This window comes from Curtobacterium phoenicis, assembly GCF_047238015.1.
GTDB lineage: Bacteria > Actinomycetota > Actinomycetes > Actinomycetales > Microbacteriaceae > Curtobacterium.
In genome coordinates this window covers 2,281,137-2,396,479 of record NZ_JBDFLZ010000002.1, presented here as the reverse complement: position 1 = coordinate 2,396,479, position 115,343 = coordinate 2,281,137, and the positions used below count along the sequence as shown (strand labels likewise).

Sequence of the window (115,343 nt, the reverse complement as noted above, 5' to 3'; positions counted from 1 at the left end):
CGGACCCGGCAGCGTCGCACCCACCGCGTAGAGTGGCCAGCGTGCCAGCAGTGAACCTCGGTCTGCCGAAAGTCCCGGAAACGCTCTCCCCGCGTCGCAAGTCGCGGCAGATCCGGGTCGGCAAGGTCCTCGTGGGCGGTGACGCGCCGGTCTCCGTGCAGTCGATGACCACGACGCCCACCACGAACATCAACGCGACCCTGCAGCAGATCGCGGAGCTCACCGCCTCGGGCTGCGACATCGTCCGCGTCGCCGTCCCGAGCCAGGACGACGCCGATGCGCTGCCGATCATCGCGAAGAAGTCGCAGATCCCGGTCATCGCCGACATCCACTTCCAGCCGAAGTACGTGTTCCAGGCCATCGACGCCGGGTGCGCCGCCGTCCGCGTCAACCCGGGCAACATCCGGAAGTTCGACGACCAGGTCGGCGCGATCGCACGGGCCGCGAAGGACGCCGGGGTGTCGCTGCGCATCGGGGTGAACGCCGGGTCGCTCGAGCCGAGCCTTCTGCAGAAGTACGGCAAGGCCACGCCCGAGGCACTCGTCGAGTCGGCCGTGTGGGAGGCGTCGCTCTTCGAGGAGCACGACTTCCACGACTTCAAGATCTCGGTCAAGCACAACGATCCGATCGTCATGGTCAAGGCCTACCGGCAGCTCGCCGCGGCGGGTGACTGGCCGCTGCACCTCGGCGTGACCGAGGCCGGCCCGGAGTTCCAGGGCACGATCAAGAGCGCCACGGCGTTCGGCATCCTCCTCGCGGAGGGCATCGGCGACACCATCCGCGTCTCGCTGTCCGCACCGCCCGTGCAGGAGGTCAAGGTCGGCCTGCAGATCCTGCAGTCGCTCAACCTCCGCGAGCGCAAGCTCGAGATCGTCTCGTGCCCGAGCTGCGGCCGCGCACAGGTCGACGTCTACCAGCTGGCGAACGACGTCACGAAGGGGCTCGAGGGGATGACCGTCCCCCTGCGCGTCGCCGTCATGGGCTGCGTCGTGAACGGCCCCGGTGAAGCCCGTGAGGCCGACCTCGGCGTCGCGTCGGGCAACGGCAAGGGGCAGATCTTCGTCAAGGGCGAGGTCATCAAGACCGTGCCGGAGCGCGAGATCGTCCAGACCCTCATCGAGGAGGCGAACCGCATCGCCGACGAGATGGGTCCGGCCGCCGCGACCGGCACCGTCCAGGTGATCACCGCACCGTAGCGCACACCGCGTGACGGACGGGAGGCACGGTGCCAGCTGGCACCGTGCCTCCCGTCCGTCACGCGGTGCGCGCGCATGGGGTGCGCGCACCTCGCACCGTGCGAGCCGGACGCGAGGTGCGAGGTTCCACACACGGTGGGACCGGGTGAGCCCCGCACGACGCGGGGAACCTCGCACGATGCCGTGAGGCGTCCGCGCCCTCGCACCGTGCGAGCATGCGCCGCCGCCGCCGCCGCCGCCGCTGCCGCCGTCGCCGCCGCCACTCCGCTCCCGCCCGCACGCTCCGCCGACCGCTCCGCACCGTTCGAGGCCGCCGCTAGGCTTGCCCCGTGGTCACACGGCTCTCCCATCTCTTCCTCCGCACGCTCCGCGACGACCCCTCCGACGCCGAGGTGACGAGCGCGAAGCTGCTCGTCCGCGCCGGGTACATCCGTCGCCAGGCCCCGGGCATCTTCGCCTGGCTGCCGCTCGGTCTGCGGGTGCGCGCCCGCATCGAGGGCATCATCCGCGACGAGATGGTCGCGGCCGGCGCGCAGGAGGTCCTGCTCCCGGCACTCGCACCGCGTGAGCCGTACGAGGCGACGAACCGCTGGACCGAGTACGGCGACGGCATCTTCCGGCTCAAGGACCGCAAGGACGCCGACTACCTCCTCGCGCCGACGCACGAGGAGCTCTTCGCCCTGCTCGTGAAGGACCTGTACTCGTCGTACAAGGACCTCCCCGTCACGCTCTTCCAGATCCAGGACAAGTACCGTGACGAAGCCCGTCCCCGTGCGGGACTCCTGCGCGGCCGCGAGTTCACGATGAAGGACGCGTACTCGTTCGACATCGACGACGCCGGACTCGACCGCAGCTACCAGACGATGCGCGACGCCTACGAGCGGATCTTCGCGCGGCTCGGCCTCGAGTACGCGATCGTCAAGGCGGACGCCGGCGCCATGGGCGGCTCGAAGTCCGAGGAGTTCCTCCACCCGATCGCGGTCGGCGAGGACACCTTCGTGCGCAGTGCCGGCGGCTACGCGGCGAACGTCGAGGCCTACGTCACCCCGGTACCCGAGTCGCTGCCGATCGAGGGACAGCCGCAGCCCGTGCTGCTGCCCGCGGCCGACACGCCCACGATCGACACGCTCGTGGCGCACGCGAACGAGGTCGCCCCGCGCGAGGGCGCTCCCTGGACCGCGGCCGACACGCTCAAGAACGTCGTGCTCGCGCTCACGCACCTCGACGGCTCCCGCGAGGTCGTCGTCGTCGGACTGCCCGGCGACCGCGAGGTCGACCTGAAGCGCGCCGAGGTGGCCTTCGCGCCCGCCGAGGTCGAGGCCGCGGGCGACGACGACTTCCGCAAGCACCCGGGCGTCTTCGTCAAGGGGTACATCGGCCCGCAGGTGCTCGGTGCCGACAGCCCGTCCGGGATCCGTTACTTCGTCGACCCCCGCGTCGTCGACGGCACCGCCTGGATCACGGGCGCGAACGAGCGCGGCGTGCACGTCTCCGGTCTCGTCATGGGCCGCGACTTCACCGCCGACGGCGTCGCCGAGGTCTCCGACGTCCGCGCCGGTGACCCCGCACCCGACGGCTCCGGCCCGCTCGAGACCGCTCGTGGCATGGAGATCGGCCACGTCTTCCAGCTCGGCCGCAAGTACGCCGAGGCGCTCGGCCTCAAGGTGCAGGACGAGAACGGCAAGCTCGCGACGGTCACCATGGGGTCGTACGGCATCGGCGTGACCCGCATCCTGGCGATCCTCGCCGAGGCGCACAACGACGAGAAGGGCCTGGTCTGGCCGAAGAACGTCGCGCCGTTCGACGTGCACGTCGTCGCGACGGGCAAGGACGCGGTCGCGTACGACCTCGCGACCTCGATCGTCGACACCCTCGAGGGCGAGCGCTTCGAGGTCGTCTACGACGACCGTCCGAAGGTGTCGCCCGGCGTGAAGCTGCGCGACGCCGAGCTCCTCGGCATGCCCATCGTCGTCGTGGCCGGACGCAACGCCGCCGACGGCGTCGTCGAGCTCTGGGACCGGCGCTCGGGTGAGCGCAGCGACGTCCCGGTGGCCGACCTGCTGGACGCGGTCCGCGCGATCTAGCGGGTCGTGCCCGGAACCGGGCACGCGACGGACTGGAGGCGCGGTGCCAGCTGGCACCGCGCCTCCAGGCCGTTCTGGGGTACGCTGGTCGCCGACTTCCGCGACGTTCCACTGCGGAGGCGACTCAGCTGAATACGGAGGCACCTCGGTGAAGATCGATCTCGCAGTCCTGCGACTCATGGAGCGCGAGCGGGAGATCCCGTTCGAAGAACTCGTCCAGATCATCGAGCAGGCGATCCTGACGGCCTACCACAAGCACACCGCCGAGAACGGTGAGCCGGCCGACCCGCAGTCCCGCGTCGAGCTCGACCGCAAGAGCGGCGAGGTCTCCGTCTACGTGCCCGAGCGCGACGAGGAGGGCACCGTCGTCGGTGAGGCCGTCGACCAGCCCAGCGACTTCGGACGCATCGCGGCGTTCGCGGCGAAGCAGGTCATCAACCAGCGTCTCCGTGACATCGGCGACGACAAGATCCTCGGCCAGTTCCGCGGCAAGGAAGGCGACATCGTCGCCGGCGTCATCCAGCAGGGACCGAACCCGCGGATGGTGCACGTCGACCTCGGCACCGTCGAGGCGATCCTCCCGCCCGAGGAGCAGGTGCCCGGCGAAGAGTACAAGCACGGCAGCCGCATCCGCGTGTACGTGACGAGCGTCGGACGCGGTCCGAAGGGCCCGCAGATCACCGTCTCGCGCACGCACCCGGGCCTGGTCCGGAAGCTGTTCGCGCTCGAGGTCCCCGAGATCGCGTCGGGCGTGGTGGAGATCACCTCGCTCGCACGTGAGGCCGGACACCGGACCAAGCTCGCGGTCAAGGCGAACGAGCCCGGCGTCAACGCGAAGGGCGCCTGCATCGGCGAACTCGGCGCGCGCGTCCGGGCCGTGACGACCGAGCTCGGTGCCGAGAAGATCGACATCGTCGACTGGTCGCCGGACCTCGCGACGTTCGTGGCGAGCGCGCTGTCGCCGGCGAAGGTGACGAGCGCGTTCGTGCTCGACGCGTCGACGAAGGCCGTCCGTGCGCTCGTGCCGGACTACCAGCTCTCGCTCGCCATCGGGAAAGAGGGGCAGAACGCCCGTCTCGCCGCGAAGCTCACCGGCGCGCGGATCGACATCCAGCCGGATTCGATCCTCGACGGCGACGAGTAGCGACGGCGGCGGCGGCGGGTGCACGGCAACGCCGGGGACCCGCCGCAGGGCGCCCGTTTCGCTGCCGGCGTGGGCCGATCGGGCGTGCCGGATCGCGTCCGTCCGAGGCAAGGAGTAAGGTGGAACCCGTCAGAACGTGCATCGGCAGTCGCCGTCGCGCCCCCCGATCCTCCCTCCTCCGTGTCGTCGCCCTCGGCGACGGGCGAGTCGTGGCGGATCCGAAGGCAGTCATGCCGGGCAGGGGAGCGTGGCTCACCCCGACCGTCGACGCCTACGAGCTGGCCGTCAAGCGCCGGGCATTCCGCCGGGCACTTCGGCTGGATCGCGAACCCGACACGTCCTCGGTCCTCGAGTACCTGCAAGGCCTCACGGCCGCGCCGGCATCCGAGCGCCCGGACACGACAGAACAGGCTGAACGGCTTATGGACAACTGATGAGCGGCTCGAAATGAGACCCGTCATCCAGTGAGTCCTGCCCCTTCACGGGGCAGGACCCGTGAAGGAGAACAGTGGCAAAACCACGCGTACACGAGATCGCATCCGAACTCGGTGTCGACAGCAAGACCGCAATGGAGAAGCTCAAGGAGCTCGGCGAGTTCGTCAAGGGCCCGAGCTCCAGTGTGGAACCCCCCGTCGCGCGCAAGCTCCGTGCTGCGCTGCAGGCGGCCGGCGCCTCGGCGTCGAACACCGCCGCGCCCGCGGCCGGAGCAGCTGCGCCGAAGCCCGGTGCAGCCACCCCGAAGCCGGGGACGGTATCCCGCTTGGCCGCGCCGAAGCCCGGTGCGAAGCCGGGTCCGGCGACGCCGACCCCTGCCCCGCAGGCGCGCGCTGCTGAGCAGCCCGTCTCCGACGCGCCGACGCCGGCCGCGCCGAAGTCGGTCGCGCAGCGTCAGGCCGAGGCCGAGGCCGCGCAGAAGGCCGCCGCGGCAGAGAAGGCCTCCGGCACAGCGAACAAGGGTGGCGAGGCCACCGGTTCCGCTTCGCCGAAGCCGAACACGGCCGCCGGCCCGAAGCCGGGTGGCCCGAAGCCGGGCGCACGCCCGGGCAACAACCCCTACGCGTCGAGCCAGGGCATGGGCTCGCGCCCGCCGCGTCCGGGCAACAACCCGTACTCGCAGAACCAGGGCATGGGCCAGCGCCCCGCCGCTGGGCAGGGTGGCGGCAACGGCATCCCGCGTCCGGCGCCGCCGCGCCCGGGTGTCCCGCGTCCCGGAGCTCCCCGTCCGGGTGGCCCCGGCCAGCAGGGTCGTCCGAACGGCTTCGGGCAGCGCCCGGGCCAGGGTGGCCGCGGCGGCCAGGGTGGCGGCTTCAACCGTCCCGGTGGTGCTGGTGGCGGCGCCGGTGGTGGCTTCAGCCGCCCGGCGTTCAGCGGCCCGCGTCCCGCCGGTGGCGGCGGTCGTGGCCGTGGTCCCGGTGGTGGGACCGCTGGTGCGTTCGGTCGCGGTGGCGGCAAGAGCCGTGCCCGCAAGTCGAAGCGGACGAAGCGCGCCGAGTACGAGATGCGGCAGGCGCCGTCGCTCGGCGGCGTGCAGGTCCCGCGCGGCGACGGCAGCACGGTCATCCGTCTGCGTCGCGGTGCGAGCATCTCGGACTTCGCGGACAAGATCGACGCGAGCCCCGGCAACCTCGTGACGGTGCTGTTCCACCTCGGTGAGATGGCGACCGCCACGGAGTCCCTGGACGAAGCGACGTTCGAGGTCCTCGGCGAGGAGCTGGGCTACAAGATCCAGATCGTCTCGCCGGAGGACGAGGACAAGGAGCTCCTCGAGGGCTTCGACATCGACCTCGAGGGCGAACTCGAGGACGAGGACGACTCGGTGCTGCAGCAGCGGCCCCCGGTGGTCACCGTCATGGGTCACGTCGACCACGGCAAGACCCGCCTCCTCGACGCGATCCGCAACTCGAAGGTCGTCGAGGGCGAGGCCGGTGGCATCACCCAGCACATCGGTGCGTACCAGATCGTCACCGAGCACGAGGGCGTCGAGCGTCCGATCACCTTCATCGACACCCCGGGTCACGAGGCGTTCACCGCCATGCGTGCCCGTGGTGCGCAGGTGACCGACATCGCGATCCTGGTGGTCGCGGCGGACGACGGCATCATGCCCCAGACGATCGAGGCGCTGAACCACGCCCAGTCGGCCGGTGTGCCGATCGTGGTCGCGGTGAACAAGATCGACAAGGAAGGCGCGAACCCGGCCAAGGTCCGCCAGCAGCTCACCGAGTACAACCTGGTGGCCGAGGAGTACGGCGGCGACGTCATGTTCGTCGACGTGTCGGCACGCCAGAACATCGGCATCCAGGAGCTTCTGGACGCGGTGCTGCTGACGGCGGACGCCGGTCTCGACCTGCGTGCGAACCCTGACAAGGACGCCCGCGGTGTGGCGATCGAAGCCCGACTCGACAAGGGTCGCGGTTCGGTGGCGACCGTGCTCATCCAGTCCGGCACGCTCCACGTCGGTGACGCCATCGTCGCGGGCACGGCCTACGGTCGCGTCCGTGCGATGACGGACGAGAACGGTGTCGCCGTCCAGGCAGCGACCCCGTCGCGTCCGGTCCAGGTGCAGGGTCTGTCGTCGGTGCCGCGCGCCGGTGACACGTTCCTCGTCACCGAAGAGGACCGCACGGCTCGTCAGATCGCCGAGAAGCGTGAGGCCGCCGAGCGCAACGCCCAGCTGGCCAAGGCCCGCAAGCGCATCTCGCTCGAGGACTTCACCCGTGCGCTCGAAGAGGGCAAGGTCGACTCGCTCAACCTCATCATCAAGGGTGACGTCTCCGGTGCCGTCGAGGCACTCGAGCAGTCGCTCCTCGACATCGAGGTGGACGACAGCGTCCAGCTGCGGATCCTGCACCGCGGTGTGGGTGCGATCACGGAGTCGGACATCGACCTCGCCACGATCGACAACGCGATCGTCGTCGGCTTCAACGTCCGTCCGGACGTCAAGGCCCGCGAGCGTGCGGCCCGCGAGGGCATCGACGTGCGCTTCTACTCGGTCATCTACAACGCACTCGAGGACATCGAGCAGTCCCTCAAGGGCATGCTCAAGCCCGAGTACGAAGAGGTCCAGTCGGGCGTCGCGGAGATCCGCGAGGTGTTCCGTTCCTCCAAGTTCGGCAACATCGCCGGTGTCATCGTCCGCTCCGGCACGATCACCCGCAACGCCAAGGCGCGCGTCATCCGCGAGGGTGTCGTCATCGCCGACGGTCTGGCGATCGAGTCCCTGCGTCGTTTCAAGGACGACGTCACCGAGGTCCGCACGGACTTCGAGGCCGGTATCGGTCTGGGCAAGTACAACGACATCCAGATCGGTGACGAGATCGAGACGACCGAGCTCGTCGAGAAGCCGCGCGACTAGTCGCCTGGCTATCCTGGACCCCGCCGTTCCCCCAGGGAGCGGCGGGGTCCACCCGTTCCACCAGAAGAATCCCTGCCCCAGGAGGCACCCATGGCTGACCCGCAGCGCGCCCGCAAGATGGCGGACCGCATCAAGGAGGTCGTCGCACGCCGGCTCGACAAGGGCCTCCGCGACCCGCGACTCGGTTTCGTGACGATCACGGACGTCCGTGTCACGGGGGACCTGCAGCACGCGTCCGTGTTCTACACGGTCTACGGCACGGACGAGGAGCGCGCCGACTCCGCAGCGGCGCTCAAGGCGGCGACCGGAATGCTCCGCAGCGAGGTCGGCAAGAACATCACGGCGCGACTCACCCCGTCGCTCGAGTTCATCGCGGACGCACTCCCGGAGACCTCGGCGCACATGGAGGACCTCCTGGCGCAGGCGCAGGTGCGGGACGCGCAGGTCCGTGCCGCTTCGGCGGGCGCGCAGTACGCCGGCGACGCCGACCCGTACAAGCACGACGACGAGGACGACGACGCTCGGGCGTAGTCCTCAGCCGACCGGGAGCGTGTACCCGCCCGCATCGTCGCCGACGGCCAACCCGTCGCGGAGGAGCGAGGCGAGTGCACGCTCCCGCTGTCCAGCGTCCGGCCAGACGAGGTCGATCTCCGACCGGAGCACCGGGACGTCGCTCGCGCGGAGCTCCGCCATGATGAGGCCCCGCACCTGCCGGTCGCTCCCGGCGAACCGCGCCTGCTTCGGCGCGCGCGGCCCGTCGTGGTCCGGGTACCCGGCTGCACGCCAGGCGCAGCGGTCCGCGATCGGGCACGCGTCGCACGCGGGGGAGCGGGCGACGCAGACGAGGGCACCGAGCTCCATCACCGCGGCGTTCGTGGTCGCAGCGTCGTCGCGGTCCGAGGGTAGGACGGACTCCATGAGCGGCAGGTCCTGCTTCGCCTTCGCGGGGCCGGGCTGCCCCTGACCGAGCAGCGCCCGCGCGAGCACCCGCCGGACGTTGACGTCGACGACGGGGTGCCGGTCGCCGTACGCGAAGACCGCGACGGCCCGGGCCGTGTAGTCGCCGATGCCGGGGAGCGCGAGGAGTGCGTCGACGTCACGCGGCACGACGTTGTCGTGCTGCTCGGCGATCGCCGTGGCGGCGGCGTGCAACGCGAGCGCCCGCCTCGGGTAGCCGAGCCGGTCCCAGGCGCGCACCGCGTCGGACGGGGGCGACTGCGCGAGGTCGCGAGGGGTCGGCCACCGGGTGAGCCAGGCCTCCAGTCGGGGGACCACGCGCGCGACCTGCGTCTGCTGCAGCATGATCTCGCTCACGAGCGTGCCCCAGGCGGGGAAGCCGGGACGGCGCCACGGGAGGTCGCGTGCCTCGGCGCGGAACCACGCGATGAGCGGGGTGGCGATGTCGGGCGCGTCCGCCCCGGCGGTGCCGTCCACGGGTGGCGTGTTCTCCACATCCGGCCTGGAGGCTCCGCTCGCGTTCACCAGGACAGCCTAGGGTGGGGTGCATGGCACGCTGGGCACCACAGGAGACCGACACCATGGCCGCGATCGCTGCCGAGGCGAGCGCGCAGGTCGGCACGAACCGGACCGTCATCGGGATCGACGGGCAGCCGGGTACCGACCTCGAGCACGTCGCCGCGGCGCTCGTCGCCGGTTTCGAGCAGCACGGGGTGCAGGCGATGGCCGCCGCGGCTCCCTCGGCGTCGGCCGACGAGTTGCGGTCGGACATCGTCGCGCCGTTCCGTTCGACCGGCGAGGGACCCGGCGTCCTGGTCGTGCACGGCCACGGCGTCCTCGACCCGGGCGTGCGCGGGCTGTGGCGGTGGTCGCTGTGGGTCGAACAGGAAGAAGGGCGGCTCGAGCGCCGTGCGGACGTGAAGATCGCGGCGTCCGCCGTGCTCGACGTCACCGACCCCGAGCACCCCCGTCGCGAATGGAACGACGCCTGCTGACCGGACCCCGGGCGTGACGGGCGCTGGTAACCTCTCCGGGTGCTCGAATCGCCGCCGGACGGGATCCTCCTCGTCGACAAGCCGCAGGGGATCTCCAGTCACCGGGTCGTGTCGATCGCTCGACGTCGGCTCGGTCTGAAGAAGATCGGCCACGCCGGCACCCTCGACCCGATGGCGACCGGGCTGCTGCTCCTCGGCGCCGGACCCTCCACCAGGCTGCTGACGCACCTCGTCGGCCTCGGCAAGACGTACACCGCGACCATCCGTCTGGGTGTCTCGACCGACTCCGACGACGCGGACGGGGACCCGATCGCCGCGGCGGGCGTCCCCGGTGCGGACGTGTCCGAGGACGCGGTCGAGCGGGCGGTCGCAGCACAGCGCGGCACGATCGACCAGGTGCCCTCGACCGTGAGCGCCATCAAGGTCGACGGCCGGCGCGCCTACGACCTCGCTCGGAAGGGCGAGGAGGTCGTGCTGCGGTCCCGCACGGTCACCGTCTCCCGCTTCGACGTCACCGGCCGGCAGGAGCACACGGTCTCCGTGGACGGTGTCGATGTGCAGGTGGTGGACCTCGACGTCGTGGTCGCCTGCTCCTCGGGGACATACGTCCGTGCACTCGCCCGTGACGTCGGCGCCGCGCTCGGTACCGGAGCGCACCTCACCGCCCTCCGACGCGTCGACGTCGGGCCGTTCCACGTCGACGACGCGATCGACATCGAGGACGATGCGGTCGACGTGCGTGCAGCGCTCCTGCGTCCCGTCGACGTGGCCCGGACCCTGTTCACGACCGTCGCGCTCGACGCTGCTGCCGCGAAGGACCTCTCGGACGGCAAGCGGGTCCGCGCCGAGCACCCGGACCACGAGGGACCGGTCGCTGCGATCGACACGGGCTCGGACCGCCTGGTCGGACTCGTCTCCGTGCGACGCGGCCAGCTCCGGGTGATCACGAACTTCCCGACCGCCCTCTCCAGCACGACGGGAGCCTGACGCGTGATCGAGTGGTTCATGTGGCTGCAGCTCGTCGTGGCGGTCGTCGCCGGGCTGTTCGCGGTCGTCGTGGGGTTCATCGGCTGGAAGCCGAACGACTACACCGTCGGCTCCCTGGTCCTCGTCGAGCTGCTGCTCCTCGCGCAGGGCGTCATCTCGCTCGTGCTGCCCGCGGTCGGCAGTCCTCCGCAGGGCAACGCGCTCGAGTTCGGTGTGTACGCGGTGTCGGTGCTCCTCGTGCCGCCGGCGGCGATCGTGTGGGCGCTCATCGACCGGACGCGCTGGAGCACGGTGGTCCTCGGCGCCGGAGCGTTCACCGTCGCGGTGATGGTGTACCGGATGTACCAGATCTGGTTCGCGCTGACCTGACCCGGTGGTCCGGGTCCGCCTGACCCGGTGGTCCGGGCTGACGCGGGCCGGTCGTCTGCGACGTGCCGGGTCATCGGTGGCGGTGGTCGTCGGTAGAATCGGTGCAATGGCGACCAGATCCTCACTCGCGACCGGCGTCGGCCGTGTCCTCATCGCCGTCTACGGCATCCTCGCCCTCGCCGCGACGGGTCGCAGTGTCGTGCAGATCATCGAGAAGTTCTCCTTCGCGCCGTTCGCCTACACGCTGAGCGCGGTCGCCGCGGTCGTGTACATCGTCGCGATGATCGCCCTGATCGCCCCCGGTCGCGTCTGGTACCGCGTCGCGTGCGTCACGATCGGGTTCGAGATGGCCGGAGTCCTCGTCGTCGGGACCCTCTCGCTGCTCGACCGCCAGCTCTTCCCGGACGACACCGTCTGGTCCTACTACGGCCTCGGGTACCTCTTCGCGCCGCTCGTGCTGCCGATCGCGGGGCTGTGGTGGCTCCGCAAGCACCACCGCACGGCAACGTCGCCGACCGCGCCGACCGCCGACCGGACCGACACGTCCACGACCGCCCCCGTGGGCGAGTAGGGACCCCCGTGCAGTACTACGACGACCTCGCCGACGTGGCCGACGGCTTCGGGCCGAGCGCCGTGACCATCGGCAAGTTCGACGGCGTGCACGTCGGGCACCGTGCCGTCATCGCGCACCTCGAACGCGCGGCGGAGCAGCAGGAACTCGTGTCGACCGTGGTCACGTTCGACCGTCACCCGCTCAGCGTCATCGACCCCGTGAAGACGCCGCCGGCGCTGACGAGCACGGCGCAGCGCCGAGAACTGCTCGACCAGGTCGGTGTCGACGCCACGGTGCTCCTGCACTTCGACCAGGACCTCCAGTCGAAGGAGCCCGAGGACTTCGTCTCCGAGATCCTCGTCGGCACCCTGCACGCGAAGCTCGTGTTCGTCGGGAGCGACTTCCGGTTCGGTCGGCGCGGCGCCGGTGACGTCGGGCTGCTCCGGCGGCTGGGGGAGCGGTACGGCTTCATGGTCGAACTCATCGACGACGTCGACCTCGTCGACGACGTGCGACCGGCCGGTGAGCGGCGGGTGTCGTCGACGTGGATCCGCGAACTTCTCGGGGTCGGGCGCGTCGCGGAGGCCGCACGGCTCCTCGGTCGCGAGCACGCGGTCCGCAGTGTCGTCGTGCACGGCAACCAGCGAGGCCGCGCGATGGGGTACCCGACCGCGAACCTCGACCCGCACTGCGAGGGCTTCGTCCCCGCCGACGGCGTCTACGCGGCTCGTGTCCTGCACGAGGGCACGGTGTACCCGGCGGCCGTGTCGGTCGGCAACAACCCGACGTTCGACGGCGTGCCGGAGAAGCAGATCGAGGCACACCTGCTCGACGTCGACATCGACCTGTACGGCGACACCATCGCGGTCCTGTTCGTGTCGTACGTGCGGGGCATGGTCAAGTTCTCGTCGATGGACGAGCTCGCGGAGCAGATGCGACAGGACGACCGCGACATCCGTCTGCTGCTCGGGCTGCCCGCTCCCGTCTGACGCCTCACACGCCGCGGGTCTCGCGCCGCGCTGCCCCGAGTCTCGCCCACGCGGACGCTTCTCGTGCTCCGGACCGCGACAGATGTCCGCCAGCACGAGACTCGGATCGCAGCCGCAGCCACCCCCGCACACGCAGGACGCCCCGCGACCGATCGGTCGCGGGGCGTCCTGCGTGCGGTGTGGCGATCAGCCGCCGAGCGCGTCGAGCCAGATCTTCCTGGCGTCGAGGGCTTCCTGCGCTTCCTTGATCTTGCGGGCGTCCCCGGACTCCTTCGCCGCCGCGAGTTCGGCCTCGAGCTTGCCGATCGCGTCCTCGAGCTGGCTCGCGAGACCGGTCTGCCGGGCCTTGCGCTCCGGGTCGGATGCCTTCCAGTGCTGGTCCTCGAGGCTCCGCACGTGGTCCTCGATCTGACGGAGGCGGTCCTCGATGCGACGGACGTCCCCGCGGGGCACCTTGCCGATCTCGTCCCAGCGGCGCTGGATGCCCGTGAGTGTCCGGCGCGCGGCCACGCGGTCGGTCTCCTGCAGGAGGGGCTCGGCCTCGGTCAGGAGCGCCTGCTTGGCCTCGAGGTTGGCGGAGAACTCCTCGTTCTCGATGGCCGCCTCGGCGTGGCGCTGTTCGAAGAGGACGTCGCCCGCCGCCTTGAACCGTGCCCAGAGCGCGTCGTCGTGCCGCTTGCCCGCTCGACCAGCACGCTTCCAGTCGTCGAGCAGCTGCCGGTACGTGGGGATCGCGTCGGAGCCACGGGGCGCGAGTGCCTCGGCCTGCGCGACGAGGTCCTGCTTGCGGCTCCGCGCGTCACGGTGCTGGGCGTCGAGCTCGGAGTAGAACGCGCGACGGTGCTGGTCGACGGTGGAGCGGGCGGCCCGGAACCGCTTCCAGAGCTCGTTGGCCTCGTTCTTGGGGATGCGGGGACCGTCGTGCTGGTGCTGCTGCCAGCGGGCGAACACGTCGTCGAGCTGCGCGGTGATCTGCTTCCACTGCGCACGGGCAGGATCGACGGCAGCGAGGCCCTCGGCCTCCTCCACCAGGGCGGCGCGGTAGGCCAGCGCCTCCGTCAGTGCCTGCTGCGCCTGCTCGGCCTGCTCCTTCGTGAGCGATCCGACCTGGTCGGTGAGCGCCTGCACGCGGTCCTCGAGCGCCTTGATGTCACCCACGACGCGGGCGTCGGCGAGCTGCTCACGGAGGTGCGCGACGGTCCGGGAGACGTCGTTCGCGCTGGCGCCACGCTGGACGCGCTGCTCGGCGATCTTCACCTGGCCCTCGAGGTCGGCGTACTTCCGCGCGAAGTAGGCGAGGGCCTCGTCCGCGGTGGCGTCCGGGTACTCACCGACGGCTCGCTCGCCGTCTTCGTACCGGACGTACACCGTCCCGTTCTCGTCGACCCGCCCCCAGGTCGTTGCTTCGTCAGATCCCACAGGTCTCGCCTCGATCGTGGTCGTGCATCGCCGACGTCCCCGTCGGCACGGTCAGGTCGTCAGCCTATTGCACGGAACGGCCCCGGGGACGGCCGGGGTCGACGGGTTGTGGACTACTGCTCCCGCTCGATGGTCGCGCCGGTGATCGTGGTCTTCACCTTCGGCTCGCCGGTGCCGTCGCTGCCGGGGTCCGAGATGCCCTTCGACGTGATCTTCGACACGAGGTCGGAGAGGCCGCTCGTGACCTTGCCGACGACGGTGTACCCGCCGGTCGAGCCGTCGAGCGTGGTGTCGCCCGTGACGATGAAGAACTGCGTCGACTGCGAGTACGGTGACGAGCTCCTGGCGATCGCGATGGTGCCCTTCGCGTACTGCCCGTCGCTCGGCACGTTCTCGAGCGGGCCGTACTGGAAGCCGGCGTCACCGGTCCCGTCGCCGTTCGCCGAGCCGCACTGCAGGAACTGCAGCCCCGTGCTGTCGGCGAGCCGGTGACAGGTGGTCCCGTTGTAGAACTGCTGCCGGATGAGCTCGATCTCGACGCTCGTCGCCTGCGGGGCCTTCTCCCCGTCGAGCTCGATGCCGAGCCGCACGTCCTTGTTGAGGGTGAGCGTGCCGGTCCAGGTGCTGTCCTTCGCGATGGACTTGCTCGGCACCTTCCCGGTGTTCCCCGCCGTCGCGCTCGGCGTCGGCGTCGCGGTGGCCGAGGCGCTCGCGTCCGCCTTCCCGGAGCCCTGCGCGCCGGCGAAGGCGAGCTGGGACCCCGTCGCGAGGGCGGCCACGACGACGAGCACGATCCCGCCGACGACGTTGTCCCGCACCCGACGCCGCCGTTGCCGTTCGTGCAGCCCCTGACGGGCCTGGTAGAGACGGAGGCGCTCGCGCGCCTCGCGGTTGTCACGCGCCTGGTTCTTCGGTGCCACGGTGCTGGTACGGCCTCTCGTCTCGAGTGTGCGACGAGCGTAGCGGAACGGTGTCCGCACCGGCCGGGAGGCGCGGGACGGGCCCGCACCGCGCCTCCCGGCCGGTGGGCGCTCCTGTCGGTGGCGACGCCTAGGCTTGGACCCATGGCGACGGACCGCTCGGGCATGCACGCGCCCACCACGGGTGGGCGAGCAGGGCTCGCCCAGGGGTCCGTGCCGCTCGCGGTGCGCATGCGGCCCACCTCCCTCGACGAGGTCGCCGGCCAGCAGCACCTCCTCGGCCGCGGGTCACCCCTCGTGCAGCTCGCCACCGGCACGCGTGAGAACCCCGGTGGCGTGTCCGTCATCCTCTGGGGACCTCCTGGTACCGGCAAGACGACCCTCGCGCAGGCGATCGCCCGGCAGTCCGGGCGTGAGTTCGTCGAGCTCTCCGCGGTCACCGCCGGCGTGAAGGACGTGCGCGAGGTCATGGAGAAGGCGCTCGCGCACCGGGACCTCTACGGGTCGACGACCGTCCTCTTCCTCGACGAGATCCACCGCTTCAGCAAGGCGCAGCAGGACGCGCTGCTGCCGGGTGTCGAGAACGGGTGGGTCATCCTGATCGCCGCGACGACCGAGAACCCGTCGTTCTCGGTGATCTCGCCGCTGCTGTCCCGCTCCCTCCTGCTCACGCTGAAACCACTCACCGACGCCGACCTCGGGATGCTCGTCGACCGTGCGGTCGAGGATCCCCGCGGCCTCGGCGGCGGGGTCGTCCTCGGTGACGAGGCCCGAGCGGCCATCGTCCGGCTGGCCTCCGGGGACGCGCGCCGGGCGCTGACCGCGCTCGAGGCGGCCGCGGGGTCCGCCGCCGCCGCGCAGGACGATGACGACGACACGGTCCCGGTGGTCGACGCCGACACCGTCGCCGCCGCCGTGGACCGGGCCCTGCTGCGGTACGACCGGCAGGGCGACGAGCACTACGACGTCATCAGCGCGTTCATCAAGTCGGTGCGGGGGAGCGACGTCGACGCGGCCCTGCACTACCTGGCCCGGATGATCGAGGCCGGTGAGGACCCGCGGTTCATCGCCCGGCGGATCATCATCTCGGCGTCCGAGGACATCGGCATGGCGGATCCGCAGGCGCTGCCCATCGCCGTCGCCGCCGCGCAGGCCGTGCAGCTGATCGGCATGCCGGAGGGACGCATCCCGCTGGCCGAGGCCGTCGTCTACCTCGCCACGGCGCCGAAGTCGAACGCGTCCTACAACGGTGTCAACCAGGCCGTCGCGGACGTCAAGGCCGGTCGCATGGGCGTCGTGCCGACACACCTGCGCGACGCCCACTACCCCGGGGCGAAGCGGCTCGGACACGGCAAGGGCTACGTGTACTCGCACGACGCCGAGCACGGGGTCGCCCGGCAGCAGTACCTGCCCGACGCGCTCGAGGGCACCGAGTACTACACGCCCACGACGAACGGCTACGAGCGCGAGGTCGGCCCGCGACTCGAACGACTCCGCAAGATCACGCGCGGCGAGTAGGCGCGGCGGTCGTCACCGCGCCGTGTTGCTGCTATCGTTGACGCGCCTACGTCCTGGTCCTCGCGTGCGGCTGCGTCGAGGACAGAGTGTCACAGCTGTGGCACGGGGGCAGAGGTTCGGACTGTAGCCGTCCGATCCCACAGGCTCATCCCTCTGGATCCCATCGCGGGGTTCGTCGGTGCGTGCGCGTGCCGAGACCCGCGATCCGTTCAGTTCAGACAGAGAAAAGGACCCTGTGTCTACCAAGTCACGCACCCGTAGCAAGACCCGCCTCTCCCGCGCGCTCGGCATCCCGCTGACGCCGAAGGCGGCCCGGTACCTCGAGAAGCGCCCCTACGGCCCCGGTGAGCACGGCCGCACCCGCCGTCGCGCGGACAGCGACTACGCCGTCCGTCTCCGTGAGAAGCAGCGTCTGCGCGCCCAGTACGGCATCCGCGAGAAGCAGCTCCGCATCGTCTTCGAAGAGGCCCGCAAGACGAAGGGCCTGACCGGTGAGAACCTGGTCGAGCTCCTCGAGCAGCGCCTCGACGCCCTCGTGCTCCGTGCCGGCTTCGCCCGCACCACCGCGCAGGCTCGTCAGCTGATCGTGCACCGCCACATCCTCGTCGACGGCAAGCTCGTCGACCGTCCGTCCTTCCGCGTGAAGGAGGGGCAGCTCATCCACGTGAAGCAGCGCTCCGAGTCCCTCGAGCCGTTCCAGGTCGCCGCCGCCGGTGGGCACCAGGAAGTCCTGCCGAAGGTCCCGGGCTACCTCGAGGTCGAGATCGACAAGCTCCAGGCCCGCCTCGTGCGTCGCCCGAAGCGCGCCGAGGTCCCCGTGACCTGTGAAGTGCAGCTCGTCGTCGAGTACTACGCAGCGCGCTGATCGCCTGATCACCCACGAACGGCGGGTCGTCCTCTCAGAGGGCGGCCCGCCGTTCCGTGTTCCCGCCCAGCACCGCCACTAAGCTTGTCGGGCGTGCACACCACGCACGCGAGAGGGAGAGGCACCGTGAAGCAGCTGTTCTTCGTCGCCGTCGGCGTCGTCATCGGGTTCGTCGTCGCGCACCAGGTCGCGAACACGCCCGCCGGTGCGCGCTTCTTCGCCGACGTGAACGCGCGGACGAAGGCCTTCGCGGACGCCGTCGCCGACGGGTACAAGTCCCGCGACGCGGAACTCCGCACCGACGTCTGAGCGCGGCTTCCGACCGACGCACGTCCTCCTCCCACGCACTCGACCTGAAACCAGGAAGCACCATGCAGACCGCAGAGATCCGCCGCCGTTGGCTCCAGTTCTTCGGCGACCGCGGGCACACCGTCGTCCCGTCCGCGTCGCTCGTCTCGGACGACCCGTCGCTCCTGTTCACGGTGGCCGGCATGGTCCCGTTCATCCCGTACCTCACCGGGCTCGTCCCGGCGCCGTACCCCCGTGCGACGAGCGTCCAGAAGTGCATCCGCACGAACGACATCGAAGAGGTCGGCAAGACCCCGCGGCACGGCACGTTCTTCCAGATGAACGGGAACTTCTCGTTCGGCGACTACTTCAAGGAGCAGGCGATCCAGTACGCCTGGGAGCTCCTCACCACGCCGGAGTCCGACGGCGGCCTCGGCTTCTCGCCGGACGACCTCTGGGTCACGGTGTACGAGGACGACGACGAGGCGATCGCGTTCTGGAAGCAGCACTCGTCGCTGCCCGACGAGCGGATCCAGCGGCTCGGCAAGGACACCAACTACTGGTCGACCGGACAGCCCGGCCCGGCGGGGCCCTGCTCGGAGATCTTCTTCGACCGCGGTCCGGCCTACGGTGTCGACGGCGGCCCGGCGACGGACGACGACCGCTACGTCGAGATCTGGAACCTCGTGTTCATGCAGTACCAGATCGCCGACGTGCGGTCGAAGTACGACTTCGAGATCACCGGCGAGCTGCCGAACAAGAACATCGACACCGGCATGGGCCTGGAGCGCGTCGCGTTCATCAAGCAGGGCGTCGACAACATGTACGAGATCGACCAGGTGCGCCCGGTCCTCGACAAGGCGGCCGAGGTGTCCGGCCGGCGTTACGGTGCCGTGCACGAGGACGACGTCCGGATGCGCGTCATCGCCGACCACGTGCGCTCCGCCCTCATGCTCATCGCCGACGGTGTCTCGCCCTCGAACGAGGGGCGCGGCTACATCCTCCGCCGTCTGCTCCGCCGCACCGTGCGCGCGATGCGTCTGCTCGGTGTCGAGGGTGCGACGTTCCCCGAACTGTTCCCGGCCTCCCGCGACGCCATGAAGGACGCCTACCCGGAGGTCGCCGACGGCTACGACCGCATCGCCCGGATCGCCTACGCGGAGGAGGAGACCTTCCTCCGGACGCTCGCGCAGGGCACGACGATCCTCGACGTCGCGGTCGAGCGCGCGAAGGCGGACGGCAAGCCCGCGATCGGCGGTGACACCGCGTTCCTGCTCCACGACACGTTCGGCTTCCCCATCGACCTCACGCTCGAGATGGCCGAGGAAGCGGGGGTCCAGGTCGACCGCGGTGCGTTCGACACCCTGATGTCGGAGCAGCGCGCCCGTGCGAAGGCGGACGCGAAGAGCAAGAAGACCGCGCTCGCGGACCTCAGCGTCTACAGCGCGTTCCGCGCCAAGGGCGAGACGACCTTCCTCGGCTACGACGCGCTCGAGGCGGAGACCACCGTCCTCGGCATCATCGTCGACGGCGTGAGCGTCGACCGTGCGGTCGCGGGCGACATCGCCGAGGTCATCCTCGGCGAGACCTCGCTCTACGCGGAGTCCGGCGGTCAGGACGCCGACCAGGGCTCGATCATCGGCAACGGCTTCGACCTCGAGGTCCTCGACGTGCAGCGTCCGGTCACGGGCCTGTGGAGCCACACCGTGCAGGTCCGCTCGGGCGAGGTCGGTGTCGGCGACGCCGCCACGACCGTCGTCGACGCGGAGTACCGCCGAGGCGCGACGCAGGCCCACTCGGCGACGCACCTCGTGAACGCGGCGCTGCGGGACATCCTCGGCCCGGAGGCCCTGCAGGCCGGTTCGTACAACAAGTCGGGCTACATGCGGCTCGACTTCTCGTGGTCGCAACCGGTGTCGCTCGAGACGCGCTCAGAGATCGAGGACGTCGTCAACACCGCGATCCGCTCGGACCTCGAGGTCTCGACACGGGTGCTCCCGCTGGCCGAGGCGAAGGAGCTCGGTGCGCAGGCGCTGTTCGGCGAGAAGTACGGCGCCGAGGTCCGCATGGTCGACATCGGCGGGCCGTGGTCGCGCGAACTCTGCGGCGGCACCCACGTCGCCTCGAGCGCGCAGGTCGGTCTCGTCAACCTCGTGGGGGAGTCGAGCGTCGGTTCGACGAACCGTCGCGTCGAGGCCCTCGTCGGCATCGAGGGCTTCCGCGACCTCGCCGTCGAACGGACCATCGTGTCCCAGCTCTCGAGCGCGCTCAAGGCGCCCCGTGAGGACCTCCCGACGCGCATCCAGTCACTCATGGACGACCTGAAGACCGCGCAGAAGCGGATCGCCGAGTTCGAGTCGGCGAACCTGCAGCAGCGCGTGCCGGCCATCGCGCGGACGGCATCGACCGTCGGTGCCACGACCGTCGTCGCGGAGACCGTCGACGGCCTCCAGTCCGGCGACGACCTCCGCTCGCTCGCCACGGGGGTCCGTGCGCAGCTCGGCGACGGCGCGGCGGTGGTCGTGCTCGGAGCCGTGGTGAACGAGAAGCCGGTGGTCATCGTCGCCACGAACGACGCGGCGCGCGCTGCCGGCGTGCAGGCCGGTCCGCTCGCCAAGGAGGCGGCCGGGGTCCTCGGCGGCGGCGGCGGCGGCAAGCCGGACCTCGCCCAGGGCGGCGGCACCGACGCGGCGGCGCTGCCCGCGGCGCTCCGGGCCGTGACCGCTCGCCTGGCGGGCTGAGCGTGGCGATCCGGTCCGGGCGGCGGCTCGGCATCGACGTCGGCCGTGCCCGGATCGGGGTCGCCGTGTGCGACCGTGACGGACTGCTCGCGACGCCGGTGGAGACCGTCCGCCGTGACGACGACACCGACCTCGCTCGGATCCTCGCGATCGCCGACGACTACGACGTGCTCGAGGTGGTCGTCGGGCTCCCGCTGTCGATGTCCGGCGGGGACACCCCCTCGACCGAGGACGCGCGGGCGTTCGCCGGCCGGATCGCCGAGCACCGTCCGGTCCGGCTCGTGGACGAACGGTTGTCGACGGTCACGGCGCAGCGCGGGCTGCACCAGGCCGGCCGGAACACGAAGAAGTCCCGCGCCGTGATCGACCAAGCGGCCGCTGTTATCATTCTGCAACACGCGCTCGACCACGAGCGTGCGTCCGGTGCCCCACCAGGGGCCGAGCTCCCCTGACGGACGAGCCCAGCGAACTGCGGGCTCCGACGGACCGCTGCCGATTGCGGTGTCCCAGGTGGAGTCCCCGAACGAGAGACCAGAGGATCCGTTGGCAGACGACCTGGACTGGAACGCGATCATCTCGCCCGCCGGTGACGCCGGACGGCGACGAGCCGGCGACGACGCCGACCCGGACACCGATCGCCCGCTGTCGCGACGCGAGGCTCGTGCGCGCGAAGAGGCGGCCCGCGACGCAGCCGCACGTGACGAGGCTGCGCGTGATGCTGCAGCTCGCGACGCTGATCAGGGGGCGGCGGCCCGTGGAGACGTCGGATCGGGGACGGCCGCAACGACACCGGACCGGACGGCAGAGCCGATGCGCACGTCGGGGCCGGCTCCGCGTCGAGACCGCGCGCGCCCGGTGTCGCCGGCGGACGCGCCCGTCGCGACCAGCGCCGACGAGCTGCACCCCGAGGTGACCGCCCTGCTCACCGGCGAGCACGTGGTGCCGCAGGACGAGGTGGCGCGAGCCGCGGCAGCAGGAGCAGGCGAGGGTCGTGGCGGTGGCGGCCGTGCCTCCCGGCCGGGTCGCGGACCGCGACCGCCGCGGCGACGCGGGCCGCTCATCGCGGGACTCGTCATCGTGGCGATCGTCCTCGCCGGCGGGGTCGCCGGCTACCAGTTCATCGCACCGAAGGTGCAACAGGTCATCGCCGCCGTCACCGGCGCGCAGGAGTCGGACGACTACAGCGGCGACGGGACCGGCAAGGTCACCATCACGATCCGCCAGGGCGACATCGGCGAGGACGTCGCGAAGACCCTCCAGCGCAGCGACGTCGTGAAGAGCTCGAAGGTCTTCTACAAGCTCCTGCTGCAGTCGCCCGAGGTGCAGTTCCAGCCGGGCTCGTACACCCTGAAGAAGGAGATGAGCTCGAAGGCGGCCCTCGCGGCGCTGCAGGATCCGTCGAACGCCGTGAAGGCGTCGATCGTCATCCCGGAGGGCACCGCCCTGAAGGACATCGAGGCCGGCATGGTCTCGAAGGCGGGTCTCACCGAGGCCGAGGTGTCCGCCGCCGCGGAGGACGTGTCCTCGTACGGGTTGCCGGCGAACGCCACGACGCTCGAGGGCTGGCTCTTCCCGGCGACGTACCCGATCAACCCGGGGTGGACCGCGAAGCAGTACTTCCAGTCGATGGTCGACACGATGAAGGAGCACCTGGCATCCGCCGGTGTGGCGGAGAAGGACCAGGAGCGCGTCATCATCTTCGCGTCCCTCGTGCAGAAGGAGGCCGGCCTCGCCGCCGACTACCCGAAGGTCGCGCGGGTGTTCCAGAACCGGCTCGACGTCGACATGCCGCTCCAGTCCGACGCCACCGTCGCCTACGGGACGGGGAACACCCACCGGGTGACCACCACCGACGCCGAGCGGAACGACGCGTCCAACAAGTACAACACCTACGTGCACAAGGGGCTCCCGCCGGCGCCGATCTCCAACCCGGGTGACATCGCCATCAAGGCAGTCACGAACATGGCGCAGGGCAAGTGGCTGTACTTCGTGACCGTGAACCTCGAGACCGGCGAGACCGTGTTCTCCGACACCTACGCCGAGCACCAGGTCGCCGTCGCGCGGTTCCAGGCGTGGCTGCGGGCGCACCCCGACTACCAGTAGGCCCGGCGTCGCACACGACCTCGCTGTGGGAGGATTGACACCATGCTTCGTTGGTTGACTGCTGGTGAGTCCCACGGACCCGAACTGATCGCGATGCTCGAGGGCCTGCCCGCGGGTGTCCCGGTGTCGTTCGAGTCCATCCGTACCGACCTCGCGCGCCGCAAGCTCGGGTACGGACGGGGCTCCCGCATGAAGTTCGAGCAGGACGAGCTGCACGTCTCCGGCGGTGTCCGGCACGGCTACTCGCTCGGCAGCCCGATCGCGATCCGCATCGGCAACACCGAATGGCCCAAGTGGGTCGAGGTCATGAGCCCCGAGCCGGTCGAGCAGACCGAGATGTCGCGCGGGCGTTCGGCGCCGCTGACCCGTCCGCGACCCGGTCACGCCGACCTCGTCGGCATGCAGAAGTACGGCTTCGACGAGGCCCGCCCGATCCTCGAGCGCGCGTCAGCCCGTGAGACCGCTGCCCGGGTGGCACTCGGCGCCGTCGCGAAGTCCTTCCTCGCCGAGCTCGGGATGCGCTCGGTCGCGCACACGCTGCAGGTCGGCACGGTCCGGGTCCCGGACGGCACCGCGCTCCCGCTGCCCGAGGACGTCGACCGCCTCGACGATGACCAACTGCGCTGCTTCGACGCCGAGACGTCGGCCCGCATGGTCACCGAGGTCGAGGCGGCGAAGAAGGACGGCGACACCCTCGGCGGCGTCGTCGAGGTCCTGTTCTACGGTGTGCCGCCGGGGCTCGGGTCGCACGTGCAGTGGGACCGACGACTCGACGCGCGCCTCGCCGCAGCGATCATGGGCATCCAGGCGATCAAGGGAGTCGAGGTCGGTGACGGGTTCGCGACCGCCGGACGCCGCGGCTCCGAAGCGCACGACGAGCTCTACCGTGAGGACGGCGAGATCGTCCGGACGACGGATCGTGCGGGCGGGACCGAGGGCGGCATGTCCACCGGCACCGTGCTGCGTGTCCGGGCCGGGATGAAGCCGATCGCGACCGTGCCGCACGCCCTCCACACGATCGACGTCACGACGGGTGAGGACGCGTCCGCGCACCACCAGCGTTCCGACGTCTGTGCGGTCCCCGCATCGGGCGTCGTGGCGGAGGCGATGGTCGCGCTCGTCCTCGCCGACGCGGTCCTCGAGAAGTTCGGTGGTGACAGCGTGGCGGAGACGAAGCGGAACCTCGACGCGTACCTCGCGTCGATCCCCGAGACGCTCCGCTCGCGTCGCACCGAGTCGGCGGAAACCACGCCCGTCCCGTGAGCGGCGGACCGCGGGCTGGCGCACCACGCGCGGGTCGGCTCTCGGCGCCCGTGGTCGTCATCGGCCCGATGGGCGCGGGGAAGTCGACCGTCGGCAAGCGTGTCGCGAAGGCCCTCGACGTGCCATTCACGGACACGGACCACGTGATCGTCCGCGACCACGGGCCCATCCCCGCGATCTTCGAGACGCGGGGCGAGCCGGTGTTCCGCGAGCTCGAAGCCGCTGCGGTGCGCGACGCCGTGACCACGGGTGGCGTGGTCGCCGTCGGGGGCGGTGCGGTGACGCACGCCGCCACCCGCGAGGCACTCGCCGGGGCACGGATCGTGCTCCTCACGGTGTCGCCCGAGGCGGTGGCCGAGCGGATCGCCGGGAGCGACCGTCCGTTGCTCGCGCACGGCGGCATCGATGCGTGGCAGACCATCATGGACGAACGCGCGGCGACGTACGCCGAACTCGCCCACGTCGTCCTCGACACCTCGCGTCGGCCGATGTCCCACGTCGTGGCCGACGTCGTGGCATGGGTCCGCGATCTCGAACAGCACGCAGGCGCACCCGCTGCAGGCGCACCGGGTGCGACCACCGGAGGCGTTCCGGGTGCGACCGCACCGGGTGCGGGCGGACCGCACACGACCGAACCAGGAGTGACACCGTGACCGAAGCCGTCCTGCCCGAGGGCACCACCGAGATCCGCGTCGGCGGGGACGACGGCTACGTCGTCGCCGTCGGCAACGGGCTGCTCGGCTCCGTGCCCGCGCTGCTCGGGCCCCGTGTCGCGAAGGTCCTCATCGTGCACGCGCCGACCCTCGGCGCGCGGGCGAACGACCTCCGCTCGCTGCTCGTGGATGCCGGGCTCGAGGCCCTCATCGCCGAGGTGCCGGACGCCGAGGGGGCGAAGCGCGTCGAGGTGGCGGCGTTCTGCTGGCAGATCATGGGGCAGTCGGACTTCACCCGGACGGACGCGGTGATCGGGCTCGGCGGGGGAGCCGTCACCGACCTCGCCGGCTTCGTCGCCGCGACCTGGCTCCGCGGTGTGCCGTACGTGGCCATCCCCACGAGCGTGCTCGGCATGGTCGACGCGAGCGTCGGGGGCAAGACGGGGATCAACACGAACGAGGGCAAGAACCTCGTCGGTGCGTTCTTCGCTCCGCGCGCGGTCGTCGCGGACCTCGACCTCGTGCGGTCCCTCCCGCGCAACGAGATCCTCACCGGGTTCGCGGAGATCGTGAAGGCCGGGTTCATCGCCGTCCCGGAGATCCTCGACGTGATCGAGGCCGACGTCGCGCGCGTGACAGACCCGACCACGCCCGAGTTCCGCCGGGTGGTCGAGCTGGCGATCGCGCTCAAGGCGCAGGTCGTGTCGGACGACTTCACCGAGCAGGGCCGACGGGAGATCCTCAACTACGGTCACACCCTCGGCCACGCGATCGAGCACGCCGAGCGGTACCAGTGGCGGCACGGAGCGGCCGTCGCGGTCGGCATGGTCTTCGCCGCGGAGCTCGCGCGCCTCACTGGGCACCTCGACGACGCCACCGTCGACCGACACCGCTCGATCCTCGAGTCGCTCGAGCTGCCGACCTCCTACGGGATCGGACGCTGGGAAGGTCTGCTCGCGACGATGCGACGCGACAAGAAGGCGCGTGCCGGGATGCTGCGGTTCATCATCCTCGACGGTGTCGGCAAGCCGACGACGCTCGAGGGGCCGGAGGATCACCTGCTGTTCACTGCGTACCAGGAGGTCGGCGTCTAGCCGGACGTCGAGTGCGCGGGCGGGCTCAGCGCAACACGCGCCGGGTGCGCCGCCACCACCACTTCACCCGCATCGACACGGTGAGGACGTTGGTGCGACGCCACTCCAGGTACTCCGGAACCGTGGCGCCGTTCGTGTACGCCCAGTACTCGTCATCGTCGCGATCCGGGTCCATGGCGTCGGGCAGGGGCGTCAGGATGGGCATCTCGGCCACCCTACGGGACCCTCGGCCCGACGCGAGCCGGCCTGTGGAACGCGCGCCGTGCCTCCCGACTGTGCAGGACCCGTCCGCACACCTGGCGGCACCCCGTACAGGGACCGTCCGCGTACCCGGCGCGTACCCGCCGGACCCAGCCCACGGGAGCACACTGGTCCGGTGCCCACCCCGCCCCGCCTGAGCGACCTCGGCCAACAGGACGCGGACGTCGGCAGCCTGCGCACCCGCGGCCGCCGCTTCGCCGAACTCCTCCGCATCGCCCGACGTCACCACCTCCTCCCGTTCCGCCGCCTCGACTTCTCCCGGGACCCGGAGACGAGCGAGCTGCGACGTGACCAGGCCGAGCACCTCCGCCGCGCCCTCGAGGAGGCGGGCGGCGGGTTCGTCAAGATGGGGCAGCTGCTCTCCACCCGGGACGACCTGCTCCCGGACGAGTGGACGGAGGGGCTCGCGCACCTGCAGCGGAACGTGGCGCCCGCGCCGGCGGACCAGGTCGCCGAGCTCCTCGCGACCGAGCTGCACGCCCCGGTCGACGAGGTCTTCGCGGCGTTCGACCCCGAGCCCGTCGCTGCCGCATCGATCGCGCAGGTGCACCGCGCGCGGCTGCACGACGGCACCGAGGTCGCCGTCAAGGTGCAGCGGCCCGGCATCGACACAGCCGTCCGCCGTGACGTCGACATCGCGTTGCGGGTCGTGCGGTTCCTGGCGCGGACGAGCACCGAGGCGCGGCAGGTCGGTGTCGTCGACGTGGCGGCACAGTACGCAGCCGACCTGGTCCGGCAGGTGGACTTCTCGTCGGAGGCCCGGAACCTCGCTGCGTTGCGCGCCGCGCAGGCCCGGAGCGCACGCCCGGACGAGGTCTACCTGCCCGTGCCGTACCCCGAGCTGTCCGGCCGCCGGGTGCTCGTGATGGAGTTCCTCGAGGGCGACACGCTCAGCGCGCTGCGCGCGCAGCGCTCGGACCGTGACCTCGACGCGCCGATGCGCGCGATCCTCCGCGCGTTCCTCCGGCAGGTCGTCTTCGACGGGCTCTACCACGCGGACCTCCACCCGGGGAACGTCGTGCTCCTGCCCGACGGTCGGCCCGCGTTGATCGACTTCGGGTCGGTCGGGAGGCTCGACCCCGGTCTCCGGGACACGGTCCAGGAGCTGCTGGCCGGCTACCTCCAGGACGACACGGCCCGGATCGCCGACAACGTCCTGCGGATGGCGCCGGTGCGCGACCCGCGGGACGAGGCCGACTTCCGTCGGGACATCGCGCGCTTCGTCGCGGACGAGCTCGGCCCCGGCGCGCGCATCGGTGTGCAGACCGTGGACGACGCCGTCGAGGTGTTCGGGCGCTACCGCTTGAAGCCGCCGCCCGACTTCGTGGCGGCGGCACGGGCACTCGCGATCTTCGAGGGCACGCTCCGGACGCTGGCACCCTCGTTCGACCTGCTCGAGGAGTCGCGGGACCTCGCGAAGCAGCAGATCCGCGACCAGCTGCGGCCGTCGGCGCTGCGGGACGTCGCGGTCCGCGAGCTGTTCGGGGTGGTGTCCGCGGCACGGAAGCTCCCGCGGCGGGTCGACCGGATCACGGAGGCGCTCGAGACCGGTCGGCTGTCGGTGAACATCCGGCTCTTCGGGGACCGGCAGGACCGCCGACTGGTGACGGGGCTCATCCGGCGCATCCTGCTCGTGCTGCTGGGGTCGGGTGCCGGGATCCTGTCGATCGTGTACCTGACGCTGCCGACCCGTCCGACGGCGGTGCTGTCGACCGGGGTGGCGGGCGGTCTGCTGGGCGGAGCGACGGTCGTGCTCCTCGGCTGGGCGGCGATCGACGCGTGGCGGGCGCGGCGGCGGGACTGAGCCGGGCGTCCGCGCCCCACGCCCTGCCGGAGCGGTGCCGAGCCGTGCGACGCGGACCCGTCCGCTACACTCGTCGGGGCGTCGCGCCGATCCGGCCAGCGACCGCCGCGCCGGACCCCGCGTCCGCGAGACCTTCACAACACCATCGAACGGAAGACCCATGGCGAGCACCACTGACATCAAGAACGGCGCCGTTCTCATCATCGACGGCCAGCTCTGGTCGGTCGTCGAGTTCCAGCACGTCAAGCCGGGCAAGGGCGGTGCGTTCGTCCGCACGAAGCTCAAGAACGTCGTGTCCGGCAAGGTCGTCGACCGCACGTTCAACGCCGGCGCCAAGATCGACACCGCGACCGTCGACCGCCGCGACTACCAGTACCTCTACCAGGACGGCGAGTCGTACGTGTTCATGGACACCGACACGTACGACCAGATCCCCGTCTCGGAGACCGTCGTGGGCGACGCGAAGAACTACCTCCTCGAGTCCGCCATGGTCACCATCGCGATGAACGAGGGCAACCCGCTCTACATCGAGCTCCCGACGTCGATCGTCACCGAGGTCGAGACCGAGCCGGGCCTCCAGGGCGACCGCTCGTCCGGTGGCACGAAGGACGCGACGATCATCGCGACCGGTCACCGCATCCAGGTCCCGCTGTACCTGGAGAACGGCACCACCGTGAAGATCGACACGCGCGACGGCAGCTTCCTCGGCCGCGTCAACAACTAGGCGACGCCGTATGAGTGCTCGTTCGAAGGCCCGCAAGCGCGCCCTCGACATGCTGTACGTGGCGGAGGTCCGTGAACTCCCGATCACCGACGTCCTCGCGACGGAGACCGTCCGACACCTCGACCAGCCCGAGCGTGCGTCGAGCTGGGACTACGCCCGGCAGATCGTCACGGGTGTCGACGAGGCGCGGCACGAGATCGACTCCGTGATCGTCGACCACGCCCAGGGGTGGTCCATCGCCCGGATGCCGGTGCTCGACCGCTGCATCCTCCGCATGGGTGTGTGGGAGCTCCGCTTCAACAGCGAGGTGCCCGACGCCGTCGCGATCGCCGAGGCCGTCGAGCTCGCGCAGTCCCTGTCGACGGAGGAGTCCGCGGGCTTCGTCAACGGCGTGCTCGGAGCCGTCGCGGGTGGTCGGGCTCCCGGCTCGAAGGAGCAGGCTGCACCGTCCGGCCGGACGGTCGCAGGGGGCCAGGAGTCCCGGTAGGGTTGACCACGTCAGCATCCTTTAAGTCCGTCCGGTGAGGCGGGGAAGGAGGTCGGCGTGGGTACCCGAACGGTCCTGCAGCACACCGACATCACGCGTGCCCTGACACGCATCGCGCACGAGATCCTCGAGGCCAACCACGGCGCCTCGGACCTCGTGCTGCTGGGCATCCCGACACGGGGTGCCGTCCTGGCGGAGCGCCTCGCCGCGGTCCTGTCCGACATCGAGCCCGAGTGGGCCGCCGACCGCGACCAGCGGCTCGGCACCCTCGACGTGACGATGCACCGCGACGACCTGGGCCACGGCATCGGCCGGGCGCCGCACCGCACCACGATCCCGACGAGCGGCATCGACGGCAAGGTCGTCGTGTTGGTCGACGACGTGCTCTACTCGGGTCGCACCGTGCGTGCCGCGCTCGACGCCCTCCAGGGGATCGGCCGGCCGCGGGCGGTCCGGCTCGCGGTGCTCGTCGACCGCGGGCACCGCGAGCTCCCGATCCGCGCGGACCACGTCGGCAAGAACCTCCCGACGGCGTCCGACGAGCGGGTCACGCTCCGGCTGACCGAGACGGACGGCACCGACGAGGTCGTCATCGAGCAGCCCGGGGCCGAGCAGCCCGGGGCGCAGCGTTCGGGGATGACGTCGTGAAGCACCTGTTGTCCACCGCCGACCTCTCCCGTGCCGAGGCCGTCCACATCCTCGACGTCGCGGAGGAGATGGCCGACGTCAACGACCGCGAGGTCCGGAAGCTCCCGGCCCTCCGCGGCAAGACGGTGGTGAACCTCTTCTTCGAGGACTCCACCCGCACCCGCATCTCGTTCGAGGCGGCCGCCAAGCGGCTCTCCGCCGACGTCATCAACTTCGCGGCGAAGGGATCGAGCGTCTCGAAGGGCGAGTCGCTGAAGGACACCGTCCAGACCCTCGGCGCGATGGGCATCGACGGCATCGTCATGCGGCACGGCGCGTCCGGCGCCCCACGGGTGCTCGCGGACGCCGACTGGATCGACGTCCCGGTCGTCAACGCCGGCGACGGCACGCACGAGCACCCGACGCAGGCCCTGCTCGACGCGTTCACGATGCGTCGCCGCCTGCACGGTGCCGCCAGTCGGGGGAAGGGCCTGGACGGTGTCCGCGTCGCGATCGTCGGCGACGTCCTGCACAGCCGGGTCGCGCGGAGCAACGCGTGGCTCCTCCGCACGCTCGGCGCCGAGGTCACGTTCGTCGCCCCGCCCACGCTGCTGCCGGCCGTCGAGCGCCCGTTCGGCGCGGCGGTGCACCACGACCTCGACGTCGCCCTCGCGGAGGACCCCGACGTGGTCATGCTGCTGCGCATCCAGCAGGAGCGCATGCACGACGCGTTCTTCCCGAACGAGCGCGAGTACACGCGGCACTTCGGACTCACCGCGGCACGTGCAGCCGGCCTGTCCGATCGGACGCTGATCATGCATCCCGGCCCCATGAACCGGGGCCTGGAGATCGCCGGCGTCGCCGCCGACGACCCGCGTTCGACGGTCGTCGAGCAGGTCGCCAACGGCGTGAGCGTCCGCATGGCGGTCCTCTACCTCGCCCTCACCGGCTCGGAGGCCACCACCGCGGCCGCGCAGCCGACCGCAGCACCCACGAAGGAGACCGTCGCATGACCGCCCACCTCATCCGCGGCGCGCAACTGGTCGACGGCACGCGTGCCGACATCCGCCTGGAGGGACGGCGCATCACCGCGGTCGGGTCCGGTCTCGACACGGCCGGCGCCACGGTCGTCGATGCGGACGGCCTGATCGCCCTGCCCGGTCTCGTGGACCTGCACACGCACCTCCGTGAACCCGGTGGTGAGGAGTCCGAGACGGTCCGGACCGGTTCCCGCGCGGCGGCCGCCGGCGGCTTCACCGCCGTGAACGCGATGGCGAACTCGAACCCGGTGGCGGACACCGCCGGTGTGGTCGAGCAGGTCCAGGCGCTCGGCGACGACGCGGGCTACGTCACGGTCCGCCCGATCGGGGCCGTGTCGCAGGGCCTGCAGGGCACGCACCTGTCGGAGATCGGGGCGATGGCGACGAGCCGCGCGCGGGTCCGGGTGTTCTCGGACGACGGCTCGTGCGTCGCGGACCCGCTGCTCATGCGTCGGGCGCTCGAGTACGTGAAGGGCTTCGGTGGCGTCATCGCGCAGCACGCCCAGGAGCCGCGGCTCACGACCGGCGCCCAGATGAACGAGGGCCGGCTGTCGTCGGAGCTCGGGCTCGCGGGGTGGCCGGCCGTCGCGGAAGAGGCCATCATCGCGCGCGACGTGCTGCTCGCCGACCACGTCGGAGCCCGCCTGCACGTGTGCCACGTCTCGACCGCCGGCAGCGTCGAGGTCATCCGCTGGGCGAAGTCCCGCGGGATCGACGTCACGGCCGAGGTCACGCCGCACCACCTGGTGCTCACCGAGGACCGCATCGCCGGCATCGACGGCGCCCCCGGGTACGACGCCCGCTACAAGGTGAACCCGCCGCTTCGCGCCCGTGAGGACGTCGAGGCACTCCGGGCCGCCCTCGCCGACGGCACGATCGACATCGTCGCCACCGACCACGCGCCGCACACCGCCGAGGCGAAGTGCTGCGAGTGGCCGGCCGCCGCGAACGGGATGGTCGGTCTCGAGTCGGCGCTGAGCGTCGTGCAGTCCGCGGTGGTGGACTCCGGGCAACTCGCCTGGTCGGACGTCGCCCGCGTGCTCTCCGAAGCACCGGCGCGCATCGGGAAGGTCGAGGGCCACGGGCAGCGGATCGCCGAGGGGGCTCCGGCCGAGGTGACCCTGTACGACCCGAGCGCGTCACGCGAGTTCGCCGTGACCGACCTCGCCGGCCAGTCGCAGAACTCGCCGTACCTCGGCATGCGGCTGCCGGGTCGGGTCGTCGCCACGTTCCACCACGGCTACCCGACCGTGCTCGACGGCGCGGTCGTCGACGACGAGACGGTCGCGGCACGGGCATCCGAGACGGCCGCGGCGCACGCATCCGCGGCTCGGGAGTCCGCACGGTGAGCGGCGACGCCGCCCGGTGGCTCACCGGGGGAGTCATCCTCCTCCTGGTGGCCCTGCTGTTCCTCGCGATGGCGCGCACCTGGCGGACCCGCACCCGAGCGCAGGCCGCAGCCGTGCCTCCCGTCCCGGTCCCGGCAGACCCGGGTCCGCAGGTCGGATCGTGGGACGGCTTCACGGTCGCGACGACCCGAGCGGACCAGCCGCTGGAGCGCATCACCGCCGGGGGCCTCGGGTTCCGCAGCCGTGGCGGCGTGACCGTCCACGAGCACGGCGTGGTGCTGCACCACGCCGGGGCACCCGACCGCTGGGTCGCTGCCGACGCCGTCCGCGGCGCCGACCGCGCCACGTGGGCCATCGACCGCGTGGTCGAGCCCGGGGGACTGGTCCGTCTGCGATGGACGGCGACCGGCGCCGCAGGTGCGACGGACCTCGACACCTACTTCCGGTTCCCGGAGGGCGACGCGGCAGCAGCACTCGCCGCCCTGCAGGGACCGACGACGAAGCACGAGCACCCGCACACCGCGGGCGAAGGGACGAACTGATGACACGCGAACGGGCCGTACTGGTCCTCGAGGACGGCACCCGCTACGAGGGTCGGGCGTACGGCGCCCGAGGCCGATCCCTGGGTGAGGTGGTCTTCGCGACCGGCATGACCGGCTACCAGGAGACGCTGACCGACCCGTCCTACGCCGGGCAGATCGTGGTGCAGACCGCGCCGCACATCGGCAACACGGGTGTGAACGACGAGGACCCCGAGTCCCGCCGCATCTGGGTGGCCGGGTACGTCGTGCGCGACCCCAGCCGCATCGTGTCGAACCACCGCGCGAACGCGACGCTCGACGACCACCTCGTCCGTGACGGCATCGTGGGCATCTCCGGGGTCGACACCCGGGCGCTCACCCGGCGGATCCGCGACGCGGGCGCGATGAAGGGCGGCGTGTTCAGCGGTCCCGAGGCGGACCGGTCGCCCGACGAGCAGCTCGCGGCCGTCCGCGAGCAGGCCGGGATGGCCGGCGCGAGCTTCTCCTCGGTCGTGTCCACCCCCGAGACCTACGTGGTCCCCGCGGTCGGCGAGCAGATCGGCAGGCTGGCCGTGCTCGACCTCGGGGTCAAGGCCTCGACCACCCGGTACCTCGCCGAGCGCGGGTTCGAGGTGCACGTCGTGCCGCAGGACATCACCGCCGAGGCCCTCGAGGCGCTCGCTCCGGACGCCCTCTTCTACTCGAACGGCCCCGGCGACCCCGCAGCCTCCGACGCCCAGGTGTCGCTGCTGCAGGAGTCGCTGAAGACCGGTCGCCCGTTCTTCGGCATCTGCTTCGGCAACCAGCTCCTCGGCCGTGCGCTCGGCTTCGGCACGTACAAGCTGCCGTTCGGCCACCGCGGCATCAACCAGCCCGTGCTCGACACCACCACGGGCAAGGTCGAGATCACGAGCCAGAACCACGGCTTCGCGGTCGACGCGCCACTCGGCGAGGTCGTCGAGTCGCCGGCCGGGTTCGGCCGCGTCGAGGTCTCCCACTACTCCCTGAACGACAACGTGGTCGAGGGCCTCCGCGCGCTCGACGTCCCCGCGTTCAGCGTGCAGTACCACCCCGAGGCGGCGGCGGGTCCGCACGACTCGATGTACCTGTTCGACCGGTTCGCGGACCTCGTCCGTGCCCGACGCGACGGTCGACCGCTCGACGCGGCCACCGCCGACGCCACGACCCCCGCAGCCGACGTCACCAAGGAAGCCAACTGATGCCGAAGCGCGCAGACATCAACTCCGTCCTCGTCATCGGCTCCGGCCCGATCGTCATCGGGCAGGCCGCCGAGTTCGACTACTCGGGCACCCAGGCGTGCCGCGTCCTCCGTGCCGAGGGCGTCCGCGTCATCCTCGTCAACCCGAACCCGGCGACGATCATGACCGACCCCGACTTCGCCGACGCGACCTACATCGAGCCGATCACGAGCGCCTTGCTCGAGGAGATCATCAAGATCGAGCAGCCCGACGCGGTCCTGCCGACCCTCGGCGGCCAGACCGCGCTGAACGCCGCGATCAAGCTCGACGCCGAGGGCATCCTCGAGAAGTACGGCGTCGAGCTCATCGGCGCGAAGGTCGACGCGATCCAGCGCGGCGAGGACCGCCAGCTCTTCAAGGAGCTCGTGCTCGAGTCCGGCGCCGACGTCGCCCGCAGCCACATCGCACACACCCTCGAAGAAGCCAAGGAGTACGCGGCGGACCTCGGCTACCCGCTCGTCGTCCGTCCGTCCTTCACGATGGGCGGCCTCGGCTCGGGCTTCGCCTACAACGAGGAGGAGCTCGTCCGGTTCGTGGGCGACGGCCTCCAGTCGAGCCCGACCACCGAGGTGCTCCTCGAGGAGTCGATCCTCGGCTGGAAGGAGTACGAGCTCGAGCTCATGCGCGACAACTTCGACAACACCGTCGTCATCTGCTCGATCGAGAACGTCGACCCGGTGGGCGTCCACACGGGTGACTCGATCACCGTCGCTCCGGCACTGACGCTGACCGACCGCGAGTACCAGAACATGCGGAACATCGGCATCGACATCATCCGCCGGGTGGGCGTCGACACCGGTGGCTGCAACATCCAGTTCGCGGTCGACCCGTCGAACGGCCGGATCATCGTCATCGAGATGAACCCTCGCGTGTCGCGCTCGTCGGCGCTGGCCTCGAAGGCGACGGGCTTCCCGATCGCGAAGATCGCCGCGAAGCTCGCCATCGGGTACCGCCTCGACGAGATCCAGAACGACATCACGCAGGTGACGCCGGCGAGCTTCGAGCCCACGCTCGACTACGTCGTCGTGAAGACCCCGCGGTTCGCGTTCGAGAAGTTCCCGGCAGCCGACGCCACGCTCACCACGACGATGAAGAGCGTCGGCGAGGCCATGGCGATCGGGCGCAACTACGCGACCGCGCTGCAGAAGTCGCTCCGGTCGCTCGAGAAGCGCGGGTCGTCGTTCCACTGGGACACGCCGGCCGCCGAGCTCGACAAGGACGCGCTGCTCGAGAAGTCGAAGACCCCGACCGACGGCCGGATCGTCACGGTGCAGCAGGCGCTCGTGGCCGGTGCCACCGCGGAAGAGGTCTTCGAGGCCACCGGGATCGACCCGTGGTTCATCGACCAGATCGTCCTCATCAACGAGGTCGCCGACGAGGTGGCGGCCGCCGAGACCCTCGACGCCGACACCCTCCGGTGGGCGAAGGAGCACGGCTTCTCGGACGCGCAGATCGCGTCGCTCCGGGGCACCACCGAGCAGGAGGCCCGCGATTCCCGGCACGCGCTGGGCATCCGCCCGGTCTTCAAGACGGTCGACACCTGCGCCGGCGAGTTCCCCGCCCTCACGCCCTACCACTACTCGTCGTACGACACCGAGACCGAGGTCGCCGCGAGCGACCGCAAGAAGGTCGTCATCCTCGGCTCCGGCCCGAACCGCATCGGCCAGGGCGTCGAGTTCGACTACTCCTGCGTGCACGCGTCCTTCGCGCTGAGCGACGCCGGGTTCGAGACGATCATGATCAACTGCAACCCGGAGACCGTCTCCACCGACTACGACACGTCGGACCGCCTGTACTTCGAGCCGCTGACGACCGAGGACGTCCTCGAGGTCATCGAGGCCGAGCGGGCGTCCGGTGAGCTCGTCGGCGTGGTCGTGCAGCTCGGCGGCCAGACGGCCCTCGGGCTCGCGAAGCCGCTCGAGGCCGCGGGCATCCCGATCCTCGGCACCTCGCCCGCCGCCATCGACTCGGCCGAGGAACGCGGGCAGTTCGCCGCGATCCTCGACGAAGCCGGGCTCCTCGCGCCGCGCAACGGCACAGCCCACGACCTCGCGAGCGCGACCGCGGTGGCGGAGGAGATCGGGTACCCGGTCCTGGTCCGTCCGTCGTTCGTGCTCGGCGGTCGCGGCATGGAGATCGTCTACGACCCGACCGCCCTCGCCGACTACTTCGACCGGATGGCCGACCAGGCGATCATCGGCCCGGAGCTGCCGCTCCTGGTCGACCGGTTCCTCGACGACGCGGTGGAGATCGACGTCGACGCCCTCTTCGACGGGGAGCGCCTGTACATCGGCGGCATCATGGAGCACATCGAGGAGGCCGGCATCCACTCCGGCGACTCGGCCTGCACCCTGCCCCCGGTCGGGCTCGGCAAGGCGGAGATCCGCGGCGTGGTCGAGGCCACCGAGCGGATCGCGCGCGGCATCGGGGTCCAGGGCCTGCTCAACGTCCAGTTCGCGATCGGTGCCGGCGTGCTCTACGTCCTCGAGGCGAACCCCCGGGCCAGCCGCACGGTGCCGTTCGTCTCGAAGGCGCTCGGGATCCCGCTCGCCAAGGCCGCGAGCCGCATCATGACGGGCGCGTCCATCGACCAGCTCGTCACCGAGGGGCTCCTGCCCGAGCGCGACGGGTCGTCGGTGCCCGCGCAGGCGCCGGTCGCCGTCAAGGAGGCCGTGCTGCCCTTCCGCCGCTTCCGCACGCACGACGGCCAGGTCGTCGACTCGGTGCTCAGCCCCGAGATGCGCTCCACGGGCGAGGTCATGGGCATCGACCGCGACTTCCCGCGGGCGTTCCTCAAGTCGCAGGACGCCGCGTACGGCGGCCTGCCGACGAGCGGCACGGTGTTCGTGAGCGTCGCCGACACCGACAAGCGCCAGGTCGTCCTGCCGATCCACCGCCTCCAGCAGCTCGGCTTCACGATCACCGCGACCGAGGGCACCGCCGAGGTGCTCCGCCGCAACGGCATCGAGGTGACGCTGGTCGGCAAGTACAGCGAGGGCGGCGAGAGCGTCGTCGACCTGCTCGCCCGCGGCGAGGTCGACGTCGTCATCAACACGCCCTCCGGTGCGGCGGGTCGCGCGGACGGCTACGAGATCCGTGCGGCGACCGTCGCGGCCGACAAGCCGCTGTTCACGACGATCGCCCAGCTCGGCGCGGCGGTCGCCGCGATCGAGACGATCGGCACCGAGCACACGGTCCGCAGCCTGCAGGACTACGCGCTCGAGCGCGCCACCTGGTGACGGTCGGTCCGGTGACTGCTGACACCCGGCCGGGAGGCCCGACCTCCTTCGGCGTCCGGCTCGCGGCCGCCACGGCGTCGCGTTCCGCGCTCTGCGTCGGCATCGACCCCCACGCCGCCACCCTGGCGGCGTGGGGGCTCGGTCGCGACGAGCAGGGCCTGACCGCGTTCGGCGCGACCCTGGTCGACGCGGCCGCAGGCCGTGCCGCGATCGTGAAGCCGCAGATCGCGTTCTTCGAGGCGGCGGGGATCGCGGGGTACCGTGCGCTCGACGCGACGCTCCGTCGGGCACGCGATGCGGGCCTCCTGGTCGTCGCCGACGTGAAGCGCGGCGACATCGGCAGCACCGGTGACGACTACGCGGAGGCATGGGTCGACCGTGACGGGCCGTTCCGGGCCGACGCGATGACCGTGTCGCCGTACCTGGGGTACGGGTCGCTCCGCGGCACGATCGACACCGCGCGGGCGAACGGCGCCGGGGTCTTCGTGCTCGCGGCGACGAGCAACCCCGAGGCGCGCGTGCTGCAGACCGCGGTGCTCGCGGAGGGGCCGCGTGCCGGCCGGACCGTGGCGGCCGGTATCGTCTTGGACGTGGCAGACGACAACCAGAGCGCGGGAGAGCAGCCCCTCGGGGACGTCGGGCTCGTGCTCGGCGCGACCCTCGACCTCGACGACTTCGGGATCTCCGGCGACGACATCGGGACCGCGCCGGTGCTCGCACCGGGCTTCGGGACCCAGGGCGCCCGCATCGAGGACCTCCGCGCGCTCTACGGCTCCCGCGCCGGTCAGGTGCTCGTGAACGAGTCGCGCGGCCTGCTCACGGACGGCCCCGACGGCGTCGCCACGCTCGTCGCCGACCGCGCCGACCGGATCGCCGCAGCCCTCGGGGCCGCCGCGTGACGGAGGGGACCGACCGCGCGGCGCTCCCGGCACACCGGAACCCGCCCGAGGTCGACCGCGTCGCCGCCGCGCAGGCAGCGGTGGCGGCGCGACGCGCCCGGGCCGCGGTCAAGGCCGCGATCGTCGCGGGCGAGCGGACGCCGCTCGAGGTCGCCCGGGCCGCGTGGTCCGACGACGAGGCCCCGGCGGAGAAGTCGCTCCGCGTCCGCGACCTCCTGACGTCGCTGCCCGGCATCGGTCCGGCGCGCGCGGACTCGGTCATGCAGACGCTGCGGATCGCTTCGTCGAAGCGGCTCGGTGGTCTGGGTGTCCGGCAGCGTTCGGCGCTGGCGGACTGGCTCGCCGCGCGCGGGCAGAAGCGCACGGCGTCGAAGCTCGTCGTGCTCGCCGGTCCGACGGCCGTCGGCAAGGGCACCGTGAGCGCGTACATCCGCGAGCACTTCCCGGACGTCAACCTCAGCGTCTCCGCGACGACCCGGAAGCCCCGGCCCGGGGAGGTCGACGGCGTGCACTACTACTTCGTCGACGACGCCGAGTTCGACCGGATGATCCGCGACCGCGAGCTCCTCGAGTGGGCGACCGTGCACAACTCCTACCGGTACGGCACGCCCCGCCCGCCGATCGACCGCGCGCTCGACGCCGGTGACCGCGTGATGCTCGAGATCGACCTGCAGGGTGCTCGCCAGGTGAAGGACGCCATGCCCGAGGCGGTCCTCGTGTTCCTGCTGCCGCCCACGTGGGAGGAACTGGTCCGGCGGCTCATCGGTCGCGGCACCGAGACCGCCGAGGAACAGGCCCGCCGCCTCGAGACCGCGAAGGTCGAACTCGCGGCGCAGGACGAGTTCGACGTGAAGATCGTGAACTCGGATGTCAGCACCGCGGCACACGAAGTCGTAGACTTGTTCACTGCGCCCTGACGGGCGAGAAGTATTCTTCCCTCGACAGGAGACACCATGGCCAACCCCCAGGGCATCATCGACCCGCCCATCGACGACCTGCTCGCCAAGGTCGAGTCGAAGTACGCGCTCGTGATCTTCGCGTCGAAGCGCGCCCGCCAGATCAACGACTACTACGCCGACCTGCACGAGGGCTCGCTCTTCGACAACGTCGGCCCGCTCGTCGACTCGACGATCGACGACAAGCCGCTGTCCGTCGCGCTCCACGAGATCAACGAGGACAAGCTGACCGTCACCAAGCAGCAGCAGCCCACCGACTGATCCCGGTGACGACGAGCAACCTGCGCCTCTTCACGTCCGAGTCGGTGACCGAGGGGCACCCCGACAAGATCTGCGACCAGATCTCGGACACCATCCTCGACGCCCTGCTCGAGGTCGACCCGCACGCGCGCGTGGCCGTGGAGACCATGGTGACCACCGGTCTCGTGCACGTCGCCGGCGAGGTCACGACCTCCGGCTACGTCGAGATCCCGAAGCTGGTGCGTGACGTCATCACGGGCATCGGGTACGACTCCTCCGAGGTCTCCTTCGACGGCCGCACCTGCGGTGTCGAGGTGTCGATCGGTGCGCAGTCGCCGGACATCGCGCAGGGCGTCGACGAGTCGCTCGACAGCCGCTCCGGTGCCGGTGTCGACCCGCTCGACCGCCAGGGCGCCGGCGACCAGGGCATCATGTTCGGCTTCGCGACGAACGAGACGCCCGAGTACATGCCCGTCGCCATCTGGCTCGCGCACCGGCTGGCCGAGCGCCTCGCCGCGGTCCGGAAGTCGGGCGAACTGTCGTACCTCCGCCCGGACGGCAAGACGCAGGTCACGGTCGGCTACGACGGCGTGGTGCCGAAGACCGTCGAGACCGTCGTGCTCTCGACGCAGCACGCTCCGAGCGTCACGCTCGAGCAGCTCACCGCCGACGTCACCGAGCACGTCATCCGTCCGGTCCTCGCGCAGGTCGACCTCGACGCGTCGCACGTCGACGTGATCGTGAACCCGACCGGCCGCTTCGAGATCGGCGGCCCCCAGGGCGACGCCGGCCTCACCGGGCGCAAGGTCATCGTCGACACGTACGGCGGAGCCTCCCGCCACGGTGGTGGCGCGTTCTCCGGCAAGGACCCGTCGAAGGTCGACCGGTCGGCCGCGTACGCGCTGCGTTGGGTGGCGAAGAACGCCGTGGCCGCCGGGCTCGCCGACCGCCTCGAGGTCCAGGTCGCCTACGCGATCGGCCGTGCCAAGCCCGTCGGGCTGTACGTCGAGTCCTTCGGGACGGGCCACGTCGACGACGCCACGATCGAGGCGGCGATCCTGCAGGTCTTCGACCTCCGGCCCGCCGCGATCATCCGTGACCTCGACCTCCTCAAGCCGCGCTACGCCACCACGGCGACGTACGGGCACTTCGGTCGTGACCTCCCCGGCTTCACCTGGGAGCAGCTCGACCGCGTCGAGGAGCTGCGCGCCGCGGCAGGACTCGTCCCCGCCACCGTCTAGCGGTACCGCGTGACCACCGTCGCGCGCGTCGTCCTCGACTCGCCGCTCCCGCAGTTGGACCGTCTGTTCGACTACCGGGTGCCGAGCGAGCTCGAGGACGACTGCGTGCCGGGGGTCCGCGTGAAGGTGCCGCTCCGAACGGGCGCGAGGATGTCCGACGCCTACGTCGTCGAGGTCGTCTCCGAGGGGGACTGGCCGGGAGAGCTCAGCCAGGTCGAGGAGGTGCTCTCGCCCGTGCCCGTGCTGGCGCCGGAGATCTGGACCCTGGCGCGTGCGGTGGCGGACCGGGCCGCCGGCGTCGCGTCCGACGTGCTCCGGCTCGCCGTCCCGACCCGGCAGGTCCGCGCCGAGAAGGCCTGGCTGGCACGCGACCGTTCGTGGTCGCCACCCACGGTCACGCCCACGCCCGTCACCGGCTACGCCGACGGCGCCCTGGAGGCCCTGCTCGCGGACCACGGTCGGGCTGCGGTCGACGCCGTTCCCCACCCCGTCGACCTCGGCTCCGCCGACGAGCCCGTCTGGGTTCCCGGCTGGGCCGCGACCCTCGCCCAGGCCGCGTCGCACGTCGTCGCCCGGGAGCAGTCGGCCGTGCTCGCCGTGCCGGACTTCCGCGACGTCGCCGACCTCGAACGCGCCCTGCTGGCCGTGCTCCCGCCGGAACGGGTCGTCCGCTTCGACGCCAAGCAGACGAACGGGCAGCGCGCGAAGGCCCTGCTCCAGGCGCGGACGCACGCGGTCGTCGCGATCGGCAACCGCACGGCGGTGTTCGCGCCCGCGACCGAGCTCGGGCTCATCGCGATGTGGGACGACGGGGACGCCTCGTTCATCGAGCCCCGGGCGCCCTACGTGCACACGCGGGACGTCGCCCTCGTGCGCACCGCGCAGTCCGGCGCCGCGCTGCTGTTCCTCGCGCACGCCCGCTCGACCGACGTGCAACGGCTCGTCGAACTGCACTGGCTGCAGGAGGTCGCACCGTACCGGGTGCCGACACCGAAGGTCATCCCGACGGCGCAGCAGGCGAACGCCGAGGGCTTCGCCGCGCAGGCCCGCATCCCGAGCACGGCGTGGCGAGCCGCCCGCGAGGCCAGTCAGCACGGCCCCGTGCTCGTCCAGGTCGCGAACCCGGGCTTCGGCACCGGACTCGTCTGCGCCGACTGCGGCGAGCGTGCGCACTGCCGGGTCTGTGGCGGGCCGCTCGGCAGCCCGCACCGGAACGCGACGCCGCAGTGCCGGTTCTGCGGCGCCCTGGCGGTCGGGTTCCGGTGTCCGACGTGCGGCGGCGGCAGGCTCAAGCCGGTCGGGCAGGGGGCGCAGCGCACCGCCGACGAGCTCGGTCGCGCGTTCCCCGGCACGAGGATCGTGGTCGCGGACGGGTCCCGGCCGCTCGACGAGGTGCCGGCACGTCCGGCGGTGGTCGTCGCCACCCGTGGCGCGGAGCCGAGCGTGCCCGGCGGGTACGCCTGCGTGCTGCTCCTCGACGGTGAGCGGTTGCTCGCGCGGGAGGGGCTCCGGGTGCAGGAGGACGTCCTGCGGTACTGGACCAACGCCGCCGCGAAGGGAGCGCCCGGCTCCGAGGTGTACCTCGTCGGCATCGGTGGGCGGCTCGCGACGGCGATGGCGACGTGGCGCCTCGACGGTCCGGCGCACGACGAGCTGGCCGATCGCCGGGAGCTGCACTTCCCGCCCGCGGTCCGGGTCGCGACGCTCACCGGGACGGACGAGGCCGTGACGGCCGCGGTCGAAGCCCTGGGCGACGCGACGGCCGGCCCGGTCCTGGGCCCCGTGCCCGTCGAGGGCGACCCCGTGCCGGGGACGGTCCGGGCGATCGTGCGGTTCCCGTACGCCCACGGGGCCGAGGTCGCGGCGACGCTCAAGGCCGAGGTGATCCGACGCTCGTCGACCAGGCGGGTGCTCCCGGGCGGCAACCGTCGTCGCGCGGCGCCGACCCTGCGCGTGCGGCTCGACGACGCCGAGCCCTTCACCGAGGTCTGACCCGGGCGGCCTCGGTTCCGCGGCATCGTTGCGCGTGCATCGTGCGACACCACACCACGTGATCGACGCGTGCTTCGTCGGATGATGCGCCTGCATCGGATGCGCGTGCATCGTGCGACACCACACCACGTGATCGACGCGTGCCGCGTCGGATGATGCGCGTGCATCGGATGCGCGTGCATCGTGCCGCGCGGGACCGAGGTGACCCGGTCGGCCACCGCGACGTGCGGCCCCCGTTCCGTGACCGACCGCCGGACGCGCGCGACGTGGCGGGGGCCGAGCCGTGCCTCCCGGCCGGATCCGGACGGGACGGGCGCCCCGCGCCGCGCACCCTGCGGGAGTCGACGTGTGGGAGGCTGGACGACGGTGGCCACGAACCACCGCCGAACACATCACACGCACGACGAAGTGACGAGGTGACGCCGATGCGGGCGCTCTACAAGCCGGACGCGGGTCCGGGGCTGATCATGACCGACCGGCCGGTGCCGGAACCGACGGAGGACGAGGTCCTCATCCGGGTCCTCCGCACCGGGATCTGCGGGACGGACCTGCACATCCAGCGCTGGGACGACTGGGCGGCCTCGGCGGTGACCGCGCCGCTCGTGCCCGGGCACGAGTTCTTCGGCGAGGTCGTCGAGGTCGGCGCCGCCGTGCGGGACGTCGCCGTCGGGGACCTCGTCTCCGGCGAGGGCCACATCGTCTGCGGCACCTGCCGGAACTGCCGAGCCGGCCGCCGACAGATGTGCATCCGGACGAAGGGCCTCGGGGTGCAGCGCGACGGCGCCTTCGCGGAGTACCTCACGCTGCCGGGCACCAACGTGTGGGTGCACCACGGCCCGGTCGAGCCCGAGGTCGGCGCCCTGTTCGACCCGCTCGGCAACGCGGTGCACACGGCGCTCGCGTTCCCGCTCGTCGGCGAGGACGTCGTGGTCGCCGGGTGCGGTCCGATCGGACTCATGGCGATCGCGGTCGCGCGGCACGCGGGCGCACGGTTCGTCGTCGGCACCGACGTCAGCCCGAACCGGCTGCGGATGGCGGAGCGGATGGGTGCCGACCTCGGCGTGGACGTCCGCGACGACGGAGCCGCGAGGGGTGGTGTCGCCGCGATCCGTGCAGCGCAGGAGCGGCTCGGCATGCGCGAGGGCTTCGACGTCGGCTTCGAGATGTCCGGGGCGCCGACCGCACTCCCCGCGCTCGTCGAGAACATGAACCACGGGGGGCGGATCGCGATGCTCGGGCTGCCGAGCGGACCGATCGCGGTGGACTGGGGCACGGTCGTCACGCACATGCTCACCGTGAAGGGCATCTACGGCCGCGAGATGTTCGAGACGTGGCAGGCCATGAGCTCGATGCTGCAGACGAGTGCGGCACTGCGGGACCGCATCGGCTCGATCGTGTCCGCGCGCTACCCGGCGCGCGACTGGGAGGCAGCGTTCGCCGCGGCGGCGAGCGCGGACGGCGGCAAGGTCGTCATCGACTGGACGGAGATCTGATGTACGGCGCGATCAAGGACCACCTCGCGGCTGAGCTCGCGGGCATCGAGGACGCGGGGCTGACGAAGCGGGAGCGCGGCATCACCGGTCCGCAGCGGGCAGCGATCGAGGCGGACGGCGCCGACCTGCTGAACTTCTGCGCGAACAACTACCTCGGGCTGGCGGACTCGACCGACCTCGTCGACGCCGCCAAGGACGCGCTCGACCGGTGGGGGTACGGGATGGCGAGCGTGCGGTTCATCTGCGGCACGCAGGACCTGCACCTCGACCTCGAGCGCCGGGTGGCGGGCTTCCTCGGCACCGAAGCCGCGATCCTGTACTCGTCGTGCTTCGACGCGAACGGCGGCTTGTTCGAGGTGCTCCTCGGCCCCGAGGACGCGATCATCTCCGACGAGCTCAACCACGCGTCGATCATCGACGGCATCCGGCTGTGCAAGGCGCAGCGGTTCCGGTACCGGAACCGGGACACGGCCGACCTGGAGGCGCAGCTCGCCGCCGCCTCGTCGGCTCGCTTCCGTGCGGTGGTCACCGACGGCGTCTTCTCGATGGACGGATCGATCGCGCCGCTCGCCGAGATCTGCGACCTCGCCGAGCGGTACGACGCGCTCGTCATCGTGGACGACTCGCACGCGGTCGGGTTCGTCGGTGCGCACGGCCGGGGCACCCCGGAGCTCTGCGGTGTCGCCGACCGGGTCGACGTGTACACCGGCACGTTCGGCAAGGCGCTCGGCGGGGCGTCCGGCGGGTACGTGGCGTCCCGGCGGGAGATCGTCGACCTGCTGCGGCAGCGCTCACGACCGTACCTGTTCTCGAACTCCCTCGCGCCGGTGATCGCCGCGGGGACGGTGGCGGCGCTGGACCTCGTCGAACGCTCGGACGACGCCCGGGCACGGCTCGCCGCGAACGCCAGGACGTTCCGGTCGCTCATGGCCGACGCCGGGTTCGAGCTGCTGCCCGGGGAGCACCCGATCGTCCCCGTGATGTTCCACGACGCGGCTCGGACCGCGCGGATCGCGGACGAGATGCAGTCGCGGGGTGTGTACGTGACGGCGTTCAGCTACCCCGTGGTGCCGAAGGGGAGGGCGCGGATCCGGGTGCAGCTGTCGGCGGCGCACACCGAGGAGCAGGTCCGGCGGTGCGTGGACGCGTTCGTGGCGGCGCGGGAGGTCGTCGGGACGGACTGACGCGTGCCGGTGTCGGACGACGACGGCCCCGGGAGCGGTGCGCTCCCGGGGCCGTCCCGTGCACGGTGCGGATCGATCAGGCACCGACCGGCCGACGGCGTCCGCGCGGGAAGACGATCCCGAGCGCGACCATCCCGACGGCGAGGACGAGGTGCAGCCAGTTGTCCGCCCAGTTCAACGGCACGAAGTTCGCACCGGACATCGTGCCGGCGGTGAACAGCCCGTAGACCCACAGGACGAAGTAGACGACCCCGCCGATGACGAGGTACATCCGGGAGCCGGTCGGGTAGCGCGCCGCGAGCAGCCCCACGACGCCGAACAGCAGGTGCACGATGTTGTGCAGCACGGACACCTGGAAGATGCCGAGCAGCATCGCCATCGAGCCGTGTCCGGCCCCGGCGAGGTCGCCCGTCGTGAGGCCGGGGACGAACCCGGCGATCCCGACGAGCAGGAACACGATGCCGACGACGAGCGCGATCTTCTGGATGCTCGAGCCGGCGTAGCGGTCGGTGGACGTGGTGACGTCGGACATGGTGCCTCCCTGGTGCGGCGTGTGACGTGCAGCCGACCGTACGCACCGGGTGGACACCTCGTTCCACGTCCGCGCAGCCGGGACACGTCGACGTGCGAGACTCGTGCCGTGACGACGGGGGACGACGACCGACCGCTCGCGGCCTGGCGGTACCAGGGGCGACTGCGGACGTACCAGCAGGACGTGCTCGACCGAGTACCCGTCGCGCCCGGCGACCCCGTCCACGTCGTCGTGCCGCCGGGCGCCGGCAAGACGCTGCTCGGGCTGCTCCTCGCCGGCCGGCACGGTGCCCGCGCACTCGCACTGGCACCGACGGCCACCATCCGGTCCCAGTGGGCCCGGTCGGCCGCGTCGCTCGACGGGGCCGCGACCGTCTCGGAGGACCCGGAGGCCCCGGGCGACCTCACGGTGCTGACCTACCAGATGCTGTCGGTGCTCGAGACGGGGAACCCGCTGACCGGGCTCGCGGGAGCGGACTGGGAGCGTGAGCTCGTCGCGGGCGGACGGGACGAGGAGGGCGCGGCGGCGTGGCTCGTCGACCTCGAGCGGTCCAACCCGACGGCGTACCGGAAGGGGATCGCCCGCCGATCCCGGGGGATCCGCCGCCGTCTCGCCCGCGAGGACCCCGCGCTCCTCGAGTCGGCGCTCCACCCCAACGCCCGCGCCCTCGTGGACCGGCTCGTCGCGCACGGCGTGGAGACGATCGTCCTGGACGAGTGCCACCACCTGCTCGACCACTGGGCGCTCGTGGTCGCGTACCTCGCAGCCCGCATCCGGGGGGCCGGGCGCGAGCCGGTGCTCATCGGGCTGACCGCGACCCTGCCCTCGACCGACGATCGCGATGCGCACGACAACTACACGGCACTGCTCGGCGAGGTCGACCACGAGGTACCGACCCCGGCCGTCGTGAAGGAGGGCAACCTCGCGCCGTACCGTGACCACGTCTGGTTCGTCGAGCCGACCGCGGACGAGGTGACCTTCCTCCGGGGGCACGAGGAGCGCCTGGCCGAGCTGGTCGCCAGCGTGTTCGACGACCCGGACGGTGTCGACTGGCTCGTCGCGACGCTCCAACCGCCCGCCGCACCCGCCGGGACCACCGGCCGGGACGACCCGGAGACGCGGCTCGCCCACGCGTTCGACACCGACTTCGCGGTGGCCGAGTCCGCCGCCCGCATGCTCGCGGAGGTCCGCCCCGACCACCCCGTGCTCGACCTGCTGCACCGCGGTGCCCGGACCGCGCCCGACGCCGAGCAGCGACTGCGGCTCCTCGCCCGCTACGCCCTCGACCGGCTCCTGCCCGACCCCGCCCGCGCCGAGCAGTGGTCGCGCATCAAGCGCTCGATCGTCGACTTCGGGTTCACCCTGAACGACCGGGGCGTGCGGCGCGGTCGGGACCCGATCGACACCGTGCTCGCGTCGTCGGCGGGGAAGGACGCGGCCGTCGGTGAGATCCTCCGCGTCGAGGCACGCCAGGACTCGGCGGAACACCTCCGGGCGGTCGTCGTCACCGACCACGCGACGCACGGCAACACGCGGGGGAGCGGCGGACGCGGTGCCGGCGCACTCCGGACGTTCGCGACCGTGGCCGCGGACCCGACGCTCGCCGATCTGCGCCCGGTGCTCGTCACGGCACAGCACCTCCGGATCGCCGAGCGCGACGCGGACGTGCTCCTCCCGGCACTCCGCCACCGTCTCGGGGACGACCTGACGACCACGGTCGTCGAGGACGCACCGCACGTGCTCGCCGTCGACACCGCCGGCTCGGGGTCGGCCGCCGTGCTGTCCGCCGTGTCGGAGCTCCTCACCGACGCCACCACGCGGCTGGTGGTCGGCACGCGCGGTCTGCTGGGCGAGGGATGGGACTGCCCGGCCGCGAACACGCTCATCGACCTCACCGCCGTGGCGACCTCGGCCGCGACCCAGCAGCTGCGCGGCCGGACGCTCCGCCTCGACCCCGGGTGGCCGCGGAAGGTCGCGCACAACTGGACCGTGACGGCCGTCGTCCCGCCCGACGTGCCGCTCCTCGCCGCGCCCGACGTCGGTCGGATGCACCGCAAGCACGAGCAGATCTGGGGACTGCTCCGCGCGGACGACGCCCAGGTCGTCCGCGGCACGGGGACGGCGCTGACGGATGCGCAGGCCCTGCAGCTGGCCGGGATCGTCGTGAAGGACCGCCGCCAGAGCGTCTCCGGTCTGTCCGCCGACGTCGCCGCAGCCCTGCCGAGTCGCGAGGACACCTACGCCGCCTGGCGCATCGGCGAGCCCTACGCCGATCGCGAGGGCTCCGCAGCCGTGGTCGACGAGCCGCACCCCGCGCCGTTCACGACCGGCCCCACCGCCGCCTTCGTGATGACGGGCGTCCTCGCGCTCCTGCTCGTCGTGGTCGGGCAGGGACTCCGCGGCCTCGTCGAAGCGTGGCGCTCCGGAGCCGTGGCCGGGGTCGTCGGGACGGTCCTGCTCGTCGTCGCCGCGGTGGTCCTGGCCTGGCCGGTCGCCCGGGGGCTCGGCGCCGCCCTCCGTCAGCGTTTCGACTCCGTCGGCGGGTACCGCCGAGCCGTGCGGGTGGTGCTCGACGGTCTCCACCGCGCCGGACGGATCCCCGCGTACGGCGAGGGGAACGTCCGCGTCACGGCACGGTGGGCGGGCCGCGTCCCCGCCTCCTTCACGATGGAGGTGACCGGCGGGTCGCCCGCCGATCGCCGCACGGCCACGGACGCGTTCGCGGAGGTCTTCGGGCCGGTCCGGACCCCGCGGTTCCTGCTCGAGACCGGCCGCCCCGAGGCGACGCGGATCCGGCGCGCCCCGCTCCTCGGGGCGGCGCTCTGGATCGCGCGCCGACTCACCCGGGGCAACCGGTTCCTCGCCGTCCCCTCGGGCATCGGGCGCCGACGCGAGGACGCCGAGGCGTTCGCCGCCGACTGGGCACGGCGGGTCGGGCCGTGTCGTCTGCACGAGGTCGACTCGCCGGAGTCTCTCGTCCTGCTGCTGCGGGCACGGCGTGACTCCGGTGCGTCGAGCTCCCCGCCGACGGTCCGCGACCAGTGGTCGTGACGGCCCCGGACCGGTCGTGACCGGCCGCGCCCGCACCGCCCCGCAGTGCTGCCGGCCCGCGCGACCGTGGGACGATGGACCCCATGCGTCTCGTCGTCGCCGGCAGCCCCGCTGCGGCCGTCCCCACCCTCCGCCGACTCGCGGCGTCCGACCACGAGATCGTCGCGGTGCTCACGCGCCCCGCGACGCCGCAGGGCCGCAAGCGGATCCTGACGCCCACGCCGGTCGCGCAGGTCGCCGCGGAACTCGGGCTCCCCGTGATCGAGGCGTCACGGGTCGACGACACGGTCACGGCGCAGCTCGCCGCGCTCGCGCCCGACCTCGGCGTGATCGTCGCCTACGGTGCCCTGCTCCGCCGGCCCGCCCTCGACACCCCGCGGCTCGGCTGGGTCAACCTCCACTTCTCCGACCTGCCGGCGTACCGCGGTGCCGCCCCGGTGCAGCGTGCGGTGATGGCGGGCGACACCGAGACGGCCGCCACGGTCTTCCAGCTCGTCGAGGCGCTCGACGCCGGTCCGGTGTACGCCTCGGAGCCATTCACCATCGACCCCGACGCCACCAGCGGTGACGTCCTCGCGGCGATGGCGGAGACCGGTGCCGAGGTCGTCGCGCAGGTGGTCGACGACCTCGCGGACGGTACCGCGGTCGCCACCGAGCAGACCGGGGACGTCACCATCGCCCCGAAGCCCACGATCGAGGACGCGCACGTCCGCTTCGACGAGCCCGCCGTCCGCGTCCACGCCCGCATCCGTGGCGTCACGCCCGAGCCCGGCGCGTTCGCCCACCTCGGCGAGACGCGCGTGAAGCTGCTCCGCAGCGCGCTGCAGGCGGGAGGCACGCCCTCCACCGCCCCGCACCTCGCCCCCGGCGCGCTCGGCCTGGTCGACGGCCGACTGCTGGTCGGGACCGCCGACGACCCGCTCGTGCTCACCGAGGTCCAGCCGGCCGGCAAGAAGGCGATGGACGCCGCTGCCTGGGCCCGCGGCCTCGGCACGCTCGAGGGCAAGGTCCTCGCGTGAGCGCCGCCGGAGCCCGGCGCAGCCGTGGACCGCGTCCGACGTCGGCCCGGCGCGTGGCGTACGACGTCCTCCGCGCCGTGCAGGTCGACGACGCGTACGCGAACCTGCTGCTGCCCGCCCGCATCCGCCGTGCCGGGCTGTCCGCCCGCGACGCGGCCTTCGCGACCGAGCTCACGTACGGGGCGATCCGGATGCTCGGCCGGTACGACGCGATCGTGGGGATCGCGTCCGGCCGCCGCGTCGAGAACATCGAGGCGGACGTCCTCGATGTGATGCGCCTCGGCACCCACCAGTTGCTCGGCATGCGCACCCCGACGCACGCCGCCGTCTCCGCGACCGTCGAGCTCGCCCGCGAGGTCGGTGCCCGCCGTGCCACCGGCTTCGTCAACGCCGTGCTGCGCAAGGTCGCCGCGCGGACCGACGCCGAGTGGGACGCCGCGATCACCGAGGGCCGCGGCGGCGACGCACTCCTGGCCACGCGCTGGTCGCACCCGACGTGGGTCGTGTCGGCCCTGCGGGACGCCCTCGCCGCCGAGCGGTCGCGCGACGAACTCGCCGCCCTGCTCGCTGCCGACAACGTCGCACCGCGGGTGCAGCTCGCGGCGCTGCCGGGCCTCGCGACCGACGAGGACGTCGCGACCGCCACCGGTTCGCCGGAACGGCAGACCGAGGGCTCGGGTGCCGTGGGCGCCGACCACGTCGACCAGACGATCGAGGCGGACGGCACCGGCGGCGCAGACCGTGCCGACGCCGTGAACGGCGAGGACGACGGCCCGGTGGCCGACGGACGGGCCGACACCGCGCCTCCCGGCCGGCCCGACGCCGACCTGCTCCCGGTCTCGCCCACCGGGATCCGCGGGGTGTCCGGCGACCCCGCTCGAGTGCCCGGCGTCGCCGCCGGTCGCCTCCGTGTGCAGGACGAGGGCTCGCAGCTCGCCGCCCTCGCGCTCAGTCGGTCGTCCGAGGTGCGAGCGGGGGAGCGGTGGCTCGACATGTGCGCCGGCCCCGGGGGCAAGGCGGCGCTGCTCGCGGCGGAGGCGGCGGTCGGCGGCGCGCACCTCGACGCGAACGAACTCGTGCCCGCGCGGGCCGGTCTCGTGCGGAAGGCCCTCGCGGGCTTCGGCGACCGGGTCACCGTCATCGAGGGCGACGGGCGGCGCTTCGGACGGGACGGCGCCGGCGTGCAGTACGACCGCGTCCTGCTCGACGCACCGTGCACCGGACTCGGGGCGCTCCGGCGTCGACCGGAGGCCCGGTGGCGCAAGCAGCCCGAGGACGTCCCGGAGCTCGCCGCGCTCCAGGCGGAGCTGCTGGACGCCGCCGTACGGGTGCTGGCCCCGGGCGGGACCCTGGCGTACGTCACGTGCTCACCGCACCTCGCGGAGACGCGCGGGCAGGTCGACGCCGTGCTCGAGCGGCACCCCGGTGTGCTCGAGCAGCTCGACACGGCTGGCATCGTGCGGTCGGTGGCCGTCCGGGACCCGCGGGTCGCGGACGGTGCGGTCGCGCAGCTCTGGCCGCACCGGATCGGCACCGACGCGATGTTCGTCGCCCTCTTCCGCCGCGTGGGCTGACGTCGTCGCTGCCCGCCGGGGGGCGTCGACCGCTGTCCGACGCCCGCCGCTCATCGTGTCGCACCACGGAACCGACGTCGAACCAGCACCATTGCCCGGTTCGACGTCGTGTCCGTGGTTCGACGTCACCGTCGATCTTCCCCGGGCCAGGCCGCCGGTAGGGTTGGCGGGTGACGATCCGCATCTCGCCGAGCATCCTGTCCGCCGACTTCGCGAACCTCGAGCGTGAGCTCCACCGCATCGAGACCGCCGACCTGGTGCACGTCGACGTGATGGACAACCACTTCGTCCCGAACCTCACGCTCGGCCTGCCGATCGTGCAGCGCCTGCAGGAGGTCTCCCCGGTGCCGCTCGACGTGCACCTCATGATCACCGACGCCGACACGGAGGCGCCGAAGTACGCCGAGACCGGGGCGTCGAGCGTGACGTTCCACTTCGAGGCCGCCACCGACCCGGTCGCCACCGCCGCGGCGATCCGGTCGAACGGCGCCAGGGCAGCCGTCGCCGTGAAGCCCGGCACGCCGATCACGTCCGTGCTGCAGCACCTCGACGCCTACGACATGATCCTGCTCATGACCGTCGAGCCCGGGTTCGGCGGCCAGGCCTTCATGCCCTCGGTGATGCCGAAGCTGGCCGACGCCCGCGCGGCCGTCGACGCCTCCGGGCTCGACGTCTGGCTCGAGGTCGACGGCGGCATCGCTGTGGACACCGTGCCCGAGGCGGTCCGCAGCGGCGCCGACACGCTCGTCGCAGGGTCGGCCGTGTACGGCGGTGAGCCGGCGGAGCGCATCGCGGACCTCCGCGAAGCCGCGGCAGCAGCTCGATCGTGACCGAGGCGGGCGACGCGATCCGGGCCTCCCGTCCGGACGGTGCGGTCGGTGGGCCGACGCAGGACGGTAGCCTGGACCCCGTGAAGACGTTCGACGACCTGTTCGCGGAGCTGACCGAGAAGGCGCGCACGCGCCCCGAGGGCTCCGGCACCGTCGCCGAACTGGACGCCGGCGTGCACCAGATCGGCAAGAAGATCGTGGAAGAGGCCGCCGAGGTCTGGATGGCGGCCGAGTACGAGGGTGACGAGCGCACCTCGGAGGAGATCTCGCAGCTGATCTACCACCTGCAGGTGCTCATGGTGGCGAAGGGGCTCACCCCGGCGGACGTCTGGCGACATCTGTAGGACGCGCCCAGCGCGCTCCGACGGACCGTCCCGACACCGACCAGAAAGCAGACCCCTGATGCTCCGCATCGCCGTGCCCAACAAGGGTTCCCTGTCCGAGACCGCTTCCGAGATGCTGCGGGAGGCCGGGTACGCCGGTCGCCGTGACCCGAAGGCGCTCCACCTGATCGACGAGCGGAACGGGGTCGAGTTCTTCTTCCTCCGTCCGCGTGACATCGCGACCTACGTCGGCTCGGGTGCGCTCGACGTCGGCATCACCGGCCGCGACCTCCTGCTCGACTCCGGGTCCGAGGCGCACGAGGTCGACGCGCTCGACTTCGCCGGCTCGACGTTCCGGTTCGCGGGCACGCCCGGTCGGTTCGGTTCGCTGCAGGACCTCGAGGGTGTGCGGGTCGCGACGAGCTACCCCGGTCTCGTGGGGGACTTCCTCGCGCAGCACGGCGTCACCGCGACCCTGGTGAAGCTCGACGGCGCGGTCGAGAGCGCGGTGCGCCTCGGCGTCGCCGACGCGGTGGCCGACGTCGTCTCGACCGGCAGCACCCTCCGTCAGGCCGGGCTCGAGATCTTCGGGCCGGTCATCCTCGAGTCCACGGCCGTCCTCATCGCCACCGACGAGGCCCGTCCCGGCATCGACGTCCTGCGCCGACGCCTGCACGGCGTGCTCGTCGCGCGGGGCTACGTCATGCTCGACTACGACATCCCCACGGCGCTCGTGCCCGACGCCACCGCGATCGCCTCCGGCATGGAGTCCCCGACGGTGTCGCCCCTGCACGGCCGCGACTGGTCGGCCGTCCGCGTGATGATCCCGCGCTCGGACATGAACCAGATCATGGACTCGCTGTACGAGCTCGGCGCGCGAGCCATCCTCGTGAGCTCGATCCACGCGGCACGGCTGTGACCGGCTCGGGCTCCGACGTGTCGGGCGCGCCGGCGCGCGAGGGCGGCGTCGCCGTCCGGGTCATCCCCTGCCTCGACGTCCAGGGCGGCCGTGTCGTCAAGGGCGTGAACTTCCTCGACCTGCAGGACGCCGGTGACCCGGTCGAGCTCGCGGCCCGGTACTACGAGCAGGGCGCCGACGAGCTGACCTTCCTCGACGTCGGAGCCACGGTCGAGAACCGCGCGACGATGTACGACACGGTGACCCGGACCGCCGAGCAGGTCTTCATCCCGCTCACGGTCGGCGGCGGCGTCCGGAGCGTCGACGACGTCGCGCGCCTGCAGCAGTGCGGGGCGGACAAGATCGGTGTGAACAGCGCCGCGATCGCCCGACCGGAGCTCGTCGGCGAGATCGCGGACCGCTTCGGCGCGCAGGCCGTCGTGCTGTCGCTCGACATCAAGCGCTCGGACCGGATGCCGTCCGGGTTCGTGGTCACGACGCACGGCGGTCGCTCCGAGTCCGACCTCGACGCGCTCGCCTGGGCCCGCGAGGCCGTCGAGCGCGGCGCGGGGGAGCTGCTCGTCAACTCCATCGACGCGGACGGCACGAAGAACGGGTTCGACCTCGAGCTCGTCGCGGCGGTCCGCGCGGTCGCGTCGGTGCCGGTCATCGCCTCGGGAGGCGCGGGTCGCCTCGACCACTTCGCCCCCGCCGTCCGGGCGGGTGCCGACGCGGTCCTCGCCGCGAGCGTCTTCCACCGTGGCGAGATGACGATCGGCGACGTCAAGTCGGCGCTGCGCGCCGCGGGCGAACTCGTGCGCTGAAGCCGGCCAGGTGGCGGACGGGAGGCCCGTGGCGGCGCCGACCCGGGCCTCCCGTCCGGTCCTCCACACCCCGCGTGACCGTCCACGGCACGCCGTAGGCTAGGAACCTCATGACCGACAGCACCAGCACCAGCACCGACGCGGTCCTCGACCGTGTGCGATTCGGTGCGGACGGCCTGCTCCCCGCCATCGTGCAGGAGGAAACGTCGAAGGACGTCCTCATGCTCGGGTACATGGACCGGGAAGCCCTCCGCCGCACCCTGACCGAGGGGCGGGTGACCTTCTGGTCCCGCTCGCGGCAGGAGTACTGGCGCAAGGGTGACACCTCCGGACACGCCCAGTACGTGCGTGCCGCGGCGCTCGACTGCGACGACGACACCCTGCTCGTGACCGTGCAGCAGGTCGGTGCCGCGTGCCACACCGGCGCGCACGCCTGCTTCGACGTCGACCCGCTCTCGCCCGTGACGGCGACCGCTCCGGAGGGCCTCCGATGACCGACCAGCCGCACACCACCCGGCGCGAGGAGTTCGACGGGCTCCTCGCCGACCACCGCGTCGTGCCCGTCGTCCGTGCACTCTTCGCCGACAGCGAGACCCCGGTCGGCGTGTACCGGAAGCTCGCGGACGGTCGTCCCGGCTCGTTCCTGCTCGAGTCCGCCGGTCAGGGCGGCCTGTGGTCGCGTTGGTCCTTCGTCGGTGTCCGGAGCTTCGGTGTCCTCACGCAGGACGGAGATCGAGCCGCGTGGATCGACACCGGCATCCCCGCTTCGCGAGCGGTGGACTCCCTCGACGGTGCGCCCCTCGACGTCCTCGCACGGCTGCACGAGCGCTGGGCGACCCCTCGGGTCCCCGGCACGCCGCCGCTCGTCGGCGGCACGGTCGGGTTCATCGGGTGGGAGGCCGTCCGTCAGCTCGAACACCTGCCGAACGTTCCCGCTGCCGACTTCGACGTCCCGGGACAGGCCCTGGCGTTCGTGTCCGAGCTGGCGGCGCTCGACCACCGGACCGGGCTCGTGCTGCTCGTCGCGAGCGTGCTGAACGACGGCGAGGACGACGCCGGAACGATGTGGGCGGACGCACAGGCCCGGCTCGACCGGATGCAGGCCGACCTCGTCCAGCCGACGGTCGCGACCGTGGCCGAGGCGTTCGACATCGCCGACCCGACGCCGTCGCACCGATCGACGCCGGACGAGTACATGGCGGCCGTCGAGCGCTCGAAGGACTTCATCCGCGACGGCGACGTCTTCCAGGTGGTGATCTCGCAGCGGTTCGACCACGAGGTCACGGCCGACCCACTCGACGTCTACCGGGTGCTGCGGACGCTCAACCCGAGCCCGTACATGTACTTCCTCGCGCTCCGCGACACCCACGACGACCCGTTCTGGATCGTCGGGGCCTCGCCCGAGGCGCTCGTGAAGGTGCAGGCCAGCCGGGCGATCACACACCCGATCGCCGGTTCCCGTCCGCGCGGGGCCACCCCGGAGGAGGACGTCCGCTTCGGTGAGGACCTCCTCGAGGACCCGAAGGAGCGCGCGGAGCACCTCATGCTCGTCGACCTCGCGCGCAACGACCTGCAGAAGGTGTGCGAGCCCGGCACCGTCGCGGTCACCGAGTTCATGACCGTCGAGCGGTTCAGCCACATCATGCACCTCGTGTCGAGCGTCGAGGGCGCCGTGCGCCCGGACGCGTCGGCGATCGACGTGTTCCGGGCGACCTTCCCGGCCGGCACGCTGTCGGGGGCGCCGAAGCCCCGCGCGCTCGAGATCATCGACGAGCTGGAGCCGGCGAAGCGCGGCGCGTACGCCGGTGTCGTGGGCTACTTCGACTTCGCCGGGGACGCCGACCTCGCCATCGCCATCCGCACGGCGCTCATCCAGGACGGCGTCGCGCGGGTGCAGGCCGGCGCCGGGCTCGTCGCCGACTCGGACCCGGCGACCGAGCACACCGAGGCCGTGAACAAGGCGGCGGCTCCGCTGCGTGCGGTCGCGACCGCGAACCGCATGCGCGAGGTCCGCTCGTGACGCTCCGGCGCTCCCGTCCGCTCGTCGTCGTCGCCGGGCTGCTGGTCGCCGGCATCGTCATGCTGTCGTGGACCCAGACCTGGTTCACGGTGCACCTGCGCGCCGGTTCGGCCGTGGTCGCCACCATGACGGCCGACGGGTCGAAGACCGTGCCGCAGTACACCGCGCTCGCGATCGCCAGCCTGGCGCTGTTCCTCGCGCTGACCATCGCGGGACGGGTGCTCCGGGTCGTGCTCGCCGTCGTCGAGGTGCTGCTGGGTGTCGCCGTCGTGGCGACCGGCGTCTCGGCGCTCCGCGACCCGGTCGCGTCGGCACGTGCGGCGATCGGCGAGGTCGCCGGGGTGAGCGACCTCGGCGGTGTCCGGCGCGTCGTGTCCTCCGTGGACGTCACGGTGTGGCCCGCGGTCGGGATCGCCGGCGGCGTGCTCGCCGTGGTGCTCGGGATCGTGGTGGTGTTCGTGCAGCGCGCGTGGCCGGGACCGAGCCGGAAGTACGGCGCGGCGACCGCGGGGGCGGCTGCCGACGCTCGCGCCGCCGCGACGCAGCGCGACGCCGTGACCGACTGGGACGACCTCTCGGCGGGGACGGACCCGACGGACGGCGCCGACCCGTCCACCGACGGTTCGCGTGGTACCGAGCCGGACCCGTCCGCCGACGGTTCGCGTGGCACTGAACCGGACCCGTCCGCTGACGGTTCGCGTGGTACCGAGCCGGACCCGTCCGCCGACGGCGAGCGTGCCCGGAGCGTCGCGGTCGACGCGGTAGGGTTGGAGCGCGGCGATCGACCGACGACGCCGGAGCAGAACGAGGAGCACCGTGAGCAACACTGAGCCCGCAGAACTCGGCGAGGGCCACTCGCCGGCAGCCTGGACGGCCGTCGTCATCATGCTGATCGGTTTCGCGGCTGGGACGCTCTTCTTCTGGTTCGACCAGCCGATCGGCGTGTGGATCTCCGCCGCGGTCGTGGTCGTCGGCCTGATCGTCGGCGCCGTGATGGCGAAGGCGGGCTACGGCGTCAACGGCCCGAAGTTCGTCCCGAAGCACCACGGCGAGTAGTCCGACCATGCCGAACGTGCTCGAGACCCTCGTCGCGGGCGCGCTCGAGGACGCGGCCGCCCGTCGCGCCGACCGTCCCTACGCGGACGTCGAACGCGACCTCGACCGGGTGGCGTCGCCCCTCGACGCGCTGACCTTCCTCGCACCCGGCGACGACGTCAAGATCCTCGCCGAGGTCAAGCGCGCGAGCCCGTCCCGCGGCTCGATGGCGCCCATCGCCGACCCCGCGGCCCTCGCGGCGGAGTACGAGCGTGGCGGCGCCTCCACGATCAGCGTCCTCACCGAGGGGCGGAAGTTCCTCGGCAGCCTGGCCGACCTCGAGGCCGTCAAGGCCCGGGTCGACGTCCCGGTGCTGCGGAAGGACTTCATCGCCGACCCGTACCAGGTCGTCGAGGCCCGTGCGGCGGGGGCGGACGTCGTGCTGCTCATCGTCGCGGCGCTCGAGCAGGCGCAGCTCGTCGAACTGCACGGCCTGGCCGAGGAGCTCGGGATGCGCGTGCTGGTGGAGGCGCACTCCGCCGACGAGGTCTCGCGCGGTCTCGACGCCGGTGCCCGCATCCTCGGCGTGAACGCCCGGGACCTCACCGACTTCTCGCTCGACCGCGACCTCTTCGGCTCGCTCGCCGACCGCATCCCCGACGGTGTGGTCCGCGTCGCCGAGTCCGCCGTGGCCGGTCCCGCCGACGTCGCGCACTACCGTTCCGCGGGCGCCGACGTCGTCCTGGTGGGGGAGGCGCTCGTCACGGGCGACGACCCCGCCGCCACGCTCGCGTCGTTCATCGCCGCCGCCCGCTCCTGACGGACCCCGGCCCCGCGTCCGTCCCGGTCGCAGCGGCCTCCCGCCCCGGCGCTCCCACTCGATCCACCCCGGTCCGGCCCACCCCGTCGGATCCCGCACGGAAGGCACATCGTGACCTCGCTCCGCGAACAGCACGGCCCGTACTTCGGCGACTTCGGCGGACGCTTCGTCCCCGAGTCGCTCGTCCTGGCGCTCGACGAGCTCGAGGCGGCCTTCCGCGAGGCCTGGGCCGACCCGGCGTTCCGGCAGGAACTCGACGACCTGCAGCGCGACTACACCGGTCGTCCGTCGATCATCACCGAGGTGCCGCGGTTCGCGAAGCACGCGGGCGGCGCACGGATCATCCTCAAGCGCGAGGACCTCAACCACACCGGCTCGCACAAGATCAACAACGTGCTCGGTCAGGCGCTCGTCGCGAAGCGGCTCGGCAAGACGCGCCTCATCGCGGAGACCGGCGCCGGTCAGCACGGTGTGGCGACCGCCACGGCCGCGGCGCTGTTCGGCATGGACTGCGTCGTCTACATGGGTGCGGTCGACACCGAGCGGCAGGCCCTGAACGTGGCGCGCATGCGGTTGCTCGGCGCCGAGGTGATCCCGGTCGAGACCGGTTCCCGGACGCTCAAGGACGCGATCAACGACGCGTTGCGCGACTGGGTGGCGAACGTCGAGCACACGCACTACCTGCTCGGGACGGTCGCGGGGCCGCACCCGTTCCCGGAGATGGTGCGCGAGTTCCACAAGGTGATCGGTGACGAGGCCCGGCAGCAGGTCCTCGACAAGGTCGGCCGACTGCCGGACGCCGTCGCCGCGTGCGTCGGCGGGGGTTCGAACGCGATGGGCATCTTCGACGCCTTCCTCGACGACGAGTCCGTCGCCCTGTACGGCTACGAGGCCGGTGGCGACGGCATCGAGACCGGTCGGCACGCCGCGAGCATCTCGCTCGGCCGGACCGGTGTCCTCCAGGGCACGAAGTCGTACCTCATGCAGGACGAGGACGGACAGACGATCGAGAGCCACAGCATCTCCGCCGGACTCGACTACCCGAGCGTCGGACCGCAGCACGCGCACCTCGCGGCCATCGGTCGGGCGAAGTACGAGCCGATCACCGACGCCGAGGCCATGGAGGCGTTCCGGCTCCTCAGCCGGACGGAGGGCATCCTCCCCGCGATCGAGTCGTCGCACGCCCTCGCCGGCGCGATCAAGCTCGGCAAGGAGCTCGGCCCCGACGGGGTCATCCTGGTCAACCTGTCCGGCCGCGGCGACAAGGACGTGGCGTCCGCCAGCCGGTACTTCGGCATCCTCGACGAGAACGCGGTGCAGCTGTGAGCACGAACACGAACACCTCCGTCGCGTCGACCATCGACGCGGCCAACGCCGAGCGTGCCGGCGCCGTCGTCGGCTACCTGCCCGCCGGCTTCCCGGACCTGCGGACCAGCGTCGACGCAGCGGTGGCCCTCGCCGAGAACGGCGTCGACGTCATCGAGCTCGGTCTGCCGTACTCCGACCCCGTGATGGACGGCCCGGTCATCCAGCGGGCCGCCGAGGAGAGCCTGGCGAACGGCTTCAAGGTCGCCCAGGTGTTCGACGCGGTCGACCAGATCACGAGCCGGGCGGACGTGCCGGTGCTCGTGATGACGTACTGGAACCCGGTGCTGCGCTACGGTGTCGACCGATTCGCCGATGACCTGGTCGCCGCTGGTGCGTCCGGTCTCATCACGCCGGACCTCATCCCGGACGAGGCCCGCGAGTGGATGGACGCCTCGGAGCGCACGCATCTCGACCGCGTCTTCCTCGCGGCGCCGTCCTCGACCGACGCGCGTGTGCAGCAGGCCGTCGAGGCGAGCCGCGGGTTCGTGTACGCCGTGTCGACGATGGGCGTCACGGGTGCGCGTCTCGGCGTCGACGCCGCTGCACGCACGGTCGTGTCGCGGCTCCGGGACGCCGGTGTCGAGCGCACGTGCGTCGGGCTCGGCATCTCGACGGCCGACCAGGTCGCGGAGGTCCTCGAGTACGCCGACGGCGCCATCGTCGGATCCGCGTTCGTCCGGGCCCTCGCCGACCTCGGTGTGCAGGGCGTCGCGGACCGTGCCGCGGACCTCACGAGCGGCGCGCAGCGCCCCTGACCCGTCGGCTGGCAGCGGGGGGGTCCCATCCGCTGTCAGCGCCGCCGTACCCGCTGGCAGCGCCGGCGTACCGGCACCAGCCTGGAGGCCCGGACCACGTGACCGACACCGGTCGCGTGATCCGGGCCTCCCGTCCGTCCTCGGCCCGCACACGGCAGCGGGCGTCCGACCGTCACGATTTCCACAGGACCGACCGGAGCGGTCATGGCCGGCCGGTGGTCCGCGCTACAGTGATCGGGGCCGCGCCGGACGGCGGCCCGGCCAGCAAGCACCGAAAGGCGACCGCACCTCCATGCCCCTCCTGAGCATCCCGAGCCCGAGCACCGCCTGGCAGTACTTCGACGTGACCGCCTGGCTCCGCGATGCGTTCGGCTGGTCGCTGCCGCTCGACTTCCGCATCCACGCGTACGCGATCTGCATCCTCATCGGCATCGTCGTGGCCGTCGTGATGGCGAACCACCGCCTGAACGCGCGCGGTGTCGAACGCTGGATCATCATCGACATCGCGATCTGGGCCGTGCCCGCCGGCATCATCGGCGGCCGTCTCTTCCACGTGTTCACGCACGTCAGCGACTACTTCGGGCCCGGCCGCGACCCGTGGTCGTTCCTCTACATCTGGGAGGGCGGGCTCGCCATCTTCGGTGCGCTCATCCTCGGCTCGGTCGGCGCGTTCATCGGCTGCCGTCAGGTCGGCCTGCGGTTCACGACCTTCATCGACGCGATCGCGCCGGGCGTGCTGCTCGCGCAGGCGTTCGGACGCTTCGGCAACTACTTCAACCACGAGCTGTTCGGCATGCCGACGAGCCTGCCGTGGGGCCTCGAGATCGAGTCGTCGAACGCGGCGTACCCGAAGGGGCTCCCGGAGGGCACCCTCTTCCAGCCCACGTTCATCTACGAGATCATCTGGAACGTCCTCGGCGTGCTCGTCATCCTCTTCCTGGCGCGCAAGTTCACGCTGCAGTGGGGCAAGGTCATGGCGCTGTACCTGATCTGGTACGGCGCGGGCCGTTCGGTCCTCGAGTCGATCCGCGTCGACACGAGCGAGACCTTCTTCGGTGTCCGCACGAACGTCTGGATGGCCCTCGCTGCGGTCGTGCTCGGCATCGTCATCTTCGTCGTGCAGTCGCGACGCCACACCGGCAAGGAACCCTCGGCCTACCTCCCGGGTCGCGGGCCCGACGCACGTGCCGATGTAGACTCGGACGACACCTGGTCGGAGCACGACGACGAGCCTGCAACCGTCGTCGCCGACCCGGTCGGCACCACCCGTTCCTAGCGCTCAGCGCCCCACCTCGAGCACCGAGCGCTCCGGACCGGACGCCGACCGACCACCGCCCGCCACGAACCGGGCTCCACACCACCCGTGCCGACGGGGCAACCCGCCGTCGGTACGGACGGGCACCTGTCCCGCCCGTCCGGGCGGAACGCACCACCGGGCCACCGCTGTCCCTGTTCCCATCCTCGTGAGGACGGTTCCCCATGGCGCACCAGCCAGACCAGACGCGCAGCACCGCGTCGCTCCTGCCTCCGCACCGCCGCTTCTCGGCCGTCCCGGAGGCGACCGGCACGTACGACCCGGCGAACGAGAAGGACGCCTGCGGTCTCGCGATGGTCGCGACGCTCCGCGGCACCGCCGGGCACGACATCGTGGACGCTGCGCTCGGAGCGCTCCGCAACCTCGAGCACCGAGGTGCCGTCGGGTCGGACGCCGGAACCGGTGACGGGGCCGGCATCCTCTGCCAGGTGCCGGACGCGTTCCTGCGCGACGAGGTGTCGTTCGACCTGCCCGCAGCGGGGGAGTACGCCGTCGGGACCGCGTACCTGCCCCTCGACGAGGACGACCGCCACCGCGTCCAGGGCGCAGTGGAGCGGATCGCGCGCGAAGAGGGACTGCGCGTCCTCGGCTGGCGTGCGGTCCCGGTGCGTCCGGAGGTCCTCGGCACGCTGGCCCGCGCCGCCATGCCCGCCTTCGCCCAGCTCTTCGTCGCGTCGAACCGGCACGACGTGCACGGTGCTGCGTGGAGCGGGATCGCCCTCGACCGTCAGGCGTTCCGGCTCCGCAAGCGCGCCGAGCACGACCTCGAGGTGTACTTCATGTCGCTGTCGAGCCGGACCATGGTCTACAAGGGCATGGTCACGACGCTGCAGTTGGAGCCGTTCTACCCCGACCTCAGCGACGAGCGCTTCGCGTCGAAGCTCGCGATCGTGCACTCGCGGTACTCCACGAACACGTTCCCGTCGTGGCCGCTCGCGCAGCCGTTCCGCACGCTCGCGCACAACGGCGAGATCAACACCGTCCGGGGCAACCGCAACTGGATGCGTGCGCGGCAGTCCCAGCTCGAGAGCGAGCTGCTCGGCGACATGGCGCCGCTGTTGCCGATCGTGAGCCCCGGGGCGAGCGACTCGGCCTCGTTCGACGAGGTGCTCGAGCTCCTCAGCCTCACCGGTCGGTCGCTGCCGCACGCCGTGTCGATGATGGTGCCGGAGGCCTGGGAGAACCAGACCGGCATGGACCCCGAGCTCCGGGCCTTCTACGAGTACCACTCGATGCTCATGGAGCCGTGGGACGGCCCCGCAGCGATCACCTTCACCGACGGCACGCTCGTCGGCGCGACCCTCGACCGCAACGGCCTGCGCCCGGGTCGGTTCCTGGTGACCGACGACGGGCTCATCGTCTTGGGCTCCGAGACCGGTGTCATCGACGTCCCGGCCGCGAAGGTCGTCCGCAAGGGCCGCCTCCGTCCCGGCCGGATGTTCCTCGTCGACACCGAGGCCGGTCGCATCATCGAGGACGACGAGGTCAAGCGCTCGCTCGCCACCTCGGGCCCGTGGAGCGAGTGGCTCGAGTCCGGTCGGATCAACCTGGCCGACCTGCCGGAGCGCGAGCACATCGTGCACACGCCTGCCTCGGTGACCCGGCGGCAGCGCGCCTTCGGTTACACCGAGGAAGAGGTGCGGATCCTCCTCCGCCCGATGGCGCAGACGGGCGCGGAGCCGCTCGGCGCGATGGGTTCGGACACGCCGATCGCCGTGCTCTCGCAGCGCCCGCGGCTGCTCTTCGACTACTTCACGCAGCAGTTCGCGCAGGTGACGAACCCGCCGCTCGACTCGATCCGCGAACAGGTCATCACGTCGATGGGCATGGGCCTCGGCCCGGAGCGGAACCTCCTGTCCGCGGGCCCCGAGCACGCGAAGCAGATCGTGCTCGGGTTCCCGGTCATCGACAACGACGAGCTCGCGAAGATCCAGCACTTCGAGACGGCGTCCGGACGGCACCTGACCGTGACGATCAAGGGCCTCTACCGGGTCGACGACGGCGAGTCCGCGATGCAGGAGCGCATCGACGCGGTCTGCGCCGAGGTCGACGCCGCCATCGAGGCGGGCAAGCAGTTCATCGTGCTGTCCGACCGCGACGGCAACGCCGAGAACGCCCCTGTGCCGAGCCTCCTGCTCCTCGCCGCCGTGCACCACCACCTCATCCGCACCGAGCAGCGCATGAAGGTCGGCCTGATCGTCGAGGCCGGCGACGTGCGCGAGGTCCACCACGTGGCGACCCTCATCGGGTACGGCGCGTCGGCGATCAACCCGTACCTGGCGATGGAGACGTGCGAGAACCTCGTCCGTGCCGGGATGATCACGGGCATCACGCCCGAACAGGCCGTCCGCAACGTCATCAAGGCGCTCGGCAAGGGCGTGCTGAAGATCATGTCCAAGATGGGCATCTCGACCGTGTCGAGCTACGCCGGCGCCCAGGCGTTCGAGGCGGTCGGTCTCTCGCAGGAGTTCGTCGACCGCTACTTCACGGGCACGTCCTCGATCCTCGGCGGCGTCGACATCGACGTGATCGCCCGCGAGAACGCCGAGCGGCACGCCCAGGCCTACCCGTTGGACGGCTCGGTGCTCTCCCACGAGCGGCTGCAGACCGGTGGGGAGTACCAGTGGCGACGCGAAGGGCCGCCGCACCTCTTCAACCCGGACACGGTGTTCCGCCTGCAGCACGCCACGCGTGCCCGCCGGTACGACATCTTCCGCGAGTACTCGAAGGCCGTGGACGACCAGTCCGAGGCCCTGATGACCCTCCGCGGGCTCTTCCGCTTCAAGGACGGCGCCCGCCAGCCGGTGCCGCTCGACGAGGTCGAGCCGATCGAGTCGATCGTCAAGCGTTTCAACACGGGCGCGATGTCGTACGGCTCCATCTCGCAAGAGGCGCACGAGACGCTCGCGATCGCGATGAACCGTCTGGGAGCCCGGTCGAACACGGGTGAGGGCGGTGAGGACGTCGAGCGGCTGCTCGACCCCGAGCGCCGCAGCGCCATCAAGCAGGTCGCGTCCGGTCGCTTCGGCGTCACGAGCATGTACCTGACCCACGCGACGGACATCCAGTTGAAGATGGCCCAGGGGGCGAAGCCCGGCGAGGGCGGGCAGTTGCCGCCGCAGAAGGTGTACCCGTGGGTCGCCCGGACCCGGCACGCGACGGCCGGCGTCGGCCTCATCTCGCCGCCGCCGCACCACGACATCTACTCCATCGAGGACCTCAAGCAGCTGATCTTCGACGTCAAGCGGGCGAACCCGTCCGCGCGCGTCCACGTCAAGCTCGTGAGCCAGTCCGGCATCGGCGCGGTCGCGGCCGGGGTGACGAAGGCCCTCGCCGACGTCGTCCTGGTGTCCGGTCACGACGGCGGCACGGGCGCATCGCCGCTGAACTCGCTCAAGCACGCCGGTACCCCGTGGGAGATCGGCCTCGCCGAGACCCAGCAGACGCTCATGCTCAACGGCATGCGCGACCGCGTCGTGGTGCAGGTCGACGGGCAGATGAAGACCGGGCGCGACGTCGTCGTGGCAGCGCTGCTCGGTGCCGAGGAGTACGGCTTCGCGACCGCCCCGCTCGTCGTCGAGGGCTGCATCCTCATGCGCGTGTGCCACCTCGACACCTGCCCCGTCGGCGTCGCGACGCAGAACCCGGAGCTCCGCGCTCGCTTCTCCGGCAAGGCCGAGTACGTCGTGAACTTCTTCGAGTTCATCGCGCAGGAGGTCCGCGAGCTCCTCGCCGAGCTCGGGTTCCGGTCCCTCGACGAGGCGATCGGTCAGGCCGACGTGCTCGACGTCGACCGCGCGGTGCAGCACTGGAAGGCCTCCGGGCTCGACCTCGGTCCGGTGCTGCAGGGTCCGACGTTCCCGGCGGACGAGGCGCGCCGTCACCTCCGCGACCAGGACCACGAGCTCGACGAGCACTTCGACGTCGAGTTGATCCAGCGCACCGCCGACGTGCTCGAGCACGGCGGCTCGGTGTCGCTCGACCTGCCGATCCGCAACACCGAGCGTGCCGTGGGCACGATGCTCGGACACGAGGTCACCCTCCGCCACGGCGAGCACGGGCTGCCGGCCGGCTCGATCGACATCACGCTCCGCGGTTCCGCGGGCCAGTCGCTCGGTGCGTTCCTGCCCGCGGGTGTGACGCTCCGGCTCGTGGGCGACAGCAACGACTACGTCGGCAAGGGGCTCTCCGGCGGCGAGGTCATCGTCCGACCGGACGACGAGTCCGCGTTCGACGCCGCCGAGAACGTCATCGCCGGCAACGTCATCGGCTACGGCGCCACCCAGGGCAGCATGTTCATCCGCGGGATCGTGGGCGAACGCTTCCTCGTCCGGAACTCCGGGGCGACCGCGGTCGTCGAGGGCGTGGGCGACCACGCACTCGAGTACATGACCGGCGGACTCGCGCTGATCCTCGGCGAGACCGGTCGCAACCTCGGTGCCGGCATGTCCGGGGGCACGGCGTACGTGCTCGGCCTCCGCGACGAGGACGTCAACCAGGACGCCCTCGCCAGCGGGGAGCTGCGACTCGGACCGCTCGACAGCGCCGACGTCGAGATCGTCACGGACCTCCTCGAGCGCCACCGCGACGAGACCGGTTCGACGGTCGCGGCCGAACTGCTCGAGTCCGGCGACCTCAGCGGGTTCGTGAAGGTGCTGCCGCGGGACTACGCGGCGGTCCTCGCCACCCGGCAGCAGGCTGTCGAAGAGGGGCTCGACCCCGACGGCGACATCGTCTGGAACCGGATCCTGGAGGCGACCAATGGCTGACCAGGAGCGGTCGGTGGAACAGACAGGGCACACGAACACCACGGAGGCGACCAATGGCTGACCCCAAGGGCTTCTTGAAGGTGCAGGAGCGCGAGCTCCCGCCCCGACGCCCCGTGCCCGTGCGGCTCATGGACTGGAAAGAGGTCTACGAGCAGCAAGAGTCCGGCGCGCTCAAGCGCCAGGCCGGCCGGTGCATGGACTGCGGCGTGCCGTTCTGCCACCAGGGATGCCCGCTCGGGAACCTCATCCCGGAGTGGAACGACCTCACGTGGCGCGGCGAGGGCCGACAGGCGATCGAGCGGTTGCACGCGACGAACAACTTCCCGGAGTTCACCGGCCGACTCTGCCCGGCTCCGTGCGAGGCGTCCTGCGTGCTCGGGATCAACCAGCCCCCGGTGACGATCAAGCAGGTCGAGGTCTCGATCATCGACGAGGCGTTCCAGAACGGCTGGGTCACGCCGCACCCGCCCGAGCGGCTGACCGGCAAGACCGTCGCCGTGGTCGGTTCCGGCCCGGCAGGGCTCGCCGCCGCGCAGCAGCTCACCCGCGCCGGCCACACGGTCGCGGTGTACGAGCGCGACGACCGGATCGGCGGTCTGCTCCGGTACGGCATCCCGGACTTCAAGATGGAGAAGCGCCAGATCGACGCGCGTCTCGCCCAGATGCAGGCCGAGGGCACCCGCTTCCGCGCGGGTGTCGAGATCGGGCGCGACATCACCTGGGACGACCTGAAGTCCCGGTACGACGCCGTCGTGGTGGCGACCGGCGCGATGGTCCCGCGTGACCTGCCGATCCCGGGGCGCGACCTCGCGGGCGTGCACTTCGCGATGGACTACCTCGTCCAGCAGAACAAGACGAACGCGGGTACGACCGTCGACAACCAGACCACGGCGGAGGGCAAGCACGTCGTCGTGATCGGCGGCGGCGACACCGGTGCTGACTGCATCGGCACCGCACACCGGCAGGGCGCCCTCAGCGTGACGAACCTGGCGATCGGCAAGCAGCCGCCGCTCGAGCGTCCGTCCGACCAGCCGTGGCCGATGTTCCCGACCGTGTTCGAGGTCACGAGCGCGCACGAGGAGGGCGGCGAGCGGCACTTCCTCGCCTCCACGGTCGAGTTCCTCGGCAACGAGGCCGGCGAGGTCCGTGCCCTCCGCGTCGCGGAGACCGAGTACCTCGACGGCCGCCGCGTCCCGAAGGCCGGCACCGAGCGCGAGATCCCCGCCGACCTCGTCCTCATCGCCATGGGCTTCACCGGTCCGGAGACCGACACGATCGAACCCCAGCTCGGACTGCCCACCGCGCCCTCCGGCGCGCTCGCCCGCGAGGCCGACTACTCGACCAACGAGCCGGGTGTCTTCGTCGCCGGGGACGCCGGTCGCGGCCAGTCGCTCATCGTGTGGGCGATCGCCGAGGGCCGTGCCGCCGCCGCGAAGGTCGACGCGTACCTCGAGGGCTCGACGATCCTCCCGGCACCGGTCAAGGCGACCGACCGAGCGATCACCGTCTGATGCACGACGAGTGAGCGACGGGCCACCGGCACTCGGTAGGGTGCTGGTGGCCTCGCTTCGTTCCGCGCGGCCCCACAGCGCGGAAACCCAAGCACCATCCACCACCAGAAGGAATCCATTGAGACGCGCAAAGATCGTTTCGACGCTCGGACCGGCAACGTCGGAGTACGAGACCGTCAAGGAGATCATCGAGGCGGGCGTCGACGTCGCCCGACTCAACCTCAGCCACGGTGACTACAGCGTCCACGAGGCCAACTACCAGAACGTCCGTCGCGCCGCCAAGGAGCTCGGCAAGCCGGTCGCGATCCTCGTCGACCTGCAGGGTCCGAAGATCCGCCTCGCGAAGTTCGCCGACGGCCCCCACGACCTCGAGGTCGGTGACGTCTTCACGATCACGACCGAGGACGTCCCCGGCTCGAAGGAGATCTGCGGGACGACGTTCAAGGGCCTGCCGCAGGACGTCAAGCCCGGCGACCCGCTGCTCATCGACGACGGTCGTGTGCGGCTGCGCGTGCTCGACACCGACGGCGTCCGTGTCCGGACCGAGGTCGTCGTCGCCGGCACCGTGTCGAACAACAAGGGCATCAACCTGCCGGGCGTCGCCGTCAACGTCCCCGCGCTGAGCGAGAAGGACGAGGCCGACCTCCGCTGGGCGATCCGTCAGGGCGCCGACCTCATCGCGCTGTCGTTCGTCCGGAACGCCGCCGACGTGCAGCGCGCCCACGAGATCATGGACGAGGAGGGCAAGCGCCTCCCCGTCATCGCGAAGATCGAGAAGCCGCAGGCCGTCGACGCGCTCGAGGAGATCATCGACGCGTTCGACAGCATCATGGTCGCCCGCGGTGACCTCGGCGTCGAGCTCCCGCTCGAGGCCGTCCCGATCGTGCAGAAGCGCGCGGTCGAGCTCGCCCGCCGCATGGCGAAGCCGGTCATCGTCGCGACGCAGATGCTCGAGTCGATGATCTCGTCGCCGATCCCGACCCGCGCGGAGACCTCCGACGTGGCGAACGCCGTCCTCGACGGCGCGGACGCCGTCATGCTCTCGGGCGAGACGAGCGTCGGCGAGTACCCGGTGCAGACCGTCCGCACCATGGCCCGCATCGTCGAGTCGACCGAGGACCACGGCCTCGAGCGCATCGCGCCGCTCGGCACGAAGCCCCGCACGCTCGGCGGCGCGATCACCCTCGCCGCCGTCGAGATCGCGGAGTTCACCGAGGCCTCCTACCTCTGCGTGTTCACCGAGTCGGGCGACTCGGCTCGTCGCATGTCGCGCCTGCGCCACGGTCTGCCGATCATCGCGTTCACCCCGAACGAGGCCACGCGGCGCCGGATGGCGCTCACCTGGGGTGTCCGGTCGTTCCTGGTCGATCGGAAGACCCACACCGACGAGCTGTTCTCGCAGGTCGACGACGTCCTCCTCGAGCACGGTCTCGCCGCCCCTGGCGACCGCGTCGTCGTGACGGCGGGTTCGCCTCCCGGCATCGAGGGCTCGACGAACGACCTCCGCGTGCACCGCGTCGGCGACGCGCACGCCGAGGCCGCTCCGGCCTACGTGCGCGACTGACGCCGGTCGCGACCCGACAGGGCGCGGACGGGAGGCACGGTGCGGGTGATCCGCACGGCCTCCGGTCCGCGCCCTGTCGCGTCCCGTCGCCGCTGCTCGATCCGTACCCGACCAGACGCCGCGGGTGGCGTCCGCCCCGCGGCCGACGCGACCACCGCGTCACGCGACCGGGCAGGATGGGCGGTGTGAGCCTCCAGGACGACACCGTGTCAGCACCCTCCGGGGCCGACGTCCGACGCTGGCGCCGCTACTTGGCGGACGAGCGTGCGGAGGCCGCCGTCTACCGGAACCTCGCCGCGCGTCGCGACGGTGAGGAGCGCGAGATCCTCGTCGCCCTCGCCGAGGCGGAGGGGCGACACGAGCAGCACTGGCTCGACCTCCTCGGGGACCGGGTCGGTCGGCCGCAGCGGGGGAGCGTCCGGACGCGCGTCCTGGCGTCGCTCGCGAAGCGGTTCGGATCGGTGTTCGTCCTCGCGCTCATGCAGCGGGCCGAGGACCGCTCGCCCTACGCTGACGATGACGATGCCACCGCCCGGATGGCGGCCGACGAGCGGATCCACGGGGAGGTCGTCCGCGGGCTCGCGAACCGGGGCCGGATGCGGCTGTCCGGGACCTTCCGCGCAGCCGTGTTCGGCGCGAACGACGGACTCGTCTCGAACCTCGCACTCATCATCGGCATCAGTGCTTCCGGGGCAGACCGCCACTTCGTCCTGTTGAGCGGCATCGCGGGGCTCCTCGCGGGTGCGCTCTCGATGGGGGCGGGGGAGTACGTGTCGGTCCGGTCGCAGCGTGAGCTGCTCGAGGCGTCGGCGCCGCACCCGGAGGCCGGGCGGGCGGTGGCGGACCTCGACGTCGACGCGAACGAGCTCGCCCTCGTCTACCGGGCACGGGGGATGGACGAGGCGGCGGCGCACGCGCACGCTGCCGAGGTGATCGGCGGGCTCGGAGCGTCGGCCGACACCGGGTCCACGCCGACGCGCGACGACCACGAGGCGATCGGCAACGGCATGAGCGCGGCACTGTCGAGCTTCTGCTTCTTCGCCTCCGGCGCGGTGATCCCGATCCTGCCGTACGCGTTCGGGCTCGAAGGGTGGCCGGCGATCGCGGTCGCCGGGGTGCTCGTCGGGATCGCGCTGCTCGGGACGGGCGCGGTGGTCGGGGTCCTCAGCGGCGCCTCACCGCTGAAGCGCGCGCTGCGGCAGCTCGCGATCGGGTTCGGTGCGGCGGTCGTGACGTACGGCCTCGGGTTGCTGTTCGGGACCGGGGCGGCGTAGCGCGGCTGCGCCGCTGTCGGTCGGTCGGTCGATCGCGTTCCGGCGCTGGCTCGGCGCCGTCGACGGACGCTGAGGCGGACGCGGACGCGGACGCGGACGCGGACGCGGTCAGCGTCGCGCGGCTGCCCGGGGTGGCAGGAGCAGCAGCGCGGCGGCGCCGACGACGACCAGGGCGATGCCGGCGAGCACCGTGAACACCGCCAGCGCGAGGGTGGGGGCGAGGAGCACGGCGACGCCGCCGAGGACCGACAGCACGCCGCTCACCGCCGTCGGGACGCGTGACGACCCGGGGTGCCCGACGACCGCGCCGACGATCGACACGGCTCCCTCGATGATGAACCCGACCCCCACGAGCACCGCGTACACGACCAGCGGCACGACGGGGTCGACCAGGCAGAGCAGTCCGGCGAGACCGACGAGCACCCCGACGACGCCGGACGTCCAGCGCCAGACCGGTGCGGTCCCGTGCCCGCGGACGGCGGCGAACACCCGGAGCGCTCCGGCCACGACGAGGTAGACGCCGAACACCACCGCGAGGAGCGCCAGGGTCGGGCGCGGCCAGACCACCGCGACGATGCCGAGCGCGATCGCGACGACCGCCGTCACGACGACGAAGACGCGGAACGTCCGGACGGCACGAGAGTCCACGAGCACTCCTTCCCTGGTCGGCCGCGGTCGGGCCTGCTCGGCACCGACGCTACCGCGAGCGCCGACGACCGGTTGCGCCGGCCGCGGGTGCGGGCGCCGACGACCGGTTGCGCCGGCCGCGGCTGCGGGTGCCGACGACCGGTTGCGCCGGCCGCGGGTGCGGGTGCCGACGACCGGTTGCGCCCGCCGCGGGTGCGGGCGTCGACGACCGGTTGCGCCGGCCGCGGGCGCGGGCGTCGCACCGGGGGCGAGCATGCAACGAGATGCAACCTCCAGCGTCGTAGCGTGCGGGCAGGCGCGGACCCAGCGCCCCCCGACAACGTCGTCGAAAGGTGTCCATCATGACCATCGCACCGTCGCCAGCCACCTACGCCGCCCCGGGCGAGGAAGGGTCGCTCGTCGAGTACCGGTCACGCTACGACCACTTCATCGGCGGGGAGTACGTCGCACCCGCGGGCGGGCAGTACTTCGAGAACCCGACGCCCGTGACCGGCAAGGTGTTCTGCGAGGTCGCCCGCGGTGACTCCACCGACGTCGACCGGGCCGTCGAGGCCGCGTGGAAGGCGTTCCCGGCGTGGAGCCGCACGAGCGTCGCCGAGCGCGCCGGCATCCTCAACAAGATCGCGGACCGCATGGAGGAGCAGCTCCAGATGCTCGCGGTCGCCGAGACGTGGGAGAACGGCAAGCCGATCCGCGAGACCCTCGGCGCGGACATCCCGCTCGCGATCGACCACTTCCGGTACTTCACGGGCGCGATCCGCGCGCAGGAGGGCTCGACGGGGGAGATCGACCACGACACCGTGGCGTACCACTTCCACGAGCCGCTCGGCGTCGTCGGCCAGATCATCCCGTGGAACTTCCCGATCCTGATGGCGGTGTGGAAGCTCGCCCCGGCCCTCGCCGCGGGCAACTGCGTCGTCCTGAAGCCGGCCGAGCAGACCCCGGCGTCGATCCACGTGCTCGTCGAGCTGATCCGCGACCTGCTCCCGGCAGGGGTGCTCAACGTCGTGAACGGCTTCGGCATCGAGGTCGGTGCGCCGCTCGCCCAGCACCCGGACATCCGGAAGGTCGCCTTCACGGGCGAGACCACGACGGGCCGGCTCATCATGCAGTACGCGTCGCAGAACCTCATCCCGGTGACGCTCGAGCTCGGCGGCAAGAGCCCGAACGTCTTCTTCGCGGACGTCGCGCAGGAGCGGGACGCGTTCTACGACAAGGCGCTCGAGGGCTTCGCGTTCTTCAACCTCAACCAGGGCGAGGTCTGCACGTGTCCGTCGCGAGCGCTCGTGGCGAAGGAGATCTACGACGGGTTCGTCGCGGACGGACTCGACCGCGTGCGCGCCGTCAAGCAGGGGCACCCGCTCGACCCGTCGACGATGATCGGGGCGCAGGCGTCGAACGACCAGCTCGAGAAGATCCTGAGCTACATCGACATCGGCAAGCAGGAGGGCGCGAAGCTCCTGACCGGTGGTGAGCGGGCCGACCTCGGCGGTGAGCTGTCCGGCGGCTACTACGTCACCCCGACGGTCTTCGAAGGCGACAACTCGATGCGGATCTTCCAGGAGGAGATCTTCGGGCCGGTCCTCGCCCTGACCTCCTTCAGCGGGTACGACGACGCGATCCGGATCGCCAACGACACGCTGTACGGCCTCGGTGCCGGTGTGTGGAGCCGTGAGGCGACGACGCTCTACCGCGCGGGCCGGGACATCCAGGCCGGTCGTGTGTGGTCGAACACGTACCACCAGTACCCGGCGGGCGCAGCGTTCGGCGGGTACAAGCAGTCCGGCATCGGTCGTGAGAACCACAAGATGATGCTCGAGCACTACCAGCAGACGAAGAACCTCCTCGTGTCCTACGCCGAGGGCCCGATGGGCTTCTTCTGATGAGCACCGCCCGCGTGGCGGTCACGCCGGCGGCGGGGGAGCTCCTGCGCTCCCTCGCCGCCCGGCACGGCCCGCTCATGTTCCACCAGTCCGGCGGCTGCTGCGACGGCTCGAGCCCGATGTGCTACCCGGTGGGGATGTTCCGCACCGGCCCCGGCGACGTGCTGCTCGGCGCGCTGGAGGTCGACGGCATCGACCCGGTCGAGGTCTACATGTCCCGCTCCCAGTTCGAGTACTGGAAGTACACGCACCTCACCATCGACGTCGTCGACGGCCGTGGTGCGGGCTTCTCGCTCGAGGTGCCGGAGGGCAAGCGGTTCCTGACACGGTCGCGGATGCTCTCCGACGAGGAACTGGTCGACCTGGGCCTGGTCCCGGCGAGTGGTCGGACGTAGGCTGACCGCACCGGCCGCGACGACGCGGTCGGGGTTCCGGACAGGAGGGCACGTGCGCGCACCGTCCGGGCTCCGTCCGCTCGTCGCCGAGTCGTGGCAGCGGTCCGCCCGCGTCGACCCGGACGGCCTCCCCGAGGTGGCGTTGGGCGACGACGAACTCGACGCCCTCCGCCGTGCGGGCCCGCTCGGCACCGCGCTGCCGGTCGTCCGTCGGCTGCTCCTCGACGACGCCAGCGCAGCCGGCTGCATCGTCGCGGTGACGGACGCGGCCGGTCGACTCGTCTGGGTCGACGGTGCGCACCGGGCCCGCACGGCGGCGGAGGGGATGGGTTTCGTCGCGGGCGCCGACTGGGCGGAGGAGCACGCGGGTACGAGCGCGCCGGGGACCGCACTCCGGCTGGGCCGCCCGGTCCAGATCCGCGCGGAGGAGCACTACGCGACGGCCGTCAAGGCGTTCTCCTGCACGGCCGTCCCGCTCCGGGACGCCGCTGGCCGCGTGGTCGGCGCACTGGACCTCACCGGCGACGAACGCGCGGTCGAGCGGCACACCCTCCCGCTGCTCACCGCGACCGCTGCCGCAGCCGAGGCCGAACTCACCCTCGCCGCCCTCCGTCGCCCGGTCGCTCCGGCGACGCTGTCGGACACGACGGCACTCGACCTGCTCGGATCGGACACGGCGACGCTCCGGAGCGCCTCGGGCAGCGTGCGGCTCTCCGAACGGCACTCGGAGATCCTCGCCGTGCTCGCCGCCGCGCCGGCCGGGCTCTCCGCGGCGGACCTGGCGGTCGCCGTCTACGGCGACGAGCAGGCGGTGACGACGTTGCGTGCCGAGGTGGTCCGACTCCGTCGGGTGCTCGCGGACCACGCGCCGGACGCACGCCTGACGTCACGGCCGTACCGCCTCTCCGGTGTCCGGACCGACGTCGACAGCGTGCTGTCCGCGCTCGATCGCGGGGCGCGCCTCCAGGCCGTCGGCCGGTACACGGGGCCGGTCCTCCCCGGGTCCGCGTCGCCCGGCGTCGACGACCTGCGCGACCTCGTGCGCTCCCGCTTCCGCGAGGCGTTGCTCGCCGACGGCGGCGTCGAGGCGCTGCAGGCGTGGGTGCGCACCGCGGACGGTGCTGCGGACGAGCAGGTGCTCCGTGCGCTGCTGGCGGTGCTGCCGCGGCGGTCGCCGCGCCGGGCCGGGGTGGTGGCGGCGATCGAGGCGATCGAGCGGCCCTGACCCCCTCGCGGACGGCCGGGAGGCACGACACACGTCGACCGGTCGGTCGACGGCGCGCGCCTCCCGCACCGGGTGCGGGCACCGGGTCAGGAGCCCGTCGTGGGTGCCGGCGTGGCCGTACCGTCCTCGGCGGGTGCCTTCCCGTCCTCCGGTGCGGCGGGCGGGGTGGGTGCCTTCCCGTCCTTCGGTGCGGCGGGCGGGGTGGGTGTCTTCCCGTCCTTCGGTGCGGCGGGCGGGGTGGGTGCCTTCCCGTCCTTCGGTGCGGCGGCCGGGGTGGGTGCCTTCCCGTCCTTCGGTGCGGCGGGCGGGGTGGGTGCCTTCCCGTCCTTCGGTGCGGCCGGCGGGGTCGGTGCCTTCCCGTCGGCGAGCGGGCCGGCGACGCACCCGGGTGCCGCTGCGGGTCCGCCGGCGCCGCCACCCGGGCCGGGCTTCGGCGCCCCGCTGGGTGCACCTGTCGGGACGCCGCTCGGGGCGCCGCTCGGGGCGCCGCTGGGCGCACCCGAAGGAGCGTCGCTGGGGGCGCCGGACGGTGCCACGGTCGGAGCGCTCGGCGCCGCCATCGCCGCCGTCACGCCGACACCGCCGAGGACCAGTACCGCTGCCGTTGCCGAGCCGATGCCGACCGCGCGGAGGGTCCGGCGTCGACGGCCGACGGTGGGCTGGTCGTCCTGTTCGTGCTGCATGGTGTCTCCTGTTCGTCGGGCGACCCGGTCGGGCCGCCGTCGAGGAGACGCTCGGATCCGAATCTGAAGCAGGACTGAAGCATCGGCGGCGCACAGGGGTTCTCCAGGCCGTTCCATGCTCCGTGATGGCGGAGCCGACCTACCGTGTCCGCCGTGAACGCACCCGCACGCATCCTCGTGGTCGAGGACGACGACTCCCTCCGGACCGCGGTGGCGACGACCCTCCGTGCCGAGGGCTTCGTCGTCGCCGAGGCCCCGGACGGCCGCACCATCGCCGAGGACCTCGACCGCACCGCCCCCGACCTCGTGCTCCTCGACTGGATGCTCCCCGGCCCGAGCGGCATCCTCCTCGCCGCGCGCATCCGTGCGCGCTCGGACGCCGCCGTGGTGATGACGACCGCGCGGGACGAGCTCGACGACCGGCTCCGCGGGTTCGCCGAGGGCGCGGACGACTACGTGGTGAAGCCGTTCGCGATGGCCGAGTTGGTCGCCCGGGTGACGGCGGTGCTGCGCCGACGCGGACGGATCCCGTCGGTGATCGAGGTGGGGGACCTCGTGCTCGACCCCGACGCCTCGACCGTCCGGCGGGCCGGCGCGCTGCTCGACCTCACGGCGACGGAGTTCCGACTGCTCCGGTTCCTCGCCGAGAGCCGCGGCCGCACGGTCTCGAAGGCGCAGATCACGACCCAGGTGTGGGGGTACGAGGACGTCGACCCGAACGTGGTCGAGGTCCACCTCAGCGCACTGCGGCGGAAGATGGAGGCCCACGGACCTCGACTCGTGCACACCGTGCGCGGGCTCGGGTACCGGCTCGCGGTCGACCGGGGTGCCGCGTGAGCGGGGACGGCACCGCGACCGAGCGACCGCTCCGCACCACGTCCCTCCGGCTCCGCACCGTCGTCGCCGTCACCGTGCTCCTCGCCGTGCTGCTCGCGGGCCTCGTCGTCGCGGTCGAGGCCGTCCTCGGCGCCAGGCTCACCGCCCAGGTGGAGGACCGTCTGCGCGACCGGGCGTCCGCGGCCGCCGCGCTCGTCGGGGTGCTCGACGCCGACGACCTCGCCGACCGGCTGTCGGCGCAGGGCCTCTCGGTCCGCATCGTCGAGCCGGACGGCGCCGCCGTGGAGGCGGGTCCGACACCGGACCAGTTGCGGAAGGGCCCACCTGACCCGGGTGGGCTGCCCGGACCCGCACCGGGGTCCGACGGTGCGGGGACGGGACGGTCGGCGGCGACCGACTCGTCGGCCGAGGGGTCGACCGCGACGTCGACGGCAGCATCGTCCGGCACGCGGATCACGTCGTCCTCGGTGCGGGACGACGACGGCGTGCTGACGCTGCGCTCGGACCTCGCCGACGGGACGCGCATCACCCTCACCGCCGGCACCCGCGACGTACAGGAGACCCTCGCCCAGCTCGGCTGGGTGATGGGCGGCGCGTCCGCGGCGTTCCTCGGGGTCGCGGTCGTGGGTCTCGTCCTCGTCGTCCGACGGACCATGCGACCCCTCGACGAGATGACCGCAGCGGCACGCTCGATCGCCTCGGGCGACCGCGGTCGGCGGCTCCGTCCCGAGCGCACGGACACCGAGATCGGGCGGGTCGCACTCGCGTTCGACGAGATGCTCGACGTCGTCGAGGGCGCGGAGGCGAAGGCGGTCGCGGCGGAGGAACGGGTGCGTGGGTTCCTCTCCGACGCCGCGCACGAGCTCCGCACCCCGGTCGCCGGCGTCCGGGCAGCGGCCGACACGCTCGTGCGGAACGGTGCTGCGGACCCCGCGACGAACGAGGAGCTCGCGGTGCACGTCGTCCGGCAGGCGGACCGTGCGGCGCGGCTGGTCGACGACATGCTGACGATGGCCCGGCTCGACCGGGGGATCGCCCTCGACCGACGACCGACCGACCTCGTGCCGTGGCTCGTCGCCGAGGCGGAACGGCTCCGCCTCCGGCTCTCCGCCACCACCGTCGAGACCGTCGTCCCCGACCGTCCGGTCGTCGCCGACGTCGACCCGGACCGGCTCGCACAGGTCGTCGGCAACCTCGCCGACAACGCCGCGCGGGCCACCGGACCGGGCGGGACCGTCCGCCTCACGCTGACGGACGAGCCGGGGGAGGCCGTCCTCCGGGTCGAGGACGACGGCCCGGGCATCCCGACGTCCGAACGGGAGCGGGTGTTCGAGCGGCTCGTCCGGCTCGAGGCAGCACGCGACGTCCGCTCCGGAGGCGCCGGTCTCGGCTTGCCGATCGCGCGGGGCATCGCGGAGGCGCACGGCGGCACGCTCGCGCACGCCGCCGACCGAGCGGGGCGGAGCGGCGCCGGTGCGCTCCGGGGCGCGGTGTTCGACCTGCGGGTGCTGCTAGCCTGATCTCCTCGCGAGTGTGGTGGAACGGTAGACACGGGGCACTCAAAATGCTCTGCCTCACGGCGTGCGGGTTCGAGTCCCGCCACTCGTACGACGCGGCTCACGGCCTGCGGGACGACCCCGCGTGCCGAGGACCCGCCACTCGTTCAGGAGCCTGCCGAGCAAGGTGTGCAGGCGCGTTCTAGTAAGGTTTCGTTCGTGAGTGACACAGAAGCAACCCCAGCAGCACCGCGTCGCGTCGTCGTCGCCGAGGACGAGTCGCTCATCCGCCTCGACATCGTCGAGATCCTCCGCGACAACGGCTTCGACGTCGTCGGTGAAGCGGGCGACGGCGAGACCGCCGTGCAGCTCGCCACCGACCTCCGCCCCGACCTCGTCGTGATGGACGTCAAGATGCCGCAGCTGGACGGCATCTCCGCGGCCAAGAAGCTCTCCAAGAACCACATCGCTCCGGTGGTCCTCCTCACGGCGTTCAGCCAGAAGGACCTCGTCGAGCGCGCCACCGAGGCCGGTGCCCTCGCCTACGTCGTGAAGCCGTTCACCCCGAACGACCTGCTGCCCGCGATCGAGATCGCCCTCTCGCGCCACCAGCAGATCATCACGCTCGAGGCGGAGGTCGCGGACCTCGTCGAGCGCTTCGAGACCCGCAAGCTCGTCGACCGTGCCAAGGGCCTGCTCAACGAGAAGATGGGCCTCACCGAGCCCGAGGCGTTCCGTTGGATCCAGAAGGCGTCGATGGACCGCCGCCTCACCATGCACGACGTCGCCAAGGCGATCATCGAGCAGCTCAGCGCCAAGAAGTAGCGACCGCGTCGCTCGCACGAGAGCGCCGTCTCCCCTCGGGGAGACGGCGCTCTCGTCGTCCGTGGTGACCGCGGGTCGACCGGGAGGCGCGGTACACGCCCGCCACGGGCGTCCCGTCCGGCGCGCCCGAGTGCGGACGGGAGGCGCGGCGTGAGCCCGCCACGCGCCTCCTGTCCGGCGCGCCCGAGTGCGGACGGGAGGCGCGGCGTGAGCCCGCCACGCGCCTCCTGTCCGGCGTGCCCGAGTGCGGACGCCGCGGTCGCATCATGTGTCGCTCTCCAACGTGCCGCGGCGACACGTCCTGCGCCCAGCATGCAACGCAGGCGGGGTGTCGCGACCGGTCGGTTCGTGCGCGCCGGGTGCGCCGTGCACGACGGCGATCTTCGTCTGCCGCGTCAGCGGGCGTCGCGGATCATGTTGGTGATGCGCACGGTGGAGCAGCGCCGCCCCTGGTCGTCGGTGAGGACGATCTCGTGCGTGGTGAGCGTGTTGCCCAGGTGGATCGCGGTGCAGGTGCCGGTGACGGTCCCGGTCGTGGCGCTCCGCGAGTGCGAGGCGTTGAGCTCGATGCCGACCGCGTAGCGTCCGGGGCCGGCGTGGACGTTGGCGGCCATCGACCCGAGGCTCTCCGCGAGCACGACGTACGCGCCGCCGTGGAGCAGGCCGACCGGTTGGCGGTTGCCCTCGACCGGGATCGTGCCCACCGCGCGCTCGGCCGTGAGCTCGGTGATGACCATGCCCATCTTTTCGGCGAGCTCGCCCATGCCGCGCTCGGCGAGACGGTCGTCGACAGCGGTGGTGGTGGTCTCGTCGTCGGTCACGCGCGCAGGACTCCCGTGTCGGATGGCGTCAGTAGGCTGTCCGGGTGTCGGACTCCGCAAAGCCTACCCTCATGGTCATCGACGGCCACTCCCTCGCGTTCCGGGCGTTCTACGCGCTCCCGGTCGACAGCTTCGTGAACCGCGAGGGGCAGCACACGAACGCCATCCACGGCTTCATCTCGATGCTGCTCATGCTCCTCCAGCGCGAGAAGCCGTCCCACCTCGCGGTCGCGTTCGACATCTCCCGGTTCTCGTTCCGCACCCGTGAGTACGAGGACTACAAGGGCACCCGCTCCGAGACCCCGCCCGAGTTCAAGGGGCAGATCCCGCTGCTGCAGCAGGCGCTCGAGGCGATGGGCATCGCAACGGTCACGAAGGAGGACTACGAGGCCGACGACATCCTCGCCACCCTCGCCCGCCAGGGGTCCGAGCAGGGCTACCAGGTGTACGTCGTCTCCGGCGACCGCGACTCCATCCAGCTCGTGAACGACGACGTCACGCTGCTCTACCCGTCCGTCCGCGGTGTGTCCGAGCTCACCAGGTACGACCGCGACAAGGTGTACGAGCGGTACGGCATCGAGCCGCACCAGTACCCGGACATCGCGGCGCTCGTCGGTGAGACCAGCGACAACCTCATCGGCATCGACAAGGTCGGCGAGAAGACCGCGGTCAAGTGGATCAACCTCTACGGGTCGCTCGACGGGGTGCTCGAGCACGCCGACGAGATCAAGGGCGTCGTCGGCAACAACCTGCGCGAGCAGAAGGACCGCGCGATCCGGAACCGCAAGCTCAACCGGCTGGTGAACGACGTCGAGCTGCCGGTCGGGCCCGCGGACGTCGCCCTCCGCCCCCTCGACGAGCAGGCCGTCCGCGACCTCTTCGCCAAGCTCCAGTTCCGCACCCTGCTCGACCGGGTGTTCAAGGTCGCGGGCACGGGGGAGCCGACCGAGTCGACGGCGACCGAGGGCGGTGTCGACGACGGCGCCCCGACGCCGCCGAAGGTCACCACGATCATCGACGAAGAGCTGGGGTACTGGCTCGAGCGCAAGGCGAAGGACGCCGCGAACGGCTTCGGCGTCGCGGTCGAGGTCATCGACGGCCGCCTCAGCGCGATCGGCATCGCGACCCACGACGACGCCGTGCTCGTCCCCGGCGGCAGCGGCGCGAAGGACTACGAGCAGCTGGCGGCGTGGTTCGCCTCGGACGCTCCGAAGCACTTCCACGACGCCAAGACCGCGATCAAGGTGCTCGCCACGGTCGGCTTCACAGTGAACGGCCTCGCCGGTGACGCCCGGATCCTCGGGTGGTTGGCGCAGCCCGGCAAGCAGGGGCAGCCCCTCGCCGACCTCGTCTACCAGGAGCTCGGCGAGGAACTCCCCACCGCCGACCCGAACCAGCTCGTGCCCGAGACCGACCCGGTCAACGTCGGCGTCCACGCCTGGTACGTGCTCCGGGTGACGACGGCGATCCGGGCGCGCCTGGACGAGTCCTCGCTGCGGGTGCTCGACGACATCGAGTTGCCGCTCGTGCACGTCCTCGCCGGCATGGAGACCACGGGCGTCGCGATCGACCGGCCCGTCCTCACGAACCTGTCGCACGAGCTCGGGGAGCGCGCGGCCGACCTCGCCCAGCAGGCCTTCGCCGAGATCGGGCACGAGGTGAACCTGGGCTCGCCGAAGCAGCTCCAGGAGGTCCTCTTCACCGAGCTCGCCATGCCGAAGACCCGCAAGACGAAGACCGGGTTCTCGACCGACGCCGCGAGCCTGGCCGACCTGCAGGAGCAGCACCCGCACCCGTTCCTCGGCCTGCTGCTCCAGCACCGCGACGCGACGAAGCTCCGGCAGATCGTCGACACCCTCGACGCTGCGATCGTCGACGGCCGCATCCACACCCGGTACGAGCAGACGGGGAGCAGCACCGGCCGCATCTCCTCGACGGACCCGAACCTGCAGAACATCCCGGTGAAGACCGCCGTCGGCCGTCGGGTCCGATCGGCGTTCGCGGTGGCGGAGCCGTACACGACGCTCATCACCGCTGACTACTCGCAGATCGAGATGCGGATCATGGCGCACCTCTCCGGCGACCCGGGGCTCATCCAGGCCTTCAACGAGGGCGAGGACCTCCACCGCTTCGTCGGCGCACGGGTGTTCGGCGTCGAGCCGGCCGACGTGTCGCCCGAGATGCGCACGAAGGTCAAGGCGATGTCGTACGGCCTCGCATACGGTCTGAGCGCGTTCGGTCTGTCGAAGCAGCTGCGCATCGAGCAGTCCGAGGCGCGGACCCTCATGACCGAGTACTTCGCCCGGTTCGGCGCCGTCCGCGACTACCTCCGCAACGTGGTCGAGCAGGCCCGCGAGGACGGCTACACCGAGACGATCTTCGGTCGCCGTCGGCCCTTCCCGGACCTCAAGAGCCCGAACCGCGTGCTGCGGGAGAATGCCGAGCGAGCCGCCCTGAACGCTCCGATCCAGGGCTCCGCCGCCGACATCATGAAGATCGCGATGCTCGGTGTCGCGGCGGACCTGCGGGACGGCGGCCTCGAGTCGCACCTGCTCCTCCAAGTGCACGACGAGCTCATCCTCGAAGTCGCGCCTGGCGAGCAGGACCGCGTCGAGGAGATCCTCCGCACCCGCATGGGCGGGGCTGCGGAGCTGAGCGTCCCGCTCGACGTCTCGGTGGGCGTCGGCCCCAACTGGGAGGCCGCGGCGCACTGACGCGAGCCGGTCGCGCCCTCGAGACGACCAGACGCCGGAGGGGCCGGGCCGGCCCGCGCCGCTGGGCTGCGCCGCGCCTTCGCGAGGGGACGGAGCTGACTGGCACCGCGCCTCCCGTCCGTCCTGTGCGCCGACCGCGCCGAGCGGGACTGGTGCTCGGCACGCCGCGGTGCGCCCGATCCTTCCCATCGCGTGCGCGATGGATGGCGGAACCGGGCGTACCCGGTCGGAACGGAAGACGAGGTACGCCCGGAAAGACCAGGTACGCCCGGAACCGCCAGCCACGCCCGGCACCGCCACCCGCGCCTTCGCGAGCGGGCGGAGCCGACTGGCACCGCGCCTCCCGTCCGTCCTGCGCGCACACCGCGCCGAGCGGGACCGGTGCTCAGCACGCTGCGCCTCGCCCGATCCTTCCCATCGCGGGCGCGATGAATGGCGGAACCGTGCGTACCGGGTCGGAACGGAAGACGAGGTACGCCCGGAAAGACACGCCGCGCCCGGAACCGCCAGCCACACCCGGGACCGCCAGCCACACCCGGGACCGCCAGCCACACCCGGGACCGCCAGCCACACCCGGGACCGCCAGCCACACCCGGGACCGCCAGCCGCGCCCGGGACCGCCAGCCGCACCCGAACCCCCCAGCCGCGCCCGGAACTGCCGCCGACGCCCGGAACCGCCCTCGGTAGGGTCGTCTGCATGAGTGAAGAGCGTCCTTCCCGCCAGCCCACCGCCGTCGACCGCGTCGCCGAGGACTGGGTGACCACCCTCGTCGACCTCGACCCGACCGTCGCCACGTACATCGGTGTGCCCGGGCGCACGGGGGAGTACGGGGACACCTCGCCTGCCGGCGCCACCGCGATGGCGGAGGCCGCAGCGGCGGCGAAGCGAGCCCTGGACGCCGCCGAGACCACCGACGACGTCGACCGGGTCACCAAGACCGACCTCGGCGCCGAGCTCGACCTGATCGCCGAGTCCTACGCGCGGAAGCTGCACCTCCGCGACCTCAACGTCATCGCCAGCCCGGCCCAGTCCGTCCGCGAGGTCCTCGACCTCATGCCGACCGCGACCGAGTCCGACTGGCAGGACGTCGCGAGCCGACTCCAGGCCCTGCCGGACGCGCTCGAGGGCATCCGCGAGACCCTCCTCGAGGGCACACGCGCGGACGTCACCCCCGCCAAGCGACAGGTCGCGCTGATCGCCGAGCAGGCTGCCCGCAACGGTGCCGAGGGCGGCCTGTTCCACCAGCTCGCCGCGGGCGCGACGCTCGAGGGCGACGCGCCGGTCCCGGATGCGCTGCGTGCCGAGCTGGAGCGCGGCGCCGAGGTCGCTGCGGCCGCGTACCGCTCGTTCGGGCAGTTCCTCGAGCACGAGCTGCTGCCGCTCGCCACCCCGGTCGACGCCGTCGGTCGCGAGGACTACGAGCTGCACTCCCGCCGGTTCCTCGGCGCCACGGTCGACCTCGACGAGACCTACGCCTGGGGCATCGAGGAGCTCGCCCGCATGCGTGAGGAGCAGGAGCGCATCGCCGACCGCATCGAGTCCGGCGCGAGCGTCGCGCGGGCGATCGAGGTCCTCGACCAGGACCCGGCCCGCATCCTGCACGGCACCGACGCGCTGCAGCGGTGGATGCAGGAGACGAGCGACGAGTCCATCCGCGAGATGGACGGGAAGTACTTCGACATCCCTGACCCGATCAAGCGCCTCGAGTGCCGGATCGCGCCGACGCAGGAGGGCGGGATCTACTACACCGGCCCGTCCGACGACTTCTCCCGTGCGGGACGGATGTGGTGGTCCGTGCCGCAGGGCGTGACCGAGTTCGGCACCTGGCGTGAGAAGACCACGGTGTACCACGAGGGCGTCCCCGGTCACCACCTTCAGATCAGCCAGGGCGTCTACAACCGCGGCGAGCTGAACACCTGGCGTCGGCAGCTGGCCGGCTCGTCCGGGCACGTGGAGGGCTGGGCGCTCTACGCCGAGCGTCTCATGGAGCAGCTCGGCTTCCTCGACGACGACGGCGACCGACTCGGCATGCTCGACGGGCAGCGGATGCGTGCGGCGCGCGTCGTGCTCGACATCGGCGTGCACCTGCAGAAGACGAACCCTGACGGCGGCGCCTGGACGTGGGAGTACGCGCTCGACTTCATGGGGCAGAACGTCAACATGGCGCCGGAGTTCGTCCGGTTCGAGGTCGCGCGGTACTTCGGGTGGCCCGGGCAGGCGCCGTCGTACAAGGTCGGGCAGCGCGTGTGGGAGTCGATCCGCGACGAGGTCGCGGCGCGCGAGGGTGCGGCGTTCGACCTGAAGTCGTTCCACCACCGCGCGCTCGCGCTCGGCAGCATCGGACTCGACACCCTGCGGAGCGCGCTGCTCGGCTGACGACGCCGACGACGGACGGACGGACGGGAGGCGCGGTGCGGGCCCGCACCGCGCCTCCCGTCCTGCGTGTGGTCACGCGGCGACACGCCCGGTTGTGGGGCTTCCTCCGGTGCGGTTAGACTTGTGCGGCGCAATCCGCGCCAACCAATCACACCGCTGTCCGGCTCGCCCTCGTCCGAGGTGCGGACCAGAGGGTCGCTCCCTCGCCGTGCAGCCCGACTCATGTCCGTTCGGAGCAATCTCTACATGACAACCACCACGACCAAGGCTCCCAAGCAGGTCGCCATCAACGACATCGGCTCGGCTGATGACTTCCTGGCCGAGGTCGAGAAGACCCTGAAGTTCTTCAACGACGGAGACCTCATCTCCGGCACCGTCGTGAAGATCGACCGCGACGAGGTCCTCCTCGACGTCGGTTACAAGACCGAGGGTGTCATCCCCTCGCGCGAGCTCTCGATCAAGCACGACGTCGACCCCAACGAGGTCGTCGAGGTCGGTGACGAGGTCGAGGCCCTGGTCCTCCAGAAGGAGGACAAGGAAGGCCGCCTGATCCTGTCGAAGAAGCGGGCGCAGTACGAGCGTGCCTGGGGCGACGTCGAGAAGATCAAGGAGTCCGACGGTGTCGTGACCGGCACGGTCATCGAGGTCGTCAAGGGCGGTCTGATCGTCGACATCGGCCTCCGCGGCTTCCTCCCGGCCTCGCTCATCGAGCTCCGCCGCGTCCGCGACCTCACGCCGTACCTCGGTCAGGAGCTCGAGGCGAAGATTCTCGAACTCGACAAGAACCGCAACAACGTGGTCCTCTCGCGCCGCGCCCTGCTCGAGCAGACGCAGTCCGAGTCGCGCACCACGTTCCTCAACAACCTCCACAAGGGCCAGGTCCGCAAGGGCGTCGTCTCCTCGATCGTCAACTTCGGTGCGTTCGTGGACCTCGGCGGCGTCGACGGTCTCGTCCACGTCTCGGAGCTCAGCTGGAAGCACATCGAGCACGCCAGCGAGGTCGTCGAGGTCGGCCAGGAGGTCACCGTCGAGATCCTCGAGGTCGACCTGGACCGCGAGCGCGTCTCGCTGTCGCTCAAGGCGACGCAGGAGGACCCGTGGCAGGTCTTCGCCCGCACCCACGCGATCGGCCAGATCGCACCGGGCAAGGTCACGAAGCTCGTGCCGTTCGGTGCGTTCGTCCGCGTGGCCGACGGCATCGAGGGCCTCGTGCACATCTCGGAGCTGTCGAACAAGCACGTCGAGCTCGCCGAGCAGGTCGTGTCCGTCGGTGACGAGGTCTTCGTCAAGATCATCGACATCGACCTCGACCGTCGCCGCATCTCGCTCAGCCTCAAGCAGGCGAACGACGGCGTGGACCCGGAGGGCACCGAGTTCGACCCGGCGCTCTACGGCATGCCGACCGAGTACGACGAGCAGGGCAACTACAAGTACCCGGACGGCTTCGACCCGGAGACGAACGAGTGGCTCGAGGGCTTCGACGCCCAGCGCACCGAGTGGGAGGCGCAGTACGCCGCCGCCCAGTCGCGCTGGGAGGCCCACAAGGCGCAGGTCGCGAAGACCATCGCCGAAGAGGCGCAGGGTGGCTTCGACCTCCCGGCCAGCGCTTCGTCGTCCTCCTCGTTCTCGGGCGAGTCGAACGGTGCGGGCACCCTCGCCGACGACGCCTCGCTCGCGGCGCTCCGCGAGAAGCTCAGCTCGACCAACTGATCGAGTCGCATCCGCGACCGGAAGCCCGGCACTCCCTCAGCAGAGGGGTGCCGGGCTTCCGGCGTTCCGCAGGACGGCCCCGTTAGCCTGGACGCCGTGCGCATCATCGGACTCACGGGGGGCATCGCTGCCGGCAAGTCGACGGTCTCTGCCCGCTGGGCGGAGCACGGGGCGGTGATCGTCGACGCCGACCAGCTCGCTCGGCAGGCCGTCGCCCCCGGTAGTCCCGGGCTGGCGCAGGTCGCCGAACGCTTCGGCCCCACCGTGATCGCCCCCGACGGCTCCCTCGACCGCCCGGCACTCGGCGCGATCGTCTTCGCCGAACCCGAGGCGCGCAAGGCGCTCGAGGGCATCACGCACCCGGAGGTCTGGCGGCTGGCGCAGCAGGCGTTCGACGACGCCGAGGCCGCGGACCCCGACGCCATCGTCGTGTACGACGTGCCGCTCCTCGCCGAGGCCGCCGGGTCGCGCCCGATCCGGTTCGACGCGGTGGTGGTCGTCGACGCCCCCGCGGCGCAGCGCGTCGAGCGGCTGGTCGAGCACCGCGGCATGGACCGCGCCGACGCCGAACGGCGGGTCGCCGCGCAGGCGAGTGACGCCGAACGTCTCGCCCTCGCGGACCACGTCGTCGACGCCACCGGCACGGTCGAGGACACGATCCGGTCGGCCGACGCGGTATGGGCACGGATCAGCCGGTGAAGCACCGGGTCCTGCTCGCCGTCGCGTTCGTCCTGCTCCTCGCGATGGGGGCTGGCACCGTCGTCGCGGCGAACGTCCTCGCTGCGCAGCGGCTCGCGGACGACGGCCGGACCGCGGCCCAGGAACGCACGCGCGGTGACGCGCACGGACCGGACGGCGAGTTCCACCGCTTCCGCCTGGGCTCGATCGCGGGGGAGCGGCTCGAGCCGAACCGCGACGACTTCGCAGCGCGGACGGACGCCGACGGCCCGCTGCTGCTCTTCCTGCCGGCGACCCGCGCGAAGCCGGCGCAGTACCAGCGGTTCCTCGCGACCGCGCTCGGCGACGGCTACCACGTGCTCGGGCTCGACTACTGGAACCTCGGCAAGACGCTCTCCGGGACGTGCGAGGCCGATGCGCGGTGCTACGGCCAGGTGCAGCGGAACCGGTTCGACGGGAGCCGTCCCTCGCAGTTCAGCCAGGTGACCCCGGCGGGGTCGATCGTCTCGCGGTTCCGCAACGCGATCGAGTACCTCGACGACCACGACCCGGACGGCGGGTGGGGGCGGTTCGTCGACGCGCACGAGGGCATCGACTGGTCCGACATCGTCGTCGCCGGGCACTCCCAGGGCGGCGGCGAGGCCGCGTACATCGCCCACATCCGTTCCGTCCGCGGCGCGCTCATGTTCTCGTCCCCGGTCGAGTCCCTCGGCGCGGTCCACGCGGCGTGGATGGACCGGCCGGGTCGCACCCCGGTCGCTCGGATGTACGCCATCGACGACGTGCGTGACGAGTTCGGGCCGCGCATCCGTGGCTCGTGGACCGCGCTCGGGCTCGCGGGGTCGTCGGGGCCGTTCCGCACCGACACCGACCCGCCGCTCGCCGGCGCCGACCCGCACGCGATCCTCACCGACCTCGGCCTCGGCGACCCCGGGCAGTCGCACTCGCGGATCGTCAAGGACAGCACGCCGCTCGCCGCCGACGGCACGCCCGTGATGCTGCCGCTCTGGCAGTGGCTGCTGCACCGGTTCACGAATACACCCGGTGAACCAGGGGCCGGCAGTTCCGCGGTGCCCGGCTCCGGCGCGAGCACCGCGCCGGTGGAGGCCTCGCGTTCCTCGGACCGGTCATAGGGTCTCGCAATACGCTCAGGTCGTGCAGCCAGCAGCAGAACTCCCCGACCTGCGCGCCCTGATCGCCCGACGCGCCACCGAGGACGGTGACCACGCGTACCTCGAGGACGCGCGCTCCGACCGTGTCCTCACCTACCGCGGCCTCGACGCCGCCGTCTCGGCGTGGTCGTCCACGTTCGACGCCATCGGCGTGCCGGACTCGGGCGCCGTCCTCGTCGACCTCGGCGACCCGCTCGCGTTCGCGGTCGTGCACCTCGCGGCGGTGGCCTCAGGCCGCCGCTCGGTCCCGGTCGACACCGGGCAGCCCGTCGGCGAACCGGCTCGGCTCGCAGCACTGATCGGGGGCGCGGGCCTCGTGGTGTCCGACCGCGACGAGGACGCCACGGTCGAGGGGGCGCCGTCCTCCCGGATCGACGAGCACACCTTCCTGCCGACCCGCGTGCGGGACGGCGATGTGCCGGCCGAGGTCCTGGACGTCCCCGGCGAGGGCTCCGTCGTCCTCTTCACGTCCGGCTCGACCGGGACGCCGAAGGGGGTCGAACTCCCGGAGTCGCAACTGCTCGTCGTCGCCCGTGCGGTCGCCGCGCACAACCGTCTCACGCCCGACGACCGCGGGTTCAACTCCCTGCCGCTCTTCCACGTCAACGCCGAGGTCGTCGGGCTGCTCGCGACCCTGGTGGCCGGCGGGACGCTGGTGCTCGACCGCCGGTTCCGCCGGACGGGGTTCTGGGAGCTGCTGGCCGAGCGTCGGGTGACGTGGCTCAACGCGGTGCCGGCGATCCTCGCCGTGCTCGCGAGGACCGGTCCGCTCGACTTCCCCGAGGGACTGCGGTTCGTGCGGAGCGCCTCGGCGCCGTTGCCCGACCCCGTGCGGGACGCCCTGGGCGACGTCCCCCTCGTCGTGAGCTGGGGCATGACGGAGGGGGCGTCGCAGATCACCGCGACCCCGTTCGACGCCCCGGCCCGTCCGGGGAGCGTCGGGGTGCCCGTCGGCTGCGAGGTGCAGGTCCGCCGTGCGGACGGGACGCCGGCGGGGCCCGACGAGGTGGGCGCACTGTGGGTGCGCGGCCCGGGCATCGTCGACCACTACCTCGGCGGCCGCGCTGCCGAGCGCTTCGACGCGGACCACTGGCTGAGCACGGGCGACGTCGGGTCGGTGTCGTCGGACGGGTGGGTGTCGCTCGCCGGGCGCTCGGACGACGTCATCAACCGCGGCGGTGAGAAGGTGTACCCGTCCGAGGTCGAGGACGTCCTGCTCGGTGACGACCGCGTGCTGGAGGCGGTGGTGGTCGGCCGGCCCCATGACGTGCTCGGTGCCGTGCCCGTCGCCTACGTCGTCGTGCAGCCCGACGCCGGGGTCGACGCCGACGTCCTCGTGGCCGACCTAACAGCACGTGCCGAGGCCGAGCTCACCCGCTTCCGTCGACCGGTCGAGATCACGGTCGTGCCGGACCTCCCGCGGGCACCGACGGGCAAGATCCGTCGGGCTGACGTCCGGACGATGGCCGCGCAGCCGTGAGCAGCACGCCCGCCGCCACGGCCGCCGCGACCCCGGCCGACGCGTCGCCGACCCGCACAGCAGACGGCCGCCCCCGGCACCTGTACGAGGTCGACGTCCTCCGGATCCTGACCTTCGCGTGCGTGATCGGAGTGCACACGACGAGCCACACGGCGGCCACCGACGACGTCGGGCTGAACGCGCTGCTCGCCCTGTTGCACTTCACCCGCCTGGTGTTCTTCTCGCTCACCGCGTTCGTCCTCGTCTACAGCTACGAGCTCCGACCCCGACCGATGGCGCAGTTCTGGCCGAAGCGGTTCCTGCTCGTCGGGGTGCCCTACCTGGCGTGGTCGTTCGTGTACGTGGCGTCCTCGTGGCTGCTCAGCCCGACCCGCCGTGGCGACGTGCCCGACCTCGTCCGGACGTACGCCGAGGGCATCGTCACCGGGGTCGCCTGGTACCACCTCTACTTCCTGCTCGTGACGATGCAGGTGTACCTGCTGTTGCCGGTCGTGGTGTGGCTCGTCCGGCGGACGCGAGGGCACCACGTCACCGTGCTCGTCGTCGCGGCGGTCGTCCAGCTCGTCGTCTTCGCCGGGTACAAGTACTTCCCGGCGAGCGACGCCTGGCTGCACGGCTACCAGAAGCAGTTCTTCTTCTCGTACGTGTTCTTCATCGTGTCCGGTGCCATCGCAGCCGACCACGCCGACGCGTTCCTCCGGTTCATCCGGGTGCACCGCCGCGCCGTGCTCTGGGGTTTCGGCGCCGTCGGGGTCGGCACGCTCGGCGTCTGGGCCGTCCAGGTCCTACTGGGCCAGTCGCTGTACGCCGCAGGGACCCCGCTCCAGCCCGTGCAGGTCGTCTGGAGTGCCGCGGTCTTCGTCGGCTTCCTCGCGATCGGTGCGCGGTGGGCGGACCGCCGTCGTCGGGGGAGTCTCCTCGCCCGCGTGGTCGACTACGGCTCGGACCGCTCGTTCGGCATCTTCCTCAGCCACCCGTTCGTGATCTGGCTGCTGCTGTACGGCGACAGCTGGCTCGAGGGCCACGTCGCGAAGCCATGGCTCACCCTCGTGACCTACGTCCTCGTGGTCGTGCTCTCGGTCGCGATCACCGAGGCGTTCCGCTGGACGCCCCTCAGCGTGCCGCTGACGGGCCGTCCGTCCCTCGCGTCGCGCGCGCAGCGCGAGGCGCGGGCGCGGAAGCGGGCGGCGGTCGCCGCCGGGTGACCGACGACGGACGGGAGGCTCCGCCCCGGACCCTCGCTGTGCCTCCCGTCCGTCACCCGGACCGCCTGGAGGCGCGGCGCGGGACGTGCACCGTCCCCCGGTCCGTCAGGTGGTCACGTCCGCCGCGTCGGTCCGCCGCCGGTCCGCTCCGCGGCCGGCGTCCCGATCTCCAGGTGACCGTCGGTCGAGGTGATCCGCTGCGGCTTCATCACCCAGGCGACCACTGCGGCGGCCGCGAGCAGCGCACACGAGAGGGCGAACGGCAGCTGCCAGCCCGACGCGTCGATGAGCGCACCGAACACGAACGGCGAGACCACGCCGGCGATGCCGAACCCGGTGTTCATGAAGCCCGAGGCCGTCCCCGACCACTGCGGTGCGACGTCCATCGGGATGGCCCAGAGGTTGGCGTTGCACAGCTCGAGGAAGAAGAACGAGAGCGCGAGCGAGACGGTGGCGACGGCGAGTCCCTGCCCGAACACCAGGGGGAGCAGGCAGAGCAGCGAGCCGCCGAGTCCGATCACCAGGATGACGCGGCGAGCGTGCCGGGTGTCGCCGCCGCGGTGGATGAGCCGGTCGCTGAGCATCCCGCCGACGGTGTCACCGACCACGCCGGCGAGGAGCACCCCGGACGTGAACCACGCGAAGGAGCTGATCTCGAGGTCGTACGTGCTGCTGAGGAAGGTCGGGATCCAGGTGAGGAACACCCAGAGGGTCCACCCGTAGCCGAAGTCGACGAACGTCACCGGGAGGATCTGCTTCGCGAGCTGGCGCCACGGCACCGGCGGTCGGGTCGCTCGGGTCTCCACGGGTGGGAGCTCGGCCAGCTCGGCCCCGGTGATCCCCTTCGCCGACTCGGGTCGATCGCGGAACCAGACGAACCAGACGACGCCCCACGCGATCGACAGCAGGGCGGTGGCGACGAACGCCCAGCGCCAGTTGCCGGTGCCCGCGATGACCCATGCGACGAGGAGCGGTGCGACCGCGTTCCCGAGCCGGGCCGCCGAGTGCACGACACCCTGCGCGAAGCCGTTGCGGTCGCGGGGGATCCACCGGCTCATCGCCTGCGTCGCGGCGGGGAAGGCGGCGGCCTCGGTGAGCCCGAGGAGGAAGCGTGCCGCGGCGAGGGTCCAGAAGCCGACCGAGAGCCCGGTCCAGAGGGTCGCGACGCCCCAGAGCACGGTGATGACGAAGAGCGACCTCCGCGGGCCGAACTTCTCGCTGATCGTGCCGCCGAAGACCTGGAGGAGCGCGTACGGCAGGGCGAAGGCCGACACGACGAGACCGGCGGTGGTCTCGTTGAAGCCGAACTCCTCGGTGATGTGGGGGAGCGCGGTCGAGATGTTGGTGCGGTCGATGTACGAGATCGCGTACATGCAGCAGAGGAGCAGGAGCACCTTGCCGCGGATGCGGCCGCGGAAGGGCGTGCCCTTCGCAGGGGAGGGTGCGGCCGGGGTCGCCGTCGTCATGGGGCCTCATCGGGGGAGGGAGGATCGGGTTGCTGAACGGACCGGAGGCTACGACCGGTTGTTATCAGCCGGCTTTGAGGATGCCTGCGGCGGACAGTACGCCGAGCACGGGCGGTGGGGTCGCGGGATGCGGCGCTGCGCTGTGGGCGATCGGGCCGGGTGTTGTCAGTGGTCGCGGCTACCGTTGTGGACATGGCAGTCGACATCGAGCCCACGCGAGCGGTGCGCCCGTTCGAGGTGATCAGCGAGTACTCGCCGAGCGGCGACCAGCCGGCGGCGATCGCCGAACTCGCGGGTCGCATCAACGCCGGTGAGACCGACGTCGTGCTCCTCGGCGCCACCGGTACGGGCAAGTCGGCGACCACGGCGTGGCTGATCGAGCAGGTGCAGCGACCGACCCTCGTGCTCGCCCACAACAAGACGCTCGCGGCGCAGCTCGCCAACGAGTTCCGCGGCCTCCTGCCGAACAACGCGGTCGAGTACTTCGTGTCGTACTACGACTACTACCAGCCCGAGGCCTACGTCCCGCAGACGGACACCTTCATCGAGAAGGACTCCTCGGTCAACGCCGAGGTCGAGCGCCTCCGCCACTCGACGACGAACTCGCTGCTCAGCCGCCGCGACGTCGTGGTGGTGTCCACGGTGTCGTGCATCTACGGCCTCGGTACACCGGAGCAGTACATGAACGCCTCGGTCGCGCTGCACGTCGGGCAGACGATCTCGCGCGACCAGCTCGTCCGCCGGTTCGTCGCGATGCAGTACCAGCGCAACGACGTCGACTTCGCACGCGGTACCTTCCGGGTCCGTGGGGACACGATCGAGATCATCCCCATGTACGAGGAGCACGCGATCCGCATCGAGATGTTCGGTGACGAGATCGAAGCCCTCTCCTCCCTGCACCCGCTCACCGGTTCCGTGATCGAGGACCTCCCGGCGGTGTCGATCTTCCCGGCGTCGCACTACGTGGCGGACACCGACGTGATGCACCGCGCGATCGCCGACATCAAGGTGGAGCTCGCCGAGCGCCTCGCCGAGCTCGAGGGGCAGGGCAAGCTGCTCGAGGCGCAGCGGCTCCGCATGCGGACGACGTTCGACATCGAGATGATGGAGCAGATCGGTTTCTGTTCCGGCATCGAGAACTACTCGCGACACATGGACGGCCGCCAGGCGGGCGAGGCACCGCACTGCCTCCTCGACTACTTCCCGGACGACTTCCTCATCGTCATCGACGAGTCGCACGTCACGGTGCCCCAGATCGGCGCCATGTACGAGGGCGACGCCTCCCGCAAGCGCACCCTCGTCGAGCACGGGTTCCGGCTGCCGAGCGCCCTCGACAACCGCCCGCTCACGTGGGAGGAGTTCCTCGAGCGCGCGGGGCAGAAGGTCTACCTGTCGGCGACACCCGGGCGGTACGAGCTCGGCGTCACCGACAGCGTCGTCGAGCAGATCATCCGTCCGACGGGCCTGGTCGACCCCGAGATCGTGGTGAAGCCGAGCGACGGCCAGATCGACGACCTGCTCGAGGAGATCAAGCAGCGCGTGGAGAAGGACGAGCGCGTCCTGGTGACCACCCTGACGAAGCGGATGGCGGAAGAGCTCACCGACTTCCTCGGCAACGCCGGTGTGCGGGTGCGCTACCTGCACTCCGACGTCGACACCCTGAAGCGTGTCGAGCTCCTCACCGAGCTCCGGCAGGGCGTCTACGACGTGCTCGTCGGCATCAACCTCCTGCGTGAGGGTCTCGACCTGCCGGAGGTCTCGCTCGTCGCGATCCTCGACGCCGACAAGGAAGGCTTCCTCCGCTCGTCGACCTCGCTCATCCAGACGATCGGCCGTGCGGCCCGCAACGTCTCCGGACAGGTGCTCATGTACGCCGACACCATGACGGACTCGATGCGCAACGCCATCGAGGAGACCGACCGGCGTCGTGAGAAGCAGGTCGCCTACAACCTCGAGCACGGCATCGACCCGCAACCGCTCCGGAAGAAGATCGCCGACATCACGGAGATCCTCGCGCGCGAGAACGACGACACGAAGGCGCTGCTCGAGGGTCGACCGGCGGCGGACGGTCGACAGTCGCCCACGCCGAACCTCAAGCGTGAGGGCATCGCGGGCGAGGGCGCGACGCAGCTCGAGGCCACGATCGCCGACCTCAACGAGCAGATGCTGCAGGCCGCGGCCGAGCTGAAGTTCGAGCTCGCGGCCCGCCTCCGTGACGAGGTCCAGGACCTCAAGAAGGCGCTGCGGCAGATGGAGTCCGCCGGGCATGTCCGCTGACGGCGCCGCTCGACGGACCGTCGTCGTCACGGGCGCGACCGCCGGTCTCGGCTACTGGGCGTCGGAGCAGCTCGCGGCGGCCGGACACCGGGTCGTCCTCGCTGCGCGCAACCCCGACCGGGCAGCTGCCGCACTCGACAGCATCCGCTCCGTCGTGCCCGGCGCCGAGGTCGACCACGTGTCGCTCGACCTCGCCGACCTCGACTCGGTCGCAGCGGCCGCGACGACGCTCGCCGAGCGCATGCCCGACGGGATCGATGCGCTCGTGAACAACGCGGGCGTGGTCGGATCACGCGAGCAGCGGTCCACGGCACAGGGGCACGAACTGCAGATCGGGACGAACCACCTCGGGCACTTCGCCCTGACCGCCCGCGTCCTGCCGCTGGTCGAGCGCCGATCGGGCCGCGTCGTGCACCTCGGGTCGATCGCGCACCGGTGGGCACGTCTCGACCGCGCCGAGCCACTCGGGGCAGCGCACTACTCGAGCTACCGCCAGTACGGTCGCAGCAAGCTCGCGGTGATGCTGTTCGGGTTCGAACTCGCCGAGCGCCTCGCCGACGCCGGATCGACCGTGGCGAGTGTCGTCGCGCACCCGGGCTTCTCGCTCGACGTCCTCTCCCCGGACCGCCCGCTCGTCGCGGTGACACGGGCTGAGCCGGCGTGGACGCGGCCCGCGCAGCGCCTGTACGCCCAGGGCAAGGACGTCGGCGCGGAACCGATCGTGCACGCGGCGGTCGCTCCGGACGTCCGGTCCGGGGAGTACTGGGGGCCGGCCGGGTGGATGCAGCTGCGTGGCCCGGCCGCGCGGGTGACGGCCGAACCGAAGGCGCACGACCGGCTCGAGGCCGCGCGACTCTGGACGGCGAGCGAGCGAGCCGCCGGGGTGGCGTTCGCTCTCGACGCACTCGGGTGACACCCGCGGCCCGACGAATGTCAGTCCCGGTTCGTAGACTTGTCGGCGATGACCATCACCTCTGACCGCGGAACCACGACCTCGGGCCGGAACGCCTTCGGCGAGCCCGCTGACCTCCACCTCCCGGGCGGCACGGCACCGCACAGCACCTCGACGCTCAGCGTCCGGGGCGCGCGCGTGCACAACCTCCGCGACGTCGACCTCGAGATCCCGCGCGACTCCCTCGTCGTGTTCACCGGGCTCTCCGGGTCGGGGAAGTCGTCGCTCGCGTTCGACACGATCTTCGCCGAGGGGCAGCGTCGCTACGTCAAGTCGCTCTCGGCCTACGCGCGCCAGTTCCTCGGACAGGTGGACCGTCCCGACGTCGACTTCATCGAGGGGTTGTCGCCCGCGGTGTCGATCGACCAGAAGTCGACCAACCGGAACCCCCGGTCGACCGTCGGGACCATCACCGAGGTCTACGACTACATGCGTCTGCTCTGGGCGCGCATCGGCGTGCCGCACTGCCCCGTCTGCGGCGAGGTCATCAGCAAGCAGAGCGTGCAACAGATCGCCGACCAGCTCATGGAGTTCGAGTCCGGCACGCGGTTCCAGGTCCTCGCACCGGTGATCTCGAAGAAGAAGGGCGAGTTCGTCGACCTCTTCCAGGAGCTCGCGGCGTCCGGGTACGCCCGCGCGATCGTGGACGGCGAGCGCGTCCAGCTGAGCGACCCGCCGAAGCTCAAGAAGCAGGTCAAGCACGACATCTCGGTCGTCATCGACCGCCTGGTCGCGAGCGACGACATCCTCGGCCGGCTCACCGACTCGCTCGAGACGGCCCTGCGCCTGACGAACGGCACCGTGGCGATCGACCTCGTCGACCACGAAGGCCCCGGCGCTGTCCGGACCTACTCCGAGAACCTCTCCTGCCCGAACAACCACCCGCTCGCGCTGACCGAGATCGAACCACGGACGTTCTCGTTCAACGCGCCGTTCGGCGCCTGCCCGGAGTGCTCGGGTCTCGGGACGCGGATGTCGGTCGACCCCGACCTCGTGCTCGGGGACCCGGAGGCCTCGCTCCGCGACGGCGTGCTGCTCCCGTGGACCGGCACCAGTGGGCTGTACTCCTACTTCGAGAAGCTCCTCGCCGGCCTGGGGAAGGACCTCGGGTTCTCGCTCGACACCCCGTGGAACCAGCTCGACCCGAAGGTCCAGGCCGCGATCCTGACCGGCAAGGACTTCCAGGTCTCGGTGTCCTGGCGGAACCGGTTCGGGCGCGAGATGCGGTACACGAGCGGCTTCGAGGGCGTGATGCCCTACATCGAGCGCAAGTTCGCCGAGGCCGAGTCGGACTCGCAGCGGCAGCGGTTCCAGGGCTACCTGCGCGAGGTCCCGTGCCCGGTCTGCGACGGCACTCGCCTCAAGCCCAAGGTCCTCGCGGTCACGGTCGACGGTCGCAGCATCGCCGACGTGACGAACCTGTCCCTCGACGACGCCTACGCCTTCATGGAGGAGCTCCGGCTCACCGAGCGTGAGGCACACATCGCCGCGGCGGTCCTGCGGGAGATCCGGGCACGGCTCGAGTTCCTGCTCGAGGTTGGGCTGAACTACCTCACGCTCGCGCGCGGTGCGGGTGGCCTGTCCGGCGGAGAAGCCCAGCGCATCCGCCTCGCGACGCAGATCGGTTCCGGTCTGACGGGCGTGCTCTACGTCCTCGACGAGCCGAGCATCGGTCTGCACCAGCGCGACAACCGGCGACTGATCGACACCCTCGTCAAGCTCAAGAACCTCGGCAACACCCTGATCGTCGTCGAGCACGACGAGGACACGATCCGGACGGCCGACTGGGTGGTCGACATCGGCCCGGGTGCCGGCGTCAACGGCGGCAACGTCGTGCACTCCGGCTCGTACGAGGGGATCATCGCGAACCGCGAGTCGATCACGGGGGACTACCTCGCGGGTCGACGCGCGATCGAGGTGCCGGCGGAGCGTCGGAAGGCGAACCCGAAGCGCGTCATCAGCGTGCAGGGTGCGCGGGCGAACAACCTGCAGGAGATCGACGTGGACTTCCCGCTCGGGGTGTTCACCGCGGTCACGGGTGTGAGCGGCTCGGGCAAGTCCACGCTGGTCAACGACATCCTCTACAAGGTGCTCGCGAACCAGCTCAACGGGGCGCGGCACATCGCCGGCAAGCACACGCGGGTCAAGGGCCTCGACCAGCTCGACAAGGTCGTGCACGTCGACCAGGCCCCGATCGGCCGCACGCCGCGGTCGAACCCCGCGACGTACACGGGCGTGTTCGACCGGATCCGGCAGCTCTTCGCGGAGACGCCCGAGGCCAAGGCACGCGGGTACCAGCCCGGGCGCTTCAGCTTCAACGTCAAGGGCGGCCGCTGCGAGAACTGCTCGGGTGACGGCACGATCAAGATCGAGATGAACTTCCTGCCCGACGTGTACGTCGCGTGCGAGGTCTGCGGCGGGGCGCGGTACAACCGCGAGACGCTGCAGGTGCACTACAAGGGCAAGGACATCTCCGAGGTCCTCGACATGCCCATCAGCGAGGCGGCCGAGTTCTTCGAGCCGATCTCCGCGATCCACCGGTACATGAAGACCCTCGTCGACGTCGGACTCGGCTACGTGCGCCTCGGTCAGAGCGCCACGACACTGTCCGGTGGCGAGGCACAGCGCGTCAAGCTCGCGACCGAGCTGCAGCGCCGGTCGACCGGGCGCACGGTGTACGTCCTCGACGAGCCGACCACGGGTCTGCACTTCGAGGACGTCCGCAAGCTCCTGCTCGTCCTGCAGGGGCTCGTCGACAAGGGCAACACGGTCATCACGATCGAGCACAACCTCGACGTCATCAAGTCGGCCGACTGGCTCATCGACATGGGCCCGGAGGGCGGTGCCGGCGGCGGGACGGTCCTTGCGACCGGGACGCCCGAGCACGTCGCCGACGTCCCGGAGAGCCACACCGGTGTCTTCCTGCGCGAGATCTTCGACGCGCAGGACGCCCGCGTCGGCAAGGAGCAGGCCGTCGGTGCCCGGCAGCCGAGCGCGTCGGCGCGGTCGGGGGCGAAGGGCGTCGCGAAGAACGGCGTCGCGAAGAACGGTGCCGGTTCGAAGCAGAAGGCGGGTGCACGGTAGGTGGCGGACACCGTTCCGTGGCGTCCGAAGGCGGGGGAGATCCCGACCGACCCGGGCGTCTACCGGTGGCGTGACGAGAACGGCCGGGTGCTCTACGTCGGCAAGGCGAAAAACCTCCGAGCCCGGCTGAGCAACTACTTCGCACCGCTGCCGACGCTCCACGAGCGCACGCGACGGATGGTCCTGACGGCACGCAGTGTCGAGTGGACGACCGTCGGCTCCGAGATCGAGGCCCTGCAGCTCGAGTACACCTGGATCAAGGAGTTCGACCCGCCGTTCAACGTCAAGTTCCGGGACGACAAGTCGTACCCGTACATGGCGATCACCCTCGGCGACGAGGCACCTCGGGTCATGGTGACGCGGAACCGGAAGATCAAGGGCGCGAAGTACTTCGGTCCCTACCCGAAGATCTGGGCCGTGCACGACACCATCGACCTGATGATCAAGGTCTTCCCGATCCGCACCTGTTCGGACTCGTCGTACAAGCGCGCCATGCAGACCGGCAAGCCGTGCTTCCCCGGGCAGATCGGGAAGTGCGGTGGGCCGTGCTCGCAGAAGGTGACGATCGCGGAGCACCGCGTGCTGGTCGAGGAGTTCGTCCGGTTCATGTCGAGCTACGACCGGCGGGTGATCACCCAGCTCCGCCAGCGGATGGCGGCCTCCGCCGACGCGATGCAGTACGAGCAGGCCGCGCGGTACCGCGACCAGGTCGAGGCGCTCGAAGCCGTCCTCGAGAAGAGCGCCGTGGTGCTCCGTGACAGTGTCGACCTCGACCTGTTCGGCATCGCCGAGGACGAGCTCGCCGCCGCCGTGCAACTCTTCTCGGTCCGCGGCGGTCGCATCCGCGGTGTGCGCGGGTGGGTGGTCGACAAGGAGCTCGACATCGCTACGGGGGACCTCGTCGAGCAGATCGTGCAGGGCAACTACGCGACGGGCGACGAGCCTCCGCGCGAGGTCGTCGTGCCCGAACTCCCGGAGGACGCCGAGGCGCTGCAGGAGTGGCTCAGCCAGCGCCGTGGCGGCCGTGGGACGAAGCTCAGCACCGCGCAGCGGGGTGACCGGGCCGGGCTGGCGCGCACCGCGAAGCAGAACGCCGCGCAGGCGCTCATGCTGTACAAGACGAAGCGGAGCGCGGACTACACGACGCGGTCCGCGGCCCTCGCCGACATCCAGGACGCGCTCGGGATGAGCGAGGCACCGCTGCGGATGGAGTGCTACGACATCTCGCACCTGCAGGGCACGAACGTCGTGGCGTCGATGGTCGTGTTCGAGGACGGGCTGCCCCGCAAGGACCAGTACCGGCGGTACACGATCGCGGAGACCACCGACGACACCGACAGCATGTACCAGGTGCTCACACGCCGTCTGGCACGGCTGGACGAGGACGCCTCGGTGCCCGACGTCCCGGACGTCACGACGGACGAGGTCGTCGAGGGGTCGAAGCCCACGAAGCGGTTCGCGTACCGCCCACAGCTGCTCATCGTCGACGGCGGGCAGCCCCAGGTGCAGGCCGCGAAGCGCGCGATGGACGAGGCCGGGGTGCACGACATCGCACTCGTCGGGATCGCGAAGCGCCTCGAGGAGCTCTGGCTGCCCGACGACGACTTCCCGGTGATCCTGCCGCGCAACTCCGAGGCGCTCTTCCTCATCCAGCGCATCCGCGACGAGGCACACCGGTTCGCGATCACGCACCAGCGGACCCGCCGGAAGCGGGACGTCCGCTCGCAGCTGTCGGAGATCCCGGGGCTCGGGCCGTCGCGTGTCGCGTCGCTCCTGAAGCACTTCGGGTCGGTGGCACGCCTCCGGGCGGCCACCGCCGCGGAGATCGGGGTCGTCCCGGGCATCGGGCCGACGACCGCTGCCGCGGTGGTCGCGAAGCTCGCGCAGCACCCGGCGAGTCCGTCCACGCCCGACAGTGCTCCCGAAGCGGACGGCAGTGCCGGGCAGGCCCACGAGCGCGGCTTCGACCGCTCCCTCGCCACGGCCGGTTCCGTCACCGTGCCGGACATGACCGACGGCGGGCCGGAGCTGCCCGCGTGAGGTGCGCCGTGCCTCCCGGCAGGCTGCCGGTGTGCACGGCTCCGGGAGTGCCACGGGGAGCCGGCCCGGCGAGGGCGGGCCGGGACGCCGAGCGGGCCGGGCCGGGGCCGACCGAGCGCCGTGACCGGTCCGGACGGTAGCCTGGACCGAGCTGACCACCGACCGCCCGCACCCGGCACCCGCAGCCCACCACCCGCAACCGAGACGACCCCGGGCGACGAGCCCGGACCGCGACGACGGAGCCCCCTCCCAGATGACTGACACCGCCGGATCCACGACCCCGCAGCAGCACGACATCCTCATCGTGACGGGCATGTCCGGCGCCGGCCGGTCCACCGTCGGGAAGGCGCTCGAGGACCTCGGCTGGTACGTGGTGGACAACCTGCCGACGCAGATGCTCGCGCCGCTCACCGAGCTGGCGGACCGTGCCGGTGAGAAGATCCCGAAGATCGCGACCGTGGTCGACGTGCGGGGCGGACGCTTCTTCACCGATCCGGAGCAGGCGGTCGAGCAGGTCCGGTCGACGACGTCCGCTCGGGTCCGCGTGCTCTTCCTCGAGGCGACCGACGCGGTCCTCGTGCGGCGCTTCGAGCAGGTCCGTCGACCGCACCCGCTGCAGGACGACGGGACCCTCCTCGACGGCATCGGCCGCGAACGGTCGCGGCTCTCCGGACTGCGCGAGGCGTCGGACATGATCATCGACACCTCGGACCTCAACATCCACCAGCTGGCCAACGCCGTCACGGAGAAGTTCGCCGACGACCACTTCGTCGGGGTCCAGGTGACCCTGATGAGCTTCGGGTTCAAGTACGGGCTGCCGGCCGACGCCGACATGGTGGCCGACGTGCGCTTCCTCCCGAACCCCTACTGGGTGCCGGAACTCCGCGCCCACACAGGCCTCGAAGCGCCCGTCTCGGACTACGTCCTGGCTCAGCCCGGAGCCCGTCCGTTCGTGGAGCGCTACGCCGACGTCCTGGAGCCGGTCTTCGAGGGGTACCAGCGGGAGAACAAAAGACACGCTACGATCGCCATCGGCTGTACCGGCGGGAAGCACCGTTCGGTCGCCATCGTCGCCGAGCTGGCGAGTCTCCTCCGCGGGATGCCCAGCGTCGCCGTGCGTGTGAAGAACCGAGATCTCGGCCGGGAGTGACCGTCCCTCCGGCCGCTCCCCACGCGTGTGACGCCGGACCGCGGACCCCACCGAGTAAACGTTAGGAATGATGCTGTGCCGTTGACTGCCGAGGTCAAGGACGAACTGGCCAGGGTCGTCGTGAACCGCAACACGGTCCGCGCCGCCGAACTCGCGACCATCCTGCGGTTCGCGGGCGGCCTGCACGTCATCTCGGGCAGGATCGCGGTCGAGGTCGAACTCGACACCCGCATCATCGTGCACCGGGTGCGCAAGGACCTCGCGGAGCTGTACGGCGTCCGCTCGGAGGCGAGCGTCGGCTCGTCGGCGTCGTCCCGTCGAGGCACGCGCTACCTGGTCCGCGTGCTCGAGGCGGGGGAGACCCTCGCGCGCCAGACCGGCCTGATGGACGCCCGTCGTCGCCCGGTCCGCGGTCTGCCGAACCGCCTCACCACGGGCAACCGCGAGGACCTCGCCGCCATCTGGCGCGGTGCGTTCCTCGCGTCCGGCACGCTCACCGACCCCGGTCGTGCCGCCGCCCTCGAGGTCACCTGCCCGGGCAACGAGGCCGCCATGGCGCTCGTCGGGGCAGCGTCGCGCCTCGGAATCGCCGCGAAGGGCCGTGAGGTCCGCGGCGTCCACCGTGTGGTCATCCGCGACGGCGAGGCCATCGGCCAGATGCTCACCGTCATGGGCGCCGCGCGCACCACGGCCGAGTGGGAGGAGATGCGCCAGCGCCGCGAGGTCCGCGCCACCGCCAACCGACTCGTGAACTTCGACGACGCGAACCTCCGCCGCTCGGCGCAGGCCGCCGTCGCCGCCTGCGCCCGGGTCGAGCGCGCGCTCAAGATCCTCGGCGACGAGGTCCCGGACCACCTCCAGTACGCGGGTTCCCTGCGTCTGCAGCACCGCGACGCGTCGCTCGACGAGCTCGGACAGCACGCCGAGCCGCCGATGACGAAGGACGCGATCGCCGGTCGCATCCGCCGCCTGCTCGCGATGGCCGACAAGAAGGCCTCGGACCTCGGGATCCCGGGTACGGAAGCCAGCGTCCCGGAAGAGCTCGAAGGCGCCTGATCGCGGTCGTCCCGACCACCGGACGGGAGGCGCGGTGCCAGCTGGCACCGCGCCTCCCGTCCGTTCTGGGGTGCGTCCCGGGCGCGCTCCGCGACCGTCCGGACGGACCGTCATCCGGCACGGGCGCGCAGTGTCCGACTGCTAGGGTCGTTACGGCGACGTTACGGGGCGTATCGTCCACCACACGTGGGCCCGCGGGGCCCACGACTCCGAAAAGCAGCGCCCCTCGGGCGCTCCACACCCACCAGGAGATCCATTGACCGTCAAGATCGGCATCAACGGCTTCGGCCGCATCGGCCGTAACTTCTTCCGGGCCGCCCTCGCCAAGGGCTCCGACCTCGAGATCGTGGCGGTGAACGACCTCACCGACAACACGGCGCTCGCGAACCTCCTCAAGTACGACTCGATCACCGGCAAGCTCCCGGCGACGGTCGAGCTCGACGGCGACAACATCGTCGTCGACGGCAAGGCAATCAAGGTCCTCGCGGAGCGCGACCCCGCGAACCTCCCCTGGGGCGAGCTGGGTGTCGACATCGTCATCGAGTCGACCGGCTTCTTCACCAAGGCCGCCGATGCGCAGAAGCACATCGACGCCGGCGCCAAGAAGGTCATCATCTCCGCACCGGCCACGGGTGACGACGTCACCATCGTGCTCGGCGTGAACGAGGACACCTACGACGCCGCGAACCACCACATCATCTCGAACGCGTCCTGCACCACGAACAGCCTCGCGCCGCTCGCCAAGGTGTTCCACGACAAGTTCGGCATCGAGCGTGGCCTCATGACGACGGTGCACGCGTACACCGCCGACCAGAACCTCCAGGACGGCCCGCACAAGGACCCGCGTCGTGCCCGCGCCGCCGCCCTGAACATCGTCCCGACCTCCACCGGTGCGGCGAAGGCCATCGGCCTCGTGCTCCCGGAGCTCGCGGGCAAGCTCGACGGCTTCGCGCTCCGCGTCCCGGTCCCCACCGGCTCGATCACCGACCTCACCCTCGAGACCAAGTCCGAGGTCACGGTCGACGAGATCAACGCCGCCTACAAGGAGGCCGCGGAGGGCCCGCTCAAGGGCATCCTGCTCTACAGCGAGGACCCGCTGGTGTCGACCGACATCACGACCGACCCGCACTCCTCGATCTACGACTCCGGCCTGACCAAGGTCATCGGCGGCCTCGTGAAGATCACCTCGTGGTACGACAACGAGTGGGGCTACTCGAACCGCCTCGTCGACCTCACCGAGTACGTGGGCGAGCGCCTCTAGGCCATGGCGCTCCGAACTCTCGGCGACCTCGGCGACCTCGCCGGCAAGCGTGTCGTCGTCCGGTGTGACCTGAACGTCCCGCTCAAGGACGGCAGGATCACCGACGACGGCCGCGTGCGTGCGTCGCTCGACACGTTGAACACGCTCGTCAACGCCGGCGCTCGCGTCATCGTGATCTCGCACCTCGGTCGGCCCGACGGGTCGCCGGTTCCGGAGTACTCGCTCGCCCCCGTGGCGCAGCGGCTCTCCGAGCTCCTGGGGAAGGAGGTCACGTTCGTCGGCGAGACCGTCGGTGACGAGGCGACGGCTGCCGCCGCGGAGCTCCGTGACGGCGACGTCCTGCTGCTCGAGAACCTCCGCTTCAACCCGGAGGAGACCTCGAAGGACGCCGACGAGCGCAAGGGCTTCGCCGAGCGGATCGCCGCGTTGGGCGACGCCTTCGTGTCGGACGGCTTCGGTGTCGTGCACCGCAAGCAGGCCTCGGTGTACGAACTGGCCTCGGCGCTGCCGTCGGCCGCGGGTTCGCTCATCGAGACCGAGCTGACGGTCCTCGAGCGGCTCACGTCGAACCCGGAGCGGCCGTACTCGGTCGTGCTCGGCGGTTCGAAGGTGAGCGACAAGCTCGGGGTCATCGACCACCTCCTGCCGCAGGTCGACACGCTCTGCATCGGCGGCGGCATGCTCTTCACGTTCCTCGCGGCCCAGGGCCACGGGGTCGCGAAGTCGCTGCTCGAGGCCGACCAGCTCGACACCGTCCGCGGGTACCTCTCGCGGGCGCAGGAGCTCGGCGTGACGATCGACCTGCCGACCGACGTCGTGGTGGCCTCCGGCTTCGCGGCCGACGCCGACCACGAGACCGTCGCGGCCGACGCGATCGAGTCGTCGTCCTTCGGCGCCGACGGCATCGGCCTCGACATCGGACCGGAGACGGCTGCGCGGTTCGCTGCGGCGGTCTCGGGCTCGAAGACGGTGTTCTGGAACGGCCCGATGGGCGTGTTCGAGTTCCCCGCGTTCGCAGCCGGTACGAAGACCGTCGCGCAGGCGCTCACCGAGGTCGACGGCCTCGGGGTCGTCGGTGGTGGTGACTCCGCCGCGGCCGTCCGGTCGCTCGGGTTCTCGGACGACCAGTTCGGACACATCTCGACCGGCGGTGGCGCGAGCCTCGAGTTCCTCGAGGGCAAGTCGCTGCCCGGTCTCGAAGCGCTGGGGTGGTCCCGATGAGCCGCACTCCGTTGATCGCGGGCAACTCGGCGGAAGGTACAGCATGAACCGCACACCGTTGATCGCCGGCAACTGGAAGATGAACCTGGACCACCTCCAGGCCATCGCCACGGTGCAGAAGCTCGCCTGGACGTTGAAGGACGCACGCCACGACCACGACGACGTCGAGGTCGCGGTGTTCCCGCCCTTCACCGACCTCCGCAGCGTGCAGACGCTCATCTCGGCGGACAAGCTGCCGATCCGCTTCGGTGCGCAGGACCTCTCGCAGTACGACTCCGGTGCCTACACCGGTGACGTCTCCGGGGCGTTCCTCGCGGCGCTCGACGCGCAGTACGTCATCGTCGGACACTCGGAGCGTCGCACGATGCACGGTGAGACCGACGAGATCGTCGCGGCGAAGACCGCCGCGGCGATCAAGCACGGGCTCGTGCCGGTCGTCTGCGTCGGCGAGACCGGTGCGCAGCGCGAGGAGCGCGGCGCCGGTGTCGTCGCGGTCGAGCAGCTCCAGGTCGTCCTCGACGCCGTGCAGCCCGCGGAGATCGTGGTCGCGTACGAGCCGGTGTGGGCGATCGGCTCCGGCCAGGCCGCCACCGCTGACCAGGCGCAGGAGGAGTGCGCGGCGATCCGTCGAGGCATCGCCGCAGCCTGGGGGGACGAGGTCGCTGCGGCGACCCGCGTCCTCTACGGCGGCTCGGTGAAGTCGGGCAACATCGCCGGGTTCCTCCGGGAGCCCGACGTCGACGGTGCACTCGTCGGCGGCGCCTCGCTCGACGTGCAGGAGTTCGCTGCGATCGCGCGCTTCCGCCAGCACGTCGGACTCTGACCCACCCGGACAGGCCGGCCGCCCAGGCGGCCGGCCTGTCCCACGCCCGGCCCGTCGTGCCCGGGGGCGACGCGTCCTCGGTATACTCGTACGGCTGACTGACACGAAAGGTACGTCGTGGCGATTCTCTCCGTCGTGCTGCAGGTCCTGCTCGCGATCACGAGCCTCCTGCTCACGCTCCTCATCCTGCTGCACAAGGGTCGCGGTGGCGGCCTCTCCGACATGTTCGGCGGCGGCGTGACGAGCAACCTCGGGGCGTCCGGCGTCGCCGAGCGCAACCTCAACCGCATCACGGTGATCCTCGGTCTGGTCTGGATCGTCTCGATCATCGTGCTCGGTCTCATCAACAAGTTCACGACGGGGAGCTGACACATGGCATCTGGAGGCAGCGCCATCCGCGGATCGCGCGTGGGCGCAGGTCCGATGGGCGAGCAGGACCGCGGGGTCCAGGCCGAGCGCGTCGCGATCTCGTACTGGGACGCACTGGGCAACGAGGTCGTGCGGTACTTCGCCGCAGGGCTGCCCGACGACGAGATCCCGGAGACGGTCGACTCACCGTCCACGGGCCTCCCGGCCGGTCGCGACAAGGAGAACCCGCCGCAGGTCGCGAAGACCGAGCCGTACAAGACGCACCTCGCCTACGTGAAGGAGCGCCGCACCGAGGAAGAGGCAGCGCAGCTCCTCGAGGATGCGCTCCAGCAGCTCCGCGAGCGTCGCGGCACCGCATCCAAGTAGGCGCAACGCACGTCCGAAGGCCCCCGTACCGATCCGGTACGGGGGCCTTCGCGTGTGCGGTCGTGAGCGCGGTCCTGCCGTTCCCGCTGAGGTTCCGCAACTCGCCGCCTGATCGGCACCGAGGTTCCACGCACGGGCGCTCACAGCGCCGAGATGCGCGAATTCTGGAACCTCGAAGGATGCAGCAGGCCTCGAAGGATGCAGCAGGCACCCAGCGGAGCGCGCGCAGCGCTCGACGCAACCGCATGAACGGACGGGAGGCGCGGTGCCAGTCGGCACCGCGCCTCCCGTCCGTCAGGGGGTCGCGACTAGTACGTCGACGCGATCAGGTTCTCGGGCACGTCGCGCGCGGCGTCCTGGTCCACGAAGAACACGGTGCGCTTGCGACCCTGCACGCCACCGACGGGGACCTCGTCCACCGCTGCTCCGGCCAGGGCGAGTCCCAGCACCGACGCCTTCTCGGCGCCGGACAGGATCACCCACACCCGCTGCGACGCGTTGATGACCGGGTAGGTCAGCGTGAGGCGCTGCGGCGGCGGCTTGGGGGAGTCGTCGACGGGGAGCACGGCGCGGTCGGTGACCGCGAGCTGCGGGAACTCGGGGAACAGCGACGCGGTGTGTCCGTCGGGCCCGACACCGAGGAGCGAGATGTCGAACCGGGGTGCGACGGCACCCTCGGGAGCGGCGTCCTGGAGCTCGCGCTCGTACTGCTGCGCGGCGTCCTCGATCGAGAGCCCGGCGTCCGAGGTGGGCATCCGGTGGATGTTCGAGCCGGGGATGTCGACGTGGTCGAAGAAGTCGGCCTGCGTCCCGGTGTCGTTGCGGTCCGCGTCGCCCGCGGGCACCCAGCGCTCGTCGACCCACCACACGTGCACCTTCGACCAGTCGACGCTCTCGCGCGCCGGCGACTGGCCGATCGCCGCGAGCACGAGCGTCGACACGGATCCGCCGCTGATGGCGATGTCCGCGCGCTCCTGCTCGTCGAGCACGTCGATGATCTTGGTGATGAAGCGTGCGGCGACCGACGCGCCGAGGGCCTGCTTGTCGGGGTGTACGAGCACCCGTCGTTCGTTGGTCACGTGACTCCCGTGTTCGAGGTCGGCGGCCCGGCGTGCGGACCACCTTCGGTCCGACCGGCCCGCCCGCGGGTGCGGACGGACCGGTCGAATGGGGGCTCAGCCGGCGATCGACTCGCGCAGTTGGGGCACCCCGTGCTTGACGACGTCTCCGAAGAGGACGTCCGGGTCGAGTCTACGGAGTTCCTCGGCCAGGCAGTCGCGCAGGTTGCGGCGCGGCAGCGAGAGGTCGTGCGTCGGCTGCCCGGGCATGGACAGCGTCGCCACGTCGACCAGGGAACGCTCGAGCTCGATCGCCCCGCTCTCACGGACGAGCTTCACGCCGTGGATGCCGCTCGATCCGGTCGCACGCGGGGACGTGACGACCGACACGGGCACCTCGAGCCGCAGCTGCAGCCACGCCGCGAGGAGGATCGTCGACGGGCTGTCGAACGCGCCGGAGACCTCGACGGCGGTGACCGGCTCGTACGGCGGCTGGTCGAGCGCCGCAGCGAGCTGGTTGCGCCACAGGGTCAGACGCGTCCACGCGAAGTCGGTGTCACCCGGCACGTAGGACGCGCCGAGTGCCGCGATGGCCTCGTTCGGGTCCTTCTGCGCCGCGGCGTCCGTGATGCGGCGCTGCGCGATGCGCCCCAGCGCGGACTCGGACGGCTGCGCCGGGGCGGCGTCGGGCCACCACGCGACGACGGGCGCGTCCGGCAGCAGGAGGCCCGTGACCAGGCTCTCCTCGTCGGTCGCGGTCTCGCCGTAGGCACGGAGGACGATGACCTCGCTCGCGCCCGCGTCGCTGCCGACGCGGATCTGCGCGTCGAGGCGACCGGGGGACTTCGTGTCGCCCTCGTTCTTCGAGACGATGATGACGCGCATCGGGTGCTCGCGGGACGCCTCGTTCGCCGCGTTGATCGCCTCTTCCTCGTGCCCGAGGGCGGTCGAGATGATCAGCGTGAGGACGCGGCCGAGTGCGACGGCGCCCCCTTCCTCGCGGATGTGGACGAGCTTCTTCTGGATCTTCGAGACCGTGGTGTTCGGCAGGTCGATCTTCATGGACGCCTCCAGGTCCGGCCGTCACGGGCGAGGAGGGCGTCGGCGGATGCCGGACCCCACGTGCCGGGACGGTACTGCTCGGGCTGGCCCTGCGTGGCCCAGAACTCCTCGATCGGGTCGAGGATCTTCCACGACAGTTCCACCTCTTGGTGACGGGGGAACAGGGGCGGGTCGCCGAGGAGCACGTCGAGGATGAGTCGCTCGTACGCCTCGGGCGAGGCCTCGGTGAACGCGTGGCCGTAGCCGAAGTCCATCGTGACGTCGCGCACCTGCGTGCCGACGCCGGGGACCTTCGAGCCGAACCGGAGCGTGACGCCCTCGTCCGGCTGCACGCGGATGACGAGCGCGTTCTGGCCGAGCGGGCCGTTCGCGATCCCGAAGATCTCCTCCGGCACGCGCTTGAACACGATCGCGATCTCGGTGACACGGCGGCCGAGCCGCTTGCCGGCGCGCAGGTAGAACGGCACGCCCTGCCAGCGACGGGTCGCGATGTCGAGCTTGATGGCGGCGTACGTCTCCGTCGTGGACTCCGGGTCCATCCCCGCTTCCTCGAGGAACCCGAGGACCTTCTCACCGCCCTGCCACCCGCCGGCGTACTGCCCGCGGGCCGTCGCCGTGGCAAGGTCCTCCGGCAGCCGGACCGCGGAGAGCACCTTCTCCTTCTCGGCGCGGAGGTCCGACGCCTTGAACGAGACGGGCTCCTCCATCGCGGTGAGCGCGAGGAGCTGCAGCAGGTGGTTCTGGATGACGTCCCGCGCCGCACCTATGCCGTCGTAGTACGCCGCACGTCCGGCGACGCCGATGTCCTCGGCCATCGTGATCTGCACGTGGTCGACGTAGTTCGAGTTCCAGATGGGTTCGTACATCTGGTTCGCGAACCGGAGCGTCAGCAGGTTCTGGACGGTCTCCTTGCCGAGGTAGTGGTCGATGCGGAACACGTCGTCCGGAGCGAAGACGCTCTCCACGATCGCGTTGAGCTCGCGTGCGGTACGGAGGTCCGAACCGAACGGCTTCTCGACGACGACACGGCTCCAGGAGCCGTCGCGCTTCTCGGTGAGACCGGAGACCTTGAGCTGCTCGGTCACGACCGGGAACATCTTCGGCGGGATCGAGAGGTAGAAGGCGTGGTTGCCCAGCGTGCCGCGCTGGGCGTCGAGCTCGTCGACGGTTCGCTTGAGCTCGAGGAAGGCCTCGGGGTCGTCGAACGAGCCCTGCACGAAGCGGATGCCCTGTTCGAGCTGCTTCCAGACGGCCTCGTCGAAGGGGGTGCGGGAGTGGTCCCGGACCGCGTCGTGCACGAGCTGGGAGAAGTCCTGGTCCTCCCAGTCGCGCCGGGCGAACCCGACGAGCGCGAAACCGGGCGGCAGCAGCCCCCGGTTCGCGAGGTCGTAGACCGCGGGCATCAGCTTCTTGCGGGACAGGTCGCCCGTCACGCCGAAGATGATGAGGGTGCTGGGGCCCGCGATCCGGTTCAGACGTCGGTCGGTCGGCAACCGGAGCGGGTTGTGCTCCGGGGTGATCGCCACCGGTGACATGTGTGTGGACTCCTTGTGGGTCGAACGGAGACGGCGGAGCGCTGCGCTGCGGGGGCAGCCGCGACTCCGCCGTCGTGGTGGTCAGGTCCGGCCGGGAGGCGCGACGCGCTTCCGCTGGACGGGTCCTGACCGAGGGTGCCTGCGTCCCGAGGACGAGGGTCCCGTCCTCGGGACGCAGGCTCCGGTCGTGCTTACTTGCTGTTCTCCAGCGCGGTCTTCACGGTGTCGACGAGCTCGCCCCAGGAGACGTTGAACTTGTCCACGCCCTCCTTCTCGAGCAGCGCGACGACCTCGTCGTAGCTGATGCCCTGCGCGGCGATCTGGTCGAGGACCTCCTGCGCGGCGTCGTACGACCCGGCGATGGCGTCGCCGTGGATCTCACCGTGGTCGAACGTCGCGTCGAGCGTCTTGCCAGGCATGGTGTTGACGGTGTTCGGGGCGGCGAGCTCGGTCACGTAGAGCGTGTCGGGCAGCGACGGGTCCTTGACACCGGTCGAGGCCCACAGCGGACGCTGCGTGTTCGCGCCGGCCTCGAGGAGACCCAGTGCGCGCTCGGTCGCGAACGCCTCGGTCCACACCTGGTAGGCGAGCTGCGCGTTGGCGATGCCGGCCTTCGACTTGAGGGCCTTGGCCTCGTCCGTGCCGACCGCGTCGAGGCGCTTGTCGATCTCGGTGTCGACGCGCGACACGAAGAACGAGGCGACCGAGTGGATCTTCGAGAGGTCGTGGCCGGCGGCCTTGGCCTTCTCGAGACCGCCCAGGTAGGCGTCGATGACGGCACGGTAGCGCTCGAGCGAGAAGATCAGGGTGACGTTGACCGAGATGCCCGCACCGATGACCTCGGTGATGGCCTCGAGGCCCTCGACGGTCGCCGGGATCTTGATGAGGACGTTCTCGCGACCGACCTTGTCGAACAGGAACTTCGCCTGCTCGATGGTCTTCTGGGTCTCGTGGGCGAGGCCCGGCTCGACCTCGATCGAGACACGGCCGTCGAAGCCCTTGGTCTCGTCGTAGATCGGCTTGAACACGTCGGACGCGTTCGCGACGTCCTGCGTGGTGATCTCGAAGATCGCGTCGGTGACGTCGGTGCCCGCGGCGGCGAGCTCCTTGACCTGCGCGTCGTAGCGCTCGCCCTTGGCGAGGGCCGACGCGAAGATCGTCGGGTTCGTGGTGACACCGACGACGTTCTTCTCGGCGATGAGCTGCTCGAGCTTGCCCGTCTCGAGGAGCTCGCGCGAGAGGTCGTCGAGCCAGATGCTGACGCCGACCTCGGAGAGGGCGGCGGTGGGGGTGGTCTCAGCCATGTGTTTCTCTTCTTCCTTCATCGGCCGTCTGGCCGGGGTCTGGGGGACCGGGAGGCGCGCGGCGGGGCCGAACCGCGCCTCCCGGCAGAAGGGCCGGATCCGGGTGACCGGACCCGGCCCTGGTGGGTCAGGAAGCCGCGATCGATTCCTTCGCGGCGGCGACGACGTGCTCCGTCGTGAAGCCGAACTCCTTGAAGAGCGTCTGGTAGTCGGCCGAGGCACCGAAGTGCTCGATCGAGACGCTGCGGCCCTTGTCGCCGACGATGTCGCGCCAGCTCATGGCGATCCCGGCCTCGACCGAGACGCGGGCGGTGACGTCCTTCGGGAGGACCTGGTCGCGGTAGTTCTCCGACTGCTCGAAGAACCACTCGAGCGACGGCGCGCTCACGACGCGGGCGTTGATGCCCTCGCCCTTGAGCTGCTCGCGCGCCTCGACCGCGATCTGGACCTCGGAGCCGGTGGCGATGAGGATCACGTCCGGGGTGCCGTTCGGCGCCTCGGCCAGGATGTACGCACCCTTGCCGACGTTCTTCGCCGAGGCCAGCGTCTCGCCGGAGGCCTCGCCCTCGCCGCGCTCGAACACGGGGAGGTTCTGGCGGCTGAGCGCGATGCCGGCCGGACGGTCGCGGTGCTTGAGCATCTCGAGCCAGGCGTACGCGACCTCGTTCGCGTCTGCCGGACGGACGACGTCGAGACCCGGGATCGCACGGAGCGCGGTGAGCTGCTCGATCGGCTGGTGCGTCGGGCCGTCCTCGCCGAGGGCGACCGAGTCGTGCGTCCAGACGTAGATCGCCGGCGCCTTCATGAGCGCGGCGAGGCGGACGGCCGGGCGCATGTAGTCGCTGAAGATGAGGAACGTGCCGCCGAACGGGCGCGTGTTCCCGTGCAGGACGATGCCCGACAGGATCGAGCCCATCGCGTGCTCGCGGATGCCGAAGTGGAGGACACGGCCGTACGGGTCGGTGCTCCAGGTCTTGGTCGAGGCCTCGGCCGGACCGAACGACTTGGCGCCCTCGATCGTGGTCAGGTTCGACTCGGCGAGGTCGGCCGAACCGCCCCAGAACTCGGGCATCAGCGGCGCGATGGCGTTGATGACCTTGCCGGACGCGGCACGGGTGGAGACGGCCTTGTCGGTCGGGAAGACCGGCAGGGCCTCCTCGAGGCCCTCGGGGAGCTCGCCGGCGTTGATGCGGTCGAGCATCGCCTTCTTCTCCGGGTTGGCCGAGGCCCACGCGTCGAAGGTCTTTTGCCACTCGGCGTGCTCCGCCTGGCCATTGGCGACGGCGCCGCGGGTGTACTCGAGCACCTCGGGGTCGACGTGGAAGGTCTGCTCGGGGTCGAAGCCGAGGACCTCCTTGAGACCCTTCAGCTCCTCGCCACCGAGGGCGGAGCCGTGGATCTTGCCGGAGTTCTGCTTGGTCGGCGAAGGCCAACCGATGATGGTCTTGAGGACGATGAGCGACGGCTTGGTCGTCTCGGCCTTGGCGGCCTCGACGGCGCGGTACAGCTCCTCGACGTCCTCGGAGTACTCGCCGGTCTTCTTCCAGTCGACGTGCTGGACGTGCCAACCCAGCGCCTCGTAGCGGGCGGCGACGTCCTCGGAGAACGCGATGTCGGTGTCGTCCTCGATCGAGATCTGGTTCGAGTCGTAGAACACGACCAGGCGGCCGAGCTGCTGGCGGCCCGCGAGGCTCGCGGCCTCGTTCGTGACGCCCTCCTGCATGTCGCCGTCACCGGCGATCACGTAGGTGAAGTGGTCGAACGGGGACTCGCCGTCGGCGGTCTCCGGGTCGAAGAGGCCGCGCTCGAAGCGCTGCGCGTAGCCGAAGCCGACGGCGGAGGCGAGGCCCTGGCCGAGCGGGCCGGTGGTGATCTCGACACCGTCGGTGTGGCCGTACTCCGGGTGACCCGGGGTCTTCGAGCCCCACTTGCGGAGGTGCTGGAGGTCCTCGAGCTCGAGACCGTAGCCGTGCAGGTAGAACTGCACGTACTGGAGGATCGAGGCGTGACCGGCGGAGAGGATGAAGCGGTCGCGGCCGATCCAGGTGGAGTCGCTGGGGTCGCGACGCATCACCTTCTGGAAGAGCAGGTGGGCGACCGGCGCGAGGCTCATCGCGGTGCCGGGGTGACCGTTGCCGGCGGCCTCGACCGAGTCGGCGGCGAGTACGCGGGCCGTGTCGACGGCCTTCCTGTCGATGGCGTCCCAGGTGAATTCAGCCACTTGGATGTTGACCCTTCTTGAATGCGACATGTGCGAGGGCTCGTGCCATCGCACGGACATGATCGCCATCCCGGGGACCGGGGTTCGGGTCGCCGTCTGGCGGCGGCCGACCGGCTCGTCGTGACCGACGTCTTCGGGGCACGCACTGCGGGAGGGCGTCTCCAGCATAGTGACCATGCACTCAGAGAGGTTCCAGGTGACACGGTCTGTCCGCCGTGTGACGACACCGGGTGCAGCGCTCCAATGCCGACCGTCCGGACGGCCCGGGCGTGTCCGGTGACGCGCCTGCCCGTTCGCGGCGGGGACGATCGGGTGGTGACCGCTCGACCGCTGGCCGGTCGTGATCGGTCCGGATGACGGGGCGGGGCATCGTCGCGGCGCCTCGATGGCCTAAACTGGCGACGGCCCGTGTGCATTCCGGGTCGACGCACGCCCGGACGACGACGGAGCCGTCCACCGAGTGTGCGAGCTGACGCGAAACAGACTGAGGTTCCCTTGCCCACTGCCACCGTGACCCGGCCGGACACCGATCGACCCCGATCGACGCTCTCGCGCAAGGTCCGGGCGTACGTCTCGCTGACGAAGCCCCGGGTCATGGAGCTGCTGCTGGTCACCACGGCGCCGACGATGTTCCTCGCCGCCCGCGGTGTGCCGGACCTGTGGCTCGTGTTCTGGACGATGCTCGGCGGCGCGATGTCGGCGGGGGCCGCCTCGGCGTTCAACTGCTACATCGACCGCGACATCGACCGGCTGATGAAGCGCACGAGCACCCGTCCGCTCGTCACCGGCGAGCTCACCGACCGCGAGGCCCTCGTGTTCTCGTGGACGCTCGCCGTCCTCTCGACCGCGGTCCTCGGTCTCCTCGTCAACTGGCTGTCCGCTGCGCTCAGCGTCGTCGCCATCCTGATCTACGTCTGCGTGTACACGCTCTGGCTCAAGCGCCGGACCCCGCAGAACATCGTGTGGGGCGGGTCGGCCGGCTGCATGCCCGTGCTCATCGGCTGGGCCGGGGTCACCGGGTCGCTGACGTGGACGCCGATCATCCTGTTCATGGTGATCTTCCTCTGGACGCCGCCGCACTACTGGCCGCTCTCGATGAAGTACCGCGACGACTACGACGCCGCCGAGGTCCCGATGCTCGCGGTGGTGCGCGGGCGCACGGTCGTCGGCCTCCAGGTGGTCCTGTACGCGTGGGCGACGCTGGTCTGCTCGCTGCTGCTCATCCCGGTGGCGCACATGGGGCCGCTCTACACGGTGGTCGCGCTGGCCGGTGGCATCTGGTTCGTCGTCGAGTCGCACCGCCTGTACTCGCGGGCGATCCAGCACGTCGAGCAGGTGCACCCGATGCGCGTGTTCCACAGCTCGATCACGTACTTGACGCTGCTCTTCATCGCGGTCGGTATCGACCCGCTCCTGCCGCAGGTCTTCCACTTCTAGGGGCCCGTCCCCGCCTTCGTCACGAGACGCGCGCGTTTCGACGTTGCGTGCGTCGATCACGTGGTGCGTTGTCGTGGTGCGTGCGCGCGTGGCCGGTCCGGGCGGCGGCCCGGAGGCCGCGAGGCGGGCCGGCACCGTGCCTCCCGTCCGCCACGTGGTCGCGACGTCCACGAAGCACGCGCGTTTCGACGTTGCGTGCGTCGATCACGCGGTGCGTTGTCGTG

The 115,343-nt window shown here is 71.4% G+C and carries 94 protein-coding genes and 1 tRNA gene; 81 read left to right on the top strand and 14 right to left on the bottom strand.

Features of this window, described 5'->3' with window-relative positions:
- Positions 1–62 precede the first annotated feature (62 nt).
- From ispG to rbfA, 6 genes are all read left to right on the top strand, one after another.
- Complete coding sequence (gene ispG / locus ABC270_RS11525) at positions 63–1,196, top strand: flavodoxin-dependent (E)-4-hydroxy-3-methylbut-2-enyl-diphosphate synthase (RefSeq protein ID WP_412882083.1); 1,134 nt, start codon at positions 63–65, stop codon at positions 1,194–1,196.
- 329 nt (positions 1,197–1,525) lie between these two features.
- A complete protein-coding gene (locus tag ABC270_RS11520) occupies positions 1,526–3,280 on the top strand; it encodes a proline--tRNA ligase (protein ID WP_412880921.1) in 1,755 nt (584 codons plus the stop codon).
- A gap of 148 nt (positions 3,281–3,428) precedes the next feature.
- The gene (gene nusA, locus ABC270_RS11515; protein ID WP_412880920.1) at positions 3,429–4,424 is read left to right on the top strand and encodes a transcription termination factor NusA; all 996 of its coding nucleotides are present in this window, start codon (positions 3,429–3,431) and stop codon (positions 4,422–4,424) included.
- A gap of 119 nt (positions 4,425–4,543) precedes the next feature.
- Positions 4,544–4,858, top strand: a complete 315-nt coding sequence (locus ABC270_RS11510; protein ID WP_058726537.1) for a YlxR family protein — start codon at positions 4,544–4,546, stop codon at positions 4,856–4,858.
- 74 nt (positions 4,859–4,932) lie between these two features.
- Entirely contained in the window at positions 4,933–7,776 is a 2,844-nt protein-coding gene (infB, locus tag ABC270_RS11505) for a translation initiation factor IF-2 (protein ID WP_412880919.1), read from the top strand.
- 90 nt (positions 7,777–7,866) lie between these two features.
- Positions 7,867–8,307: a 30S ribosome-binding factor RbfA gene (rbfA, locus tag ABC270_RS11500; protein ID WP_412880918.1), complete on the top strand. Its 441-nt coding sequence runs from the start codon at positions 7,867–7,869 to the stop codon at positions 8,305–8,307.
- A gap of 3 nt (positions 8,308–8,310) precedes the next feature.
- Here rbfA and ABC270_RS11495 read toward each other — a convergent pair whose 3' ends face one another.
- Positions 8,311–9,177: an HhH-GPD family protein gene (locus tag ABC270_RS11495; protein ID WP_412882082.1), complete on the bottom strand. Its 867-nt coding sequence runs from the start codon at positions 9,175–9,177 to the stop codon at positions 8,311–8,313.
- A 104-nt stretch (positions 9,178–9,281) separates the two neighbouring features.
- Between ABC270_RS11495 and ABC270_RS11490 the strand changes: the two genes are divergently transcribed.
- The 5 genes from ABC270_RS11490 (at position 9,282) to ABC270_RS11470 (ending at position 12,626) form a co-directional block, all read left to right on the top strand.
- A complete protein-coding gene (locus ABC270_RS11490) occupies positions 9,282–9,728 on the top strand; it encodes a hypothetical protein (protein WP_412880917.1) in 447 nt (148 codons plus the stop codon).
- Positions 9,729–9,767: 39 nt separating this feature from the next.
- Positions 9,768–10,715, top strand: coding sequence for a tRNA pseudouridine(55) synthase TruB (truB, locus tag ABC270_RS11485; protein WP_412880916.1), 948 nt, complete (start codon positions 9,768–9,770; stop codon positions 10,713–10,715).
- Between the two features lie 3 nt (positions 10,716–10,718).
- Positions 10,719–11,084, top strand: a complete 366-nt coding sequence (locus ABC270_RS11480; RefSeq protein WP_412880915.1) for a hypothetical protein — start codon at positions 10,719–10,721, stop codon at positions 11,082–11,084.
- A 106-nt stretch (positions 11,085–11,190) separates the two neighbouring features.
- On the top strand, positions 11,191–11,655 hold the full coding sequence (locus tag ABC270_RS11475) for a hypothetical protein (RefSeq protein ID WP_412880914.1): 465 nt from the start codon (positions 11,191–11,193) through the stop codon (positions 11,653–11,655).
- Between the two features lie 8 nt (positions 11,656–11,663).
- Positions 11,664–12,626, top strand: a complete 963-nt coding sequence (locus ABC270_RS11470) for a bifunctional riboflavin kinase/FAD synthetase (RefSeq protein WP_412880913.1) — start codon at positions 11,664–11,666, stop codon at positions 12,624–12,626.
- 186 nt (positions 12,627–12,812) lie between these two features.
- Here the strand turns inward: ABC270_RS11470 and ABC270_RS11465 are convergent, their stop codons facing one another.
- A complete protein-coding gene (locus ABC270_RS11465) occupies positions 12,813–14,045 on the bottom strand; it encodes a DUF349 domain-containing protein (RefSeq protein WP_412880912.1) in 1,233 nt (410 codons plus the stop codon).
- 113 nt (positions 14,046–14,158) lie between these two features.
- The gene (locus tag ABC270_RS11460; RefSeq protein ID WP_412880911.1) at positions 14,159–14,965 is read right to left on the bottom strand and encodes a peptidylprolyl isomerase; all 807 of its coding nucleotides are present in this window, start codon (positions 14,963–14,965) and stop codon (positions 14,159–14,161) included.
- 144 nt (positions 14,966–15,109) lie between these two features.
- Between ABC270_RS11460 and ABC270_RS11455 the strand changes: the two genes are divergently transcribed.
- The 9 genes from ABC270_RS11455 to aroB all read left to right on the top strand — a co-directional run bounded on the left by ABC270_RS11455 (position 15,110) and on the right by aroB (position 25,490).
- Entirely contained in the window at positions 15,110–16,483 is a 1,374-nt protein-coding gene (locus ABC270_RS11455) for a replication-associated recombination protein A (protein ID WP_412880910.1), read from the top strand.
- A 235-nt stretch (positions 16,484–16,718) separates the two neighbouring features.
- On the top strand, positions 16,719–17,348 hold the full coding sequence (rpsD, locus tag ABC270_RS11450; protein WP_058726527.1) for a 30S ribosomal protein S4: 630 nt from the start codon (positions 16,719–16,721) through the stop codon (positions 17,346–17,348).
- Positions 17,349–17,474: 126 nt separating this feature from the next.
- Entirely contained in the window at positions 17,475–17,657 is a 183-nt protein-coding gene (locus tag ABC270_RS11445) for a hypothetical protein (RefSeq protein ID WP_096899128.1), read from the top strand.
- A gap of 62 nt (positions 17,658–17,719) precedes the next feature.
- Positions 17,720–20,377, top strand: a complete 2,658-nt coding sequence (alaS, locus tag ABC270_RS11440) for an alanine--tRNA ligase (RefSeq protein WP_412880909.1) — start codon at positions 17,720–17,722, stop codon at positions 20,375–20,377.
- An 8-nt stretch (positions 20,378–20,385) separates the two neighbouring features.
- Positions 20,386–20,829 (top strand): Holliday junction resolvase RuvX, encoded by a 444-nt coding sequence (gene ruvX, locus ABC270_RS11435; protein WP_412882081.1) that lies wholly within the window; start codon positions 20,386–20,388, stop codon positions 20,827–20,829.
- A gap of 91 nt (positions 20,830–20,920) precedes the next feature.
- The gene (mltG, locus tag ABC270_RS11430; protein WP_412880908.1) at positions 20,921–22,480 is read left to right on the top strand and encodes an endolytic transglycosylase MltG; all 1,560 of its coding nucleotides are present in this window, start codon (positions 20,921–20,923) and stop codon (positions 22,478–22,480) included.
- 42 nt (positions 22,481–22,522) lie between these two features.
- Positions 22,523–23,743 carry a chorismate synthase gene (gene aroC / locus ABC270_RS11425; RefSeq protein ID WP_412880907.1) on the top strand — a complete coding sequence of 407 codons (1,221 nt, stop codon included), beginning with the start codon at positions 22,523–22,525 and terminating at the stop codon, positions 23,741–23,743.
- Positions 23,744–23,793: 50 nt separating this feature from the next.
- The gene (locus tag ABC270_RS11420; RefSeq protein ID WP_412880906.1) at positions 23,794–24,396 is read left to right on the top strand and encodes a shikimate kinase; all 603 of its coding nucleotides are present in this window, start codon (positions 23,794–23,796) and stop codon (positions 24,394–24,396) included.
- Positions 24,393–25,490, top strand: coding sequence for a 3-dehydroquinate synthase (gene aroB / locus ABC270_RS11415; protein ID WP_412880905.1), 1,098 nt, complete (start codon positions 24,393–24,395; stop codon positions 25,488–25,490). The genes ABC270_RS11420 and aroB overlap by 4 nt, the downstream gene beginning before the upstream one ends.
- 25 nt (positions 25,491–25,515) lie before the next feature.
- On the opposite strand, the gene ABC270_RS11410 is transcribed toward aroB, so the two are convergent.
- Positions 25,516–25,695, bottom strand: a complete 180-nt coding sequence (locus ABC270_RS11410) for a hypothetical protein (RefSeq protein ID WP_412880904.1) — start codon at positions 25,693–25,695, stop codon at positions 25,516–25,518.
- A gap of 171 nt (positions 25,696–25,866) precedes the next feature.
- Between ABC270_RS11410 and ABC270_RS11405 the strand changes: the two genes are divergently transcribed.
- The 16 genes from ABC270_RS11405 (at position 25,867) to ABC270_RS11330 (ending at position 44,806) form a co-directional block, all read left to right on the top strand.
- A complete protein-coding gene (locus ABC270_RS11405; protein WP_412880903.1) occupies positions 25,867–27,555 on the top strand; it encodes an ABC1 kinase family protein in 1,689 nt (562 codons plus the stop codon).
- A gap of 160 nt (positions 27,556–27,715) precedes the next feature.
- Positions 27,716–28,279 carry an elongation factor P gene (efp, locus tag ABC270_RS11400; protein WP_022902498.1) on the top strand — a complete coding sequence of 188 codons (564 nt, stop codon included), beginning with the start codon at positions 27,716–27,718 and terminating at the stop codon, positions 28,277–28,279.
- 10 nt (positions 28,280–28,289) lie between these two features.
- The gene (gene nusB, locus ABC270_RS11395) at positions 28,290–28,766 is read left to right on the top strand and encodes a transcription antitermination factor NusB (protein WP_412880902.1); all 477 of its coding nucleotides are present in this window, start codon (positions 28,290–28,292) and stop codon (positions 28,764–28,766) included.
- A gap of 57 nt (positions 28,767–28,823) precedes the next feature.
- On the top strand, positions 28,824–29,414 hold the full coding sequence (pyrR, locus tag ABC270_RS11390) for a bifunctional pyr operon transcriptional regulator/uracil phosphoribosyltransferase PyrR (RefSeq protein WP_412880901.1): 591 nt from the start codon (positions 28,824–28,826) through the stop codon (positions 29,412–29,414).
- On the top strand, positions 29,411–30,406 hold the full coding sequence (locus tag ABC270_RS11385) for an aspartate carbamoyltransferase catalytic subunit (protein WP_412880900.1): 996 nt from the start codon (positions 29,411–29,413) through the stop codon (positions 30,404–30,406). The genes pyrR and ABC270_RS11385 overlap by 4 nt, the downstream gene beginning before the upstream one ends.
- Positions 30,403–31,782: a dihydroorotase gene (locus ABC270_RS11380; protein ID WP_412880899.1), complete on the top strand. Its 1,380-nt coding sequence runs from the start codon at positions 30,403–30,405 to the stop codon at positions 31,780–31,782. Before ABC270_RS11385 ends, ABC270_RS11380 begins: the two co-directional genes overlap by 4 nt.
- Complete coding sequence (locus ABC270_RS11375; RefSeq protein WP_412880898.1) at positions 31,779–32,324, top strand: PH-like domain-containing protein; 546 nt, start codon at positions 31,779–31,781, stop codon at positions 32,322–32,324. The genes ABC270_RS11380 and ABC270_RS11375 overlap by 4 nt, the downstream gene beginning before the upstream one ends.
- Positions 32,324–33,523: a glutamine-hydrolyzing carbamoyl-phosphate synthase small subunit gene (carA, locus tag ABC270_RS11370; RefSeq protein WP_412880897.1), complete on the top strand. Its 1,200-nt coding sequence runs from the start codon at positions 32,324–32,326 to the stop codon at positions 33,521–33,523. The genes ABC270_RS11375 and carA overlap by 1 nt, the downstream gene beginning before the upstream one ends.
- Positions 33,523–36,801, top strand: coding sequence for a carbamoyl-phosphate synthase large subunit (carB, locus tag ABC270_RS11365; protein WP_412880896.1), 3,279 nt, complete (start codon positions 33,523–33,525; stop codon positions 36,799–36,801). The genes carA and carB overlap by 1 nt, the downstream gene beginning before the upstream one ends.
- 11 nt (positions 36,802–36,812) lie before the next feature.
- Positions 36,813–37,700 (top strand): orotidine-5'-phosphate decarboxylase, encoded by an 888-nt coding sequence (gene pyrF / locus ABC270_RS11360; protein ID WP_412880895.1) that lies wholly within the window; start codon positions 36,813–36,815, stop codon positions 37,698–37,700.
- Entirely contained in the window at positions 37,697–38,617 is a 921-nt protein-coding gene (gene gmk / locus ABC270_RS11355) for a guanylate kinase (RefSeq protein WP_412880894.1), read from the top strand. The genes pyrF and gmk overlap by 4 nt, the downstream gene beginning before the upstream one ends.
- 36 nt (positions 38,618–38,653) lie before the next feature.
- A complete protein-coding gene (gene rpoZ / locus ABC270_RS11350; protein WP_022906709.1) occupies positions 38,654–38,917 on the top strand; it encodes a DNA-directed RNA polymerase subunit omega in 264 nt (87 codons plus the stop codon).
- 5 nt (positions 38,918–38,922) lie between these two features.
- Positions 38,923–40,137, top strand: a complete 1,215-nt coding sequence (metK, locus tag ABC270_RS11345) for a methionine adenosyltransferase (RefSeq protein ID WP_412880893.1) — start codon at positions 38,923–38,925, stop codon at positions 40,135–40,137.
- Between the two features lie 9 nt (positions 40,138–40,146).
- The gene (locus ABC270_RS11340; RefSeq protein WP_412880892.1) at positions 40,147–42,129 is read left to right on the top strand and encodes a primosomal protein N' family DNA-binding protein; all 1,983 of its coding nucleotides are present in this window, start codon (positions 40,147–40,149) and stop codon (positions 42,127–42,129) included.
- Positions 42,130–42,554: 425 nt separating this feature from the next.
- Positions 42,555–43,622 (top strand): L-threonine 3-dehydrogenase, encoded by a 1,068-nt coding sequence (tdh, locus tag ABC270_RS11335; RefSeq protein WP_412880891.1) that lies wholly within the window; start codon positions 42,555–42,557, stop codon positions 43,620–43,622.
- Positions 43,622–44,806 carry a glycine C-acetyltransferase gene (locus tag ABC270_RS11330; protein ID WP_412880890.1) on the top strand — a complete coding sequence of 395 codons (1,185 nt, stop codon included), beginning with the start codon at positions 43,622–43,624 and terminating at the stop codon, positions 44,804–44,806. The genes tdh and ABC270_RS11330 overlap by 1 nt, the downstream gene beginning before the upstream one ends.
- Before the next feature lie 76 nt (positions 44,807–44,882).
- On the opposite strand, the gene ABC270_RS11325 is transcribed toward ABC270_RS11330, so the two are convergent.
- A complete protein-coding gene (locus ABC270_RS11325) occupies positions 44,883–45,338 on the bottom strand; it encodes a DUF4383 domain-containing protein (protein WP_412880889.1) in 456 nt (151 codons plus the stop codon).
- Between the two features lie 108 nt (positions 45,339–45,446).
- Here ABC270_RS11325 and ABC270_RS11320 point away from each other — a divergent pair, with 108 nt between their 5' ends.
- From ABC270_RS11320 to ABC270_RS11230, 19 genes are all read left to right on the top strand, one after another.
- Positions 45,447–48,389 (top strand): hypothetical protein, encoded by a 2,943-nt coding sequence (locus ABC270_RS11320; protein ID WP_412880888.1) that lies wholly within the window; start codon positions 45,447–45,449, stop codon positions 48,387–48,389.
- Positions 48,390–48,472: 83 nt separating this feature from the next.
- Positions 48,473–49,408, top strand: a complete 936-nt coding sequence (gene fmt / locus ABC270_RS11315; RefSeq protein ID WP_412882080.1) for a methionyl-tRNA formyltransferase — start codon at positions 48,473–48,475, stop codon at positions 49,406–49,408.
- Between the two features lie 53 nt (positions 49,409–49,461).
- Positions 49,462–50,982, top strand: a complete 1,521-nt coding sequence (locus ABC270_RS11310) for an RsmB/NOP family class I SAM-dependent RNA methyltransferase (protein ID WP_412880887.1) — start codon at positions 49,462–49,464, stop codon at positions 50,980–50,982.
- Positions 50,983–51,152: 170 nt separating this feature from the next.
- Positions 51,153–51,812 (top strand): ribulose-phosphate 3-epimerase, encoded by a 660-nt coding sequence (gene rpe / locus ABC270_RS11305; protein WP_412880886.1) that lies wholly within the window; start codon positions 51,153–51,155, stop codon positions 51,810–51,812.
- Positions 51,813–51,892: 80 nt separating this feature from the next.
- Positions 51,893–52,156 carry a phosphoribosyl-ATP diphosphatase gene (locus tag ABC270_RS11300; protein ID WP_058726551.1) on the top strand — a complete coding sequence of 88 codons (264 nt, stop codon included), beginning with the start codon at positions 51,893–51,895 and terminating at the stop codon, positions 52,154–52,156.
- A 58-nt stretch (positions 52,157–52,214) separates the two neighbouring features.
- The gene (gene hisG / locus ABC270_RS11295) at positions 52,215–53,054 is read left to right on the top strand and encodes an ATP phosphoribosyltransferase (protein ID WP_412880885.1); all 840 of its coding nucleotides are present in this window, start codon (positions 52,215–52,217) and stop codon (positions 53,052–53,054) included.
- Positions 53,051–53,857: an imidazole glycerol phosphate synthase subunit HisF gene (hisF, locus tag ABC270_RS11290; RefSeq protein ID WP_412880884.1), complete on the top strand. Its 807-nt coding sequence runs from the start codon at positions 53,051–53,053 to the stop codon at positions 53,855–53,857. The genes hisG and hisF overlap by 4 nt, the downstream gene beginning before the upstream one ends.
- Positions 53,858–53,967: 110 nt before the next feature.
- Entirely contained in the window at positions 53,968–54,351 is a 384-nt protein-coding gene (gene hisI / locus ABC270_RS11285) for a phosphoribosyl-AMP cyclohydrolase (RefSeq protein ID WP_412880883.1), read from the top strand.
- Positions 54,348–55,877: an anthranilate synthase component I gene (locus ABC270_RS11280; protein ID WP_412880882.1), complete on the top strand. Its 1,530-nt coding sequence runs from the start codon at positions 54,348–54,350 to the stop codon at positions 55,875–55,877. Before hisI ends, ABC270_RS11280 begins: the two co-directional genes overlap by 4 nt.
- Positions 55,874–56,707, top strand: a complete 834-nt coding sequence (locus ABC270_RS11275) for a Trp biosynthesis-associated membrane protein (RefSeq protein ID WP_412880881.1) — start codon at positions 55,874–55,876, stop codon at positions 56,705–56,707. Before ABC270_RS11280 ends, ABC270_RS11275 begins: the two co-directional genes overlap by 4 nt.
- Complete coding sequence (locus tag ABC270_RS11270) at positions 56,694–56,933, top strand: HGxxPAAW family protein (RefSeq protein ID WP_412880880.1); 240 nt, start codon at positions 56,694–56,696, stop codon at positions 56,931–56,933. Before ABC270_RS11275 ends, ABC270_RS11270 begins: the two co-directional genes overlap by 14 nt.
- 16 nt (positions 56,934–56,949) lie before the next feature.
- Complete coding sequence (gene trpC, locus ABC270_RS11265; protein WP_412882079.1) at positions 56,950–57,732, top strand: indole-3-glycerol phosphate synthase TrpC; 783 nt, start codon at positions 56,950–56,952, stop codon at positions 57,730–57,732.
- Positions 57,733–57,843: 111 nt separating this feature from the next.
- Positions 57,844–59,058 (top strand): tryptophan synthase subunit beta, encoded by a 1,215-nt coding sequence (gene trpB / locus ABC270_RS11260; RefSeq protein ID WP_412880879.1) that lies wholly within the window; start codon positions 57,844–57,846, stop codon positions 59,056–59,058.
- Positions 59,055–59,855, top strand: coding sequence for a tryptophan synthase subunit alpha (trpA, locus tag ABC270_RS11255; protein ID WP_412880878.1), 801 nt, complete (start codon positions 59,055–59,057; stop codon positions 59,853–59,855). Before trpB ends, trpA begins: the two co-directional genes overlap by 4 nt.
- A 292-nt stretch (positions 59,856–60,147) precedes the next feature.
- A complete protein-coding gene (gene lgt, locus ABC270_RS11250) occupies positions 60,148–61,131 on the top strand; it encodes a prolipoprotein diacylglyceryl transferase (RefSeq protein WP_412880877.1) in 984 nt (327 codons plus the stop codon).
- Between the two features lie 203 nt (positions 61,132–61,334).
- Positions 61,335–65,939: a glutamate synthase large subunit gene (gene gltB / locus ABC270_RS11245; RefSeq protein WP_412880876.1), complete on the top strand. Its 4,605-nt coding sequence runs from the start codon at positions 61,335–61,337 to the stop codon at positions 65,937–65,939.
- 53 nt (positions 65,940–65,992) lie between these two features.
- Positions 65,993–67,450 carry a glutamate synthase subunit beta gene (locus ABC270_RS11240; RefSeq protein ID WP_412880875.1) on the top strand — a complete coding sequence of 486 codons (1,458 nt, stop codon included), beginning with the start codon at positions 65,993–65,995 and terminating at the stop codon, positions 67,448–67,450.
- 118 nt (positions 67,451–67,568) lie between these two features.
- On the top strand, positions 67,569–69,014 hold the full coding sequence (gene pyk, locus ABC270_RS11235; protein ID WP_412880874.1) for a pyruvate kinase: 1,446 nt from the start codon (positions 67,569–67,571) through the stop codon (positions 69,012–69,014).
- A gap of 176 nt (positions 69,015–69,190) precedes the next feature.
- Positions 69,191–70,288, top strand: coding sequence for a VIT1/CCC1 transporter family protein (locus tag ABC270_RS11230; protein WP_412880873.1), 1,098 nt, complete (start codon positions 69,191–69,193; stop codon positions 70,286–70,288).
- 108 nt (positions 70,289–70,396) lie between these two features.
- Here ABC270_RS11230 and ABC270_RS11225 read toward each other — a convergent pair whose 3' ends face one another.
- Entirely contained in the window at positions 70,397–70,936 is a 540-nt protein-coding gene (locus ABC270_RS11225; RefSeq protein WP_412880872.1) for an HdeD family acid-resistance protein, read from the bottom strand.
- A 341-nt stretch (positions 70,937–71,277) separates the two neighbouring features.
- Here ABC270_RS11225 and exaC point away from each other — a divergent pair, with 341 nt between their 5' ends.
- From exaC to ABC270_RS11210, 3 genes are read left to right on the top strand one after another with little or no spacing between them, the layout of a single operon-like run.
- Positions 71,278–72,819 carry an acetaldehyde dehydrogenase ExaC gene (gene exaC, locus ABC270_RS11220; RefSeq protein ID WP_412880871.1) on the top strand — a complete coding sequence of 514 codons (1,542 nt, stop codon included), beginning with the start codon at positions 71,278–71,280 and terminating at the stop codon, positions 72,817–72,819.
- Positions 72,819–73,214 carry a DUF779 domain-containing protein gene (locus tag ABC270_RS11215; protein ID WP_412880870.1) on the top strand — a complete coding sequence of 132 codons (396 nt, stop codon included), beginning with the start codon at positions 72,819–72,821 and terminating at the stop codon, positions 73,212–73,214. The genes exaC and ABC270_RS11215 overlap by 1 nt, the downstream gene beginning before the upstream one ends.
- A 52-nt stretch (positions 73,215–73,266) precedes the next feature.
- Positions 73,267–74,439: a GAF domain-containing protein gene (locus tag ABC270_RS11210; protein WP_412880869.1), complete on the top strand. Its 1,173-nt coding sequence runs from the start codon at positions 73,267–73,269 to the stop codon at positions 74,437–74,439.
- Between the two features lie 86 nt (positions 74,440–74,525).
- On the opposite strand, the gene ABC270_RS11205 is transcribed toward ABC270_RS11210, so the two are convergent.
- Positions 74,526–75,122, bottom strand: a complete 597-nt coding sequence (locus ABC270_RS11205; protein WP_412880868.1) for a hypothetical protein — start codon at positions 75,120–75,122, stop codon at positions 74,526–74,528.
- Between the two features lie 153 nt (positions 75,123–75,275).
- On the opposite strand from ABC270_RS11205, the gene ABC270_RS11200 reads away from it, so the two are divergent.
- From ABC270_RS11200 to ABC270_RS11185, 4 genes are all read left to right on the top strand, one after another.
- Positions 75,276–75,959 (top strand): response regulator transcription factor, encoded by a 684-nt coding sequence (locus tag ABC270_RS11200; protein WP_412880867.1) that lies wholly within the window; start codon positions 75,276–75,278, stop codon positions 75,957–75,959.
- The gene (locus ABC270_RS11195; protein WP_412880866.1) at positions 75,956–77,479 is read left to right on the top strand and encodes an ATP-binding protein; all 1,524 of its coding nucleotides are present in this window, start codon (positions 75,956–75,958) and stop codon (positions 77,477–77,479) included. Before ABC270_RS11200 ends, ABC270_RS11195 begins: the two co-directional genes overlap by 4 nt.
- A 7-nt stretch (positions 77,480–77,486) precedes the next feature.
- A tRNA-Leu gene (locus ABC270_RS11190) sits at positions 77,487–77,567 on the top strand.
- Between the two features lie 107 nt (positions 77,568–77,674).
- Positions 77,675–78,280: an ANTAR domain-containing response regulator gene (locus ABC270_RS11185; RefSeq protein ID WP_412880865.1), complete on the top strand. Its 606-nt coding sequence runs from the start codon at positions 77,675–77,677 to the stop codon at positions 78,278–78,280.
- Between the two features lie 395 nt (positions 78,281–78,675).
- Here ABC270_RS11185 and ABC270_RS11180 read toward each other — a convergent pair whose 3' ends face one another.
- Positions 78,676–79,044 carry a PaaI family thioesterase gene (locus tag ABC270_RS11180; protein WP_412882078.1) on the bottom strand — a complete coding sequence of 123 codons (369 nt, stop codon included), beginning with the start codon at positions 79,042–79,044 and terminating at the stop codon, positions 78,676–78,678.
- A gap of 101 nt (positions 79,045–79,145) precedes the next feature.
- Between ABC270_RS11180 and polA the strand changes: the two genes are divergently transcribed.
- The 7 genes from polA to ABC270_RS11145 all read left to right on the top strand — a co-directional run bounded on the left by polA (position 79,146) and on the right by ABC270_RS11145 (position 90,437).
- Positions 79,146–81,815 (top strand): DNA polymerase I, encoded by a 2,670-nt coding sequence (gene polA / locus ABC270_RS11175; protein WP_412880864.1) that lies wholly within the window; start codon positions 79,146–79,148, stop codon positions 81,813–81,815.
- Between the two features lie 697 nt (positions 81,816–82,512).
- On the top strand, positions 82,513–84,192 hold the full coding sequence (locus ABC270_RS11170) for a DUF885 domain-containing protein (RefSeq protein WP_412880863.1): 1,680 nt from the start codon (positions 82,513–82,515) through the stop codon (positions 84,190–84,192).
- A gap of 246 nt (positions 84,193–84,438) precedes the next feature.
- A complete protein-coding gene (rpsA, locus tag ABC270_RS11165; protein ID WP_412880862.1) occupies positions 84,439–85,902 on the top strand; it encodes a 30S ribosomal protein S1 in 1,464 nt (487 codons plus the stop codon).
- A gap of 96 nt (positions 85,903–85,998) precedes the next feature.
- On the top strand, positions 85,999–86,601 hold the full coding sequence (coaE, locus tag ABC270_RS11160) for a dephospho-CoA kinase (RefSeq protein WP_412880861.1): 603 nt from the start codon (positions 85,999–86,001) through the stop codon (positions 86,599–86,601).
- Positions 86,598–87,713 carry a BPSS1187 family protein gene (locus ABC270_RS11155; RefSeq protein WP_412880860.1) on the top strand — a complete coding sequence of 372 codons (1,116 nt, stop codon included), beginning with the start codon at positions 86,598–86,600 and terminating at the stop codon, positions 87,711–87,713. The genes coaE and ABC270_RS11155 overlap by 4 nt, the downstream gene beginning before the upstream one ends.
- A gap of 22 nt (positions 87,714–87,735) precedes the next feature.
- Complete coding sequence (locus ABC270_RS11150; protein WP_412880859.1) at positions 87,736–89,232, top strand: class I adenylate-forming enzyme family protein; 1,497 nt, start codon at positions 87,736–87,738, stop codon at positions 89,230–89,232.
- The gene (locus ABC270_RS11145) at positions 89,229–90,437 is read left to right on the top strand and encodes an acyltransferase (protein WP_412880858.1); all 1,209 of its coding nucleotides are present in this window, start codon (positions 89,229–89,231) and stop codon (positions 90,435–90,437) included. The genes ABC270_RS11150 and ABC270_RS11145 overlap by 4 nt, the downstream gene beginning before the upstream one ends.
- 113 nt (positions 90,438–90,550) lie before the next feature.
- On the opposite strand, the gene ABC270_RS11140 is transcribed toward ABC270_RS11145, so the two are convergent.
- Positions 90,551–91,903 carry an MFS transporter gene (locus ABC270_RS11140; RefSeq protein WP_412880857.1) on the bottom strand — a complete coding sequence of 451 codons (1,353 nt, stop codon included), beginning with the start codon at positions 91,901–91,903 and terminating at the stop codon, positions 90,551–90,553.
- Positions 91,904–92,107: 204 nt separating this feature from the next.
- Here ABC270_RS11140 and uvrB point away from each other — a divergent pair, with 204 nt between their 5' ends.
- From uvrB to ABC270_RS11085, 11 genes are all read left to right on the top strand, one after another.
- Positions 92,108–94,180 carry an excinuclease ABC subunit UvrB gene (uvrB, locus tag ABC270_RS11135; RefSeq protein ID WP_412882077.1) on the top strand — a complete coding sequence of 691 codons (2,073 nt, stop codon included), beginning with the start codon at positions 92,108–92,110 and terminating at the stop codon, positions 94,178–94,180.
- Positions 94,170–95,093 (top strand): SDR family NAD(P)-dependent oxidoreductase, encoded by a 924-nt coding sequence (locus ABC270_RS11130; protein WP_412880856.1) that lies wholly within the window; start codon positions 94,170–94,172, stop codon positions 95,091–95,093. The genes uvrB and ABC270_RS11130 overlap by 11 nt, the downstream gene beginning before the upstream one ends.
- Before the next feature lie 48 nt (positions 95,094–95,141).
- Positions 95,142–98,216, top strand: coding sequence for an excinuclease ABC subunit UvrA (gene uvrA, locus ABC270_RS11125; RefSeq protein WP_412880855.1), 3,075 nt, complete (start codon positions 95,142–95,144; stop codon positions 98,214–98,216).
- Positions 98,217–100,256, top strand: coding sequence for an excinuclease ABC subunit UvrC (uvrC, locus tag ABC270_RS11120; RefSeq protein ID WP_412880854.1), 2,040 nt, complete (start codon positions 98,217–98,219; stop codon positions 100,254–100,256).
- A gap of 253 nt (positions 100,257–100,509) precedes the next feature.
- Entirely contained in the window at positions 100,510–101,406 is an 897-nt protein-coding gene (gene rapZ, locus ABC270_RS11115; RefSeq protein ID WP_412880853.1) for an RNase adapter RapZ, read from the top strand.
- Positions 101,407–101,481: 75 nt separating this feature from the next.
- Positions 101,482–102,462 (top strand): DNA-binding protein WhiA, encoded by a 981-nt coding sequence (whiA, locus tag ABC270_RS11110; protein ID WP_412880852.1) that lies wholly within the window; start codon positions 101,482–101,484, stop codon positions 102,460–102,462.
- Positions 102,463–102,718: 256 nt separating this feature from the next.
- A complete protein-coding gene (gap, locus tag ABC270_RS11105; RefSeq protein ID WP_058726334.1) occupies positions 102,719–103,723 on the top strand; it encodes a type I glyceraldehyde-3-phosphate dehydrogenase in 1,005 nt (334 codons plus the stop codon).
- Positions 103,724–103,726: 3 nt separating this feature from the next.
- Positions 103,727–104,944, top strand: a complete 1,218-nt coding sequence (locus ABC270_RS11100; RefSeq protein ID WP_412880851.1) for a phosphoglycerate kinase — start codon at positions 103,727–103,729, stop codon at positions 104,942–104,944.
- 43 nt (positions 104,945–104,987) lie between these two features.
- Positions 104,988–105,767 (top strand): triose-phosphate isomerase, encoded by a 780-nt coding sequence (tpiA, locus tag ABC270_RS11095; RefSeq protein ID WP_412880850.1) that lies wholly within the window; start codon positions 104,988–104,990, stop codon positions 105,765–105,767.
- A gap of 117 nt (positions 105,768–105,884) precedes the next feature.
- Positions 105,885–106,136, top strand: coding sequence for a preprotein translocase subunit SecG (secG, locus tag ABC270_RS11090; RefSeq protein WP_412880849.1), 252 nt, complete (start codon positions 105,885–105,887; stop codon positions 106,134–106,136).
- A 3-nt stretch (positions 106,137–106,139) separates the two neighbouring features.
- Positions 106,140–106,502 (top strand): RNA polymerase-binding protein RbpA, encoded by a 363-nt coding sequence (locus ABC270_RS11085; RefSeq protein ID WP_412880848.1) that lies wholly within the window; start codon positions 106,140–106,142, stop codon positions 106,500–106,502.
- A 308-nt stretch (positions 106,503–106,810) separates the two neighbouring features.
- On the opposite strand, the gene pgl is transcribed toward ABC270_RS11085, so the two are convergent.
- The 5 genes from pgl to tkt all read right to left on the bottom strand — a co-directional run bounded on the left by pgl (position 106,811) and on the right by tkt (position 113,682).
- Positions 106,811–107,581, bottom strand: a complete 771-nt coding sequence (pgl, locus tag ABC270_RS11080) for a 6-phosphogluconolactonase (RefSeq protein WP_412880847.1) — start codon at positions 107,579–107,581, stop codon at positions 106,811–106,813.
- 96 nt (positions 107,582–107,677) lie between these two features.
- A complete protein-coding gene (locus tag ABC270_RS11075) occupies positions 107,678–108,622 on the bottom strand; it encodes a glucose-6-phosphate dehydrogenase assembly protein OpcA (RefSeq protein WP_412880846.1) in 945 nt (314 codons plus the stop codon).
- A complete protein-coding gene (gene zwf, locus ABC270_RS11070) occupies positions 108,619–110,157 on the bottom strand; it encodes a glucose-6-phosphate dehydrogenase (RefSeq protein WP_412880845.1) in 1,539 nt (512 codons plus the stop codon). The genes ABC270_RS11075 and zwf overlap by 4 nt, the downstream gene beginning before the upstream one ends.
- A gap of 191 nt (positions 110,158–110,348) precedes the next feature.
- The gene (gene tal, locus ABC270_RS11065; protein WP_412880844.1) at positions 110,349–111,461 is read right to left on the bottom strand and encodes a transaldolase; all 1,113 of its coding nucleotides are present in this window, start codon (positions 111,459–111,461) and stop codon (positions 110,349–110,351) included.
- 127 nt (positions 111,462–111,588) lie between these two features.
- Complete coding sequence (gene tkt, locus ABC270_RS11060) at positions 111,589–113,682, bottom strand: transketolase (RefSeq protein ID WP_412880843.1); 2,094 nt, start codon at positions 113,680–113,682, stop codon at positions 111,589–111,591.
- A 510-nt stretch (positions 113,683–114,192) separates the two neighbouring features.
- Between tkt and ABC270_RS11055 the strand changes: the two genes are divergently transcribed.
- On the top strand, positions 114,193–115,119 hold the full coding sequence (locus tag ABC270_RS11055) for a heme o synthase (RefSeq protein ID WP_412882076.1): 927 nt from the start codon (positions 114,193–114,195) through the stop codon (positions 115,117–115,119).
- Positions 115,120–115,343 lie beyond the last annotated feature (224 nt).

Coding starts and splice junctions, on each gene's coding strand:
- rpsA (WP_412880862.1), top strand. CDS start 84,439: ATGACAACCACCACGACCAAGGCTCCCAAGCAGGTCGCCATCAACGAC.
- ABC270_RS11330 (WP_412880890.1), top strand. CDS start 43,622: ATGTACGGCGCGATCAAGGACCACCTCGCGGCTGAGCTCGCGGGCATC.
- tdh (WP_412880891.1), top strand. CDS start 42,555: ATGCGGGCGCTCTACAAGCCGGACGCGGGTCCGGGGCTGATCATGACC.
- hisG (WP_412880885.1), top strand. CDS start 52,215: ATGCTCCGCATCGCCGTGCCCAACAAGGGTTCCCTGTCCGAGACCGCT.
- gltB (WP_412880876.1), top strand. CDS start 61,335: ATGGCGCACCAGCCAGACCAGACGCGCAGCACCGCGTCGCTCCTGCCT.
- ABC270_RS11085 (WP_412880848.1), top strand. CDS start 106,140: ATGGCATCTGGAGGCAGCGCCATCCGCGGATCGCGCGTGGGCGCAGGT.
- carB (WP_412880896.1), top strand. CDS start 33,523: ATGCCGAAGCGCGCAGACATCAACTCCGTCCTCGTCATCGGCTCCGGC.
- alaS (WP_412880909.1), top strand. CDS start 17,720: ATGCAGACCGCAGAGATCCGCCGCCGTTGGCTCCAGTTCTTCGGCGAC.
- ABC270_RS11100 (WP_412880851.1), top strand. CDS start 103,727: ATGGCGCTCCGAACTCTCGGCGACCTCGGCGACCTCGCCGGCAAGCGT.
- ABC270_RS11240 (WP_412880875.1), top strand. CDS start 65,993: ATGGCTGACCCCAAGGGCTTCTTGAAGGTGCAGGAGCGCGAGCTCCCG.
- rpoZ (WP_022906709.1), top strand. CDS start 38,654: ATGGCCAACCCCCAGGGCATCATCGACCCGCCCATCGACGACCTGCTC.
- lgt (WP_412880877.1), top strand. CDS start 60,148: ATGCCCCTCCTGAGCATCCCGAGCCCGAGCACCGCCTGGCAGTACTTC.
- fmt (WP_412882080.1), top strand. CDS start 48,473: ATGCGTCTCGTCGTCGCCGGCAGCCCCGCTGCGGCCGTCCCCACCCTC.
- ABC270_RS11170 (WP_412880863.1), top strand. CDS start 82,513: ATGAGTGAAGAGCGTCCTTCCCGCCAGCCCACCGCCGTCGACCGCGTC.
- ABC270_RS11455 (WP_412880910.1), top strand. CDS start 15,110: ATGGCGACGGACCGCTCGGGCATGCACGCGCCCACCACGGGTGGGCGA.
- ABC270_RS11475 (WP_412880914.1), top strand. CDS start 11,191: ATGGCGACCAGATCCTCACTCGCGACCGGCGTCGGCCGTGTCCTCATC.
- ABC270_RS11380 (WP_412880899.1), top strand. CDS start 30,403: ATGACCGCCCACCTCATCCGCGGCGCGCAACTGGTCGACGGCACGCGT.
- tal (WP_412880844.1), bottom strand. CDS start 111,461: ATGGCTGAGACCACCCCCACCGCCGCCCTCTCCGAGGTCGGCGTCAGC.
- ABC270_RS11280 (WP_412880882.1), top strand. CDS start 54,348: ATGACCGACCAGCCGCACACCACCCGGCGCGAGGAGTTCGACGGGCTC.
- tpiA (WP_412880850.1), top strand. CDS start 104,988: ATGAACCGCACACCGTTGATCGCCGGCAACTGGAAGATGAACCTGGAC.
- rapZ (WP_412880853.1), top strand. CDS start 100,510: ATGACTGACACCGCCGGATCCACGACCCCGCAGCAGCACGACATCCTC.
- ABC270_RS11230 (WP_412880873.1), top strand. CDS start 69,191: ATGGGCGGTGTGAGCCTCCAGGACGACACCGTGTCAGCACCCTCCGGG.
- uvrA (WP_412880855.1), top strand. CDS start 95,142: ATGACCATCACCTCTGACCGCGGAACCACGACCTCGGGCCGGAACGCC.
- ABC270_RS11180 (WP_412882078.1), bottom strand. CDS start 79,044: ATGGGCGAGCTCGCCGAAAAGATGGGCATGGTCATCACCGAGCTCACG.
- ABC270_RS11490 (WP_412880917.1), top strand. CDS start 9,282: ATGGCACGCTGGGCACCACAGGAGACCGACACCATGGCCGCGATCGCT.
- ABC270_RS11130 (WP_412880856.1), top strand. CDS start 94,170: ATGTCCGCTGACGGCGCCGCTCGACGGACCGTCGTCGTCACGGGCGCG.
- ABC270_RS11140 (WP_412880857.1), bottom strand. CDS start 91,903: ATGACGACGGCGACCCCGGCCGCACCCTCCCCTGCGAAGGGCACGCCC.
- ABC270_RS11410 (WP_412880904.1), bottom strand. CDS start 25,695: ATGCCCATCCTGACGCCCCTGCCCGACGCCATGGACCCGGATCGCGAC.
- ABC270_RS11075 (WP_412880846.1), bottom strand. CDS start 108,622: ATGAAGATCGACCTGCCGAACACCACGGTCTCGAAGATCCAGAAGAAG.
- exaC (WP_412880871.1), top strand. CDS start 71,278: ATGACCATCGCACCGTCGCCAGCCACCTACGCCGCCCCGGGCGAGGAA.
- nusB (WP_412880902.1), top strand. CDS start 28,290: ATGAGTGCTCGTTCGAAGGCCCGCAAGCGCGCCCTCGACATGCTGTAC.
- efp (WP_022902498.1), top strand. CDS start 27,716: ATGGCGAGCACCACTGACATCAAGAACGGCGCCGTTCTCATCATCGAC.
- ABC270_RS11205 (WP_412880868.1), bottom strand. CDS start 75,122: ATGCAGCACGAACAGGACGACCAGCCCACCGTCGGCCGTCGACGCCGG.
- ABC270_RS11325 (WP_412880889.1), bottom strand. CDS start 45,338: ATGTCCGACGTCACCACGTCCACCGACCGCTACGCCGGCTCGAGCATC.
- carA (WP_412880897.1), top strand. CDS start 32,324: ATGACACGCGAACGGGCCGTACTGGTCCTCGAGGACGGCACCCGCTAC.
- aroC (WP_412880907.1), top strand. CDS start 22,523: ATGCTTCGTTGGTTGACTGCTGGTGAGTCCCACGGACCCGAACTGATC.
- zwf (WP_412880845.1), bottom strand. CDS start 110,157: ATGTCACCGGTGGCGATCACCCCGGAGCACAACCCGCTCCGGTTGCCG.
- hisI (WP_412880883.1), top strand. CDS start 53,968: ATGACCGACAGCACCAGCACCAGCACCGACGCGGTCCTCGACCGTGTG.
- ABC270_RS11215 (WP_412880870.1), top strand. CDS start 72,819: ATGAGCACCGCCCGCGTGGCGGTCACGCCGGCGGCGGGGGAGCTCCTG.
- rbfA (WP_412880918.1), top strand. CDS start 7,867: ATGGCTGACCCGCAGCGCGCCCGCAAGATGGCGGACCGCATCAAGGAG.